Here is a 114,174-nt window from a genome sequence, read left to right as displayed (position 1 = left end):
AGCGCCCTGGGGCCCGGTGCGACGGCGTCGGCTACGAATGCGACGGCCATCGGCATCAACAGCGTCGCGGCGGCGGGGTCGACCGTGGCGATCGGCGATTCGAACTCGGTCGCGGCGGCGGCGGGGGCGGGCTCGATTGCCGGCGGCAACAACTCGAAGGTGCTGGGCGGCATCGGCGCGGTCGCGCTCGGTCTGGGGCAGACGGTCAGCGGCAACGGTGCGGTGGCGATCGGCGACCCGAGCACCGCGATCGGCACCGGCGCGGTCACGGCCGGGTCGAACAACACGGCGAACGGCGACGGCGCGGTCGCGATCGGCAATTCGAACATCGCGCAGGGCACCGGTTCGCTCGCGCTCGGCAACACGTCGACGGCGGCGGCGGCCGGTGCGCTGGCGTTCGGCGCGTCGGCCGTGGCGAACAATGCAGGCGACGTCGCGCTCGGCTCGGGCTCGACGACGGCCGCGCCGAACCCGACCGCAAGCGCGACGATCGGCGGCGTGACGTATACGTTCAAGGGCACGAATCCGACCAGCGTCGTCAGTGTCGGTGCCGCGGGTACCGAGCGCCAGATCACCAACGTCGCGGCCGGGCGCATCAGTTCGGCGAGCACGGATGCGATCAACGGGTCGCAGCTCGATGCGACGAATCAGGCGGTGAATTCGCTGTCGACGTCCACGGCGTCGAGCGTCAGTTCGTTGTCGACGGGGGTGTCGTCGCTGTCGACCGGGTTGTCATCGGCAAACAGCGCGATCACGTCGCTTTCCACGTCGACTTCGACGGGCATCAGTTCGTTGTCGACGGGATTGAGTTCGACCAATAGCGCGGTGACGTCGTTGTCGACCTCGACGTCGACGGGCATCAGTTCGCTGTCGACGGGGTTGAGTTCGACCAATAGCTCGGTGACGTCATTGTCAACGTCCACGTCGACCGGCTTGTCGTCGGCCAATAGCGCGATCACGTCGTTGTCGACTTCGACGTCGACGGGCATCAGCTCGTTGTCGACGGGGTTGAGCTCGACCAATAGTGCGGTGACTTCGTTGTCGACCTCGACGTCGACGGGCATCAGCTCGCTGTCGACGGGATTGAGCTCGACCAATAGCTCGGTGACGTCGTTGTCGACATCCACGTCGACCGGCCTGTCGTCGGCCAATAGCGCGATCACGTCGTTGTCGACTTCGACCTCGACGGGCATCGGCTCACTGTCGACGGGCCTGAGTTCGACCAACAGCGCCGTGACGTCATTGTCGACATCCACGTCGACCGGGTTGTCGTCGGCCAACAGCGCGATCACGTCGCTTTCCACGTCGACCTCGACGGGCATCAGCTCGCTGTCCACGGGCCTGAGTTCGACCAACAGCGCAGTGACGTCATTGTCGACATCGACGTCGACCGGTTTGTCGTCGGCCAATAGCGCGATCACGTCACTGTCCACGTCGACTTCGACCGGCCTGAGTTCGACCAATAGCTCGTTGACGTCACTGTCGACTTCGACTTCGACGGGCATCAGTTCGCTGTCCACCGGCTTGAGTTCGACGAACAGCTCGGTGACGTCGCTGTCCACGTCGACGTCGACCGGCATCAGCTCGCTGTCCACTGGCCTGAGTTCGACGAACAGCACGGTCACGTCGCTGTCGACGTCCACGTCAACCGGCATCAGCTCGCTGTCCACCGGCTTGAGTTCGACGAACAGCACGGTCACGTCGCTGTCGACGTCCACGTCGACGGGCATCAGCTCGCTGTCCACCGGCCTGAGTTCGACGAACAGCGCGGTGACGTCGCTGTCGACGTCCACCTCGACGGTGGTCGGATCACTGTCCACCGGCCTGAGCTCGACGAACAGCACCGTCACGTCGCTGTCGACCGCGACCTCGACGAGCATCGGTTCGCTGTCGACCGGGCTCAGTTCGACGACGAGCTCGATCGCGTCGCTGTCGACGTCGACCTCGACGACCGTCGGCTCGCTGTCCACCGGGCTGTCGAGCACCAACAGCAACCTGACGTCGCTGTCCACCGCGACGTCGACGGGCCTCGGCTCGCTGTCCACCGGCCTCAGCTCGATCGCCAGCAACAACACCAACCTCGGCAACAGCACGGCGGGCGCGATCGGCGGCGGGGCCACCTACGATCCGACGACCGGCACGATTTCGGCTCCGTCGTACGTGACGTACAACAGCGACGGTTCGACGACGATCAACAACAACGTCGGCTCGGCGATCGACAACATCAACGCGCACGGCATCAAGTATTTCCACGCGAACTCGACCGCGCCGGACAGCCAGGCGATCGGGCTCGACAGCGTCGCGATCGGCCCGAATGCGATTTCGAAGGTGGACGGGAGCATCGCGCTCGGTGCGGGGTCGGTATCCGACCGCGCGACGACGCCGGCATCGGGCATCCTCCGCAACGGCACCGCATCGATCCCGTTCAACACGACGGACCAGACGCTGCTCGGCGCGGTATCGGTCGGCGACGCGACCGGCAAGACGTATCGCCAGATCACCAACGTCGCGGACGGCACCGGGCAGCAGGATGCGGTGACCGTGCGGCAGCTGGCCGGCGCGTTGCAGTCGTTCGCGGTCACGGGCCAGAAGTATTTCCACGCGAATTCGACGGCGGCCGACTCGCTCGCCGTCGGCGCGGAATCGGTCGCGGTGGGGCCGACGACGGTCGTCAACGGCGACAACGGCGTGGGCATCGGCAACGGCGCGATCGTCGACCAGACCGCGCCTGGCGGCGTCGCGATCGGGCAGGCGGCGAGTGCCGCGCAGGCCGACGCGCTCGCGCTCGGCAGCGGCGCGACGGCACTCGGCGCGCAGTCGGTTGCGCAAGGCGCGAATGCGAAGGCGGTCAGCGTGGGCAGCGTCGCGCTGGGTTCCGGCGCGCTCGGCAACGCGACCGATGCGCTCGCGCTGGGCGCCGGTGCGTCCGCGACGTTCGCGAACAGCGTGGCATTGGGCGCGGGTTCGCTGACGACGGTCGGCGCGCTGACGAACTACGTCGCGTACGGCCTGAGCAGCCCGCAATCGTCGGCCGGCGAAGTGAACATCGGCAACCGGCAGATCACGGGCCTCGCGGCCGGCAAGAACGGCACGGATGCGGTGAACGTGTCGCAGCTCGACTCGGTCGCGAACCAGCTGACGACGCTGATCGACCAGCGCACGACCAACCTCGGCGGCCAGTACACGACGAACCCGAACGGCGCGAACGTGCCGCCGGGCTCGACCGGCCCGAATTCGTCGGCGGGTGGGTCGGGTGCGGTGGCGTCGGGCTCGAACAGCACGGCGGTCGGCAACAATGCGCTCGCATCGGGCAACGGCTCCACCGCATTCGGCGTGGGCTCGACGGCGTCGGGCAGCAATTCGACCGCGATCGGCACGGGCAGCAACGACGGCGGGCGCTCGAACGTCGTCGCGGTCGGCTCGGCGGAATCGGCGCGCCAGGTGGTCAACGTCGCGGCCGGTACGCAGGGCACGGATGCGGTGAACGTGAACCAGCTGAACGCGGTGTCGAACCAGTTCACGCAGTCGCTGAACACCGTCAACAACCAGCTCACGCAGATGCAGCAGCAGATCCAGCAGACCGATTCGATGGCACGCGAGGGGATCGCGGCCACCGCCGCGATGGCGTCGATCCCGCACATGGACCGCGACTCGAACTTCGCGATGGGGGTCGGTACGGCGACGTTCCAGGGGCAGAAGGCGATGGCGGTCGGCGTGCAGGCGCGTGTCACGGAAAACCTGAAGGCGACGCTGAACGGCGGTTTCGCCGGCAGCCAGCGCGTCGTCGGCGCGGGCATGCTGTATCAGTGGAAGTAATCGCGCGCAGCGGTTCGCGCCGGCATGCAGTGCCGGGGCGGACCGCGTCGAACGCACACGCACGCGGAGGCGGCTGCGCCATTGCACCGCCCGCGTTGCGCCCCTCGCATTTTCGGAGTCCTCAAGTGAAAAACATTCATCTTGCACTGCTGGCGTCCGTCGTTTCCCTCGCGGCCTGTTCGAGCGCATCGGGGCCGACGTACAACGCATACGAACTTCAGCCGCGCGACGGCATCCGGACGTTCCGTGTCGACTGTCACGGCATCCTGTCGAGCGCCAATACCTGCATGAAGGTCGCGACGCGCATGTGCGGCAACGAGACCGTGCGCAAGGTCGATTCCACGACGCCGTACCGCGACGGCGCCGATCCGCACTCGATCGTGTTCCAGTGCGGTGCGGCACCCGCGCCGGTGGCCGCGGCGGCCGCGCCGGCGCCCGCCGCGGTCGAGAAGGTGAGCCTGACCGGCGATGCGTACTTCGCGACCGACTCCGCCGTGCTGACCCCCGCCGCCACCGCTGCGCTCGACAGTTTGCTGAGCCAGCAGGGCGACAGGCATTTCTCTCGTGTGGAAGTGGACGGTTATACCGACGCGACCGGCTCGGATGCCCACAACCAGGCACTGTCGAAGCGTCGCGCCGATGCGGTCGCGGGGTATCTGCGCGAACACGGGCTGAAGGCGGATTCGGTCGCGGCGACGGGGCATGGAGAAACCAACCCGGCGGCGTCGAACGAGACCGCCGAAGGGCGGGCGCGCAATCGCCGGGTGGAAATCTCGTTGCAGAAGTAGGGCGTCGCCATCGGCTTGACGCAGGCGTGGCCGTCGAGAACCGACGGCGCGCTTGCGGCAGCGATGCCGTCCGGGGGCGCAGGCGGTCGAGTCAGGCGATGCGTCGCGACGAGCGAGTGCGGTGCCGCCATCGCAGCGGATGTCGGCGTGTTCACCGAATGCCCTACGTGCGTGGCGATCAAAGTCGGCACCCGCCCTCCGCAAACCAGCCTTCGGTATCGAGCGACCTCGATTCGGCTACGCGTATTTGTCGCCCACGGTACTGCGAATCGGATGGGTGTCGTAGACGATGATCATCCGCTCGATGCGCCCATCGTCGTCGAATTCGAAAACATCGACGCACTCGAAACGCACCGCGGACCCATCTTTCAGCGCCCAGTCATAGACGAAGTAGCCGGTCGCACGTCGAGCCCCCGTCGTGCTGACGCAGATGTCGATGGGCGCTATTTTGCTCGCTCCGGATGCTGCATTGACCTTCGCGAAGAAGGGCGCGGCGTTCATCCAGCCGAGAAACGGCGAGAAGACCTGGGCGTCCGGCGTGAACAACGCACAGATCGCCGCGACGTCGCCACGCTCCAGCTCCGCGAGATAGTTGCGAACCTGCCGGGTGTATAGTGCTTCCGACGATGAGACCATCTTTTTTCTCCGATCATTCGTTGACGACGCCGCGCATTCGAACAGACGCGCATCCGGTACAGGCAAGATAGCGATGCACCGATGACCGAACAATCGAAAAATCCGCAACCCGGGTATGCAACGCATGCATATCCATTGGGCGACCTGACGCGGCCGCTGCCGCCGCTGACGGCGTTCCAGTCATTCGTCGCCGCGGCACGACTCGGGAGCATCAGCAAAGCCGCCGACCATCTGTGTCGAACGCAGGGCGCGGTGAGCCGTCAGGTCCAGCAACTGGAATCGCACTACCGGTGTGCACTTTTCGTACGCCATGCGTCAGGGTTGACGCTGACGGCGGAAGGAAGCGAACTGTTGACCGTGGCCGTCAGCGTACTCACGCAACTGGTTCAGCATGCGGACGTTCACGCCAGGACAGCGCCCGTCGTCACGCTGCGGTTGCCCTCCACGTTCGCGCTTCGCTGGTTGCTCCCACGGCTGGGAGACATCAATCACGCGTTGCCTGGAACAGAATTTCGCATCTCCACATCGGCGGACGACACGCCGGATTTCACGACCCCTGACGTCGACGCCATCGTTGTGCGTGGAACCGGGCAGTGGCCGGGTATGGACGCGGTTCCGTTGTTTGACGAGCAACTCACACCGATGTGTACACGCGCAATGGCCGCATCGCTTGGCTCGGCCGCCGACCTTGCTCATGTCACATTGCTCCATCCCGGACACGGCCACGAGGAGTGGCGATGCTGGCTGGAAAGCGTTGGGGCACGGCAAATCGACGCGAGCCGTGGACTCGTTTTCGATACCCTCGAATTGACGCTCTCCGCTGCGGCGGAAGGGCATGGCGTGGCAATCGGCGATCCCCGGATGGCGAGGGACCGCCTGCAGGCAGGGACACTGACGACACCTTTTGCCGACGTGGCGCAAAACGGCTTGTCGTACTACGTCGTCTATCCATCCCAACGAGCCGCACAGTCCAAGATTCGCGCGCTCGCTGACGTCCTGTTTCGGCTTGCGCAGGATGACTGAGGGTTATCGGGGAAAGCACTCCTGTACCGTGGGCTTGCCGTTGGCACGTAACGCGAGCGCGAACACGGCCCATGCCGGCGTTCCAATCTTCGATGACCACGTGACGCATTGCCAATCGGGCAGCCTGTCGAGACGGCACGTCTGATCTGCCGCAAGCGCGCAGCGATTATGGCTCCCGCGTTCCCAATGGCGAGTACACTGACAATGCCCTGGAAGCAGGAGAATGCGATGATCGACGCTGGCCCCCAAAGCACCTTTCGAGGACTGCCGCTGACCGTGGAGCAGGACGCGGAAGTGCGGCACTACATCAAGGATCGGACTCGGCGTGGGCTGCCATGGGACACGTCGGAGCTGAGCGCGATGCTCAAGGACATGCTGCATCCCCCGGGCGACGGTGATGGCGACGACGATCGCGAAGGCGACGATGATTTTGCCTCACCGGCAGACGAAGCCAGAGCGGCCGCCGAGCGCGCGACGGCCTCGGTCGACGAAGCGATGGATCCGATCGAGGCGAATGAGGAATGGCATGCGGCCATGGAGTCGGAGGGCATGAAAGGGCCCAGACGATAACGCGGAGCAGCGACGCGCCGAATTCCCGCAGCGCCGCATACGAGGCGCGCGCGCCGGATGCCGGGCATTTCAGGGAAGGCGCGTAGCGTCGGACCGTACACAGCGGAGTTGCCGACGCGCGCGGCGATCCCGGCGTGAGAGCCCCGACACGCAATCCATCCGTTGCCAGGTCATTCCGGGCACAGCCCACCGCGCCACGCCCATCGCATGGCGCCAACGGAATGGCGAGCCGCATCGCGTCGCCGGGCGCCCGGCAGCGGGCGCCCTGTCAGTGCCTGATCACGCAGACGGCCACGATTTCGTATCCGGGGTCGGCATGCACGTGCGCCGCCTTTTCCGCTTCTTCATACGAACCAAACGACGTGGCATCCTCAACCGCCGGTGCCATGCCGATATCGCCATCCTCGGCGGTGCAGAGGAACTGCTCGCCGGTCTTCACGACGTAGACGGACAACATGATTCCCTCCATCGTGTGCAGGGGGAATTCCAGTCTAGCAGGAGAGAAAAGGGGCGCAGGCGGTTCGCTGAGTCCTTTTCGCGAGATCTGCGACAGGACCGAAAAGCCGGGCACAATACCCGCATGCAAAATCCAGACCTCGAACAGCTCGTCACCGTCACCATGCCCTTCGGGAAATACAAAGGCCGGCTGATTGCCGACCTGCCCGGGCCTTACCTCAACTGGCTGGCGCGCGAAGGGTTTCCGCGCGGCGAAATCGGCCGGCAGCTCGCGCTGATGCACGAGATCGACCACAACGGCCTGCGGGACTTGCTGGCGCCGTTGCGAAAGCGCGGATAGCGCCCATCGCGGGCGAATGTGCCGGCCCCCGCATCGTTCGTCCGTGATCGACAACGACCACCGCGCATCCACCCCACCGGCCACGCGTGGCCGAACGCTCGCATGCGACCCCGTCCGCGGCTCGCATGCCACTAGCGTGTCGCCGAGGCTGACATAGAATAGAAAACAGTCCCTTGGCCGTTGATGGCAAGAAAAGGGGTGCCAACATGAGACGCCTTTATTTCCTCGTACCCGATACCCAGATGGCGAAGGCCATCGTCGACGATCTATTGCGCGCACGCATCGTCTGGCGCCATATCCACGTTCTCGCCGACCACAGCGTCACACTCGATCAGTTACCCGAAGCATCGTTGCTGCAAAGCAGCGACGTCGTGCATGCACTCGAGCGCGGCGTCGCGCTCGGCGGCGCGGCCGGTGCGCTGATCGGCCTCGTCGCGCTCGTCTTTCCGCCGGCGGAGCTCGTGATCGCGGGCGGCGCCGTCGTCGGCCTGACGCTGGCCGGCGCGGGTTTTGGGGCGTGGACCGCCGCGATGATCGGCATCGCCGAGCCGAACGCGCGACTCCAGCGATTTCGCGAGGCCATCCAGGCAGGCCAGATCCTGATCATGGCCGACGTGCCGGCATTGCGAGAGCAGGAAATCGAAGAAATGGTCGCCCTGCATTTTCCGAAGGCAGACCTGGAGGGCGCCGAACCTACGTCACCGATCTTCCCCTGACACGCGACAGCCAATCGGCCTGCCCGACAAGCGCGTCGATTGACGCGGTTCGCCGAGCGCGCGGCTGCGGCCGCGGGCCGCGCGGGGAGCGGGGCGTGCGCTCGTTGCGCAGGCAACTCATGTCCGCCATGCCGAAGCGCGCAAGAGACGCGGGGCCGACGCGCGTGATGCCTGGGGGAATCGAAGTGCCAACGTCGAACCGTCGGCAAGGAGGCCGTATGGAACTGCACATTCAATCGCACCATTGGGCGCGTCGTACGCCCGACTGGGTCGCCGCTGCCGTGGCCGGCCTCGCGGGCGGCGCGCTGGTGATCGCGCTGGAATTCGTCTGGTCGACGCTGGTGCTCGGCTCGAGCCCGTGGCAACCGACCCACAAGATCGCGGCGATGGTGATGGGCCGTAGCGCGCTCGGCCAGATGACGCAATTCAACCTCGAAATCGTGGCGATGGCGCTGCTGCTGCACTACGTGCTCGGCGCGATCATGGGGATGATGCTCGCCGCGATCATGGCGCCTTTCCGCTTCGATTCGAGCGTGGGGATGGAAGCCGTCATCGGGCTGGCGTTCGGGATCGTCGCGTATGGGTGGAACTTCTACGTGATGACGGCCGTGTTCCCGTGGTTCGTCTCCGAGCGCGGTTCCGGGCCGTTGCTGGCCAACCTGTTGTTCGGCGTGGTGGCGGCCATCACCTACGGCAGGCTGGAGCGATTGCGCAAGCAGAACGTGGACGATTGACCCATCGCGCTTCCCGCCGCGCCGCGCTCGAACACGCGGCGCCCATGGGAAACACGGAACCGGGTGTCGGCGGCGCCGGCGAGTGAGATGCAGCGAGGCGGCCCATGGCCCTTGCGATTGCCCTGGTCCTGATCATCGTGTTGGCGGTGGGGTTTCACTTTGCCAGTCCGTGGTGGATCACGCCGATTGCGTCGAACTGGGTGCGCATGGACGACATGCTGACGATCACGCTCGTCATCACCGGCGCATTCTTCATCGCCATCAACCTGTTCATCGTGGTCGCCCTGGTGCGCTATCGCCACCGCAGCGGGCACCGCGCGGCCTACGAACCGCACAACCGGAAACTGGAATGGTGGCTGATCGGCCTGACCATCGTCGGCGTCGCGGCGTTGCTGGCGCCGGGCCTGTTCGTCTACGCGGATTACATCCGGCCGCCGCGCAACGCGTTGCAGATGGAAGTGCTCGGCCAGCAATGGCAATGGCGCTTTCGCTTCGCCGGGCCCGGCGGCAAGCTGGGGACGACCGACGTGCGCTACGTCAGCAACGACAACCCGTTCGGCCTGAACCCCGCCGACCCGAACGGCCGCGACAACTACCTGGTCGACGGTCCCGAGGTGCACCTGCCGCTCAACCGGCCGGTCCAGGTCCTGACCCGGTCGCGCGACGTGCTGCACGACTTCTACGTCCCGCCGTTCCGCGCGCGGATGAACATGGTGCCGGGCATGGTGACCACCTTCTGGTTCACGCCGACCCGGGCTGGGCGCTACGACATCCTGTGCGCGCAGCTCTGCGGGATCGGGCATTCCGGCATGCGCGGCGTGGTGGTGGTGGAAGACGAAGCCGCGTTCTCGCGCTGGCTGGCGCAGCAGACCACGTTCGCGCAGCAGCAGATGGCCCACGTGCAGGCTGCCCCCGCCGCCGCGGGCGGCAGCGCGCAGGCGCTGGCCAACCTGGGCAAGACGCTCGCGGCGGCCAAGGGCTGCGTCGCCTGCCATACCGTGGACGGCAGCCCGCTCGTGGGCCCGACCTGGAAGGGCCTGTACGGCAAGACCGAAACGATGGCCGACGGCAGCACCGCGAAGGTGGATGAAGCCTATCTGCGCGCGTTCATCCGCAATCCGACGGCCCGCGTCGTGAAGGGCTTCTCGCCGATCATGCCGCACTTCGACCTGAGCGAGCAGGAACTGATCGCGCTGGTGGCCTATATCGAGGCGCAAGGCGGGACGCCCGCCGGCACCGCGGCCCAGCCCTAGCGTAACGGACGAAGCAGACGGAGCAGACGCCATGACCTACGCGCACACCGATCACGGTCCGCACAGCTTCTGGACCCGCTATGTGTGGAGCCAGGACCACAAGGTCATCGCCGTGCAGTACGCGCTGACGGCCATCGCGATCGGCCTGGTCGGCCTCGTCCTGTCGGACCTGATGCGGCTGCAGCTCGGCTTTCCGGGCAAGTTCGCGTTCATCGACGCGAACCACTACTACCAGTTCGTCACGATGCACGGGATGATCATGGTGATCTACCTGCTGACGGCGCTGTTCCTGGGCGGCTTCGGCAACTACCTGATCCCGCTGATGCTCGGCGCGCGCGACATGGTGTTCCCGTTTCTCAACATGCTGAGCTACTGGGTCTACCTGCTGGCGGTGCTGGTGCTGGTGGCGAGCTTCTTCGTGCCGGGCGGGCCGACCGGCGCGGGCTGGACGCTGTATCCGCCGCAGGCGATCCTGCCGGGCACGCCGGGCGTGGAATGGGGCATCGTGCTGATGCTTGTGTCGCTGGCGATCTTCATCGTCGCGGCCACGATGGGCGGCCTGAATTACGTGACCACCACGCTGCAGGCACGCACGCGCGGCATGACGCTGATGCGCATGCCGCTCACCGTGTGGGGCATCTTCATCGCGACCATCATGGCGCTGCTGGCGTTTCCGGCGCTGTTCGTGTCGGCGGTGATGATGCTGTTCGACCGGACGCTCGGCACCAGTTTCTTCGTCCCGGCCGTGGTGTCGATGGGGCAGACGCTCAAGCATGCGGGCGGCAGCCCGCTGCTGTTCCAGCATCTGTTCTGGTTCTTCGGGCACCCGGAGGTCTACATCGTCGCGCTGCCGGCCTTCGGCATCGCGTCGGATCTCATCAGCACGCATGCGCGCAAGAGCATCTTCGGCTACCGGATGATGGTGTGGGCGATCGTCATCATCGGCGCGCTGAGCTTCGTGGTCTGGGCGCACCACATGTTCATCGCCGGCATGAACCCGTACTTCGGCTTCTTCTTCGCCACCACGACGCTCATCATCGCCGTCCCGACCGCCCTCAAGGTCTACAACTGGGTGCTGACGCTGTGGCGCGGCGATATCCACCTGACCGTGCCGATGCTGTTCGCGATCGGCTTCATCAGCACCTTCGTGCTGGGCGGGCTCACCGGGCTCTACCTCGGCAACGTGAGCGTGGACATCCCGCTGTCGAACACGTATTTCGTGGTCGCGCACTTCCATATGGTGATGGCCGTGTCGCCGATCCTCGTGGTGTTCGGCGGCCTGTATCACTGGTACCCGAAGGTGACGGGCCGCCTGCTCGACGACACGCTCGGGCGCGCGCACTTCTGGATCACCTTCGTCGGCACCTACGCGATCTACTTCCCGATGCACTATCTCGGCATCCTCGGCATGCCGCGGCGGTATTACGCGTATCAGGGCTACAGCTTCATTCCGCATTCGGCGCAGACGCTCAACACGTTCATCACGATCGTCGCGCTGATCGTCGCGGCGGCACAGCTGCTGTTCCTGTTCAACCTCGCGTGGAGCCTTCGCCACGGGCGGCGTGCGGACGGCAACCCGTGGCGGGCCACCACGCTCGAATGGCAGACGCCGCAAACGCCGCCCGTACACGGCAACTGGGGGCCGACGCTTCCCGTCGTCTACCGCTGGGCATACGAATACAGTCCGCCGGGGCAGGAGGAAGACTTCGTGCCGCAGAATCAGCCGCCGGCGACGGCGCCTGAATCCAAAGCGGCCCATCCGACGCTGCACCCGGGCGAGGCACACGAATGACCACGCTGCCGCGCCCCTTCGTTCCCGATGCGCCACCCGGCTTGCCGAATGCGGGCCGCACCGGCCTGACCGTGTTCATGGCGGTGGCGACGACGCTGTTCTCGCTGCTGCTGCTCGCCTATGCGATGCGCATGCGCGAACCCGACTGGCAGCCGATCCCGCATCCGGCGCTGCTATGGTGGAACAGCAGCGCGCTGGCGCTGGCCAGCCTCGCGATGCAGCGCGCCCGGCGGATCGGCCCGCACCGCACGGTGTGGCTGTTAGCCGGCGGCGTGCTGGCGGCCGTGTTCGTGGTCGGGCAGCTGGTTGCGTGGCGCATGCTGTCGGCAGCCGGGGAGACGGTCACCGTCAATCCGTCCAACAGCTTCCTCTACCTGCTCACCGGCCTGCACGGATTGCATGTGCTGGGCGGGCTCGCGGCGTGGGGCGTGACGATCGCGACGCTCCGGCGCGCGGACCCGTTCCGGGCCCAACGGGCCATCGCGCTGTGCGCGCGCTACTGGCATTTCCTGCTCGCGGTGTGGCTCGTGCTGCTGGCGGCGATGCAGTGGCTGACTCCCGGGATCGTCGCCGCCATCTGTGGGCCGCTGTATGGAGCCGTGCCATGACCGCGCCCTCCGTCCACACCGAATCCGCTGCCGAATCGTCTGTGGTGCCGCCCGCCGACGCGCGGCCCGACGGCTGGCGCGGCATCGTCACGGACTGGTCGTCCGACCGCGAAGCCTTCAGGGTGCCGTGGGGCAAGGCGATGATGTGGATCTTCCTGCTGTCGGACACCTTCGTCTTCAGCAGCTTCCTGATCGGCTACATGACGGTGCGCATGTCGACCACCGCGCCGTGGCCCGATACCGCGAAAGTGTTCGGGCTCAGCGTGGGCGGCGTGGAAGTGCCGTTGCTGCTGATTGCGATCATGACGTTCACGCTGATCAGCAGCAGCGGCACGATGGCGATGGCCGTCAACTTCGGCTACCGGCGCAACGCACGGCCCGCTGCCGCGCTGTTGCTGGCCACCGCGCTGCTGGGCGCGACCTTCGTGTCGCTGCAGGCGTTCGAATGGAGCAACCTGATCTTCCGCGAAGGGATCCGCCCGTGGGGCAATCCGCTGGGCGCGGCGCAGTTCGGCGCGTGCTTCTTCACGATCACCGGGTTCCACGGCTTTCACGTGACCTGCGGCGTGATCTACCTGCTGCTGATCGCACGCAAGATCCTGCAGCCGGGATTCACCGAACACGGCAACTTCCAGATCGTCGAGATCGCCGGGCTGTACTGGCACTTCGTCGACCTGGTGTGGGTGTTCATCTTCGCGCTGTTCTATTTGTGGTGAGGCAGCCATGGACCACACCGATCCCGCCGATCCCGCCGATCCCGCCGATCGACCCGACGCCGCGCACGGCCAGCAGCATCCGATCGGCCTCTACCTGAAGATCTGGGGCCTGCTGTTCGTGCTGAGCACGTTGTCGTACCTGGTCGACTACTTCAACGTGCAGGGCCTGATGCGCTGGGTGCTGATCGTCGTGCTGATGATCGCGAAGGCCGGGCTGATCGTGTCGATCTTCATGCACATGATGTGGGAGCGGCTGGCGCTCGTGTACGCGATCCTGATCCCGCCGCTGAGCCTGCTGGTGCTCATGGTGCTGATGGCGGCGGAAGCGCATCACACGTTCGGGATGCGGGAGCTGTTCTTTCGCTGATTCCGGCGTCGATCGTGCGTCGGCGGGATGGGCGCGATGCCTGCGCGATCGACGGGCGCTGTTTCGGAGCGGGCGGCGTTTCGTCATCGGGAAATGGCGCATTCCGGACATCCGTTCACGCGAACCTGAAGGGGGGGAACCATGAAATATTCACGTCGACGTTTCATTGCAGTCACCACCGTGCTCGCCTCCGCGCTCGCCGTTGGACGCCGCGCGACGGCGGCGGATGCCGGTGCCGGTCCCGGTGTCGTGCAGGAAACCGATGCCAATGCCCAGGCGCTCGGCTACAAGGCGGATGCCGGCCGGGTCGACCACGCGAAGTACCCGAAATTCCAGGCAGGCGAGGCCTGTGCGAATTGCCAGTTCTTCCAGGGCAAGGCCGGCGCCACGACGGGGGCGTGCGCGATTTTCGGCGGCAAGCAGGTCAGTGCGAAAGGCTGGTGCAACGGTTATACGAAGAAGGCGTAGCCAGCGAGGGATGGGCTGGCGGCCGTGCAACTGAACGCCGTCGTCGCCGGGGTTGTCGCCCGCGGATATCGCCGCCGTCGGCGAGCCCGCAGAACGGCGACGTCCAGATTGGCCACGGGCGCCATGGCAAACGCCGACGCGATACGCCGGATCGAACACATACAATGTGAGCGTCCGCCGGCCTGCGCGTCACCCTGACTACGGTGACACGCAGGCCGATCCCACCGCGATCCTCCAAGGCCGATATGGAAATCAAATGGATCGAGGATTTCCTCGCCCTCGCTCAATATCAAAGCTTTTCCCGGGCGGCGGAGTTCCGCAACGTCACGCAGTCGGGCTTCAGTCGCCGCATCCAGTCGCTCGAACAGTGGATCGGGGCCGAACTGATCGACCGTAGCAGCTTTCCGCCGGTGCTGACGCCGGCGGGCCGCCTGTTTCGCGAGACGGCCGAAGATGTGCTCAGCCGCCTGTTCGACACACGCGCGATCATCCGCACCGAGCAGCGGATCGCCGGCAAGAGCCTGCAGATCGCCGCGGGCCACACGATCGCGCTGAGTTTCCTGCCGGCGTGGCTCAAGGCGCTCGCGCCGCATTTCGGCGAAGTGCGGGCGCGCGTGATTCCGACCAATGTCCACGATTCGATCCTGATGCTCGTCAACGGCAACTGCGAGCTCATGTTTGCGTATCACCACCCGGAACTGCCGCTCCATCTCGATCCGGTGAAATACGAACATCTGACCGTGGGCCTCGATACGCTGATGCCGGCATGCAGGCCCGACCGTCGATCGGCGCCGGCCTTTCGTCTTCCCGGGACGAAGCTGCATCCGCTGCCGCTGATTTCCTATACGGAAACCAGCTACTTCGGGCGATGCCTCGCGCTGCTGCTCGGTCGCGCACCGGATGCGCCGGCCTTGCAACTGCACTACGAATCCGACATGGCCGAGGTGCTGAAGAAACTCGTGCTGGAAGGCGAGGGTGTCGCGTGGCTGCCCCGGAGCGCGATCGCGGCGGAACTGGCGGCCGGCGAACTCGTGCCGGCCGGGCCGGCGGCGTGGAACCTCGACGTCGAACTGCGCGCGTATCGCGACGTGTCCAACCGGAGTGAATTCCTGGACACGCTCTGGCAGCACCTGCGCGCGGCGCCGTCGCGGCTCGGCTGAGTCAGGGTTTTCCCGCCTTATGCGGCGCTCGCATACCGCCATGTTGCACCGGCATCACGGTTTTATCGACGATCCCTACCATTCGTTCCAACGGCAGATGTGATGCGTGACCCGCATCGCGCTGCCTGCATCGCAGCGGCGGCCCGCCTTCCGGCGGCCGGGTGCCACCACGGACGGATGGACATGAAAAATCGCCTTACCTTAAGCGTCGCAGCCGGCATGATTCTCGGGGTCGTCGCCGGCTATCTCTGCCACACCCACATCGCGGATCCGGGCGTGCTCAAGACGACTGCCGGCTATTTCTCGATCGTCACCGACATCTTCCTGCGCCTGATCAAGATGATCATCGCGCCGCTGGTGTTCGTGACGCTCGTGTCGGGCCTGGCCGGCATGGACAGCGGCGAGGACGTCGGGCGCATCGGCCTGCGCTCGATCGGATGGTTCATCTGCGCGTCGCTGATTTCGCTGAGCCTGGGCCTCGTCATGGCCAATGCGCTGCAGCCGGGCGCCGGCCTGAATCTCACGGCAACCGCCGGCGAGGTCAATACCGGCTTGAATACGGCCGCGCTGAACGCCCGGGACGTGATCACGCATGCGTTCCCGACCAGCCTGCTCGACGCGATGGCGCGCAACGACATCCTGCAGATCCTGGTGTTCTCGGTCTTTCTCGGCGTCGCGCTGAGTGCGCTGAAGCACGACAGGCGCGTCGGCGTCGTGATCCAGTCGATCGACGGGATGGTGCCGGTGATGCTGCGGCTGACGAACTACGTGATGCGTGCGGCGCCGCTCGGCGTATTCGGCGCGATCGCGTCGTCGGTCACGTTGCGCGGGCTCGACGTGATCTACACCTATGGAAAGCTGATCGGCGCGTTCTATCTCGGCTTGTTCGTCCTCTGGACGATCCTGATCGGCACCGGCTATGCGTTTCTCGGGCGACGCGTCGTGAGCCTGCTGAAGGCCGTGCGCGAACCGGCGCTGATCGCCTTCTCGACCGCGAGCAGCGAGGCCGCCTATCCGCGCCTGACCGAGCAGCTCGAGCGGTTCGGCGTCGACAAGAAGGTGGTGGGCTTCACGTTGCCGCTGGGTTACGCATTCAACCTCGACGGTTCGATGATGTACCAGGCGTTTGCCGCCATCTTCATCGCCCAGGCGTTCGGCGTGCACATGCCGCTGTCGGAGCAGGTGTTCATGCTGCTGGTGCTGATGTTGAGCAGCAAGGGCATGGCGAGCGTGCCGCGCGGCTCGGTGGTCGTGGTCGCGGCGGTCGCACCGATGTTCCATCTGCCGGTGGCCGGCGTCGCGATGGTCCTCGCGATCGACCAGATCCTCGACATGGGGCGCACGATGACGAACGTGATCGGCAACAGCGTGGCGACGGCCGTGATCGCGAAGTGGGAGGGCCGGCGAGCCGTGAAGTCGAACGGTGCCGTATTCGACGAGCCGGAGCTGAATGCGTGAGGGAGACCGATACCGTGAACGTCCGCCGAAAATTCGGCGTGGTCGGCGGCCTCGGGCCGCTGGGGAGTGCCGACGTGTTCTTCAAGATGGTGAAGGCGACGCCGGCGTCGTCCGACGCTGAGCATGTCGAAGCGATTTTCGAGCAATACCCGTTCAATGGCGCGGGGGCGGGCAGTGCCGCGACCATCGAACGCAAGCTGTACGTGTTCGACATGATCCGGGCGTTCGAGTCGCGCGGCGTGACGACGGTCGTGCTCCCGTGTTTCCTGAGCCACACGTTCATCGACGAGCTGAAGGCGAATACGAAGCTGCCGATCGTGGATATCGTCGAAGCCGTTCGCAGCCACGTGCAACGCAAGTATCCCGACGCAACGCGCATCGGCGTGCTCGCGTCCGATTACGTGCGGGACAAGCGGCTCTTCGATGCGTATTTCCCGTCGCCGCCATTCGACATCGTCCATCCGCGTACGCACGAGGGCATCGATCTCGTGACGGAAGCGGTCTACGGTGCCGACGGCATCAAGCGCGGCACGCTTCGAGGTCGGCCGGTCGAACTGCTGCGCCGCGCCTGCGAGGACCTGGTCGGTCAGGGCGTGCAGGTCATCGTTCCGGGGTTGACCGAGATTGCGCTGGTCGCGGATGAAATCGGGCCGTTGCCGGTGCCGTTGATCGATTCGAATCTCGCCTACGCGCAGTACGCGGTATCGGCGCCGCACGGCTCCCGTGCTTCGACGTTCAAGATCGGCGTGGTCGGCGGCGTGGGTCCGGCCGCGACAGTCGATTTCCTGGACAAGATCGTTCGAAACACACCGGCGTCGCGCGATCAGGACCATATCAAGCTGCTGGTCGAACAGAATCCGCAAATCCCCGATCGAACCGAGAATCTGGTGGGTGCCGGCGTGGACCCGACGATCGCCTTGTACGCGACCTGCAAGAAGCTCGAGGACGGCGATGCGGACGTCATCGCGATTCCGTGCAATACCGCGCATGCATTCGTCGAGCGGATTCAGCCGTATCTCGACGTCCCGATCGTCAACATGCTGACCGTCACGGTCGCTTACTTGCGCGACACCTACCCGGCGCTACGCGACGTCGGTGTACTGGCGACATCCGGCACGATCGAAAGCGGTGTGTATGAAAAGGCGCTGGCGCAGCAAGGGCTTCGGCAAGTCGCGCCCGCACCGGCGTTGCAGGCGCGCGTGATGGAAGCGATCTACGGAAAGGCGGGGGTCAAGGCGGGCTTCACGGCCGGACAGTGCAAGGAAGAGATCGACGCTGCCGTCGACGCGTTGATTGCCGACGGCGTGAACGTGATCGTGCTCGGATGTACCGAATTGCCGATCCTGCTGCCGGGGGGCGAATACGTCGCCCGAAACGGTGGGCGGGCGACGCTGGTCGACCCGACCGACGTGCTGGCGCGCGCGTGCGTTGCCCGCGCGATGGCGGCGGCGGGCTGAGCGGGTTCCGTGTGACGCATCGCGACCGGATTCGTGGACGCGGATCATCACGCACGAAGCGGCTCGCGTGACCGTCCATCGCGAGCCCGACGACACCGGCCGTCCCGCTCCGCGCGACCGACAAGCCTCGTGATCCCGGGCGTTTTCCGCTTCCTTCAGGCGGGCTTCGGCGTTCGTGGGCATGACGACCGCCGTGCCTTCCACCACGACGAGCCGGTTCACTTTGCAGCAGGTTTCCAGCACGATCCGACACCGGTTCGCGAGGATCTCCTTGACCGTCACGGTCGCGCGAACCGCCTTCATCGGTGGGCGCATGGAGATACCGTATCGTGTCAGCCGAAATCAAGCTGTATCTGAGGCGATCGCTTGCCCGCGCTTTCATCCGGTACGTCACCTCCGCCGCACGTCGACTCGAGTCAATGATGTAGCAGCGGGAACGCCACGAGTCCAATGACGGCGGCTGCAGTCACGATCACCGGTTCCTGCAATTTCTTGAACCGCCACAGCAGCAACACGGTTGCGACGGCGAGCAGCGCGGTCGGGATATCGACGATCGATCGCTTCGCGATGACGAGAACCGAACCCGTGATCGCACCGACGGCCGCCGCCGTGATGCCGTTCACGAACGCCTTGACGCCCGGCCGGTGCCCGTACTTCTTCACGTAAGGCGCGGGGATGACCGTGAACAGATAGCAAGGCAGGAACGTGCCGAGCGAAGCGACGAGTGCGCCCGGGAATCCCGCGACCAGATACCCGATGAAGCCGACGGTGATCACGACCGGGCCGGGCGTGATCATCGCGACCGCGACGGCATCCACGAACTGCTTGTCGTTCAGCCAGTGATGCTCGGTGACGACGCCGCCATAGAGGAACGGCACGATCGCGAGTCCGGAGCCGAACACGAACGCACCGGCCTTCATGAAGAAGGCGCCGATCTGAACGAGCTGCGGTAAATCGATGCCGCTCAGCATCCCGCTGGCCGCGGGAAGATTGGCAGCCGCAACGGCATTCAGGCCACCCTTGTGCAGCCACTTGGGTGGAGCGCGCCACAGCCAGCCGATCAGGCCGGCAGCGACGAACAGCCACGCGATTTCCGATTCCGTGATGAAGGTCACCGCAGCCAAGGTCAGGAAGATCGCCCAAAGGAGCTTGTCGTTGCCGACGGTCTTGGTCGTGAGCTTGTACGCGCTCATCGCGATGATGCCGACCACCGCGGCGCCGACGCCGTAGAAGACGGCCTGCATCCACGACAGCCCGCCGAAATGCGCATACGCGAACCCGAGCGCGACCACCATCAGGAACGACGGCAGCACGAACGCGAAACCGACGAGCGTCGCGCCGAGGAGGCGGTAGTGGACGAAGCCGAGATAGATCGCCAACTGGGCCGCCATCGGCCCCGGTGCGAGCTGGGCCAGCGTGAGGCCTTCCTTGTAGTCGGCCTCCGTGATCCAGCCGCGACGCTCGACCAGGTCGCGACGCATGTAGCCCGCGAGCGCGACCGGCCCGCCGAAACCGAATGTGCCGAGACGCAGCATGTAGGCGACCAGTTCGCCCAGCGAGTAGGTCGGTTCGGTGGTGGCGATGGTAGTCGTCATGATCTGGCCGTGGTTGGGTTCTTGCCGTTCGTCGTGAAGTGCGCGTACAGGGCGTCGAGCACGGCGCCCATCTGCTCGAGCAACTGATCGTCGTTCTCCGTGCGCTGGCGCGTGCCGGCCATCACGGCCTCGAAGCCCACCGCTTCAGGCGCGGCGGGGCCGCCTACGTCGAGTGCATGCACGATCTCGCCGAGCCGCATCAGCGCGGCGTCGTTTTCGAGCCCGAAACTGGCGAGTAGCACCTCGAATGTCACGCGCTCGCCGACGTGCGTGAACGTCGCACCGTCGAAATCGAAGCCGAGCGCATCGGCCGGGCAATCCGCCGGCGACGGCAGCCAGATGAAGCGGGCGCGCGCGTCGATGAATCGCTGGATCAACCATGCGCTCGCGACGCGATCGACCCACATCCGCTGCCGCGTCGCCCACGTGCGACCCTGGTACTCGCCAATCGTCAGCGGACGAATGGCGCGGTCCGCGGCGTGCGGCTCGCCCGGCGACAGCACGGTGTCGACCCGCGTGACGAAATCCTGCAGCGCGACTTCGGCGCGGGTGGCCGAATCGCCCGGGAAATAGTCGATCGCCCGGATGGCGTCGAACTCCTTGCGCAGGCGACGCAGCAGGCGGGTGAGTTCCGTGGGGGACTGCCCGGCCAGGGTCTTGCGCGCATCGATGAGGGTTCGCGTGAAGGTCGTGTAGTCGGCGTCGCGGTCGAACAGCGCGCGGAATTCCTGTTCCTGTGACGTGTCGAGACTGGGCGCACGCAGCAGGTAGGCCGTGCCGCCGCTGTCGGCGATCGCGTCCGCGAGCTCGCGCAGGGTCGCCTCATGCTCTGCGGTGTACGGCAGCAAATAGATGCCGTCGCGCAGCACCGCGCACCCCTTCGCCTTCAGCGCACGCCAGAACCGCATGCGGGCCGTCGCGTTTTCTGTCGGAAGGGTCAGGACGAGGAGTGACCAGATCGATAAAGTGTTCATGTAGAAAATGCTACTAATACGTCGCAACTTCTACAAGTTAACTTTTCGAGCGCTGCACGCAGGGGAGGGCTGCACCAGTCATCAGTCAGCCGGAGACGGGGGATTGAAATGGTTGGCGGGACGCGCCCATGACCGCTGCGAACCGGCATGCAGCGGGTCGCCTGTTCGTCAGGCGTCTCGCAGCCGCCTGCCCATGACGGCGCCAGGGTCGTCATGGAAAACTGTATGAATATACAGTATAGTGTCCGTCGCAATCGAGCCGCACACGTGTCACCGTGGCGGCCCCGTGCGCCGCGCCTGCGGGCATCCGCCGCAGCGTTCCGGCACCGAGCACTCTGGCTAACTCATTCAGACGGGCAGGCAAATTGTCATCCAGCAATCTGATCCGCATTCGCGGAGCACGTCAGCACAACCTCAAGAATCTCGATCTCGACCTGCGCACCGGCGAGATGACGGTCGTCACCGGCCCGTCGGGCTCCGGCAAGTCGAGTCTCGTGTTCGACACGCTGTACGCGGAAGGCCAGCGGCGCTACGTCGAGACGTTCAGCGCGTACGCGCGGCAGTTCCTCGACCGGATGGATCGCCCGCAGGTCGAACGTGTCGACGGCGTACCGCCGGCCATCGCGATCGACCAGACCAACCCGGTGCGCAGCTCGCGCTCGACCGTCGGCACGATGACCGAGCTGAACGATCACCTGAAGCTGCTGTATGCGCGCGCGGCCGAGCTGTTCGACCGCAAGACCGCGCGGCAGGTGCGGCACGACACGCCGGAGACGATCTACGCGGAGCTCGTCGCGCGCACGCAGGCGGACGATCCGCGCGTCGTCGTCACGTTCCCGGTCGAGCTGCCGGAAGCGGTGTCCGATGAAGAAATCGCGCAGTGGCTGTCGGCGAGCGGCTATACGCGCGTGCAGGCGCAGCGCGAGGTCGCGTCGCCCACCGGGCCGCGCAAGATGCTCGACGTGGTGGCCGACCGCTTCCGCGTGCAGGGTGCCGACAAGGTGCGCGTGGTCGAGGCGATCGAGGCGTCGCTGAAGCGCGGCGGCGGGCGCGTGAACGTCTATGTGCTGCCGGCCGACGCCGAGCATGCGGTTGCCGAGCCGCAGGTATGGCGCTTCTCCACCGGGCTCCACGATCCCGACAGCGACCTGCGCTACGCGGAGCCGCAGGCGGCGCTGTTCTCGTTCAATTCGGCATACGGCGCATGCGAAACCTGCCGCGGCTTCGGCCGCGTGATCGGCGTCGATCTCGGCCTCGTGATCCCCGACGCGCGCAAGACGCTGCGCGGCGGCGCGATCAAGCCGATGCAGACCCCTGCCTGGAAGGAATGCCAGGACGACCTGATGCGCTACGCGGCGAAAGCCGGCATCCCGCGCGACACGCCGTGGTCCGAGCTGTCGGACGCCGAGCGCGACTGGGTCGTCAACGGGTCGCCGGACTGGAACGGCAAGTGGCAGAGCCAGTGGTACGGCGTGAAGCGCTTCTTCGGCTATCTCGAGTCGAAAGCGTACAAGATGCATATCCGCGTGCTGCTGTCGAAATACCGCAGCTACACGCCGTGCGACGTGTGCGGCGGCGCGCGCCTGAAGACCGAATCGCTGCAGTGGCGGCTCGGCTCGAAGGAAAACGCCGACGGCGTGCTCGCGCCGGCCGGCCGCTTCATGCCGCGCGGCGTCGACTGGAGCCGCGCGCAGCTCGAAGCGCTGCCGGGCCTGACCGTGCACGACCTGATGCTGCTGCCGATCGAGCGCATTCGCCGCTTCTTCGACGACATCACGCTGCCGAGCGCGCTGCTCGACGATGCGCTGAAGCTGCTGCTCGCCGAGGTGCGCACGCGCCTGAAATACCTGTGCGACGTGGGGCTCGGCTACCTGACGCTCGACCGGCAGAGCCGCACGCTGTCGGGCGGCGAGGTGCAGCGGATCAACCTGACGACGGCGCTCGGCACGTCGCTCACGAAAACCCTGTTCGTGCTCGACGAACCGAGTATCGGCCTGCATCCGCGCGACCTCACGCGGATCGTCGAGGCGATGCAGCGGCTGCGCGACGCGGGCAACACGCTGGTCGTCGTCGAACACGATCCGTCGGTGATGCTCGCGGCCGACCGGCTGATCGACATGGGGCCCGGCCCGGGCGAGCGCGGCGGCACGATCGTCTATGACGGCACGCCGGGCGATATCCGCTCCGCGCACACGCTGACGGGCGAGTATCTCGGCGGCCGCAAGCATGTCGCGCATGCGTCGAACTGGGCGCGCCGGGTGGTCGACGCGAACACGCCGCGCATCGTGCTCGAAGGCGCGAGCGAACACAACCTGCGCGACGTGACGGTCGAGATCCCGTTGCAGCGGCTCGTCTGCGTGACGGGCGTGTCGGGATCCGGCAAGTCCACGCTGCTGCAGGACGTGCTCTATCCGGCGATGGCGCGGCACCACGGCAAGGCGACCGAGTCGCCGGGCGCGTACCGCAGCCTCACGGGTGCCGACCAGGTCGGCGACGTCGTGTTCGTCGACCAGTCGCCGATCGGCAAGACCACGCGGTCGAACCCGGCGAGCTACGTCGGCGCGTTCGACGAGATCCGCAAGCTGTTCGCGAAGGCGCCGCTCGCGCTGCAACGCGGCTATGGCGCCGGCACGTTCAGCTTCAACTCGGGCGACGGCCGGTGCCCGACCTGCGGCGGCTCGGGCTTCGAGCACATCGAGATGCAGTTCCTGAGCGACGTCTACCTGCGCTGCCCGGATTGCGACGGCAGCCGCTACCGCGCCGAGATTCTCGAAGTGCGCATCGAGCGCAACGGCCGCGCGCTGAGCATCGCCGACGTGCTCGACCTCACCGTCAGCGAAGCGGCCGCGTTCTTCGCGACCGACGCCGAGGTGCTGCGCGTGCTGCAGCCGATCGTCGACGTCGGCCTCGAATACGTGAAGCTTGGCCAGCCGGTGCCGACGCTGTCGGGCGGCGAAGCGCAGCGGCTGAAGCTGGCCGGGTTCCTCGCCGAATCGGCGGCGGCCGTCAACGGGCGCCGGGTCGTCACGGAAGAAGCGCGCATCGCGCGGGCGAAGCTGTTCATGTTCGACGAGCCGACCACCGGGCTGCACTTCGACGACATCGCGAAGCTGATGCAGGCGTTCGGCAAGCTGCTCGCGGCCGGCCATTCGCTGATCGTGATCGAGCACAACCTCGACGTGATCCGCGCGGCCGACTGGCTGATCGATCTCGGCCCGGAGGGCGGCGACGGCGGCGGCCTCGTGCTGTGCGCGGGTACGCCCGACGACGTGAAGGCCTGTGCCGAATCGCATACCGGCGTGGCGCTGCTGCAGTACGACCGCGCAATGGACGCCGAGCTCGCGCTCGCCGACGAAGGCAAGCCGCTGCAGGCCGTGCTGAACGCGGCGCGCGAGCGGCGTGCGATCGAAGGCGAAGACGTCGTGCGTATCGTCAATGCGCGCGAACACAACCTGAAGGCGCTCGACGTCGATATCCCGCACGGCAAGTTCAACGTGATCACCGGCGTATCGGGTTCCGGCAAGTCGACGCTCGCGTTCGACATCCTGTTCCATGAAGGGCAGCGCCGCTACCTCGAATCGCTGAATGCGTATGCACGCTCGATCGTGCAGCCGGCCGGCCGCCCCGAAGTCGATGCGGTGTACGGCATTCCGCCGACCGTCGCGATCGAGCAGCGGCTGTCGCGCGGCGGGCGCAAGAGCACGGTCGCGACCACGTCCGAGGTCTGGCACTTCCTGCGGCTGCTGTATGTGAAGCTTGGCCTGCAGCATTGCATCCACGACGGCACGCCGGTCACGTCGCAGTCCGTCGAATCGATCGCCGCGCAATTGCTGCGCGATCATCGCGGCGAGCACGTCGGGCTGCTCGCGCCGCTCGTCGTCAACCGCAAGGGCGTGTATACGGATCTCGCGAAGTGGGCGAAGGCGCGTGGCAGCACCCATCTGCGCGTCGACGGCGAGTTCGTGCCGGTCGATCCGTGGCCGAAGCTCGACCGCTTCCGCGAGCATACGATCGAGCTGCCGGTGGCCGACATCGTCGTGTCGCCGGACAACGAGGCCGAACTGCGGCGCGTGCTCGACGAGACGCTCGAGCTCGGCAAGGGCGTGATGCATCTGCTCGCGCCGCTGGACGGGCTGCACGCTGCGATGCAGAACGCGCATTCGACCGCACGCGTCGGCACGGTCAAGGTGCTGTCGGTCAAGCGCGCGTGCCCGGTGTGCGGCACGAGCTACCCGGAGCTGGACCCGCGGATGTTCTCGTACAACAGCAAGCATGGCTGGTGCACGACCTGCGTCGGCACCGGCGTCACGCTCACGCGCGAACAGCGCGCCGCGTACGACGACACGGTGCTCGCCGGCGATGATCGTGGCCGCGAGCAGACGCTGCCGTCCGACGAGCAGGAACCGGAAGGCGTGGGCAACGAACCGTGCCCGGATTGCCATGGCACGCGGCTGAACCCGTCCGCGCGCGCGGTCACGTTCGACGCGCATCCGATCGTCGAGGTCGCGCAATGGACGGTGTCCGACACGCGGCGCTGGATCGACGGGCTGGAACTGACGGGGCGCGACGCGCAGATCGCGCGCGACATCGTCAGCGAGATCGGCAGCCGCCTCGCGTTTCTCGAGGAAGTCGGGCTCGGTTACCTGAGCCTCGATCGCGCGGCGCCGAGCCTGTCGGGCGGCGAAGCGCAGCGGATCCGGCTCGCCGCGCAGCTCGGCAGCAACCTGCAGGGGGTCTGCTACGTGCTCGACGAACCGACGATCGGCCTGCATCCGCGCGACAACCAGATCCTGCTGGACGCGCTGCGCAAGCTCGGCGACAAGGGCAATACGCTCGTCGTCGTCGAGCATGACGAGGACACGATCCGCCGCGCCGATCACATCATCGACGTCGGCCCGGGCGCCGGCAAGCGCGGCGGCACGCTGGTCGCGCAGGGCGCGGTCGCGGATCTGGCCGCGCAGTCCGATTCGGTCACGGGGCGCCTGCTCGCGCAGCCGATGACGCACCCGCTGCAGCCGCGCCGCAGCGTGAGCCTGCCGGGCAAGAAAGGCGGCGCCGCGGTGCCGGAGGCCTGGCTGACCGTGCATGGCGCGCGGCTGCACAACCTGCGTGACGTCACGGTCGGCATTCCGCTCGCGCGGCTCGTCGCGGTGACGGGCGTGAGCGGCTCGGGCAAGTCGACGCTCGCGCGCGACGTGCTGATGACGAACCTGCTCGACGCGGTGGGCCGCTCGGTGCTGTCGTCGCCGGCCACGCGCCGCGCGCGCAAGGCCGCGCAGCACGACGCACCGGCCGCCAACCGTCGTTCGAGCGTGCTCGCGCGCAGCGCGCCGCGGCCGTCGCTGAACGTCACGCATGCGTGGCAGGGCTGCGAGTCGTTGAGCGGCTGGGAGCAGATCGATCGCGTGCTGGAAGTCGACCAGACGCCGATCGGCAAGACGCCGCGCTCGTGCCCGGCCACCTATATCGGCGTGTGGGACACGATCCGCAAGCTGTTCGCCGATACGCTGGAAGCGCGGGCGCGCGGCTACACGGCGTCGCGCTTCTCGTTCAATACCGGCGACGGGCGCTGCCCCGCATGCGAAGGGCAAGGCGTGCGCACGATCGGGATGAGCTTCCTGCCCGACGTGAAGGTGCCGTGCGACGTGTGCCACGGGCAGCGCTTCAACCCGGAGACGCTCGCCGTCACGTGGCGCGGACGGAACATCGGCGACGTGCTGACGATGGAGATCGACGAGGCGGTGGAATTCTTCGCGCCGATTTCGAACATCGCGCATCCGCTGCAGCTGATGAAGGATGTCGGGCTCGGCTACCTGACGCTCGGCCAGCCGTCGCCGACGCTGTCGGGCGGCGAGGCGCAGCGCATCAAGCTCGTCACCGAGCTGACGAAGGTGCGCGACGACATCACGCGGCGCGGGCAGAAGGCGCCGCACACGCTGTACGTGCTCGACGAACCGACGGTCGGCCTGCACATGGCCGACGTCGCGAAGCTGATTCGCGTGCTGCACCGGCTCGTCGATGCGGGGCACAGCGTCGTCGTGATCGAGCATGACCTCGACGTGATTGCCGAGGCCGACTGGATCATCGATCTCGGGCCGGAGGGCGGCGTGGGCGGCGGCACGATCGTCGCCGCGGCGCCGCCGGAAGCGCTCGCGCAGGTGAGCGCAAGCCACACGGGGCAGGCGCTCAAGCCGGTGCTGGCGCGAACGAGGTCGGACGAAGGGGAAGCCGAGCGCGAAGGAGAAGCGCGGGTAGGGTGAGCACGATGCTGCGTCTCGACGGCCCCGGCGGCGGGCGGTGATTTCCCCCAGCTGACTTGCCATCGGCCGGGGGCGCACCGCGATCCGGCTCATGCACCCCTCGTCGAGGGGTGTTTTCTTTTGGTGCCGCGACACGCGCCCGGCCGACCGGGTGCGTCCATTGTTAATCCGGCTCGAATAGAGAGTTGGAAGCAGGGGGCTAAGAGAAAACGCGCCCGATGGTTAGGATGAGTGCCGTTGTCCGGCGGACGATCTCCGGATCGGCCCATCATTCTCGAACGCATCAGGAGCGCAATCTTGGCGACCTATATCGTCTTCACGCATGAAAGCACGCACGATCAGCAGGAACTCGATCTCTACCAGGACAAGGTCGGCGCGACGACCGCCGGCCACCCGTTGAAGGTGCTGGCCGCGTATGGCCCGCAGGAAACGCTCGAGGGCGAAGGCCCGGAAGGGGTGGTGATCGTCGAGTTTCCGTCCAGGGACGCCGCGCACGCGTGGTATGGCAGCCCGGCATACCAGGCCATCGTTCCGCATCGCTTCAAGGGCGCACGCTTTCGGGCCGTGCTGGTCGAAGGCGTCTGACCGGGGGGCGAGCCGCTTGTCGATCGTCGCGGCGACTCCGCCTTCGGCGACTCCGCCTTCGGCGACTCCGCCTTCGGCGGGACCGTCGTGTCGCTGTTCACGGGCGAGGGCCTCCCGCCCGGCGGCTTCCCGGCAGCGCTGTCACGCAAAGGTGTCGAAGTGCGAGGCGTCGGCGCCGGATCTCGTCGGCACCTCGGACGAAATCCGGGAGCGGCTGCTGGCCGATCCGGTGGTCGGCCAGGTGCGGGAGTTGCGCGTCGAACTGCCCTACAACCTGCCGTTCGAGAATTATCTGCAGATTCTCGACGATGTCATCACGCATATCGCGCCGGCACGCGGGTGGCGGCCCGCCGATCGGCGCGAACCGGTTGCGGCCTGAGCGGCGGCGCGGATGCGGGCCGATGGAGCGCGCCGCGTAGTCGCGATCGATTATTTCCGCGCGCCGGCGATGATCGCCTCGGCCGCCCGGATCACCGGGAGATCGACCATCCGGCCGTCCAGGCTGAACGCGGCGCCGCCGTGTTTCGCGGCTGCATCGATCACGCGGCGCGCCCACGCCTGCTCGTCTTCCGAATAGCCCATCGCATCGTTCACGCCGGCGACCTGCGCCGGGTGGATGCACAGCTTGCCGCCGAAACCGAACGCGCGCGCACGCCGCGCATCGGCCGTCAGGCGCTCGGCATCGTCGGTGCGCGTGGTCACGCCGTCGATCGGCGCGGGCAACTGCGCGCGACGGGACGCGGCCACGATCGCATTGCGCGCAAAGGCCAGCTCCGGCTCGTCGGGCGTCGCGCGCATGCCGAGGTCGAGCTGGAAATCCAGATGCCCGAACGCGACGCGCACGACCTGTGGGGCGCGCGCCAGCGCATCGGCCGCATCGAGCCCGGCCAGCGATTCGATCAGCGCGACGAGTTGCGCGTGCTCGCCGAGCTGCGCCGCCACCGTGCGCAGCGCGCCCGCATCCTCGGACTTCGGCAGCATCACGACTACGCCTTCCGCGACCCAGTCGCTCAGCAGCGCGAGGTCCGCGTCGTGCCACGGCGTGCCGACCGCGTTCACGCGCACGACGGTGCGCGCACGCTGCTTGGCCGTCAGCAGCGGCAGGTGCTGCGCAAGCTGCGCGCGTGCGTCGTCCTTGCTGTCGGGGCTGACGGCATCCTCGAGGTCGACGATGATGCAGTCGGCACCCGAGTCGAGCGCCTTCGCAAAGCGCTCGGGGCGGGTGGCCGGCACGAACAGCAGACTGCGCGCGTGATGGGCGGGGGAGAGGGGCTTGGACATGGCTCAGATCACGCCGGCGGCGCGCAGTTGTTCGATATCGGCGTCGGTGCGCCCGAGTTCGTGCAGGATGGCCGAGCTGTGTTCGCCCAGCGCGGGCACCGCGTCCATGCGCACGTCGAAGCTGTCGATCGTGGCGGGCGGCAGCAGCGCCTGCAGTTCGCCGGCCGGCGAGTCGATCGTGCGAAAGCGCTGGCGCGCGTGCAGTTGCGGATGCGTCCAGAGATCGCCGATCTGGTTCACGGCGGCGTTCGCGATCTGCGCTTCGTCGAGCCGCGCGATCACGTCCTGCGCGGTGAGTGTGGAAAACGCCTGTTCGATCACGGCCTTCAGTTCCGCACGGTGTTCCGAGCGGTGCACGTTGGCGTCGAAGCGCGGATCGGTCGCGAGCGCCGGGTCGCGCAGCACGACATCGCAGAAAGCCTTCCATTCGCGCTCGTTCTGCAGGCCGAGCATCACGACGCGGCCGTCGCCGGCCTTGAACGGGCCGTACGGATAGATGGTCGCGTGCGCGGCGCCGTTGCGGCCCGGCTGCTGCTGGCCGTCGTACGCGTAGTACATCGGGAAGCCCATCCACTCGGCCAGCGCCTCGAGCATCGAAATTTCCACGTGCGAGCCGATGCCCGTGACGCCGCGCTGCAGGAGCGCGCTGAGGATGCCCGTGTACGCATACATGCCCGCTGCGATGTCGGCGATCGAATTGCCGGCTTTGCAGGGCTCGTCGGCCGTGCCGGTGATCGACAGGAACGCCGCCTCGCTCTGGATCAGCAGGTCGTAGGCTTTCTTGTCGCGGTAGGGGCCGTCGGCGCCATAGCCGGAGATGTCGCAGACGATCAGCCGCGGGTGCTTCGCGTGCAGCGCATCGAACGACAGGCCCATGCGCGCGGCCGCGCCGGGCGCGAGGTTCTGCACCAGCACGTCGGCCTGGGCCACGAGTTCGCCCAGCACCTTCTGTGCGGCCGGTTGCTTCAGGTCCAGCGTGAGGCTTTCCTTCGACCGGTTGGTCCACACGAAGTGCGACGCGAGACCGCGGGTGCGGTGATCGTACGCCCGCGCGAAATCGCCCACGCCGGGGCGCTCCACCTTGATGACGCGCGCGCCGAGGTCGGCGAGCTGGCGCGTGCAGAACGGCGCGGCAATGGCGTGTTCGAGCGTGACGACGGTCATCCCGCTCAGCGGGCCGGGTTGAGCTTTGCGAGCTTGCATGGTCGGATCGTTATTCCAGTTCGGCGCTGGCCTGCATGGCCAGCTGCCCTTGCGGGCCGCACGCCCACAGGCGGGCGGCAGGTCCTTCGAGCTTGCCGTTCAACGTGAACGGCGCGGTGTCGAACAGCGGGCTGACGGCCTTGAAGTCAAAGGTGCGGACGGTCTTGCCGGGGTGTGTGCGGCGCAGTTCCTCCAGCAGCAGCATCGCGATCAGCGGGCCGTGCACCACGAGGCCCGGATAGCCTTCTTCCTGCATCGCGTAAGGCCGGTCGTAGTGAATCCGGTGGCCGTTGAAGGTGAGCGCGGAAAAGCGCATCAGCAGCACCGGATCGGGCGTGACGATGCGCGAATACTGCTCGTCGGTCGGCGCGGGTGCCGGCTGCGGTGCCGGTGCGCCGGCACCGGCAGGGGGCGGCGCGTCGCGATACACGATGTCCTGTTCCTCGCGGATCGCCATGCCTTGCGCGTCGCCGATCTCATGCAACACAGTCACGAACACGAGCCGGCCGCTGCGGCCGGACTTGCTCTGCACGCTCAGGATCGTCGACCGGCGCTGCACGGGCGCATCGACGGCCAGCGGCCGCAGGAACTGCAGCCGTCCGCCGGCCCACATGCGGCGTGGCAGCGTGACGGGCGGCAGGAAGCCGCCGCGCCGCGGGTGACCGTCGACGCCGATGTTCGACTGTCGCTCGCCCGGCAGGAAGTACAGCCAGTGCCACAGCGGCGGTAGCGTCGCGGGGAGTTCGGATGGGTTCGCGTAGTCCAGCGTCGCCTGCAGCAGGCGGATGGGTGCCTGGGTAATCCGGTCCGCGCTGTCTTCACTGCGGCCGACCCACGCGTCGAAGGATTCGGAAGGCTCGACACTCATGGTGTTTCGTGCTCGATGATGGAAGTGTCCGGCAGGCAGCCGGCGCCTGTATTTCCGGTGCCGGCTCCCCCGGCCGTCACCATGCGTTGACCCGTTCTGGCACGGCCGCGAACAGATCGGCTTCGAGGCTGTAGTCGGTCACGATGAAGATAGGTGATTCGGAATCCTTGTTGATCGCGACGATTGCCGCCGAATCCTTCATGCCGCCCAAATACTGGATCGCCACCGAGATACCGACCGCGACGTACAGCTGCGGCGCGACGATCTTGCCGTTCTTGCAGATCGGGGACCTGAATCTTCATGGAGAGGAATCCTTCCGGAATCAGTAGGAGCGGGGCAGCTGCAGCACATGCTCGGCTACGTGCCCGAGGATCATGTTGGTGGAAATCGGCGCAACTTGGTAAAGGCGCGTTTCGCGGAACTTGCGCTCCACGTCGTATTCGCACGCAAAGCCGAAGCCGCCGTGCGTCTGCAGGCACGCATTGGCCGCTTCCCAGCTGGCCTTGGCCGCCAGGTACTTGGCCATGTTGGCCTCGACCCCGGCGTTCTGGCGCGCGTCGATCTTCTCGCACGCGCGCCAGCGCATCAGGTTCGCGGCCTCCAGCTCGATGAACGATTCGGCGAGCGGAAACTGGATGCCCTGGTTCTGCCCGATCGGGCGGCCGAACACCTTGCGCTCGACCGCGTAGTCGCGCGCTTTCTCGAGGAACCAGTAGCCGTCGCCGATGCACTCGGCCGCGATCAGCGTGCGCTCGGCGTTCAGGCCGTCGAAGATCACCTTCAACCCTTTGCCTTCGGTGCCGAGCAGCGCGTCTTCCGGCAGCTCGAGGTTGTCGAAGAACAGCTCGTTGGTCTCGTGATTGACCATGTTGAGGATGGGGCGCACCGTGAGGCCGTTGCCGATCGCCTTGTCCAGCTCGACGATGAAGCACGACAACCCGTCGCTCTTCTTCTGCACCTGGTCGAGCGGCGTGGTGCGCGCGAGCAGGATCAGCAAGTCGCTGTGCTGAACCCGCGAGATCCACACCTTCTGCCCGTTGATGACCCAGCGGCCGTCCTTCTTCACCGCCGTGGTCTTGAGCTTGGTGGTGTCGCTGCCGGTGGTGGGCTCGGTCACGCCCATCGACTGCACGCGCAGTTCGCCCGCCGCGATGCGCGGCAGGTAGCGCTGCTTCTGCGCGTCGGTGCCGCTGAACACGATGGTGTTCATCACGTACATCTGGCCGTGGCACGCGCCCGAATTGCCGCCGGAGCGGTTGATCTCTTCCATGATGACCGACGCCTCGGCCATCGACAGCCCCGGGCCGCCGTATTCCTGCGGAATCAGCGCGGCCAGCCAACCGGCCTGCGTGAGGGCCGTGACGAACGCTTCGGGGTAGCCGCGCGCCTCGTCGATCTTGCGGTGGTAGTCGGCCGGAAACTGATTGCACAGGCCGCGTACCGCGTCGCGGATTGCCTGATACTGGTCGGGGGCGGAGAAAACGGAGGCGCTCATGAATCGTGTCTCGTCATTGGCATGGGTCGAGTCCATAATAAGTTTTGATGGATTTCTTAAACAATAGAATTTCCTGATCGTCGAATCAGTTTTTGGTATCGAGGTATCCGCGATGGATCTCAAGCAATTGCGTGCGTTCGTCACCGTGGCCGAAACGGGCAACGTCACCCGGGCGTCGAGCCTGTTGAATCTCGTGCAGCCGGCCGTGTCGCGCCAGCTGCGCCTGCTCGAGGACGACATGGGGACGGAACTGTTCGACCGCAGCCGCCACGGGATGCAGCTCACGCCGTCGGGCAAGACGATGCTCGAATACGCGCGCCGCATCCTCAACGAGGTGGCGCACGCCAAGGCCGAGATCCAGCCGACCGACGGGCCGGTGGCGGGCATCGTGAGCATCGGGTTGCTGGCCAGCACGTCGGACCTGCTGGCCACGCGGCTGGCGGGCGAGGTGGCGCGGCGCTACCCGCACATCCGGCTACGGCTCACGATCGGCTACGCGGGCCACCTGCAGGACTGGCTCGAAGCGGGCGATGTCGATGCGGCGCTGCTGTACGGGCAGAAGGAGACGCCCGCGCTGCACGTGAAGGCGTTGATCGACGAGAGTCTGTGGGCCGTCGCCGCGCCGTCGGCGAAGCTGTCGCACAAGCGGCCGGTGTCGCTGGATCGGGTCGCGCGCGAGCCGTTCATCCTGCCTTCTGCGCCGCAGGGCCTGCGCGCGGCGATCGAGCACGCGGCGGCCGAGGCGGGCGTGACGTTGCAGGTGTTCGCCGAAACCAATGCGCTGAGCGTGCAGAAGGAACTGGTCGCGCAAGGCCACGGCTGGACGATCCTGCCGGCCGTTGGCGTGACGCAGGAGGTCGAGCGCGGCATCCTGAGCGCGGCGCCGCTCGCGTCGCCGGGCGTCCGGCGCACGATCGTGCTGGCGGCGCCCAGCAGCCGGCAGGCCACGGCGCCGGTGCGCTGCGTGGTCGGTGTGCTGCTCGATTGCGTGAAGGCGACGTTCGACCAGGGCGACTGGCCCGATGCGCGTTGGCTGGGCTAGGGCGAGCGTGTTGTCGGGGTGAGCCGCCTCGGATGCGGTCTTACCCCGGCGGGACAGGCCGGCGTGCCGAAGCGGCCGGCCACCCGCGCACCGGGTGTGCCGGGCCGGGAGAGCGGGGGAAAGGCCCGTTTGACGGGCCCGGATGCAGTCGAGCGTGCGCCGTCAGCGAGTCGGATTCCGTCGATCGAGATGGGTGTTCAACGTTGCCTGAACGCGTTCTCGCGCCTGGGTGTTGATCCGGGCATCCAGCAGCATGATCACGGCGGCGACCAGGAAAATCACCAGGCTGACCGTCACGACGATACCGGCCAGCCACGGGGCGGGGAGATTGGCGAGGGTCGCCGTCGCGTCGCTGCCTCGTTCGAAACTGGCCGCTGCCATGCCGCAATAGTGCATCCCGCACACGGCCACGCCCATGACGATGGCCGAACCGATCTGGCGGGTTCGGCCGAATGTGCTCGGCCTGCGCAGGTCGAAGGCTAGCAACAAGGCGGCGCCGCTTGCCAGGATCGCGATGATGACGGACAGCACGACCAGCCAGGGCTGGTATCGAATACCGGCGCAGATGCTCATGGCCTGCATGCCGAGATAATGCATGCCGGCGACGCCCAGTCCCATGACGATTGCGCTGACGATGAGTTGCGGCCAGTGCAGGGCGAAGCGGGCGAGCGGGACGAAGCCGACCGTCGAAGCCGCAATCGCGATCAGCAAGGAAGCGACGGTGGTGGGAATATCGTATCCGACGGCCACCGGCAGGTGAAATGCCAGCATGGCGACGAAATGCATCGACCAGATGCCGAGCCCCATGATGCACCCGCCGAACGCGATCCAGGGCCAGATCGAACGATTCCCGATGAGATTCAGGCGGTCGGAGATATTGAGTGCCGTGAACGATGCGAGGATCGAAAGCAGGCAGGAAAGGACGACGAGCGTCGGGTCGTAGGTGCCGGACATGATCGTTATTCTCGGTTATAGGCTTTTTGGTCGTTTGAGGGCGCCCTGTTTTTGCGAGTGCGCCATCCCCTCGTGTGTCCCGCAAATATACCGAAACCCGGCATCGAATCAAGGGCGCCGCTGCCGACTCAGGGGGGGCGTCGGTGCGACGGACATCCCGGGATCGTGCCGGTTTTTCGGTCCCGGGCGGACCGGATCGAATGCGCCGTGCGCGCATGGGGCGCGCGGAGGTAGTCCGGCTGGCCGCCGTCCGCGCCGGCCTCATCACGACGTCGCCGATCTGCGATAATGTCGGCCGCCTTGGCGGACGGCAGCGTACGATTTCGTTGCCCGCCCGCCGTGAATTCGTAACAGGAGAGTCCCGTGCGCGACATCATCGACGGCTTCCTGCGCTTTCAGCGCGAGGTCTATCCGCAACGTGTCGAGCTGTTCAAGCAGCTCGCCACCGCCCAAAATCCCAAGGCGCTGTTCGTGACGTGCTCGGACAGCCGCGTGGTGCCCGAGCTGCTGACGCAGCGCGAGCCCGGCGAGCTGTTCGTGATTCGCAACGCCGGCAACATCGTCCCGTCGTACGGACCGGAACCGGGCGGCGTGTCGGCGACCGTCGAGTATGCGGTCGCCGTGCTCGGCGTGCGGGACATCGTCATTTGCGGGCACTCGGATTGCGGCGCGATGGGCGCGATCTCACGGTGTACGTGTCTCGACCATATGCCGGCTGTCGCGAACTGGTTGCGCCATTCCGATGCCGCGAAAGCCATCAATGCCGCGCATCAGTTCGACTCCCCGCGGGACAAGCTCGACGGTCTGGTGCGCGAGAACGTGATCGCGCAGCTCGCCAACCTGCGCACGCATCCGTCGGTTGCGCTCGCGCTCGAGCAAGGACGCATGAATCTGCACGGTTGGGTCTACGACATCGAGATGGGGCGCATCGACGCACTCGACGGCACCACGCGCCGCTTCGTCCCGTTGAGCGAGTCGCCGGCCACGGTGGCGGTCAAGTCGTACTGAGCGCCGGCGCTTCGTTCCGGCCGGTCGTATCCACCCGGCCGAGTCGGACAATCGAAAGCGCCGATCAGCGGTCCGATCTGTATCGGCAGTCGCGAAGGTCGGTTCCACCCATGCCCGGCGACTTCGTCTCGATCACGGCGTCCTGCACCCGACGCGGCCGCGCGAAGTCCGGCGGCCGCAAAGCGGGGCGATCGCAGTTGTAGATCGCTGCGTGACGCCCCGTGCCGTCACGCTTGCGGCGCGACGGATGCGCCCGAGATGCCATGCCGCCGCAGCGAATCCGCGACGAAGCCCGACGCCTTCATTTCCTCGACGAACGCATTCAATGCCGCCGCGGCCGCTTCGCCGCGGCTCTTCGGCACACCCATGGCCTGCCGGATCACCATGAACCGCTCGTCGAGCAGGCGCAGGCCGGGCGTTTTAGCGGCGTCGGCCTCGAGCTGCTGCTTCACGCCTGCGGCCACTTCCAGTTGTTGTTCGACGAAGGTCTGCACGACGGCTTGCGACGTTGGCGCACGCACGATCTGCGCGGCCTTCAGTTCGCGCGTGAGGAACAGGTCGTAGGCGCTGCCCTTGCCGACGGTCACGCGGTTGTCCGGCTGGTCGACGTCCGCGTTCGTACGGATCGGCGACGTGTCCCGCACCAGATAGAACCCTTCGATCAGCACATACGGCGCCGTGAACGCGACCGTTGCGCCGCGCAGCGGATCGACCGCGAAGAAGCCGAAGTCGGCGCGCTCGTCGGTCAGCGCCTGCACCGATTTGCCGGCAGTGTCGAACACGACCAGTTCCAGCTCGGCCGACAGGCGCTCGGCGAACGCGCGCGCGAGGTCGATCGACACGCCGAACGGTTCGCCCGTCGCCGGGTCGCGGTTCGCGAGGATCGGGTTGCCGAGGTTGATCGACGCGCGCAGCTTGCCGGTCGGCGTGAACGCGGAGAGGACGGACGGGGCGAGGGGCATGGGAGGCTCGTGACGGTCGTAGGGGCAGGGTGTGGCGCGCGGCGATGCGCAACCGCGCGTCGGCATCGAGCTTATCACCTGGCTTTCGTCATCGAGCGGCGTCGGGCGGCGCAAGCGTGCCTTCGGCGCCCATCTGGAGCCGCGAGACCGGTGCGTTCCCGTCATCGTGCGGCCCCGACAGCGATGGACGGGCAATGGAATTGCGTGGCCGCGAGAGGCGATTTGAAGCGGGAAGAGGGGGGCGACTTGCTTGCTTCGTGCCAGCGGCGGCTGTCGGCTGGCTGTGGCGTCGTTCCCCGTCGACGCCGTCCCGCCGGGCGCAGTGGGCCTTGATTCGCCCGGCAACCGCTAGAATTGCGGTTTTAGTCCGGAATACGTCCATGTCTTTTGCCTCGCTCGGCCTGATCGATCCCTTGCTGCGTAACCTGCAGGACCTCAATTACCAGGCCCCGACGCCGGTGCAGGCCAAGGCGATTCCTGCCGTGCTCGGTGGCAAGGACGTGATGGCGGGCGCCCAGACCGGCACGGGCAAGACGGCCGGGTTTGCGCTGCCGCTGCTGCAGCGGCTGGTGCAACACGGCCCGGCGGTGTCCAGCAACCGCGCACGTGTGCTGGTGCTGGTGCCCACGCGTGAACTGGCTGAACAGGTGCTGCAAAGCTTCATCGCGTACGGCAAGGGCCTCGATTTGCGGTTTCTGGCCGCTTACGGCGGCGTGAGCATCAATCCGCAGATGATGAAGTTGCGCAAGGGCGTGGACGTGCTCGTGGCCACGCCGGGCCGTTTGCTGGACCTCAATCGCCAGAACGCGGTGCAGTTCGATCAGGTGCAGACGCTGGTGCTGGACGAAGCCGACCGCATGCTGGATCTCGGTTTTGCGCGCGAACTCAACGCCGTCTTTGCCGCGCTGCCCGCGCAGCGTCAGACGCTGCTGTTCTCGGCCACGTTTACCGACGATATCCGCGCGATGGCGGCGACGATTCTGCGCAGTCCGGTCCACATCAGCGTCAGTCCGCCCAATGCCACGGCCAGCAAGATCAAGCAGTGGGTGGTGACGGTGGACAAGCGGAACAAGCCCGATCTTTTCATGCACCTCGTGGCCGAGAACAAGTGGGAGCATGCGCTGGTGTTCGTCAAGACGCGCAACGGCGTGGATTACCTGGCGGCGATGCTGGACGAAGCGGGCTATGCGGTCGACACCATTCACGGCGACAAGCCGCAACCGGCGCGCCTGCGTGCGCTGGAGCGCTTCAAGACGGGCGAAGTCCAGATGCTGGTGGCCACCGACGTGGCGGCGCGCGGGCTGGATATCGACGACCTGCCGCTGGTGATCAACGTGGATCTGCCGATCGTGGCGCAAGACTACGTGCACCGCATCGGCCGTACCGGCCGCGCGGGCGCCAGTGGCGTGGCGGTGTCCCTTGTGTGTGCGGATGAGGCGCCGCAACTGGCCGCGATCGAAGCGCTGATCAAGCAAACGCTGCGCCGTGAAGAAGAACCGGGTTTCGAGGCCGAACACCGCGTGCCGGAAACCAGCGCGACGGGCGAGATCATCAAGAAACCCAAAAAGCCCAAGAAGCCGAAAGTGCCGCACGCTGCGTCGGCGGCCATGCCGGTGTCGGGTAAGAAGCCGCGTCCGCAAGGTGGCGAGAACAAGCGCAAGGCTGCGGCGCCGCACGCGAAGCCGGCCGGTAACGGACCGGACTACACCATCGGCAGCCCGTTCAGCGTGCAGAAGCCGCGTGGCAAATCTGCCGGCAAGCCGGCCGCGGGCGCGCGCAAGCCGGCTGGCAAACCCGCTGGTGCCCGCGGGAAACGTCCGTCCTGATTGCAAAGGCAGATCGAGAGACGGGACGGATGGCCGGGAAAACCGTTCGACTGCGTGTTGCGGCAACAGCGGGTGCGAGCACCGCTGGCGAAGGCTGGAACCTGCAATCCGCCGCCGCAGCCTTGCGGAATTCTGTCCCGCTATGGGATCGGCTTTACTGCCATTCACCGGGATGACAGATCACCCAACCCGGAAGGTAGCTATCCATGTCCGTATGACCCCAGCACCAGTTGTGCTGGTGAAGGGTCTTCATCAGTCGTTCGCGTTGTGCGCAGGCGCTTCCCGGCGCATATTGCCCGTCAGGCAACAACTTCGGTGCCGGGCCGTTCCGGCATTGGTCATTGGCGACTTCTTCCTGACGCATCAATGCCTGGACGGCAGAGGGAATGGTGCGGGCCAACGTGGCCTTGTATTCGATGCAGGCTGGCGCCTTGGGATCGTTGGACTTGCGGGCACATTGGGACTGAAGCTTGTCGATGTTTCTCGATACTTCGGGTGGATACGTCTCGGCGTGCGCTGCAGCAAGACATCCGGCCATCAACAGACAGGCGGCAAGTGATCTGATCAAAATCATTTCGCGTATGACACGATGCATCGGGTAGCTCGGGAACGGGCGAATTATGGCATGTGCGCGCGGTCCGGATTCGAGGGGCCTGCCCGGGTGCGGCCCGTGCGATGATGTGCAATGACTGACTTGAGAGATGAAATGACGACACCATTCGACGAGGCGACAACGGCGGCGATCGCCGCGTTTGCCCAATTGGATTTCTACACGGCTTCGCAGGCGATGCGCGCCGAAGCGGACTACGACCACGAACGGGACCAGTGGATCTCGCGCTATATCGACGAGCACGGCGGCGGCGCGGACGATGCCGAATACGACGCGTTGCACGCGCGGGCGCAGGCAACCCCGGAATACGCGCAGTTCATCGACGCGGCTCGACAGGAAATCCTCGAATACTTCGGCGTGACCGACGAGCAACTGGACTGGATGGTCGTGCTGCGCAACGACGACAGCGACGAGCTTTGGGCGGAAGTCAACCGGCAGCGGAGCGCGCTGGGAACCGGTGAGGTGCGCGGGGATCTCTGATCGTTGTTTGCCATCGGGGTCGCAGGTCGCGCTGCGTGCGGGGCTGGCGTCAGGTCGATCGCGAGACCGTTTCAACGATACGTATGACGGCTCCGGCCGTGGCGACGGCATGGATGGGAATGCATCATGTCAACCGAGTGGAATCACCGCGTCAGACTGTTTGTCCAGCGTTTCTGGCAGCCGACCAGTGCGTGCATGACGTGCATGCCGGGGAGCTGGGGAAATATCATGAGCCTCGCCCACTGGACTATCGCATTTCATACGGGTCTGCTGACCGGGCTCCTGGCTGTCCTTCTGACGTTCACGCCTGTGGCAAAACTCTATGCGCATCGATACGGCAATGCGCTGATCGTTGGCGTCCTGACCGCGTTGGGCGACGCCTACTCGCACACGAGTCACTACCGCATCCCCTATGTCGAGCACATCGTGACGGGTGCAATTTCAGGTGTCTTGACGCTTGCGGCGTCATATCTCTTCGAAGACCGCGCGCGACGCGTTCGGGCGGTGTGGGCTCGGATTGTCGGACAGCCCGTCCGCTGACTTTCCGAACCCACCGGGCCAAACGGAAAGCGATTCCCCGGTGAGGCTACGCTTCATGAACTACCGGCCCGGAAAGCCGCGCTGATGGGCGAGCGCGACGTGCACCAGCCGACCAGACCCCCCGTGGCCGAAACAGCAACCGTCGGTTTTCGCCAACGTGAATCCGTCCATCGCGCCGATCTGGCAATATGCATCGACAGACCTCAGCCAGGGCACCCCATGCACATCGCGATTCTGACCTTCCAGGGCTTCAACGAACTCGATTCCCTCATCGCGCTGGGCGTACTCAATCGAATCAAGAAGCCCGACTGGCGGGTGACGCTGTCATGCCCGGAGCATTTCGTCACATCGATGAACGGTGTGACCGTGCAGGCGCAGTCGACGTTGGCGGACGCACGCGCGGCGGATGCCGTCATCGTCGGGAGCGGTATTCAAACCCGGGAGGTCGTCAACGACGCGACGTTGATGGAGCAACTGAATCTCGATCCGACCCGGCAACTGATTGGCGCCCAATGTTCGGGCACGCTGGTGCTGGCAAAACTCGGCCTCCTCGACAACATCCCGGCATGCACGGACCTCACGACCAAGCCGTGGGTCGTCGAGGCGGGCGTCGAAGTCCTCAATCAGCCATTCTTCGCACAAGGTAATGTCGCAACGGCAGGTGGCTGCTTTGCTTCGCAGTATCTGGCCGCGTGGATCATTGCGCGCCTGGAGGGCGAGGAAGCCGCACGGAGCGCACTGCACTACGTGGCGCCGGTGGGGGAGAAGGAGGAATACGTTGCTCGCGCGTTGACGAACATCACGCCTTACCTGCCGTAGCGCGCAAAAAAAATGGCGCTGCCTCCATCGCAGTGAGCCGGGTTCAGCGGCAACGTCGGGTTCCCGACAGCGGCTTCACCCAGGTGCCCGGCTGCCACGTCGTTCGGCTGCGGGGTGGAAGAGGGCGCGAGAATGTTCGCTGACCCGTTCAGGCAGAGCCATTCAGTGACGCCGGCTTGCAACGGATCGGACTCCACCAGCCAGTTCGTATGACAAAGACGGCAGCGATATTGTCGTACGACGATTGCAGGCCGACCTAGCGGCCGCAATTTCGTTGGCTTGTGCAATTCCACCAGTCCGCGATGGGCGACGGGATCGGAAGTCGCGTGCATGGTCGTGCAGGCTTCGCAAGGCATGGAGGTCAGCCTTTCAGGAACGCGTTGGATCGGTGAAGCGCTTCTTCGCGCATGGCTCAAATCGTCCGCTGATTGCAACGTGATCGGCAGTGCGTCCGTCCGGTGTTCAATTCAAGCAAATCCGCCATCGTGGTGTGCGTCGATTGTCGGTCGTGACGGATATTCTGGTGCGGCATCGAAGGAACGCTCTCCTTCTCCGTGGCGCGAATGCGGGCGATTGCGCATCTCATCCGGACTCCTCAGTTTGAAATCGGCTTACCGGACGCATCCTTGATTTTCGCTTTCCATTGCGTGCGGATTTCGGACACCACCGATTCGGGAAGCGAGATGTAGTCCAACTCCGTGGCGGCCTGGTTGCCGTTGTGGAATGCCCAGTCGAAGAACTTCAGCGTTTCCGCACCTTGTGCCGGTTTCTCTTGCGTTGCATGCAGCAGCACGAACGTCGCGCCGACGACCGGCCACGCGTCCTTGCCCGGCTCGTCCGTCAGGATCTGATAGAACGACTTCGACCAGTTCGCGCCTGCAGCAGCGGCCTTGAACGTTTCCGTCTTCGGCTCGACCACCGTGCCCGTCGAGTTCTTCAGCGCGGTGTAGACCATGTTGTTCTTCTTCGCATACGCCCATTCGACGTAGCCGACCGCGCCCGGCAGGCGCTGCACGAACGCTGCGACGCCGTCGTTGCCTTTGCCGCCCGTGCCCGTCGGCCAGTTGACCGTCGTGCCTTCGCCGACCTTCGACTTCCATTCGCCGTTGACCTTCGACAGGTAGTTCGTCCAGATGAAGCTCGTGCCTGAGCCGTCAGCGCGGCGAACCACGGCGATGTCCGTGTCCGGCAGCTTGACCTTCGGGTTCAGCGCGGCGATCGCCGGGTCGTTCCACTTCTTGATCTTGCCGAGGTAGATGTCGCCGAGCACCGGCCCCGACAGCGTCAGTTCGCCGGCCTTCACGCCCGGCACGTTGACGACCGGCACCACGCCGCCGACCACCGTGGGGAACTGGAACAGGCCGGCCTTCGCGAGCTCGTCGTCCTTCAGCGGAGCGTCCGAACCGGCAAAGTCGACCGTCTTCGCGTTGATTTGCTTCAGGCCGCCCGACGAGCCGATGCCTTGATAGTTGACCTTGCCGCCGCCCGCCTTCTTGTACGCGTCTGCCCACTTTGCGTAGATCGGTGCTGCAAACGTGCTGCCTGCGCCGGTGATATCTGCCGCGTGAGCATGGAGGGCAACAAGCACCAGGGTGCAGGGCATCAAGATCCGGATGTTCACGTAACGTCTCCTGTCTGCTATCGGCATGCCGGCCCGCAAGCAGGCCTCGGTTGAGAAGTCTGACGGGTCAGGTCGGGGCTGTCGGTCGCCTTTCGGTAACGCCTGTCGATTGACCGCGGCAATGAACGTCTCGCGATTGCTTTCGGGCGCGTCGCGCCATTGCATGAGTGCAGCAGCCTGCGTGCCGATTTTTTTCGTATGACGTTCGCCGGGAGCTTGATTGCAACGCACCGCAACCGGGGCCGCAGGCAGCGACCGGCTGGGCTGGATCGTCACCGACGATCGGGTAGGTCAGACGAAGGGCGAAGTCCGTCATCGTGCGCGGTAAATGGTCCCGCAACGAAGAGTGATAGGAGTATTGCAGTTGGCTGTGAAAATTCAAGGAAGGCGCAATGGCCCGATCCGCCGGATTCAATGCACGTCACGGGCGACGATGGAGGCCAACGCCCGATCGCCATCGCGTTGTGCGGTGTCTTCAGTGGAAAAGATGTCGGTACTGAATGCGATCAGTTTGAAGCCGGATCCCGCGGAGCGAGGAACCGTGATGCCCCAGTGCCAGCCGCCATCTTGCTGGAACACGTGGAGCGCAGGGGGTGCTGGGTTCAATGCTGGTGAAGAAGTCGTCATCGCGTGCTCTCCCGTCATGGGACGACTGCGGGCAACTACATCGGACGCGCGAACCCAGTCTACGAGCACTTTTGCTGCGGCGCAATATTCGAGTTTTACGAAAATGCCCATGTGTGAAACGCCACAATTTTGAAATACAAATATGCAACGTCGGCGATGGCTGGCATATTGATGTGACGATTGGGATTTTCCGGAGGCTTCATGGATCGCAGTTCGCTTGTGTGGGCGGGGGTGCCGCATAGCAGCGATGGCGTCGTGTTTCAGGTTCGCGTCGGCCACGGCCTTCAGCGTTTTCATATCGCTCGATCGATTCTCGAGAAGGCGTGCGACCTCGAGCGACTGGCGTCTGACGCACGACAGCTCGAATGCTTTTACGAGCATCTGACGCCGATCCTGGCAGTCGCGCGGAAGACGCGCTCAAAGGCGAAGGCCGATACGGTTTCGCTGAATGTTTCGGATTTTGTTCGAACGGGGAGCGCTCGGGGCGAGCAGGGAGCTTGGGCCGTGATGCGGTGAGCGCCGCAAGGCGGTTGAGAAGAGCGGCGGCGTTCCTGGTCTTGAAACGGACGGGCGTGGGACTTGGCGTGCGTCACGCGTTGCGTCTCGTCACGTGCGGCGCAGGGTCTGCTGCAGTGTTGGCGGGATGTTTTTTGCGGGCTCCCGCGTAGTCTCGCGCTTGAGCTTGAGCTTGAGCGTCGCGATGAAAGGGCGTCGCTCGATGACCGAATACCCATGAATGAAAAGCGCTGGCCGGTGAACTGGCCAGCAAAATGGTCCTGGCGATCCGAGGTTGAGTGTGCCAGAACCAAAGGCACTGAACGGCGTGCGCTCAGCCGGACGAACATGTCAAACGATCGGCCCCGAAAATCGGGGCTTATCCGGCTCGACCTTGCGCAATAATCTGTGATCGCAGTTTAGGCTGGGCTAACGGATGCGACCAGACGTGCACGCGCGCTCGGAAACTTGAAGGCATCGCAGGGCTGCTGCGGTACTGTCCATGTTGCGATCATCGCGGCGGTCGGCAGATAGTCGGGATCGGCCGACGCGACGCCGGCCCACATGCCGGGAGACACCTGTCTGCCGTGGAGATAAAAGTGCAGCTCCCGGCCGGCGCGATCGCAAATGCACCTGATTCTCTCGACCGATTGGCCCAAGGCTCTAATCCGTGCGATCTGGTTGCGATCCAGCTCGAACAGGGCACTCACCACGCCGTCACAATCGCCGATGCCAATCATGTTGCTGTCATCAGTCAATGCCCATGTCGGATGCGGCGTGCCTAGGCGCAGCATGAAATACTCTGCGGACTCTGAACCAACCATACTGTTTCTCCTGCAAAAGATCCGTCGTTCTGCGAACTGAAGATCAACGAAACCGAACGTTCATCCAATCCCTGTTCACTTCGCCGTACCAATGGGCGGGCGCAACAGTGAAGCGCCCTGTGCCCGCCGCTTCCCAAACCCTACACGCTCGCCTGACGCGTCACGGATTCGGCGGCGATACCGTCCTCCGAACCGGAAAGTCTCACCGCGACAGCCGCCGCCGCCGTGCTCCCGTAGACGTTCAGGGCGGTTCTCCCCATGTCGAAAAACGCGTCGACGCCCAACAGCAGCAGTACCGCATCGGCCGGCAACCCGATCGACGTCAGCACGATGGTGATGGCGACGATCGCCCCGGACGGCACATTGGCGGCTCCGTCGATGGTGATGATCGTCAAAATCAAGATCGTGATCACCAGCGGCCAGGACCAGGCGAGATGATAGGCGTCGGCCAGATAGCCGACCGCAAGGGCCGTGTAGAGGACCGCGCCGTCGCGATTGAAAATATAGGCGAGCGGCAAAATCGTGGACGCCACGCCGTGGGGAACGCCGAATTCGACCAGCTTCTTCAGGTGCAACGGGTAGGTAATTTCGGAGGACCGCGTCGTGAAACCCAGGATCAGCGGCTCCTTCACTTTCCTGAGAACGGCGAGAGGCGACTGACCGGCGACGCGAATGACGACGGTGAGTATCACCGCCAGCACCGCCATGCCGAGATAAGCCACGCCCAGGAGCTCGACGAGCGAGTGCACGCCGCTGAAACCCTTGGCCGACAACAGTTGCGCGATCGCGGCGAAGATCGCGAGCGGCGACCATGCGATCACCCACTGGGTCATTTTGAACAGGCCGGACAGCAGCGCCTCGAAAACGGCAATCGCGGGCTCGGCACGCTCCGGGGCAGCCGCCAATGCGGCACCGAGAATGACGCCGAAAACGAGTACCGGGAGAGAATTCCCGGCAGCGAGCGCAGCGACGATGTTCGCGGGGATCAAGTCAACGAGAAATTTCGTCCAGTCGATGCTGGATGCGAGTGCTGCGGGCATCGATCCGGACGGAGTGAGGCTCGCACCGAGACCCGGCCGAAATGCGAAGTTGAGCAGCAGGCCGAGCGACGCAGCCAGGCCAGTCATCAAAACGAAGAAGACGATGCTGGCGAGTGCGACCTTTCCGAGTCGTTCGCGCAGTCGGCCCGCACGAAAGACACCGACCGTGACCGACAGGAAGATCAATGGCATGACGACCATCTTGATCGCATGGCCGAACATCGCGCTGAGAAAGCCCAGTTTCCCGGCAAAGCCGGGAGCAAATACGCCGCAAGCGACGCCCAGGACGAGCCCGCCAAGCATTTGCAGCGGGAGGGAAAGGCCCTTATTTTTCGTGTTCATGCCGCGCCTTGAGTAGTTTTATCCGTGCGGGCGTACCGTCAACGATGTGATTCCACATATGCTGACGCGCAAGCTCGCCGTCGTTCGCTTCGATTGCGTGAAAGATTTTCAGGTGCTCGATCGTGCCGCGCCGAACGGTTTCGGCATCGCTACGCGGAAGTTCGTTTAGCGCCAAGGTTTGGGCGCGCAACAAACTATACGCGGACGAGATTCGGAAGTTCCTTGCTGCAGCAAATAACGCTTGATGAAAGACCCAACCGACGCGTTGCTCGAGCATGATGTCCGCGACGTCCTGGTCGATCAGCACCTGCATTTTCTCTGCCGCGTCGCGAAGGTCTGCCGTTACGCCCGACTTGGCTGCAAGAAACGCGGCTGTACTCTCGAGGGCCAGCCGCATTTCAAAAATTTCGCGGAGATCGCTCGTAGTCGGCGACGCGATATAGGTCCCACTCTTTTCGATCACGACGACCAGCCCTTCGGACTCGAGCAAATGCAATGCGCTGCGCACCGGCATTTGGCCGAAACCGAGTTCGTCCGACAGGCCTCGATGCGATACTTTCTGTCCAGGCGCAAGGCGGCCGTCAAAGATCCTCGATCGGATCTCGTCGTAGGCAAGCTCTGCATCTGTCGAGACTTTCGACGTCATCTGTGATCGCAGTTAGCGTATGATTGAAAAAGAGATAACGGATAGAAAATTACCCTTACTGGTAACGCCCGGCAACTGATAATTTTGCGAGTGGGTATGCTGAAAGCGAACCGGAAGATTATTTGCGTCCAGAAGCGAGCCGACAATTAGATGACTTCACAAGATGTGCGCTTTACCATCTGCGCCGTTCGCGCGGAAGAAACCTATCCCCTCAGGGCCGCGATCTTGATGGCTGGAGATGAAGAAGGGAGTGCGTTACCCGGAGACCTCGCCCCGACGACCATGCACTTTGCCGTGCGTGATAACGACGGCATTGTGGCTGTGGCGTCGGTGTGCCAAGAAGGACAATCCGGTGTTTTGAATGCTGAAGCCTGGCGCCTTCGCGGCATGGCCGTCCATCCATCGGTGCGTGGTCTGGGATTCGGACGCCTGCTGGTCAATCTATCCATTCGTTATGTCCGCGAACAGCGTGGATTATTGCTCTGGTGTACGGCGCGGGAATCGGCATACCCATTTTATGAAATGCTCGGCTTTAATCGCGATCCGAAACCGATTTCAATGAAAGGTCGCGACGACATGAGGTTCTATCTCATGCAGCGCCAGATCGGGGGCTGATTTTCGTTGGGTGCGGACGTCAGATGACTAGATCGTTTATGCGTGGCCTAGTCCGGCGTTACTGCGCTGAGCCATCTCCGATTGCGTGTGATGTCCGTGGATTTCTGCAATAAGGGTCTTGATTCGCCGAAGTGATTGCGTCGAACCGTCCTCGTCATGAGGAAGAATCTGGCCAGTTCGAGACATGCGCCGCAATCGCTCAGTTCGTCGAGCGTCGTCAAAGCCCCATTGACGATCATGCTCTGGATAGGCATCATCACCCGATGAACTCCGACGCGCTCAACTCCATGATGTGCACCATGATCGCCAGTGGCGAGTCGTGGGAATCGTGACGTTCATTCATCACATATAGACTTCCTCAACGGCCCCGCCAGTCATGACGGGGCCGTTTCTTTTCAGTCGCTCCGAATGTATTGGCACGGACAGGAGTGATTGCATGCATGACAGAGTACGTGTTGACGTCCTTCGGAATGCTGCCGGCGTGGCAAACCGGTCGCGTGGCGAGAGGAGCGCGGCATGCTGACGATACGAAAAGCGAATTGCGATGACGCCCTCGCTGCATGGGATATCCGTCATGCGTCGGTGCATGCCGCGTGCGCCGGTTACTATCCCGAGGCAGCCCTTTCCGGATGGGTGGATGGCACGCCTTCGGACAAATGGGTCAGCATCGTCGAACGTGACTTTTACGTTGCCGTCGATGATGGGCGGGTTGTCGGTACCGGTATGCTGACGATCGCAAGCGGGCAAGTGGACGCCATCTTCGTCCGGCCGTCACACATGGGGCGCGGCATTGGATACGGGATTCTGCAGTTCGTCGAGACCTTGGCCGGCACTCACGGACTCGTCGAAATACGTCTCGATGCAACGCTGAACGCGGCGCCGTTCTATCGTCGTTGCGGCTGGACGGGCGACGTGGTTTCGACTTACCGAACTTCGCGTGGAATCGAATTGGCTTGTGTGCCAATGACCAAGTGCCTTGCAGCGGACGCGTAGACTGCCACCCGCATCCGGCAGTGGTCGGCCGTGACTCACACCCCTGCGACCAACGACCGTAACCGGGAATATCATTGGTGCGCTTCGGGTCGTTTTGAGCCGGTCGGAATGGTCGTGCTGTGCAGTGACGACAGCGATGAGCTTTGGGCTGAAGTCAACCGGTAGCGGAGCGCGCCGGGAACCGGTGAAGTGCGCGGCGATCTCTGACCCCTGCTTGTCATTGGGGCCTTGAGCTGTCCGGCATCTCGTCATGGTCCGTCGACCGCCGGGTTTGTGATCCTGGCCAGTCGATTATCGATACACGATCTGCGCTGCAAGGTCACGCTTGATCGATGTCGCCATTCTTCCGAGCTCGGGATATTCGTCCGGCTGCAGATATGGCACTTTCGATGTCAAATCAAGCGTTCGGGTCACGCTGATGGTTCTGCCTTCCATCGCATAGGACGACGTATAAGTGCCGAACGGCGAAGTAATGGTGACGGGCTTGGGCAGGCTCAACACTTTCATCGAGGCCGGCAATTCCAGTTTCGTGATTTCGCTGAAGTGTCCTGCCTTGAACAGGAACGGAGTTTTGCGCCTGGCCGAACCTACCCCGTCAATGGCACTGGATATCGTGTTGAGGCCGCCCAATCCTCTTGGGACGCGCATGGCGCCGGGGCCGGGGAGAGCGGTGTAGTCCGGTAGTTCGAACACACTGGAAAACGAAAACGCCATCCAGAGATCATTGATGTCGCCATGGATGTAGCGGCCGGTGCCGTCCAACCCGCTCGCAGTCAGAAACGCCTGCGCAAACACCGGTTCCGAACCAGCCGGCAGCCGGGAGAATACGGAACGCGCGACCCAGTCGTATTCGCCGCCGTTCTTGACTTCGCTATCGCCACGAACGGTGCCGAGTTTGTCGAGTGCGACGTGCGTAATGACCGTCACCGTGTCGGCATCGGGGCGTGCAACGGGAAGGACGACCAAGCGAGACTGCTCATTGCCGACGCCGGTCAACAACGCCTGCTTTCCCTGCTCGTTGAAAGGAAGCGTGCCGAATCGCGCCGTGCCCGCGGTTGAGTCAAGGTAGATATCGAACTCGGGAACGTAGGTGATCGCGTGATTGAACACAGCCAACGGACTGGCGGCCGAAGGCAGCCAATAGCGGCTGTCCGCGTTCACGAGCACCGTGTCGCTCGCGATGCCTTTGGCTGCCAGCAGCGCCTGCAGCAGCGTCGTATGGTCCTTGCAGTCGCCATAGCGTGCATGCAGGACGTCTTGTGCGCTATGCGGAACGACGCCGCCGAAACCGAGGAACACTGCGACGTAGCGGATGTTTCGGCTGACCCATTGATAGAGCGCATCTGCCTGATCGCGCCGGCCGGCGATTCCCTTCGTGACCTCGTCGGCCAGCGTTTGCACGTCGGGCGTAATGGTCGCCTGCGGCCGCGCACGGGCGGCGTATGCCTGCCCGAGCGCCGCGTAACCCGGGAACGTCGTGACCACGATCCGCGGGCTGCGATCCTCGATGCTCGGCGCATTGGCTTCGAGTGGCTGCGCAGTTGCACCTTTTATCGTCCAGCGCCATGTCTGCCGGCCGTCGACATCCGCTGCAACCCGTCCGCCCTGCATATCGACCACATCGGCATACAGTTTCATTGAGGATGGCGCATTGATCGTAATGCTGGCGCTTTGGATCGGCTTGTTGTTCGGAAACGTGTCGTCGGCCGAGAAATTGCCGGGGAAAAGCGGTGTGACCTGTGTCTCACGCGTGTGCATGGTCACGGTCGCGCCAGGTTCTACGCCGGGAAAGACGATCGTCTTGACGAGGTTGTCGTCGAAGGTGGCGGCGTGGATGCTCGACGCGCTTTGACGAGTGAAAATTGCATTGGACGGGACGTCGATCCGTACGCCGTCGCGCGTGGTGGTGTAAGCCTCGATCACGTCGAACTTCTGCAACTCGGGGCTATATCGATACGAAACCTGACCGTACGACCTGACGCCCTGTTCCGTCTCTATCCGGATCGACCTGGATTGGTCACGAATCGACGAACTGTCGCGATTCACCGTGTAGACCGTGTCGTCGGACAAGACGGTTGCGGGTGGAGAGAAATCAGCGGAAAAAGCGGCAGCAGCGTGCATGGCGACTACCGCCACCGCGAGGTGTGACAGTCGCATGCAGCCGATTGAAATGGATCGGCCGTCTCGTGCAATCAGCATGTGGATTGCCCTCGTGGTTTCTTATCTTCCTCTTGCGAGGAGGGAAGCAAGAAACTACCACGACGACGAGCATACCGCTACGAATCGCGGTGCGCGTGCGAAATTGACTTGCGCGTGTCTTGTTTGCATCGACAGGAAGTTGTCGGTTGATTGCAAGCCATGTCGCCAGCATCCGCGACATGTCGTAGCCGGGTACACTCAGTGCCGCCAAAACGGCGAGACGGGTTCATCGGCGCGCAATCGGAAGAGTCAGTACGTCTTCTGCAAGAAGCGTTCGCCACGCCCGATCTCGGCAGCCTCGATGTCGTCTCGCGAGCGTTGGCGCCTCGATTCCCATGCAGCAACAGGAGAACCCGATGATCAAAGTCAGTGTCATGTACCCGTACACCGCAGGCGCACGATTCGATCATGCTTACTACCGCGACAAGCACATGCCAATGGTGAAGCAGCGGCTCGGTGCGGCATGTCTGTACTACACGGTCGACAAGGGCATCGCAGGCGGTGCTCCGGGCACTGAGCCTGTCTACGTGGCCAAGTGCGACTTCGTCTGCACGTCTGTCGAAGCCTTCCAGGCGGCGCGGGATCCGCACGCGCAGGAGATCATGGCCGACATCGCCAATTACACGGATATACAGCCCGTGCTTCAAATCAGTGAGGTGGTCGTAGAGCGTTCGGAAGTCTGACCAAGGCTCGGATGTCGCCACGCACCGCATCCGCTGATGGCATACCCCTGCAACGGGGCGACGCTTATGCGGCCATTCCGACGTTGTATCGAAGCCTGGGCCTTTCCAGGTCGCCTGTCGGACCCCACGGTCCGCGCCTGCAAGCAGGAAGTTGAACGTTCGCAGTAGGATAGGGCTCTGCTATGCGCAGATCACGAGCGTCGACAACGCGCCTTTGCCGACCGACGTCCAGGGTTTTCCAATGAACGCGATACACCGCGATTCCTGCGGCTCGCCATCAATTTGATCCATTGAAGGATGAAGACATGAGCACGATTTACGATATTCCCGTCAACGCCATCGACGGCGCGCAAACAACCCTGCGCGCGTACGAAGGAAAAGTGCTGCTGGTGGTGAACGTGGCGTCCAAATGCGGGCTGACGCCGCAATACGAAGGTCTGGAGGCGCTCTACGAAGGCAAGCGCGCGGAGGGTCTCGAAGTGCTGGCGTTCCCCGCCAACAACTTCAAGGGGCAGGAGCCGGGCACCGATGCGGAGATCCAGTCGTTCTGCACCGGCACCTTCGGCGTGAAGTTTCCGTTGTTCTCGAAAATCTCCGTGATCGGCGACGACAAGCATCCGCTCTATCGCTCGCTCACCCAGGCGCAGCCGCAGGCGACCGGTGACGGCCCGTTCCGTACGCGTCTCGAAGGCTACGGCATTCAACCGAACCCGGCGCCCGAGGTGCTGTGGAACTTCGAGAAGTTTCTCGTGAGCCGCACGGGCGAAGTGGTCGCGCGTTTCTCGCCCGATACGACCGCGGACGACCCGAAGCTGGTCGCCGCCATCGACGCGGAGCTGGCCAAGGCCGCGTAAGCCGGCGCGCGTGACGCGTGCCGTGCCGGAGGATTGCCTGACCTGCACCCGTGGTCGAGGGTGCCAGGACGGGGCAATCCAACACCATGTCTGCCGACTTGCCACTCGCACATTGAAAACCGGAACGCGAGGGGGTGCCTGCCTCGACTGGCGAACCGGAGAATGCGTCAGACCGACAAGTCGTTCAACGGCCTGTTGACGTTGCACGACACCGTTCGGGAATTGGGCCATTGACCGATAACTTAGCGCTTGCCGAGATCCCCCGCCGCAGGCGCCTGCGCCCAGTCGAGCGCGAAGTCAGCAACCTCCTCCCAGCCTTTCTCGCCGCAGGTGTAGTGGCTGCGGCCGTCGAACAGCTTGTACGCCGAGATCGTCCGCGAACCCTTCGCATTCCTTTCGAAATTCTCGCGCTGAACAGCAGGCGGCAGGATGTTGTCGTTGCCGCCGGCGATAAAGAGCAGCGGTGCGCGCTCGTCGTTCGCGAAGTTGTAGCGCGTCGGGGCATTCGGGTTGACGTTCGCGAACGCGCCTTGAAACAGGATCCGCCCCGACACGGGCACCGCGTAGCGGTCATAGACCTTTTTCGATTCCTCGAGGCTCAGGTTGTTCGTGAACGCGTAGTGAAACTCTCTCTCGGTGATGGGCACCGCGCGATGCACGTTGGCCGGGTTGCGCAGGACCGGGAACGCCGCCTTGATCTGGCTGAACGGCAGCGCCCATACACCTTTCACCCCGGCGCCGTCGATCGAGACGCCGGCCGAGCCGTAGCCCGCGTCGAGAAGAAGCTGGGCGAACGCGCCGCCGAACGAATGCCCCATGATGATCGGCTTGGTGTCGAGTGCGGCGATGGTTCGGGCCAGGTGGTCGAAGATCTCGCGCACGCCCAGATTCACCAGCGGCGACGGGTCGCGACGCAGCGCCTCGACGCCGGCCGTGCCCGGCTGGACGCCCGGATACCCCGGCGTGATGACGCGCATGCCGCGCTGCTCGTAGCGCGTGACCCAATGTTTCCACGACAACGGTGTCATCCACAGACCGTGAATCAGTACAACCGTGTCGGTATGCGTTTCCGGATTCATATCCCTGCTCCTTTGATCGCTGAATGACGAACGTCACGCCCACGACACCTCGGTATTTCCGGAGCCGTCTGCCCCGTGCTTGCCAGCAACGAAACAAGGGGTACTACGCGATTGCCGTACCTCGAGAATAGTCTTTGACACCGGCGTCATTCAGCGTGAATGATGTGCCCATCATAAAGACCATCCGGGTACGCGACATGGCCAAGAAGCCGGAATTCTTTGCTCAAACGCCGACGACGCTGGACGATGGGGCAGATCCGTTCGCCTTCAAGCGGGATGCCTTTTCCGACGTGCTGGAGCTGATCCGCATCCGTGGCAATACGGTCTTCACGTGCGCGGCCTCGGCGCCTTTCGGGTTGCGCTTTCCTGCCGGCAAGTATCGTCTGCACATCATCCGTAGCGGCAGCGTGGCGATCGAAGTGGAGGGGCTCGACGAGCGCTATCACGCGTCGCAGGGAGACCTGGTCATGCTGATGCATGGCCACGGCCATGTCATCTCCGACCGGCCGGGCCGCTCCGCGAGTCTCGTCACGGATCTCGCGCCAAAGTACTACGATCGCGAGCGCCTGACGATCGGGAGCGGCGACACCACGTGGCTGTGCGGCGATTTCGGATTCGACGGCGTGCTGTCGCAACGGTTGCTGTCCGTGCTGCCGCCGGTACTGGTGCTGAAGGGGTTGCGGGAGCGGCCGTTCGAGTGGCTGGAGCTGAGCTGCCATTTCATCCTCGACGAGGCGTTGAGCCCGCGCGCGGGCGCCGCCGCGATGATCTCCCGATTGCTGGACGTCATCTTCGTCCAGTTGCTGCGCACCTGGGCGACGGAGGGCTCGGCAGGGCACGGGTGGCTGTCCGGCGCGATCGACAGCCGGATCAACCCGGCGATGTCGGCCATTCATGCCGATCCCGGGCGGGCGTGGAGCGTGAGTGATCTTGCCGAGTTGTCGAATCTGTCGCGGTCGGCTTTTGCGGACCGGTTCCAGCGTGTCGTGGGGCAGGCGCCGTTGAGCTATCTCACGACCTGGCGCCTGGATCGGGCGGCGGAGTTGTTGCGGTACAGCCGTGCGCCGATTTCGGATATTGCCGGGCGGGTTGGGTATACGTCGGAAGCGGCGTTCAGTCGCGCGTTTCGAGGGCGGTACGAGATGTCGCCGATGCAGTGGCGGAAGGTGAATGCGGAGTAGGGTGGGTCTGATTGCCATCCCGGCCCGGCAGATGCCGGCGGTTAGACATACGGACAATCGATCACGACGTAAACGACGTATTTCCCTCATTTCCGGCTGAATGGCGCTATTTGAGGGTTCCTCGTAAAATGCGACTTTACGGGATTTTCAGTTAACGACTTCGTCATGCATCGAATCGGATTCTTCGTTTGCCGTGGCTACGATGCGCTCGATCTGGGCGGGCCGCTGTCGGCCTTCAACCAGGTCGCCACGGCCGCGGGCCACGCGCCCTATGATCTCCACGTCATCTCGCAGTCCGGCGGCCCGGTGCCGGGCAATACGGGCCTGTCGGTCGACACGAAGCCGATCGGAAGGCGCACGTTCGACACCGTCATTTTCGTGGGCGGCGACATCGATCCGATGCAGACGCCGGAGAACATTGCCGCCGCCAAAAAACTGGGCGCCAAGGCTGCGCGGGTCGCAAGCGTGTGTACGGGGGCGTTTCTGCTCGCGGAAACCGGCTTGCTGGACGGCGTGAGGGTGACGACGCACTGGCGATACGCGGCTCAATTGCAGTCACGCTTCCCGCGCGCCAAGGTCGAGGGCGATAGCATTTATATCGAGGAGGGGCGCATCTGGACGTCGGCGGGTATCGCGTCCGGCATCGACCTGGCGCTCGGCCTGATTGAAAAAGATCTGGGCGCGGAGGTTGCGCGCGCTGTCTCCCGGCTTTTGGTGGTTCCGTATCGTCGGCCGGGCGGTCAGTCCCAATTCTCGGCGATGTCGCAGATGGAGCCGGAATCGGATCGCATCCGCATCGCGCTGAATTTTGCGCGGGAACACCTGGCGGAAGCGTTGCCTGTCGAGCGGCTCGCCGAGGCCGCACGTTTGAGCTTGCGGCAGTTCGGGCGCGCATTTCGCCGGGAAACCGGAGAAACACCGGCGAAGGCGGTCGAGCGTTTGCGTGTCGAAGCGGCACGGCTGCGCCTGCAGGGGGGCAGCGAACCGATCGAACAGATTGCGCTGGCGGTCGGGTTCACCGACCCGGAGCGGATGCGGCGGGCCTTCATCAAACTGCATGGGCACCCGCCGCAAGCGATTCGACGCGAGAGCCGAGCGAACGGCGCGCGCTGATCGACTATCCTCAGCCGGCGCGATCCGCGCTGCCTGGGCGAGGCCCCTCTCACGCACTAGCGGCGCGTTGGGTAGATCGCCAAGCGTTTCACCAGACGCTCAATGGCCATCCGCCGTCAGCGGGCCGTCATCGTTCCACATGTCGCGATGCAACTTCCACGCGCCGCCCTCTTTCAGAAAGACGAGCGTCTGCTTGCCGCGGAATTTGAGTTGTCCGTCGTGGTCGTGGACCTCCACATCCGACACCTCTGTCACGACCCGGTCGTTACCGTAGAACTCGTCATTGCTGAACGATACGGTGGCGGGCTTTGATCCGGCATACCCCTTGGTGAAGTACCCGACGATCGCGTTGCGTCCCGTGATCTTGTTGCCTCCGGGCGGCAAGAGCGTGCCGTCGCGGGTGTAGAGGCGGCCGATCGCCTCGTAATCCCCTCGCGCAAAGGCATCCGCCCACCGCGCATTCTCGGCCTTGATGGCCGCTTCGGGCGGACGTGGCGAACCACCGGCAGTCGCGGGCGCGGCGAACGCGAAGAAAGTGACGCAGGCCGCAAGGGCAGCCGTGAAAATACGGGTCTGTTGCATCGAGTGATTTCCGTGTATGGTTTTAATGTAAAGGACTGCGAAAGTTATAGGATGAAACAGGCAATGTCGGTCGCAGTGTTCATCGCAGTCTTTCGATGGATTGGCCCACATTGCCTGCAAGCGATTCAACGAACGCCCGGGACGCGTGCGAGCCCCCTGGATGCACCGGGCAGCTTCTTGTCGACCATCGCGATGACTTCCGGCCGCGCCTCTCTCGGATGGCCGGAGTGGAACGGCGGCGCGGGATCATATTCGATCACGAGCTGCGTGAGTTCGGCGGCCTGTTGACCGCGCAGCTTCGCCGCCACGCGAAGGGCGAAGTCGATGCCTGCCGTCACGCCGCCGCCGCTCATGAACCGGCCGTTGTCGTCTTCGACGAAGCGATCGGGCACGGGAATGGCGCCGTATTCGGCCAGCTTGTTGACGAAGGCCCAGTGGCAGGCGCTTCGCTTGCCGTTGAGAACGCCCGTTGCGGCCAGCACGAGCGATCCGTTGCAGACCGACGTCACATGCTTGGCACTTTCTGCCAGGCGCCGGATCTGCGCCTGATACGCGGGGCGCATCGGCGCCGACAGATTCGACCCGCCAGGGACCAGCAGCACGTCCGTCTTGTCGATATCGGCCAGCCGCTCGGTCTTGCCGTACACGACGCCGAATTCGAGCGTCACGTTGCCGCCGTCGAGGCTCGCGTAGCGAACGTTCGTATTCGGTAGCCGATGGAAGACCTCGCTGGGGCCGGCGAAGTCGAGCAGCGTGCCGCCGTCGTAATTGACGATCAGGATATCGAGCGGGTCGTTCGGGGCAAGTGCGCCGTCGCTGCCGGTCTGTGCAAGCGCAGAGGGGGCGTTTCCAAGCAGGGCGCCGCCGCCGAGGACGGCGCCGAGCGTCGCGATGCTGCCGAACTTGAGCACATCGCGGCGGGAACGACCGGCTCGGGTGAGTGGCGATCCGGGAGTATTGTTTTCGCTACTGTCGGTCAAGATCAATTCTCCTTGCGGGGCGGCCCTGCTAAGAGTGCTACCAGGCTGGGCCGCATGAAATCGCCGCCGCGATTCAAAGCGTGGCGGACGTGAGATCAGACAGGTGGATGAGCCGCGATGACACGCAGGGCGCCGGAATCGGGCGCCGCGCGCTCAAAGCTGCGAGGCGCCGCCGTCGACGACCAGTTCGGTGCCGACGACGTACGCGGATTCGTCGCTGGCGAGATAGAGCGCGGCGTTGGCGATGTCCTCGACGTTGCCCATGTGGCCCACCGGAATGGCGTTGGCGAACTCGGCCTTGCGGTCGCGAACCCATTCGTCCGGCATGCCCCACTTGGTCAGCAGCGGTGTGTCGATCGCACCGGGCGCGATCGCGTTGAAGCGGATTTTCCGGTCGAGAAACTCGTAGGACCAACTGCGGGCAAGCGATCGCACGGCGGCCTTCGCGGCTGCGGTCAACGAGATGCCATGCTTGCCGGTCTGCGCGACGAACGAGGTGTTGAGAATGAAGGACGAGCCCGCTCGCAAGTGCGGCAGCACCGCCTGAAGCGTGAACACCACGCCTTTGACGTTGATGTCCATGATCTCGTCGTAGAGCGCGTCGTCGATATCGTTGACTGCGGACGGGAACGCCCAGCCGGCGTTCGCGAACACGATATCCAGGCCGCCGAACTGCTCGCCGACTTCAGCGGCAATCGCCCGCATGTCGTTGATCGAACGCACGTCGCCCTTGAGAACGAGCGCATGCTCGCCGAGTTCGGCCCTCACGCGCTCGAACACCGCCTCGTCGCGGCCCGTCACCGCGACGCGGGCGCCTTCCGCAATGAAACGCTTCGCGGTGGCAAGACCGATGCCACTGGTACCACCGGTGATTAACGCCGACTTGTCTTTAAGCCTCATCTTTTGCTCCTTTCTACGTCGTGATTGATCGGGCGCGAAAGCGCAAGACGCGATGGCGTTTGTGCTTTTCCCTGCTCGATCTTCACGTGCAGTATGGAACGCGAAGCGGATGGCGCAAAGGTCGTATAACCCTCAAAAAACGCCACCTGGATCAAACGAGTGACGCAGGCATGTCGGCGTGAGGTGGCGGCATCGCACATCCGTACACGTGTGGCTTCAGCCCTCGTTCTCGTAAAGCAACCCATACCCACTGTTCGTCCGCTTGATACGTGCGAACCCGAGTTCCCCCAGGTGCATCCCCGCGATCAGCAGGCCGTCCGCGCTGACCTGATCGAGAAGGCGTGACCGTGTCGATGCTGCCAGCGACGCATCGTGATCGAACGCAATCGATACGTCCGGCCGTTGAATCTGGATATGCGGGAAATGCACCACGTCCCCCCAGACAAGCAGGCCTTGATCGCGGGATTCGAGGACATATCCGGTGTGTCCATCGGTGTGTCCCGGCAGCGGCAGCGCGCGGATGCCGGGGAGCACGTGTCCGTCTTCGAACAGGCGAAGTCGGTCGTCATAGGCATCGAATACCTGACGCGCCTTCGCAAAGTTGCCGCGAGCCCGCTCACTCGCGCGACTGAGATTTCCGTCGTCCTGCCAGAACCTGACCTCTCGCTGATGCACGACCAGCTCCGCATGCGGAAACGCGGCCTGTCCTGCATCATTCACCAGCCCACCGACGTGATCGGGATGCGCATGGGTCAGCAGGATGGTGTCGATCGCAGCGGGTTCGATACCGGCAAGCACCAGGTTCGTTTTGAGCTGGCCGCCCCATTGCTTGAACCCGCCAGCCCCACCGTCGATGAGAACGGTGCGGCCCGCTCCGCGTACGACGTAGCAATTGATATGAACGGCCGCGGGTTCTTTCTGTCCGGCATCACGCTGCATTTTTGATGCGTCATCCGAATCGATATTCGACAGGAAGTCGAGACTGGCAGTGAGATATCCATCGCTGATGGCGGTAATCGTGAAATCCCCGACTTGCTGAACAGGAAAGGTAAGGGCGGACATCGTGTTGCTCCGAATCGGCTAGTTGCGAGCGTGAATGGTCGACGCGGTGTAACCAAAGCACCGAATGCGCGCGGTGAGGCCGGTGCGGCGAACGATCGCCTGATCCAGCGCGTCCATGAACCGGTTCATGACCTCCGGCGTGCGCGGCGTGCCGACGCGATACCGGATGTCGGCGAAGACGGGATGTCCGTGCCCGTGCCGAACCGCCAGGAAAATGACATGGACGTTCTTGAGTTCAGCCTCGAGCACCTGCGTGCAGAGTTCGACGCAATCGCGCGACAGCGCGGCAAGGCTTTCATCAGCCGGCATCCGCGTCGCATCGATCGAGAAAGTGACGTTCGGCATCGCGGTCTACTCCTGTGCAATCGAAAGGGCGCGTGTGCTCGTCAACTGCGCCGTCATCGGCGCGTAAAGGTGAATGCCTTCCGGGAGCGCCTCGACAAGCTGCGCACTGTTCCGTGGCACGACGGCGAGCCAACGGCGCGCCGGACACTGCTCCAGCGCGACGGCCTGCATGGCCAGCGGGTGGAGGCCCAATCGAATCAGCGAATCGGGGCCGCCGGCGCTCAGTGCGAGAAGTTCATCGTCGTTTACCGCCGGCGCGAAGCCGATATCGCCGTAGAGATTCCGGTGCCAGTCGGTGATGTGTCGTTGCCACTTCGCGAAATTGCCGCCGCCTTTGCGGCGATATTCATCGCCGGTCAGGACATCGAGGCCGTCGATCGTGTGGATCGCCAGATAAACCGGGCAACCGCCGGTGATCGCCTTGAACCGCTGCGACGTGTGAAACCCCGTGACCGAGATCAGCGCGGGCAGCTTTTCAAGGCTGTAGAAGTCGTTCCATTCGGCTTCGCTGTCGAGGTCGGCGAAGCTGCATTCCACGGTATAGATCATGGGATCGTCCTTTGGGCAGGAGGCACATTCATCTGGGGAGGCGTGATGGTCAGTGCGGTAACGTAATGCTAAGCTCGCGATTCCGCGCCATAAAACGAAATAAAGTCAGCCTTCAGTGATATTTGCTCAAGCTGACGGTGAACACACTCCGACCAACGAGACGTCCATGTCCCGCAAGATCCCGAGCAATTCCGCGCTCCAGGCGTTTGAAGCCGCGGCCCGACACGGCAGCTTTGCCCGAGCCGCGGAGGAGCTGGCACGGACCGAGGGTGCCGTCAGTCGCCAGATCGGCCGGCTGGAGGCGTTCCTGGGCGTCACGCTGTTCGAGCGGATCGGCAACCGGGTACGGCTGGCGCCGAACGGTGCGCGATACGCGGTGCAGGTTCGCGAGATTCTGGATCGGCTCGAACGGGACAGCCTGTACCTGATGGGGCAGCCGATCGAAGGCGCGAGCCTCGATATCGCCGCCATCCCGACCTTCGCGACGCGCTGGCTGATCCCGCGGCTGAAACGCTTTCAGGACCGGCATCCGAACATCACCGTGCATATCGCCGAGCGGATGGAGCCGTTCCTGCTGGCCGGGAGCGGTTTCGACGCAGCGATTCATTTCGAGCATCCGGCATGGGCGGGGATGCATCCGCATCCGCTGCTGGAGGAAGTGCTGGTGCCCGTCTGCAGTCCGGCGCTGCTCGCCGGCGCCGGGGCGAACCCGTCGCTGGACGCACTGCCGCGTCTTCATCGGCGACAGAATCCCGACGCGTGGCAGGCCTATGCGCAGGCGGCCGGCATCGTGCTGACCAATTCGGCGGTGGGCGCACGCTACGACCTCCATTCGATGCTGATCGAAGCGGCGCTGGCCGGCCTGGGTGTCGCGCTGGTGCCGCGCCTGTACATCGACGCGGAGCTCGAGCAGGGGCGACTGGTTGCGCCTTGGCCGGAGGGCAAGACGGTGACGAAAAACTTCTGCCTCGTGCTACCCGAACCGATCGAGCTGGCCGACGGGCCGTTGCGGGCCTTCGCGACCTGGATGCTGGATGAAGCGCGGGGATCGGAGCCGGGCGGTAGTGCGTGACGGGCACAGGTGAATGTGCCGGCCTGCGCAACTGGCGCATGGCGCAACGCCTAAACCTGGCAGGATGCACAATGCAATATCGGTAAGCGAGACGGGATGCGTTGATGCTCGCCGCGCCGAGAGGGCTTAATCCGGCAAAAGTGCCCCGCTGACGCGCCCCGGAACTTGGTCCTGTCCCGCGATCATTGCAATCCGCTGGCCGGCAAGTACAAAGTGGACATGCATGCGGGCGACGAGAATGCCGTCGATGCTTGCTCGCACCACCGTGCGTGACTCGGCCTGGCCGTCCGTCAAAGCTGTTATCGCGCCGATCTCCGCTCCTCTGGCGACGAAACTGCCGACGGGCGCGCTCCACGTCACGATCCCTGTTCGCGTTGCCTTCAGGTGATCGACCGCCTCGAGCGCAGATATGACAGGAGGCTCGCGGTGCGCCGGTGGTCGGCCGTCGACGACGAAGCCCTTGATTCTCAGGAAGTCGATTAGCGCGCCTGCGTCGCAAGCGGCGAGTGTGTCGGACACGTCCCGCTGGCCCCGTAGTTCGACGACCGCGGCGAAACCCTGTCGCGATCCGCATTGCATGCCGCATCGCCGGAGAGCAGACCATGCGTCGTGAAACGACTGGTCGAACGTGCTGCCACCGGCGCTGTCCTCGAGAAGCAACACGGGAGCATTCAGGCACCGAGATAGCGAGACCGCACGTTGTTCGTGCGCCCAGTTGCCGTACACGTGCATCACGGCAGTTTTGTCGCAGTGCAGATCCAGAACCATGTCGTGCGCAAATGCGCGCCACAGCAAGATCGTTTTCAGATACGCGACCGGATCGCTTCCCTGTTCGGCAGGCCTGGCCAATTCCATCAACCGGTATTTCGCGTCGTCGCGATTCGTCGGGTAGCTTCCGCCTGTGAATTGCCGCACGACTTCCGAACCGATATCGGGGAAGCGGCGATCGAAATTGCCGCTGCCCGCCCAGTCGAACCGACCGGTCAGCGTTCCGCCGACGAACTGTTGCATGCCGACCGGATTGGCCCATGTCATGACGGTGACGCGCCCGGCCAATGCCCGATCGAATTCGAGCGATTCCAACCTCGCCAGAAGATGCTGGATCACGAGAAGCCCCGGCACTTCACCGGCATGCAAGGCCGCCTGGAAATAGACGGAATGTTCCGCATCCTTCGGGCCGAACGTGTACTCGCGCAGTGTCATCCGCGTCCCGGGCGAGAGATCGGGAAGCGGGAGATCCATGATTTCCATGTTTGGTCCTGGCCTGAGACGAATGGGATGCGTGTCGACGAGCGGTCAGAAATCCAGCAGCAAATTGCCGGGATCGCGACCGACGAGCGGGACGTCGCCGGCAATCAGTGCCGCGCGTTGTCCCGGACGCACGAGTTTCTGGAGTTGACGCACAACCATCACGCCGTCAATCGGGCTGACAACCGGAACGCGCGAATTGATCTCCGGACCGTCGAGTCGAACGATCTCGGCAAACGTCTCGCCTGCCGCAATCCGGTCCCCAGGGGTGCGCCGATACACGATCACGCCGGCGCAAGGGCAACGAACGTGGGCCGCGCCTTCCAGCGGAAACGCTTCGGGTGACGCGAGTCCTGCGCAGTCGTCGAACGGGTCGGGAAAAGACAGGACACCTTCGGATTCGGCAAAGCGCAGCAATCTTGTGGCATCGGTCGACGCGAGCGCGTCGTTGACGTCCGACTGGCCGCGCAATTCGATCGTCGCGGAAAAGCCGCTCGCCTCGCCATCGAACAGGCCTGCCCGCTGCAGTTCGCCCCATGCGCCCGAATGGCTCTGATCGAACGCGCCCCCTCCGGCGCCGGCGGGTTCCAGCAGAACGACCGGGGCGTCGACCCACCACGCCACCTTCATTGCGCGTTCACGCTGGAGCGTCGATGCGTAGACGTGGGCGATGGCATCGGTGTCGCAGTGAAGGTCGATGACGATGTCATGCTCGATCGCCAGCCTGGCCAATTCAAGCTTCATCGCGGCCGCCGGGCTCATTGCGTTGCCGCCGTCCAGCAGGCCGCGAAAGAAACGCTTCCACTCGGAACGCGTGAGGCTCGATGCATCGTCTTCGCGCAAACGCTGTGCGACGGCTCGCCCGAGTGCCGGGAAGTTCCTGTTGAAGTTCTCACCGTTCTCGAAATCGAAGCGCCCGACGACAGGGCCAAAGAGCCGCTGCGACAGACCGATCGGATTGGCAAACGGGACGACCGTGACGCAACCGTCGATGCGCCCGTCCCGGTCCAGCGCGTGCAGTGCCTCGAGCATGTGTTGCAGGACAAGCAGGCCGGGATGCTCGTCCGCATGCAGGCCGGCATGGAAATAGATGCTGCGGCCGTGATCGATATTGCCGAACCGGTGCGCCGTCAGGCTGAGCGCAACCCCTGGCGCCGGCGACGGCAGGGGAATCTCGATGCGTCGATAGGTCATGCGTGGTTTCCTCTCGTGTGGTTCGGTGCCGTGGGAGGGCGGGCACCGACCGGGTGCTCGTTCGTCGATCCCCGGCTGGATCCGCGTTCCATGATTGAAAAATGGATTTTTCAGTCTACTATGGACATTTGAGTTTAGGAAGCGGATACTTTGGGCAGGTTGTCCCACAGGAATGTCGGGTCGCAGTGGAATTCGCGATCGGGCAACAGGCGGAAGCCGCCTGCAACGGAGATGTCGCGCCGGATGCAGTGCTGACCTACTCGTTTTCTATACACGCGGCCGATGGCAGACCGCGCAATCCATATCAAAGGAACGGACTGACATGAAAATCAAGGAATTCGGTGTCGAGCGCTGGATGGATCTCTACGAGCACCACTGCGCGTACAACCTTGCGGAAACGTGTGTCGAATCGCTGACCGTCGACCAGCTGCTCACGCTGACCGGTCGTCAGGAGTCCGTACTCGACGACCTGCGGCCGATGAAGCTGACGTACGGCGCGATCGAAGGGACATCCCGGCTGCGCGAGGCGATCGCTCGCACGTATTCGAAGCAGTCGGCGGCTAACGTGATCGTGACGCACGGTGCAATCGGCGGGAATGCATTGATCTACGAAACGCTCGTCGAACCCGGCGACACCGTCGTTTCAGTCATGCCGACTTATCAGCAGCACTACTCGATTCCGGAGAGCTATGGCGCAAACGTCAAGGTCCTGAAGCTCCGCGAAGAGAACGGCTTCTTGCCGGATCTTGCCGAACTCGAGTCGCTCGTCGACGGAAAAACGCGCCTCATCGCCATCAACAACCCGAACAACCCGACAGGATCGCTGATGGACGAAGCCTTTCTGAGCAAGGTCGCGGAGATCGCTCGCCGTTGCGATGCCCATGTCCTTTGCGACGAGGTGTATCGCGGCACGGATCAGGAGGGGAGCGGGTATAGCGCGTCGATCGCGGACCTCTACGAAAAGGGCATCAGCACGGCCAGCATGTCGAAGACCTATTCGCTTGCGGGGTTGCGTCTGGGCTGGATTGCCGGTCCGACCGACCTGATTCGGGCAGTCGCCGTCCATCGCGACTACAACACCATCAGCGTGGGGATGATCGACGACTACTTCGCCACCCTCGCGCTCGAGCACCGCGATGCGATCATGAAGCGCAATCTCGATATCGTCCGCACCAATCTCGCGATCCTCGAGGCGTGGGTCGACCGGGAGCCCGCGATTTCCTGGATCAAGCCGAAATCGGGCACGACTGCGCTGCTGAAATATGCGTTCGACATGCCGTCGCGTGAGTTCTGTGTTGAATTGCTGGAGGCGACGGGTGTGATGTTCACGCCGGGGAGTGCGCTCGAGATGGAAGGTTACGTCCGGATCGGTTATGCAAACCACCGCGATGTCCTCGAGAAGGGGCTGGCACGCGTATCGGATTACCTGCGTACGAAGGCAAGCTGACGGGCACGGGTATCGACCCGCGGATACCGGTGCCGAGGCGGCGCCGGATCCTTCATTCGAGCCCGACTAAAAAGTACATGACGATCAATCGACGTCGACGGCAAGGCGGTCGGTCATTCCGGTCTCTTGCCTGAAGACGCGACGTGCTCGCTGCACCGATCGTTGCATGGACCTAACCTGGTGTGAGGAGACGGTGATGAGGAAGCAAGGTGTTCGAGCGGTGTTCGCGGTTGCGCTTGCGGCGATGGCGATGTGGGGAGAAGGGGTTCAAGCGGAAGGCGTCAAGACCATTCGGTTCGGCCTGGAAGCCGCGTACCCCCCGTTCGAATCAAAGGCGACGTCCGGACAGCTCGAGGGCTTCGACATCGACCTCGGGAATGCGCTCTGCGCACAACTGAAGGCGAAATGCGTGTGGGTGGAGAATGCCTACGACGGCTTGATTCCCGCGTTGCAGGCGCGCAAGTTCGACGCAATCGATTCGGCGATGAACATCAACGCGAAACGGGCCGAACAGGTGGATTTCACGGTGCCGCTGTATCTGACGCCGGCCCAGCTCGTCGCGCGCAAGGGCAGCACGCTGCGGCCGACGCCCGAGGCACTCGCGGGGCATAGCGTCGGCGTGCTGCAGGGGTCGATCCAGGAACAGTATGCGAAGCAGATGTGGGCGCCGAAGCATGTGAGCGTCCAGAGCTATCAGACCCAGGACGAGGTGTATGCGGACCTGGTGATGGGGCGTATCGACGCGACGTTCGTGGACGCGACGGCGGCGAGCCTCGGGTTCCTGAGCAAACCGAGCGGAAAGGATTTCGCATTCGCCGGGAACCCCGTCAATGATGCGAAAATCATCGGCACGGGTGTCGGCATTGCGGTGCGCAAGGGCGACCACTCGCTTCGCGAGGCGCTCAATGGGGCATTTGCCGAACTCAAACGCAACGGCACCTATCAGCAGCTTCTGAAAAAGTATTTTACGGTGGACCTGGCAGTGCATTGACCGGAGACGGACGTGCACTGCGTCAGGTCTGCATCGATTCGGAAAAACAGACATGAGCAGAGCACCATCGCCCGCCAACGGATCCACCGGCAAGACGGGCGATCGAACCAGGACGAGCGCGACGAAGCGCGGCAAACGGCAGGCGGGTACGGGGCAGGTTGCCCCGCACCACGCGGTTGCCGATGCGATCGCGCTACTGTTCCAGCCTTATACGGAAGTCGTGCTGCACGACCTCTCGACGCAAACGGTCGCATACGTTGCGAACAATTTGTCCAAGCGGGAGGTGGGCGACGATTCGGCACTCGAGGAAATCGGTTTCGACGAACAGGAGAATGTGATCGGCCCGTACGAAAAGCTCGGCTGGGACGGTCGCAAGATCCGCTCGATCAGTGCCGTGTTGCGAACCGAGTCGGGTGAGCCTGTCGGGGTCATGTGCATCAATTTTCACCAGGCCGCGCTCGATCAGGCAAAGCAGGCACTCGAACTATTGCTGTCGAGCGCGGTGCTGCAGCCGCAACCGGAGAAGCTGTTCCGCGACGATTGGCAGGATCGGGTGAATGTCTTCCTCGATCACTGGCTGCAGGAGCGCAAGCTCACGTTGTCGATGCTGACACGAGAGCATAAGCGTGAACTCGTCGCGGCGTTGTATGCGGAAGGCGCATTCAACGGAAAGAGCGCCGCGAACTATGTCGCAAAGGTCCTGGCGTTGGGGCGCGCGACGATCTTCAACTATCTGAAGGAGCTCAGAGGTGAAGGGTGACGGAGCGTTTGTTTGACCGGATCGAGGAAGCACATCGCGCGATTCGCCCTCAGGCGGCGGTGACGCCCCTGGCGTTCAGCCCGATGCTGTCCGCGGTCTTCGGGCGTCGCGGATATCTGAAGTGCGAGCACCTGCAACATGCAGGTTCGTTCAAGTTTCGCGGCGCCACGAACCCGGTGCGGCTCCCGGATGCGAAGACGCGGCGGAACGGCAAGACCCCTGGGGCTTCACCGGGAGCGTTTTCATCGGTCTTCCCCTGTCCTGACGAAAATCAGTTCGACGAGTCAGTCAGCATTCTCCATTAAACTCGCCGGCACCGAAGCGCGTCGGCCGCACGGATTATGTCGTTGGCGCGCGACAAATGGCATTGTTCCGGTAAGCAAGGGCATTCTCGATGAAACCGATTCCGGTGCTCGTGTGCCGATCGCCGATTATTCACGTTTCAAACGGATTCACGCGCCGGCGGCCCGTGCCGCGCGGTTCCGGCCGGCGAGCGCGAGGGTGCCCGCCCCGTCGTGTCCAGACAGGGGATTCATGGATTGAATGCGCGCCGATTCAAAAGATAAATTTTGGAAAGACTCTGGCACGGGATATGCTTGACGGGTTTTATCCGCTCGGAACCTGCGCCGGATATTCGTCAGCATAATCAGGCAGGAGCATGAACTGGTTTGCCCTGACAACACCATCGATTAGAGGATCGATCGTTTGTGAAATTCGCGCGGGAGTGCCAAGCTGCGCGCGGAGCAAGGTCGTACACGGATTGAGTTGGGTGACGTGAAACGCAGGCCGTAATTCCTCGCGACGGCCACTACTGACAGTTCAGGATATGACATTACAGATTGGGGTCCCTCTGGAGACGGCCCACGAGGAGCGGCGCGTAGCGACCGTTCCCGACGTGGTCGAAAAGCTGATCAAGCTCGGGTTCTCGGTGGCCGTGCAAAGCGGCGCCGGCACCGGCGCGAACTTCAGCGATGACGACTACCGCACGGCCGGCGCCGAAGTCGTGCCGACGGCCGCCGATCTATGGGGCCGCAGCGACATCGTCCTCAAGGTGCGCCCGCCGAGCAGCGATGAAGTCGCGCTGATGCGCGAGGGCGGCACGCTGATCGGCTTCGTCTGGCCGGCCCAGAACCCTGAACTGATGCAGCAGCTGGCCGCGAAGCGGGCCACGGTGCTGGCGATCGATTCGCTGCCGCGCACGCTGTCGCGCGCGCAGAAGATGGATGCGCTCACGTCGATGGCCGGCGTGAGCGGCTACCGCGCCGTCATCGAGGCGGCCCATGCATTCGGCCGCTACTTCAACGGGCAGATCACGGCCGCGGGCAAGGTGCCGCCGGCCAAGGTGTTCATCGCCGGCGCGGGTGTCGCCGGCCTCGCGGCGATCGGCACGGCCGCGGGCCTCGGCGCGATCGTGCGCGCCAACGACACGCGCGCGGAAGTGGCCGACCAGGTCAAGTCGCTGGGCGGGGAATTCGTCAAGGTCGACTACGAGGAAGAAGGCTCGGGCGGCGGCGGCTACGCGAAGGTGATGAGCGAAGGCTTCCAGCAGGCGCAGCGCGCGATGTACGCGCAGCAGGCCAAGGAGGCGGACATCATCATCACCACCGCGCTGATTCCCGGCAAGCCGGCGCCGAAGCTGATCACGGCCGAGATGGTGCAGTCGATGAAGCCGGGCAGCGTGATCATCGACATGGCCGGCGAACAAGGCGGCAACTGCGAACTGACGGTGCCGGGCGAAGCCGTGGTGCGTCATGGCGTGACCATCGTCGGCTACACGGATCTCGCGTCGCGCCTGGCACGACAGTCGTCGACGCTGTATGCGACCAACCTGCTGCGCGTGGTCGAGGAGCTGTGCAAGGGCAAGGACGGCACGATCAACGTCGACTTCAGCGACGACGCGATCCGCGGCCTCACGGTCATCAAGGAAGGCAACGTCACGTGGCCGCCCCCGCCGATCCAGCAGCCGGCCGCCGCCCCGAAACCCGCCACGCCGCCGGTCGCGGCCACCGCGTCCAAGGGCCACGGCCACGGCAGCGGCGCGCCGATGTCGGCGAAGTCGCTCGCCATCACGTTCGCCGTCGGCGCACTGTTGTTCCTGCTGGTCGGCCAGTTCGCGCCGGCCACGTTCCTCGCGCACTTCACGGTGTTCGTACTGGCCTGCTTCGTCGGCTACATGGTGATCTGGAACGTTACGCCGTCGCTGCATACGCCGCTGATGAGCGTCACCAACGCGATCTCGTCGATCATCGCGATCGGCGCGCTGGTGCAGGTCGCGCCGCCGTTGGGCGACGCGGCGGCGGAGGGCCGTCCGTCCGGGCTGATCCTGGGCCTGGCGGTGGGCGCGCTGACGCTCACGGCCGTCAACATGTTCGGCGGCTTCGCGGTGACGCGACGCATGCTGGCGATGTTCCGCAAGTAAGGAGACGATAACAATGACTTCCAATCTGACTACCGTCTCCTATATCGGCGCGGCCATCCTCTTCATTCTCAGCCTCGGCGGGCTGGCCAATCCCGAAACCGCACGGCGCGGCAACCTGCTCGGCATGATCGGCATGCTGATCGCCGTGCTCGCCACGGTGCTCGGCCCGCGCGTGTCGGCCGAGGGCATTCCGTACATCGTGGCTGCGCTGGTCGTCGGCGGCGCGGTGGGGCTCTACGCCGCGAAGAAGGTGCAGATGACGCAGATGCCCGAGCTGGTTGCGCTGATGCACAGCCTGGTCGGCCTGGCGGCGTGCCTGGTGGGCTTCGCGAGCTACATCGATACGTCGGTGCAGTACACGGGCGCGGAGCACGCGATCCACGAAGTGGAAATTTATGTCGGCATCCTGATCGGTGCGGTGACCTTCGCGGGCTCGGTGATCGCATTCGGCAAGCTCTCCGGCAAGATCGGCGGCAAGCCGTTGCTGCTGCCGGCCCGGCACTGGCTCAACCTGGCCGCGCTGGTGGTGGTGATCGTGTTCGGTCGCGCGTTCCTGCATGCGGAGACGGTCCAGGACGGCATGACGCCGCTCATCGTGATGACGGTGGTGTCGCTGCTGTTCGGCGTGCACATGGTGATGGCGATCGGCGGCGCGGACATGCCCGTCGTGGTGTCGATGCTCAACAGCTACTCGGGCTGGGCGGCGGCCGCTACCGGCTTCATGCTCGGAAACGACCTGCTGATCGTGATCGGCGCGCTGGTGGGCTCGTCGGGCGCGATCCTGTCGTACATCATGTGCCGCGCGATGAACCGCAACTTCATCAGCGTGATTGCCGGCGGCTTCGGCACCGGCAGCGGTGCGCCCGCGGCGGCCGGCGGCAGTGCGCAGCCGGCCGGCGAAGTGGTGGCGGTGAGCGCGCTGGAGACGGCCGAGCTGCTGCGCGATGCGAAGAGCGTGATCATCGTGCCGGGGTACGGGATGGCCGTGGCGCAAGCGCAGCACACCGTGCATGAACTCACGAAGGTGTTGCGCGAGAAGGGCGTCGACGTGCGTTTCGCGATCCATCCGGTGGCCGGGCGCATGCCGGGGCACATGAACGTGCTGCTCGCCGAGGCGAAGGTGCCTTACGACATCGTGATGGAGATGGACGAGATCAACGGCGATTTCCCCGAAGCCGACGTGTCGATGGTGATCGGCGCGAACGACATCGTGAACCCGGCGGCGCAGGAAGATCCGGCCAGCCCGATCGCCGGCATGCCGGTGCTCGAGGTGTGGAAGGCGAAGACGTCGATCGTGATGAAGCGCAGCATGGCGTCCGGCTATGCGGGCGTCGACAATCCGCTGTTCTACAAGGACAACAACCGGATGCTGTTCGGCGACGCGAAGAAGATGCTGGACGAGGTGTTCGGCGCGTTGAAGGCCTGACGGTGCGCATGGCCCGGTGCGAACGATCGCCGGCTGCGGTGTTGGGCAGTCGGTTGATCGGGGCCCGGCGCGCCGGGTAGGCGCATCGCGACGGTCACGGAAGTGCGGGGCGGGTGGGTCCGTTTCGCACTTCCTTCCATAAAATGACGGCGATCGATTGTCGATGCGCCGATCTCCCTCCGCCAGCCACCACACTGGATCCTTCCCGGCGATTGCGCCCGCGACGCTACCGTCTATCCAGCGAATCCAAGCGCCGCAAAAGTGACGACCCTTGCGTCGCACGCGCGCGCCAACGCCGGATCGTAAGTCGAAAAAAAGACGGCACGGTCTGCAGCCAGCGTCTTGAACAGATCGATCAGCACCGCACGCGACGCGGCATCGAGCCCGCTGTCCGGATCGTCGGCGATCACGACGGCGGGCGCGCCGAGCGTCGTCGCCGTCAGGAACAGTTTCTTGCGCGTGCCGAACGACATCTGCTCGAAGCGCTTCTCAAGATGTGGGCCGAGCCCGAATCGATCGGCCAGCTCGAGCGTGCGGGCGTCGACGACGGTCTTCCTGCCGGCCGCCACGAGATCGAGAAACGCGCGCCCGGTCTGGAGCGGATAGGCGAGGCAATCGTCAGGCACGTACGCCAGCGCGGATTTTGCATCGTGCGGCGCGGTGCGCAGCGAATGGCCGCCGATCCACACCTCGCCCTCGTCCGCGTCGAGCGTGCCGGCGAGCATGGCGAGCAACGTCGATTTGCCACTGCCGGTTTCGTCGCACAGCGCGACGCATCCGGCGCCGGATGCGTAGTGGAGTCCGTTGAAGATGACGCGCTTGTCGTAGCGCTTGCCGAGATTGTCGAAGCGGAGCATGGGTCGGTAGTCAAACGAAAATTCGCCGGGTGAGCGCGACCGACATCACGGTCGGCAGCAGGCCCGGCAACACGGATGGTCGGGACGCGTAGCGTGCCGGCCGATAGTGTAATGCGACACGCGACGCGCCCGCGGCCACGTGCCGTCAGTGAAGAACGGCAGCGGGCGATTCCTACTTGCTCTCGTCCAGCGCATCGTTCCAAATCTTCGCGCCCTGCTGATGTGAAGCAATGCCGTTGAAGAATGAGTCAATGGCGGCGCCGATATCAAAGTCATCGCACTTGTCCCACAAGATGAGTTTGGGCTTGTGTACACGGAAGTTGCCGCTGCTCTTCGGTGTGTAGGCCACCGCAATGGCCGCCTTTGCCCACGGGAAAGCGTAGGAACGCGCTTCCAAAATGATCGCGTCAACCTTTTTGCCTTCTGGCGTCGCGATCCGGCCGTCGTATGCCAGCACACCGTCATTTGCATTGAACGGGTCGCTCTCGAGCTGCTTTCGGCCGTGCTCGACTGCCTCGCCTACGTCATCGAACACCAGCCGCTCGAATTTTCGCTGACCATCGTCAGTCTGAAATGCCATCATAGGGACAAGGCCATCTGCGTCGGAGATACACCAGACGGCATGCGCAGCAACAAAACCAGCGAGTTCAAAGGCGGTGAGCATGTTGGTGGGGCGGATAGGTTGGGGGTTGGGCGCTCATGTGACTGCGAAAGGTTGCCTTGGCGGCCCGAGTTCGCCTGCGGCCCGCAAGGGTGCACTCGACGTCGGCCATTCACCCAGTTGCAGGCGATCTCGGCCGACAGCCAATTGTAGAACGGTGCCGCCTGCAAGCAAATTCAGGCGCATCCCCCAGGATTGGGCGATCGTTTCCCAAGCCGCACGTGCTGCTACGCCGAAAGTCGAGGCACGCGCGTCATACGGCTCGGGTATGCTGGATGAATGCCGTTCGGACGACCGACCAGCACGGCAAAAACTGCACACAATCACCGCGATTGCATCGCAATCACCGGCCGCACCGGGCCGATTTCAACTCCGGAACAGGAACTCGACATGGCAGAACTGGACAACGCGCTGTACGAACGGATCGGCGCGCTGAGCGACGCGGGCGATGCATTGATGGAAGAGGGCGACTACGCAGGCGCGCTCGAGAAATTCTGGGCGGGATTCGACCTGCTTCCCGAACCCAAGACCAACTGGGAAGCCGGCACCTGGTTGATGGCCGCCATCGGCGACGTGAATTTCCATCAGGCGAACTACGCGGCCGGACGCGACAATCTCGCCCAGTCGATGCATTTCCCCAACGCGATCGGCAACCCGTTCCTGCACCTGCGGCTCGGTCAGTGCCAGTTCGAGCTGGGCGATCTCGACCGCGCGGCCGACGAGCTGATGCGCGCCTATGCGAGCGGCGGGCCGGAGCTGTTCGAGGACGAGGACGGCAAGTACCTGCGATTCCTGGCGACGCGGGCAGAAGGCATCGAGACGCCCTGACGCGCGTCATTCGTGCCGCCAGCCCCCCGGCCGGCGTCGCGAGCAGGCTTCGACGCCCGCGCCGGGATGCCGGGCGTTTCTCCGCATGAGCGCAACTTGCCAATGAACCTGACCTTTCCACTCGTCACCCGATCCGACGCCGAGACGCTGGTTGCCATCCGCATCGCCGCGATGCGCGACAGCCTCGAGCGCATCGGCCGCTTCGATCCCCAGCGTGCGCGCGACCGGTTTCTCGCGTCGTTCGATCCGGCGCGATGCCGCTTCATCGGAGTCGACAGCGTGAACGCGGGCTTTTTCGTGGTGCGGCCGCAGGACGATCACTGGCTGCTCGACCATCTCTACATCGTGCCCGAGCATCAGGGAAAGGGGATCGGCGCGGCCGTGCTGCGCAGGATCCTGGCCGACGCCGACTCGCAGCGCATGCCCGTTCGCGTCGGCGCGCTGCGCGGCAGCGATTCGAACCGCTTCTATGCCCGGCACGGCTTCGTGCAGGCCGACGAAGCGGAGTGGGACATCTACTACGTGCGCGCACCGGGTTCGGCGACGGGGTAGATCGCAGCCGCGGTGCGATCCGGGCGAGCACATCAGCGTTTTCCCGGATACGGAATGCGCGGCGCATGCCGATGATGCAGAGAGACTATAAATACATGGTCCGAGGCCATCATGACGACATCTGCAACAAACGGACTGAATGCGGTATCGCCTGAAACGACCGGGGCGGCAGCGACATCCGACGATGCGGGTGGCGTGCCGTCGATCCTGCTGGTCGACGACGAGCCGAGCGTGCTGTCGGCGCTCAGGCGCGTGTTCCGTCCCGCCGGCTACGCGATCCTGACCGCGGAAAGCGGCGAGGCGGCGCTCGAGGTCCTGGCGTCGACCGAAGTCGACCTGATCGTGTCCGACATGCGGATGCCGGGCATGAGCGGCGCGGAGTTCCTGGCCCGCGCGCGAGCGCTCTACCCGGACACGATGCGCATCCTGCTGACCGGCTATGCGGAAATCGCGTCGGTCATGCAGGCCGTCAACGACGGCGGCGTCTATCGCTACCTGAACAAGCCGTGGGACGATCACGACCTGCTGCTGACGCTCGAACAGGCGCTGGAGCAACGGCGCCTGCGGCGTGAAGCGACCCGGCTGGCCGCGCTGACGGAAGCGCAGAACGAAGCGCTGCGCCGGTTCAACACGGAACTCGAAACGCAGGTGCGCGCACGCACGGAGGAACTCGGCCAGACCGTGATGTTCCTCGAAGCCGCGGAACGCGACCTGAAAAGCAGCTTCACCGCGATGGTCCAGGTCTGCGCGAGCATGATCGAGATCCGCTGCGGGTCGGCCAGCGGTCATGCGATGCGGGTGGGCGAGATCGCGCGGCGGCTGGCGCTGACCTCCGGGATGAGCGAGTTGCATGCGCAGGATGTCTATTTCGCGGGGCTGCTGCACGGCATCGGCAAGTTGTCGCTGCCGGACGAATTGCTGCGCAAGCCGCTCGCGAAGATGACGGCGGAAGAGCACGGCCTGTTTCTGCAGCATCCGCTGCGCGCGCAGATGGTGCTGACACCGGTCGCGCAACTGCACAAGGTCGCGTCGATCGTGCTGCACCAGTACGAGCGCTTCAACGGGCGCGGCACGCCGGATGGCCTGGCGGGCGACGCGATCCCGCTCGGCTCGCGAATCCTCGCGATCGCGCGCGATTTCGAAGGGCTGCGCAATGGCGACATCGGGGCGCCGCATTCGGTCGAGCAGGCGCTCGACGCGTTGCGCTCGCAGGCCGGCGTGCGTTACGACCCGCGGATCGTCGACGGCCTGATCGAGCTGATGCGGGACCCGGCGAGCCTCGGCATCGCGGCGTCGGTCGCGGAGATCAAGTCCGCGCAGCTGCGCGAAGGGATGCAGCTCGCCGACGATCTGCGCACGCATCGCGGCGTGCTGCTGATGACCAAGGGCAGCGTGATGTCGGCGCACCAGATCGAGCTCGTGCGCCGCTTCGAGACGCGCGAGGGGACGTCGTTCGACATCCTCGTGCTGGCCGGCCAGGCCGCGGCGAAGCCGGCGCAGGGCGCGCCGACTGCGGGCGCGGCGCCGGCCTGAGCCCGGCCGCGCGGCCTGATGGCCGCGGTGCACGACGGCGCGCCGCGGCAACGCACTCTCTTCAATTCGGGCGCTCGATCATGCACGGCACCTACCATCTCCCGCTCGTCCTGCTGTCGCTCGCGATCGCGACGCTGGCCTCCTATACGACACTCGACCTGGCCGCCTTCATTGCGCTGCTCGACAACCCGAAGATCAAGCATGCGTGGCTGGGCGGCGGCGCGGTGGCCATGGGCACCGGCATCTGGTCGATGCATTTCGTCGGCATGCTTGCGTTTTCGCTGCCGATTCCGCTCGGCTACGCATGGCCGGATACGGCCGCGTCGCTGGCGATTGCCGTGCTCGTGTCGTACTTCGCGCTGACCGTCGTCACGCGCGCACGGCTGGGCTGGCGGCGGCTGCTGGTCGGCGGCGTACTGATGGGCGCCGGGATCGCCGGCATGCATTACGCGGGGATGGCCGCGATGCGCATGGAGCCGGGCATCCGCTACGATGCCGCGCTGTTCGCCGCGTCGATCGGCATCGCGGTGATCGCGTCGACGGCCGCGTTGTGGATCGCACAGGCGTTGCGCGCGCAGCAGGCGCGCCATGCGACCGCCCAGCGGGTCGGTGCGGCCTTCATCATGGGTGTCGGCATCACCGGCATGCACTACACGGCGATGGCGGCCGCGCATTTCGCGCCGGACGCGCGGTGCGGGGCCGCGAACGGGGTCGATACGCCGTGGCTCGCGACGACGGTCGCGCTGTTCACGACGGGAACGCTGGTCGTCACGCTGTTGTTGACCCGATTCGATGCGCGCACAACCTTTTTGCGCGGGATGACCGATACGCTCGAGCGGCTCGTGCGCTTGCGCACCGTCGAACTCGAACGCGCGCTGCATCGCTACGAGCAGACGACGGCGATGCTGCAGCGCACGCGCGAGAACATGGCGACCGAGATCGACGAACGCAAGGCCGCGCAGGCGCGGCTAGAACAGGAGAAGGACGAGCAGCGGCGCCTGCTGCACGCGCTCGAGGAAACCCACGTGCAGCTGCTGCAGTCGGAAAAGCTCGCATCGATCGGTCAGCTCGCAGCCGGTGTCGCGCACGAGATCAACAATCCGATCGGCTTCGTCAGTGCGAACCTCAACACGTTGAAGACATGGGTGCGCAGCCTGCTCGACGTGATCGCCGCGCATGAAGCCGCGCTGCCGCAGCTCGACCCGGCCGCGCGCGACGCGCTGGCGGCGACGGGCCGCGCGGCGGACCTGGACTACGTGCGCGGCGAGATCGGGACGCTGATCGACGAATCGATCGACGGCGCGCTGCGCGTGCGGCGCATCGTGCAGGACCTGCGCGATTTCTCGCGCCCGGCCAGCGACGAATGGAGCGTGGTCGATCTCCGCGCGGGCCTGGAAAGCACGCTCAACGTCGTCCACAACGAACTCAAGTACAAGGCCGACATCGTGCGCGATTACGGCGACGTGCCGCAGGTCGAATGCCTGCCGTCGCAGTTGAACCAGGTGTTCATGAACCTGCTGGTGAACGCGGCGCACGCGATTCCCGAGCGCGGCGTGATCACGATCCGCACGTCGAGCGACGGCGAGCAGGTGTCGATCGCGATCAGCGACACCGGGACGGGCATGACGCCCGACGTCGTCCGGCGGATCTTCGATCCGTTCTTCACGACGAAGCCGGTCGGGCAGGGCACGGGGCTGGGCTTGTCGGTCTCGCACGGCATCGTCAAGCGCCATCGCGGCACCATCGACGTGACGAGCGAGCCCGGGCGGGGCACGACGTTCTGCGTCCGGATACCGATCCGGCGCGCCGGCGATCGCGAAAACACGGCGGAGCTGGCGCACCGGGCGTGATCGCGTGACGGCGTCGCGCGCCACGGGCCGGCGCGGTGGTTGCACGTCAGCGCAGCCGCTTGCGGTGTTGGCGACGAAAGAAATGCCAGAACATCGCGGTGGCGTCCGGCCCCGTCGCAGAGTGAAACGGCTCGCGCGGGTCGCCGCCGCTCCATGCATGCGGCAGCCGGCGGACGATGCAGACCCGGACGACGAGACGCCCGGCCTTCAGGTAGTCGACATAGTCGGCATCGTCGCGCGCATAAGTGCGTTGCTCGCCCACCCGTATCGCGCCGTGCTCGTCGACGAGTCGGTTGAGCCGCGCGAACGCGATGCCGAGCTGCGTCGCGTTCCGGTCGGTCACGACCGTATCGAGTGCGCCGTGCATGACGAGGGCCGGCATGCCGGGATAGGACGCGACGTCGGCGCAGGCCTCGACCGCGCGGATCGGGTCGTCGCGCAGGCCGCGACGCATCAGGTTCATCGCCGCCAACGCCGACGACGGCGGGGCGATCGCCGGGCCGGAGTGCAGGCCGACGGCCGCGAAGCGGTCGGGATACCGGATCGCCAGTGCCGCGGCGAGCCCGGCTCCGGCGGACATGCCGGCCAGGTAGATCCGGTCGCGGTCGAAGCCGTGCTGTCGCACGATGGCGTCGACCAGCGACGTGACGGCCGCGGCTTCCGACTCCGTCGCGTCGCCATGCCAGTGCCAGCAGCGGTGCGCATGCGCGGTCTTGGCTTGCTCGGGGAACAGCACGGCGAACCCCGAGCGCTCGGCGAGACGGCACATGCGTGTGCCCGCGGCAAACGATTCGGCACTCTGCTTGCAGCCGTGCAGCATGACGACGACCGGCATGCCGGCTGTCGTCGCCGGTGCGGCGGGGAGATACAGCGCGTAGGCGAGATGGTTCACGTAGCGGCCGGCGCTCGGGCCGGCGGAATGAAACGAGCGGAGCCACGTGCCGGGCGACTTGTCCGCCGGGGCGCGCGCGGGATGCGCGGTGCCGGTGCCGGTGCGCCTGGCGGGACGCACGGTGACGGCCGGCCGGGCGACGGGCTTGACCGCCCGCTTGGCGGCCGGTCGCGGCTTGCTCGTGCGCTTCGTCGGGCGCGCGCCGGCCGCGACGGAGAGCAGTTCGAGGGGCCGCAACCAGAGGCTGGTTTTTTTCCTGGGCATGTGCAGTTTCGTGCCGGCGGCCGACCATGGCAGGAAGATGCGGCCGACTCCGCCGTCGCGTTGACAATCGAAAGGAGGCGCGGAGCAAGGATCGTGCTGCCGGCCGCGTGCACATCGAAACCGGTCGGCCGGTCGAATGCAACGGAACGCGGGATGTTGCGTACGCGTGGCGATTCGAGTCGGCCATCGGCGATGCTAACCGTCCGATGTGACGCGCCGGCGAATCGAAGTGGGCTTCGACCCTGTCGCGCGCGAGGCTAGCGCCGATCCAGCAGTGTATCGCTCAATACGCTGAACGCCGCGCCCGGCAATTCATGCAGATGCTCGACCACGCTGCTGACCGGATAGAAGGTTTCGACCGCATCGTCGAGGATCCCGACACCGATCAGTTCGACGCGCCGCTCGCGCAGCGCATCGACGCGGGCGCGCAGGTCGGTGCGCAGGATCGCCGGGTTGCCGTCGCCGGTGGCCGGATAGCCGTCCGACAGCACCATCAGGATTCGCCGCCGCGCCCGCTTCGCCAGCAGCCGTTCGGCGGCCCAGCTCAACGCCTCGCCGTCGGGATTCTCGTGGCCGCATTCGATGCACGCGAGGCCGCTCGGATTGTCGGAATCGAACCGCTTGTAGACGCGCAGGTCGAGCCGTTCGACGAACCGGTTATAGCCGAACGTGTCGCGGCCCGCGTCGATCCAGCGCTGGTAGTGCGCGCGCATCGCGGCGTCCTCGACGGAGCTGTAGCCGAGCACTTCGCATGCAAAACCGAGCTGCGCCAGCGCATCGCACAGCGCCGCCGCGCACAGCGTGGCGAGTTCGATCTTCCTGCCGGTCATCGACCCGCTGCAATCGATCAGCAGGCTCACGGCCGCGTCGCGCCCCGGTGCGGCGCGCCGGACGCGGAATGGCGTGCGATAGCCGGGCGACGTGACGAGGCGGGCGAGCGACATCCGGTCGAGCTCGCCGCGTTCCTGTTCGCGTTTCCAGCGCGTCTGCTCGTCCACTTTCAACGCGCGTTCGAGTTTCAGCTTGAGCGGCTCGGTCTGCGCGCGGGCCGCGCTTCGCAGGCGGTGCCAGCGCGCCGGTTCGCCGTTGCCGGTGAAGTCCGTCACCGTGTCGAACGCGGTGGTCAGCGGGACCGACAGCAGCGGCCGGTTGTCCGCGGACAGGCGGATCGTGCCGGGCGGCATCGCGTCGCCCGGCGTCGGTGCTTCGGTGGACGATGCCGTGTCGGCGATCGCCCCGGCGCCCGATTCGGCGGAAACGGGCGCACGGGAGTCGTCCGGCGCGTGCTGTCCGTCCGACTCGAATTCGGCGGCGATGCTGTCGCTGTCGATCGTGCTGCCCGGATCGGCCGTGAACATCATGTTGTTCGCACCGGCCGACGCCAGCGCGCGCACGCGTTCGACGATCCGGTGCGCGGCGCGGATGCTGTCGGCGGTCGATGTGGCTGCACGCGCTGCGTCGACGAGATCGCCCGCTGCGGCCATCGTCGCGTCGAGCGACGGCACGCGCTCGATGGCAGGCGGCGGTTCGTCCCACAGCGCCCGTTCGATGCGCCACACCAGCCTGTCGCGCCACGCCATGCGCGACCACCGATGGAGCGTGTCGGCGGCCGTCGTCGCGCGCATCCGCCGCAGGAACGTCGTCGCGCCGGGATAGAGCGCGGCGAGGCGGCCGGCCGCGCGCCGGTCGTCGATCGCCTGCGCAATGGCCCGCACCACGGGCGACGCCAGGGCGGCAAGGTCATCGATCGCACTGAAACGGACGCGTGCCGCGTAGAGGTCGACGAGGCCGGTGATCGCATCGTCGTCGACGTCGACGTCGACGTCGTCGTCGCCGGCAAGCAGCGTGTCGGGCAGCACCAGCAGGTCGCGCTGCGCACTGGGCCCGTGGCGCGCGAACCGCACCTCGAGGCCGTGCCGTTGCGCGAGCGTGCGGGCCAGCCGGGTCAGGTGGAGCGACCGCGCGTCGTCGTCCCGGTCCATCGCGTCAGGCCTCGACGTCGATGTAGTGGCGAATGATGCTGCGGATCAGGTCGGCGTCTTCCGTGCCGACCTTCGCATAGATCGTCGGGCCGGCGGCCGATTCGGGATCGCCGGTGCGCAGCATCAGCTCGGCCCAGTCGATCAGGCGCCGCGTCGAGAACGCGCTGGCCAGATCCTCACGGACGAACGCGGCGCGGCAGTCGGCCGCGACGGCCGCGAGCGTGTCGGCCATCGCCGCGGTCATGGCCGGGCCGAACGTGCGCTGCAGCACGCGCGCCTCGTCGGGCGGCGGCAGGTAGTCGAGGCGGTAGACGCGCCAGCGGTCGAGAAACGCCTCGTTCATCACGTTGGCGCCCTGGTACAGATGGCGGAACTGCCCCATCGCGCCCACCGCATTGGCGGTCGCGAACAGCCGGAACGACGGATGCGGGACGACGATCTCGTTGCCTTTTTCCTTCAGCAACAAGCGGCCGGCCGGTTCGAGCACGGCGGTCAGCACCGCGAGGATCGCCGGTTCCGCGAAGTCGATCTCGTCGACGATGAGCCACAGCCCGTCACGCATCGCGGTCGGCAGCACGCCGTCGACCCAGATCGTCTCGCCGCCCTTGACGGTCCAGAACCCGACGAAGTCGCCGACCGTCGTCTGCCCGTTCATGTTCGAGCGCAGCACGCCGTGGCCGGTCAGCGCGGCGGCCTGCTCGATGAGGCTCGTCTTGCCCGTGCCGGTGTGGCCGATCAGCAGGATGCGCCGGTTCTCGACGATGTCTTCCAGCACGTTCGTCACGCGCGCGGTGAACAGGTAGGCCGGGTTCAGCGGCGGCACGAGCGGCCCGCCCGGGCCGCGCGGCATCGGCACGCCGCCCACCTGCGCGACGTGGGCCGCAGCGCCGGTTGCCGCCGGTCGCGACGCGTGCGCGCTTCGCAGCGCCTGCATGAACGCGCCGCGATGAGCGGGCGCCGCGCGATCGCCGGCTTCACGCCGGACGAAGCCCTCCTGGATCCACTTGTGCAGCTTCGCATCGAGGTTGTCCGCATCGACGACCGTATCGACCGAGGTGCTGCCGTCAGGCCGATGATGCTGGATGCGGTACAGGTGCGCGCGTTCGGCGCGGCTGACGATCCATTGCCCGGCGGACGGGTCCGCCGGTTGACGATAGACGCCGAGTACCGACGGGGCGGAAGAGGTGGAATCAGCGGGTGCGTTCATGGTGGCGAGCGAGAGTGGGCGGCTGGCGCTTCATGCCTGCGGTGCATCGCGTCGATTGTATATTTTTGCCGTGAACGGCGACATTCGCGCAGGAATCGATCCGCTGTGATCCGGGGCGGAGCAGGCGGCGCGTCGGTGCGCCGGATCGGGCGAGCGCCGTGGGCAATGCGCTGCAGCACGATCTTTCGGCTTCCTTGCTACGCCTCGAACCACGTTTGCCGTGCTGATTCGTCGGCAGCAGAGTGGCTCGTTGGTAGGGGCGCGGCCACGTACCTGCATGCGAAGGTCGATCGACCCCCCTCCGCCTTGCGCCCATCTTCCGGGTTTTTCACGAAAACAACCCGTCACGTCGAATCGCGGGCCGCCACACCTTGATCAATCGGGTGGAATGTCAGTACCGTAGCAGGCTTGATCGTCGGGCTTCCATCGCGTGTCGCTGGGCAGCCCGGCGTGACATCCCATTGCGCGCCGGCTGATGACGCTGGCGAAGGAGTGTTGAACGTGACGTCGACAGGCGTGGACAAGATGAGGATCCGTCGTGCCAGCGCACTCGATGCCCCGGCCGTGCTGGCGATATTCGACGACGTGATTGCGTGGTTCGTCTCCATCGGCAACGACGGGCAATGGGGCCGCGAGCCCTGGTCGACGCAACCCCGGCGGATTGCGCTCGTGACCGACGCCTGCGCGCTGCCCGACGCGTGGGTGGCAGAAGATCAGGACGGCCGCGTCCTCGGCGCATTGATCCTCGGCGAGTCGATGCCCTACGTGCCGCCCGCGACCGAGCCGGAAATCTACGTGCGCGTGCTGGTGGCATCGCGCGATGCGCGGGCGCGGGGTATCGGCCGGCGCCTGATGGCCTTCGCGGACGAGCGTGCCCGCGCGGCCGGGGTCGCGCGCTTGCGGGTGGACTGTTATGGCGGCGGGACCGGCGCGCTGGTACGTTTCTACGAGTCGTGCGGCTATGAGCGAATTGCACCCTTCGACGTGGAAGGGTGGCCGGGGCAGTTGCTGGGGCGTCGTTTGTGACGGCGCCTGACCGAAGCCACGCGGCACGGCGGCTTGCGGTCGAGCCCGGGAAGGCATCGAGTCGATCGTCTTACGCCTGGCCGGAAACGGTGGGCTGCCCGACGGGATGCCCGTGGGCCGACGAACCGGAATGCGCGGGCGCACCCTCCACACCGTGCGCGACCGGCAGCGCCACCCGCACATAAAGAAACGCGCGCCGCTCGCGATCGGGCAGCACCTGCGGCCCGTAACTGATCGTGACCGTGCCGTCGCGAATCTCACCCGCCTGCGCGAAACGCCACGCACGGGGATCGCTGTCGAGCAGGAATTCGGCGCGCGCATATGCATGCGGTTCGAACAGCGCGGGAATCTCCACCGGGCGTCCGTCGAGCTTGTCGAGCAATGCTTCGACCACGTTGAAGCCATAGCCGTCGCGCACGATGTCGCAGATGAAGCTGCCCGCGATGCGCGGATTCAGTTCGATCACGTGCGGCACGCCGTCGTGCACGATGCAGTCCAGGTGCACGGGCCCCCAGGTCAGCCCGGCGGCCGCCGTGGCGCGCGACCCGACGTCGATCAGCGCGCGCAGCGTGCTTGCAGCGAGGTCGAGTTCGGACGTATAGCCGCGCTCGAGAAAGCCCGCCCCGTGCCGTTTCAGCTTGCGTAGCGCGCCGACGTACCGGCCGTCGAAAAACTCGACGCAGTATTCGCTGCCGCTCAGGAATTCCTCGATCACGACGCGTTCGGTCGCGAGCGCTTGCGCGTCGGCTTGTCCGGCGGCGAGGGCGTCGAGCTGCGCACGCACCTCGGCGATGCTCTCGCAGCGCCGCACGCCATCGCTCGCCGAGCCTTCCGACGGCTTGACGACGACCGGGAAACGCAGCGGGTCGGCCGCGGCCGCGAGCGCCGCCGGCGCGGCCAGCGTGCCCGTGACGAATTGCGCGGCCGGGATGCCGTGCGCGGCGAGCAGCGCCTTCTGGTTCGACTTCGACACCGCGTGCGCGACGTGGCGCGCATCGGGGCCGGGCAGGCCGAGCGCGTCGGCGACCCACGCGGCGGTGCGCGCGTAGGTGTCGTGCGCGGTCGTCACGCGCAGCGTGTCGAGCGCGTCCGGATAGCGCGTGCGCAGCCAGCCGGCGAGCTGGCCGGCATCGGGTTCGAGGTTGATGGTCTCGACGCCCGCCGGAAAGACGCCGTCGAGACGGTGCCCGGGGGCGGTGATCACGGTCACGGCCACTTGCCGCGCAAGCGCGCCACGCACGAGCGCGAGGCTGCTGCCGGTGGCGCGGGCGCCGATCACGATGAGTCGCTTCATGATGGATCCTTGATCGAAGGCGGAAGAAGGGAACGGCATCGCGTGCCGGCTAGCGCGCACGGCGGCGCAGGCGCTGTGCTTCGAGGCGCGGCAGCAGATGCTGGACGACGCGCGGCAGCGTGTAGATCGGCAACTGCGCGCAGGTGAACACGAGCGCCATGGTGGGCGTCGCGGCGAGCCCGAGCGCGGCCCACATCAGCCCGACGTTGCGATTGGCGACGATCAGCGCGACATTGAGCCGCGTGCGGACATCGCCGGGCGTGAGCCCGTACGCGATGACCTGGAAGCCCGCGTTGACGGCGAACGCGAGGGCGATCGCGGTCAATGCGCGGTGCGGCGCGTCGATGATCGATTGCTGCATGCCGGCCATCGTGCCGAGCGCGAACACCAGCAGTGCGACGACGACCGTCGCATCGATCGGCGTCGCATAGCGGTCGAGCCGTGAGCCGGCGAAGCGCCGCACGAGCAGCGCGACGCCCTCGGCGCTGCCGATCAGCAGCGCGAGCCGCCACGCGAGCGTCAAAGGGGAAATCGACACGGCCGCATCGTGGCTGAACCAGGCCGTCAGCAGCGGCGCGGTGAGCGGCACGAACACCATCGACGCGAGGGTCGCGACGAGCGCGACGCTCGCGTCGAGCGACAGCATCCGCGCGATCGTCGACGTGCCGCTCGACGGCGGCGCGCAGTACGCGATCACCAGCGCGACGACCCAGTCGTACGGCATGCCGGCGAGCCGCGCGGCGATGCCGAGCGCGACCGGGCACGCGATCATCGTCGCGGCGGGCAGCAGCAGCGACACGGCTGGCCGCCGCGCGACCGCGCGCACCGCGCTGGGCTCGACGCGCAGCAGCGTGCCGAGCACGAACAGGAACACGGTGACGGGCATCAGCGGCCGCGCGAGATCCGCGAGGGGCGGCACCAGCAGCCCGAGGCCGACGCCGCACGCGAGCACGGTCGGGCCGCGCCGCACCAGCGCGGCGATCAGCGCGCGCACGGGCACGCCTCGGAGCGACGGCGGACGGTCGTGCGACCTGGGCAGGCGGAGAAGGGCATGCGGATTCCTCGGGAGCGGGCCGTCGGGCACCGGGTATCCGCAAGGCTAATCCGGAATTTTGGCGAAGTAAAATGATATTACCGTGATCAGTAACAAGAGAAAGTGATATGAACATCCCTCTGCTCGAAACCTTCCGGGCCGTCGTTCAGGAAGGCAGCGCACTGCGCGCGGCCGAACGGCTCGGCTGCACGCAGTCGAACGTCACCGCGCGGCTGCGCCTGCTCGAAGCGTCGCTCGACGCGCCGCTGTTCGACCGGCACGGCAAGCGGCTGGTGCTGAACGACGCGGGGCGCCGGCTGATCCCGTATTGCGATCGCATCCTGCGCCTCGTCGACGAAGCGACGCAGGTGGTGCGCGAAGCACCGGTCGCGCGCAGCTTCCGGCTCGGCTCGATGGAAAGCACGGCGGCCACGCGGCTGCCGGCGCTCGCCGCTGCGCTGAAGGCGCGCGACCCGGCGCTCGGCCTGGCGGTGCAGATCGGCAGCGAACCGGATCTGGCCGACGCGCTGCTGCGCGGCCGGATCGACGCCGCGCTCACCGCGCGCGCGGTCGTGCGCCCCGGGTTGCGCTACGAGCCGGCGTTCGCCGAAGAGATGGTGCTGGTGAGCGCGACCACGGCCACGCGGCGGCAGGTGCTGGCCGACCACCCGGTGCGGCTGCTCGCGTTTCACGACGGCTGCCCGTATCGCGCGGTCGCGGAGCACTGGCTGAAGGCGCGCGGCATCGCGATCGAGTCGGTGGCGTCGTTCGGCACGTTCGGCGCGATCCTCGGCTGCGTGGCGGCCGGCATGGGCGTCGCGATCCTGCCGAAGCGGATCACGACCGAGCACGTGGCGCGCAAGGAACTCCGGGCGCATGCGTTCGACGATCTCGACAGTGTGACGACCTATCTCGTCACGTCCGAAGCAGCGCCCGAGCTGCCCGAGCTCGAGACATTGCGCGCGGTGCTGGGGCGGCAGGCGGGGGCGTTGCTCGGGCGCTAGCGGCGCGCAACTCGGCGCGCGGCTCGGCGCACCGCACCGCGCGCGGCGCCGATCGCGCTACGCCGGCACGACCGCCCGTTCATCCGCGAAGAATTCAGCCTCGATCTCGCGAATCCGCCGGCAATCCTCCAGCAGCCGCTCGAACGTCGGGCTGTAAAGACCGACCGTGCCGAGCGCCGTCTGCAGGTCGGTCGTCACGCGTAGCGTGTCGCCCACCTTCGCCCATTGCTTGAGCCCGACGAACGACGGCAGCGCCTGGATCGCCTGCCACGTGAAGTCCTGCCGCAGCACGCCGTTGCGCGACGACAGCAGCAGCACGTGCCCGCAGTAACCGCGAAAATCCGTCGGCGCGTTGACGTCACCGAACAGCCGTTCCGGGTGCAGCACGGCCTCCACGGCAGCCGACACATGATTCTCGCCGCTGACCGCGCTCGTCAGCCGCGGATCGAGGCTGCCGTGCAGCCGCGCGTTCAGCTCGACGATCGTCGGGCCGTCGGCCGTGTCGAACAGTTCGAGATGGGTCGGCCCGAAGCGCACGTCCAGCGCGTCGAGCACGGCGGCCGCGTAGTCGAGCAGCGGCGCGTAGCGCCGATCGGCGTGATTCAGCACCAGCATCTTGTCGAGCCGCGGCGCATGCGTGCGGTCGCGGTGCACTTCCCACAGGCTGACCACCCGGTGGCGGCCTTCGAACGACACCGAATCGACGATGTATTCCTGCCCCTCCGAATAGCTCTGGATCACGATGTCGTCGTTCGGCTGGTTGTACAGCGAACGGGTGGCCAGCACGTCGCGCGCGGCGGCCTCGACCTGGTCGAGCGTCCGGCAGATCTTCACGCCGGTCACGCCTGCGCTGCGCGCCGGCTTCACCACGAGCGGCAGCTTGCCGTATGCGCGCGCCCATTCGAGGGCGGCGTCGACCGACGTGCTGTGGAAATGAGCCGGCGCACGCAGGCCGGCCTGGCGAATGCGCTCGTTCATCGCGTACTTGTCGCGCCGCGCGGCCGACGTCGCGAGCGGATTGCGCGTCGGCACGTCGAGCCGTTCGGCGAGCGTGTCGGCCAGCTCCAGCGCCGCGTCGAGGCCGTGCAGCACCGCGCCGATCCGCAGGTCGCTCAACTGCGCGAGCGTCGCGTCGATATCGCCGTGATGCTGGACCTGGCGGATATAGTCGGACGGGACGAACTGGTTCCGGTAGATTTCCGGCAGGTCGGGGTCGCTGATCACGTGCGCGCAACGGATGCCGTAGGCGCGGAACGCGGGCGCCAGATAGGCGGCGGTCGACGCGCCGTCGACGATCAGGACGGTATCGATGAAACGATGCGGCATGGATTCCTCGCTGGGCTGGGGGATCGGTTGAAGGGGGCTCGGGCTCAGGCCCGCGGGCCGCTATCGGGTGCACCGCGGGGCGCCTCGCCGGGCCAGCGCGTGGCCAGCACGATGCAGAGGGCGACGAGCACGGCCGCGGCCGCGAACCCGCGTGCCGCGCCGGCCACGATCGCCGCGCGCTGGCCCGCGACCAGCGCGCCGAGCGCCGCGACGCCGACAGCTGCGCCCACCTGGCGCGCGGTATTGAGGATCGCCGACGCGGTGGCCGCGCGGCTGGCCTCGACGCTGCCGAGCATCGTCGACGTCAGCGCGGGAATCGCGATGCCGCCGCCGATTGCCATCGCCGCGAGCCCGGGCGCCAGCAGCGCATACGGCGTGTGCGCGCCGAGCGTCTGCCACAGCCACACGTAGCCCGCGAGCGACACGGCGAGGCCCACGATGACGGTCGCGCGGAAGCCATGGCGGACGGCGAGACGCGCGCTCGCGATGTTGGCGAGCATGATGATCGTGAGCGGCGCGAGCGCGAGCCCCGATTCGGTCGCGGTGAAGCCGCGCGCGTTCTGGAAATAGAGGCTCAGCGAGAAGATCAGCCCGTAGAACGCGGCATTCGTGATCGCGCCGATCGCGAGCACGCCCGGCACGCGCGCGATCCGGAAGAAGGCGAGCTGCAGCATCGGCGCGGCCACGCGCCGCTCGATCGCGACGAACAGCGCGCCGAGCACGACCGACGCGGCCAGCGCACCGGCCGCATACGGATCGCGAACCCCCTGTGCGCCGGCCCGGATGATCCCGCCCGTCAGCAGCGCGAGCACGAGCACCGCGACGATCTGGCCGGCCGGATCGAACAGCCGCGTGCGCGCGGCGGCCGAATCGCGCACATGGCGCAGCGTGAGCCACAGGCCGCCTGCGCAGATCGGCAGATTGATGAAGAAGATCGCACGCCAGCCGAGCGAATCGATCAGCAGGCCGCCGAGTGTCGGCCCGGCCGCGCTGATCGCGCCGCCCGTCGCGCTCCACCACGCGACGGCCCGCACCCGGGCGGCCGCATCGTTGGCACACGCATGCGTGATGAGCGCGAGCGACGTGGGCAGGATCATCGCGGCGCCCACGCCCTGCGCGACACGCGCGGCGATCAGCGCAATCAGCGACGGTGCGAGCGCGCAGCCGAGCGATGCCAGCAGGAACAACGCGAGGCCGTATGCGAACAGCCGGCGGCTGCCGAAGCGGTCGGCCAGCGTGCCGGACGTCAGCAGCAGCGCGGCGAACGACAGCGTGTACGCATCGACGATCCATTGCAGCCCGTGGACGCTCGATCCGAATGAATGGCCGAGGCTCGGAATCGCGACGTTGACCACGGTCACGTCGAGCTGGACGATCGCGAAGCCGAGGCTCGCGGCCGCGACGGTCGGGAAGATCGCGCGCAGCGACGTGCGATGCGGCGGCGCGCCGGCGGCCACCGTGCGCTCGAGTGCCGGCGCGCGATCGCTCATCGGGCCCTCCGCGCCGCGTGGCGGGTAGGGCGGCACGCAGCCAACGGCGCGTCGGTTCCGGGCGACCTGCGCAGCAGATGGAATCGGTTCATCTAACGGGTTTCCGTGGGGCGGAGGAAGGGCGCCGGCTGCCGATCGACGGCCGGCGCATCGTCGAATCCGACAGAAAACTAGCATCGACCCGTTAGCGAATACAAATAATAACCGTCGATTATTTAACAACCATTCGTGTTAAGCGACGGTGCGAACGACGCGGCCTGCCGCTCGCCGCGTTGCTGAACTTATATCGAAAATTTTTGTTTGCAATCGAATTAATATCATTTCGAAATGCAATGACGGTCTCCTAGTCTTGTCGAGCGCCGGGCCCCGAGGATGGCCACGCGCGGCGGTAGTGCCATACCGCTTATCGACCTCCGATCTTTATACGAGAGACCTATGACCTATCTCGCAGATGAACGCATCGTTTTGACGGCAGCGGAATCCAGTCATATCCGCACGACGCTCGGCGCACTGCCCTATGATCCGGCGGGCGGCGCGGGCTACATCAGCGCGGTGCGCAAGCTTGCCTACACCGCGTTTCCCGACCGGGTCGTCGACGCGTTCGATCGCGCGAAGGCGCCCACCGCCGATGCGCACGGCTCGATCGAGATCGACAACCTGCCGATCGACGACGACGTGACGGGCAGCCCGCGGTTCGAGGAAACCGGCCGCTCGTTCAAGGCCGGCGTGTTGAGCGAGAACGTGCTGGTCGCGTTGAGCACGCTGGCCGGCGAGCCGTATTCGATTGCGCACGAAGGCCGCGAGCTCGTGAACAACCTCACGCCGCACAAGGCGACCGCGCGCGACTATACGGGCCTGGGCTCCGAGGTCGAGCTCGATTTCCATATCGAGAACGCCGCGCAGGCGCACATGCCGGAAGGCGACACGTCGCCGTTCGCATTGCTGCTGCTCGGCGTGCGCAGCGAAGCCGGCGGCGGCCCGTACACGCGGCTCGCCGATGCGCGTCGCGCGCTGCAGCTGCTGTCGCCCGACGATATCGCGCAACTCTACGGCGAGCACTACATCATCCGCGTGCCGTACCGGTGGCGCGGAGCGGCGCCGACGCCGCGCGACAACACCGACCTGAGCGCGGTGCTGTCGGGGCCGCTCGAGGCGCCGCGCGTGACGGTCGCGTTCTATCCGGACATGGTGCTGGCGGTCAACACGCGCGCGCAGGAGGCGCTGGCCAACCTGTATCGCGCGGTGCGCGAGGTGTCGTTCGGCGTGCAGATTCAACCGGGCAAGCTGGTGCTGATCAACAATCATTTCACGCTGCATTCGCGCGACCGTTTCGATCCGCAATACGACGAGAACGACCGGGCATTCCGCTGGGTGCAGCGCGTGTTCGTCGCGCGCAGCCTGTGGAACTTCCGCGCATTCACGCCGCTGCAGGCGCGCGTGTTCGATCCGAAGGCGCTGTATGCGGGCGAGTCGCAAGCAACGCGCCCGGCGCCGGTTGCTCAACCGGTGACGCAACGCGCGGCCGCGGCCGAACTCGAAGCGACGCCCGCCTGAGCGGGCCGTGAACGCCAGGCGGCGACGGACGGTGACAATCGTTCTGTTCCGCCCGCGTTCCGCGCCCGCACCATCAAAAAATAAAGGAATCCGGAAGACATGAGAAGAACAGCATTCCCCGTTGCGCACGTCGTTCGCGTGCTGGCCGCCGTCCTGGTCGGCAGCAGCATGGCCGCGCAGGCCGCGACGTTCGACCTGAGTCCCGAGCAGCCCGGCCGGCTGCGCGGCAGCTTGAACCCGGCAGTCGAGCAGGCGTTGCCGGCCGGCTTCCGCTTTGCCGAGGCGAACACACTGACGATCGGCATCGCGCCGAACCTGCCGCCGCTCAGCACCTATGCGACCGATGCGCGAACGGTGGTCGGCTTCGATCCCGATCTCGCGCAGCTCGTGGCGGACAGCATCGGCCGCAAGCTGAAGCTCGTGCCGTTGTCGTGGGCCGACTGGCCGCTCGCGCTGCAGTCCGGCAAGGTCGACGCGGTGATCTCGAACGTGACGGTGACCGAACAGCGCAAGGAGAAATTCGACTTCTCGACCTACCGCAAGGATCAGCTCGGCTTCTACGTGAAGAACGGCAGCCGGATCGCCGCGATCCGCGAGCCGAAAGATGTTGCCGGGCTGCGCGTCGTGACCGATTCGGGCACGAACCAGGAAAAGATCCTGCTCGAGTGGAACCGGCAGAACGTCGCGCGCGGCCTCGCGCCGGTCGAGATCCAGTATTACGCCGATGCGGCCGAGCGGTGGGTCGCGCTGCAGTCGGGGCGCGTCGACACGATCTTCAGCGTGAATTCGATGCTCGCGTACCAGGCGTCGCTGCGCGGCGATGCGAAGCTGATCGGCACGGTGAGCGGCGGCTGGCCGCGCACCGCGGACATCGCGATCACGACGCGCAAGGGCAGCGGCCTCGCCGATCCGCTGACGGTCGCGATCAATGCGCTGATCGCGAACGGCAGCTACCGGAAGGTGCTCGGCCGCTGGAGCCTCGACGCCGAAGCGATCGAGCGGTCGCAGACCAATCCGCCGGGGCTGCCGCGCACCTGAACCGCCCACGTGCCGATTGCCGCGACGCTCACGTGATCGGCCACTGCAGGATCACGATGCCGTCGTTGTAGTCGGCATCGGCACCGTCCTCGGCGCCCAGCCAGCCGAGCCAGACGGAGTCGCCCGCGGACAGCGGCGCGAGGCGCGCATCGGTCGCGGATGGCCTGCCGTTGGCCGACGCGTCGATCCGGATCTTGCCGCCCTTCGAGTTCAGCGTGAACATCCTGACGCCGTCCTCGCTGTTGCCGACGAACGATGCGGCCGGTTCCGGCGCATCGTCGACGAAGAGTTTCAGGTCCTGCCGGTCGGCGGCATTCGCGTAGAAGATCGCCTTGAACGCCGTATTCGGCGGCAGCGTGAAGTGACCATTGCGATCCGACGACGGCTTGAAACCGGGCTGCTTCGTGTCCGGCCCGCTCCCCGCGATCTCGATCGACGTTTCCCAGCGGAAATAGCCCGATACGTTGCCGTCACGGTCGTATACGCCGAAGTCGGCCGTACACGTGGTGGCGCCCGCGGCCAGCACGTTGCTGCGCCAGTAGTGGTCCTTCATCGGATGGCACGGCGGATGCAGCAGGTCGTCGGCATCCGGCACGGGCGTGGCCGCGTCGCGCACTTCGGGTTCGATCGGCGCGACGATGCCCGCCTCCTTCAACGTGAACCGGACGAACAGCACGCTCACCTCGGCGCGCAGGGCCAGCGCGGTTTCGCGCAGGCGCAGCTGGTCGCCCGGCGACAGGCCGGTAAAGAGGCGGCTGTCGTTGTGGCCGAGCTGCGCGCCGCCGCCGGGGCTCACCACATAGAGGTGCCGGCCGTCGATCACGGTCGGTGCGGCCGGGTCCCGGCTTGCCTCCGGGTAGGCCGACAGCAACGTGACGGCGTCGACGATCACCAGCACATCGCAACGAAGACCAGACATGAGCGCTTCCTCCGCAACAAGGGGATGACGCGGGCAGCCGCCGCGCGGCCGCCCGCCTGCCGCGATCAGTTATGGATCGAGATGAACGGATCCCAGGAGAAGCAGCCCTGGCTCTGGCAGTTGCGATCGATGATCTGGAACTGGAAGTGGTACGTCACGCGGCCGACTTTCAGGCATTCCGACGACCAGTAGTAGTTCGCGACCTTCTGGCAGGTCGGCACCTCGGGCTTGCTGGTGTTCGGCACCGGAATGGACGCCTCCGCGACGCGCGGCGTCGGCGTCGAGATCAGTTCGTTGCCGACGTTGCCGACGAACTTGTAGAACACGACCTGGTTCTCGAAGCCCAGCGACAGGCTCGTTTCACGCCAGCGGATCAGGTCGCCGACCTGCGCCTTCAGGTCGAGTTCGCCGCCCGCCTGCCCGGAGATGACGTTGTCCTGGTTGGTCACCATATAGACATAGCGCCAGTCGATCAGCGTCGGTGCGGCCGGGTTCTTGCTGGGATTCGGATATTTTTTGAGAATGGTTTCGGTGTCGAATGAGACGAGCACATCGGTAACGCGTGACATAGAAGCTCCCGTTTGAATGAATGGGACTTATTGTTGCGCGAATTTCTTCGTGCGGCCGCCATCGCCTTGTCCTGCAAGGCTTCGTACCGATCAAGGCACGTGCAGGCGAGATGGCGAATGCAGATTATCCCGTTCGGTTAATTCCGGAAGCTGTAAAGGTAAACAGGGTATTAATATTATTTCGGACGGTAATTTTAAAATCGGATTCAATCGGCTCGATGCGTTACATAAATATAGCGACATTGAACCTGTTAATGGAGCGGCCGATTAATTCCGGGCGTGGCGGAAAGGGAGCGGGATGGCTTACCGGTAGGTCCACAGCCGGTGCAGCGCGAACGTGGTCGGCGGAACCAGCAGTGCGATCGTGACGATGCTCATCCCTCGGGAGCTTCCGAGCGCTTCGGCCGCCCGCGCGAGCAGCATCGTTTCGACGAAGCCGGCCAGCGTGACCGCGAGAAAGCGCAGCGCGTTGCGCGTGCGCACCGTCGACGAGAAGCTCCACAGCGTATTCGCGAGATACGAGAAGGCCGTCGCGCAGAGGAAGGCGATCGCGTTCGCCGTCACCAGCGTCGCATCGAACCGCGCGAACAGCGCCGCGGCCACCAGCGTGTGGATCGCGGTCGAGCCGAGCCCGGACACGCCGAAGCGCACGAGCCGCGTGCGCTCGGCCTGGAGCAGGGCGATCATGGCCGTCGGCACGGGTCAGCGTGCGCCGATCCGCGCACGGGTCGGCTGCACGCGCCGGCGGGCGATCTGGCGGCGCGCATCGCGCGCGACCGGGAGTTCGATCACCTTGCCGTGCGCCTGGTAGCGGCGGCGGATCAGGTAGACGGGCCGTTGCTTCGACTCGTCGTAGATCCGCCCGACGTATTCGCCGACGACACCGATCCCGATGAGCTCGATCCCGCCGATGAACAGCGTGACCGAGATCAGCGATGCGTAGCCGAGCACCGGATTGCCGAACAGCAGCGTGCGGACGATGATGAACGCGCCGTACAGGAACGCGAGCGTGGCGATGCCGACGCCGATGTAGGTCCAGCTGCGCAGCGGCACGGTGCTGAAGCTGGTGATGCCTTCCAGCGCGAAATTCCACAGCTTCCAGCCGGAGAACTTCGAGTGCCCGGCGCTGCGTGCGTCGCGCTGGTATTCGACGATCACGGTGCGGTAGCCGACCCACGCGAACAGCCCCTTCATGAAGCGATGCCGCTCGGGCAGGTTGCGCAGCGCGTTCACGACCTTGCAGTCCATCAGCCGGAAATCGCCGACGTTCTCCGGTAGTTTCACGTCCGACAGCAGGTTGTGCACGCGATAGTAGATCGCGGCCGCCGTGCGTTTCGCGTACGAATCGCACGCGCGGTTGCTGCGCTTCGCGGCGACGACTTCCGCGCCGTCGCGCCAGTGCTCGATCATCACGGGGATCAGGCTCGGCGGATCCTGCAGGTCGGCGTCGAGCGGGATCACCGCGTCGCCGAGCGCTTCGTCGAGGCCGGCCGTGAGCGCCGCTTCCTTGCCGAAGTTGCGGGTGAGGTCGATCACGCGCACGCGCCGCTCGGCGCTGCTGATCCGGATCAGCCGGTCGAGCGTGTCGTCGCGGCTGCCGTCGTTCACGCAGACGATCTCGAAACGGATCGCGTCGATGGACGTCATCAGCGGCATCACGACGTCGAAGAAGTGCTCGACGGCCTCGCCTTCGTTGTAGAACGGCACGACCAGCGAGATGAGCGGTGTATAGAGTGGTTCCCGCATGGTGATTCCCCTTGTGATGTCGTTTCACCGATGCACGCCGATGGTCGGTCGGCCGGTGCGGCGCATTCCGTACGCCGGGCGGTGGTGCGTTCGGGCCTGATGGGTGAACGCGGTTTCGGTCGAGTTGTCGCGGGCGTCCGGCATCGACGGCACGTCGTGTCGTTCCCGGGCGATCCGGCTGACGAGCAGCGCGAGCGACGCCAGCGTGACGAGCGGCATGAACTGGAACGACAGATGCGGCACGACCGCGAGGCCCGCGAGCGGCATCAGCCACAGCAGCAGCAGCCATTCGCGATCGAAGCGGCGCCAGCCGTGTGTCCACGCATAGCGGGCGTACCACGCGATCACGATGCCGTACCAGGTCAGGTCGTAGTCGTACAGGTAGGGGCTGACGAGCAGGCAGGCGCAGGCGAGGGTCGCGGCGCGCAGTGCGTACGAGCAGGCGCCGCGCCAGGCGTAGATGACGGCGAGGGCCGCGGTCGCGGCAGACAGCAGCTGGAGGCTGGTGGCGACGATGGCGGGCCAGCCTGCCATTGCGGCCAGCGCGAACACGGTCGGCATCCGTGCGAGCTTCGCATGGCCGGTGCTGACGACCTGGTACACGCCGTGCATCCCGTGTGCGAATGCGATCCACGAATCGACGCCGAACGCGAGCGTGGCGAGCACGACACAGGCGGCAATCGTCGCCGCCCATGCGGCCAGTGCACGCCACTGGCCGGCACACAGCAGCGCGAGCGGGAACAGGATGGCCATCTGCGGCTTCATCATCAGCATGCCGAAGCAGATCCCGGCCCATACGGGGCGGCGATTCAGGAGCAGCAGGCCCAGGCCGCCGAGCGTCGCGGTAAGCAGGCTGGTTTGCCCGACGACGAGGGTCACGAACGCGGCGGGGAAGGCCAGCGCGCACAGCCACGCGGTGCCGCGCTGCACGGTCGATTGAATGACGACGGCGAACAGCACGTACGTGACGCCGAGCCAGAGCACGACCGCCAGCGTGTACGGAAGCCAGCCAAGCGGCAGGACCAGCAGCAGCATGGAGGGCGGATAAAGCCACAGAAGTGCGCCGTCCTCGAGATTCATGCTCGGTACGGCGAGTTGCTGGATCGCAAACAACGCTTTGAAATGCCAGACGTCGGCGGCGCGCCCGTGCGCGGCGAGCCAGGCCGCGCTCCAGATCGCGGAGAAATCCTGCGACAGCGGAACCAGCGCGGCGCCATGCTGCAGGACCAGCCGCGCAATGTAGATACCGATGAACAGCAGTTCGGTCAGCAACACGCCGAAGGCATAGATGCGCACGCGATCGCGATTGAGCCAGTGAGGATAGCGGCGCGGGCCGGCGATCGGGAGTTCGGGATGCGCAGCCATTGAAGGATGGGCATGGCGAACGAAAAGGGGCGTCTTCATTGCGAATCCCGGGGCGAGCGCCGGGCCGTGCGGCGAACGACGACGAACAGCACGGCAAGCAGGACGATCGGGCCGATCTGCGGCAGCTTCATCAACCGGTTCAGCATCTCGAAGATCGGCAGCAGCCACGCGAGCACGATCACGGCCTGGTCGCCGGGCAGCCAGCCTTCATCGAAACCATGGGCGATCAGACAGAAGATCGCGATGCCGAGCCAGGTCAGTTCGTAGTGCCACAGATAGGGCGTAATCAACAAGGTGGCGACGGAGAGTACGGCGCTCCTCAAGCGCAGGTCGGGCGTGCGGCGCCACACGTCGACGGTCGCCGCGATGGCGAGCAGCGCGATTGCCGCTTGCGCGGCGAGTGCGGTCGGCACAGAGACGCCGGCGAGCCGCAGCGCGGCGAACGGTGTCGGCGACGCCAGCCAGTACGACGGCAGCATGAAATGCTGGTCGCGCACCGTCGCCACGGCCTGGCCGAGTCCATGCAGTGCGCCGGTGCCGGTGAGCGCGACCCCGGCCGCCGCGAACAGCATCGCGGTGATGGCCGCGGCCCCGAACGCGCGCCACGCCCGCGCCGAGATCAGCGCGAACGGAAACACCACGGCGAGTTGCGGCTTGATCGCGAGCAGCCCGATCAACACGCCGGCCACGACCGGACGCTTGCCGAGCAGATGCAGCGCGAGTGCGGCGAGGCCGGCGGTCAGGATGCTGTTCTGGCCGAACAGCGCCGACATGCACACGGCCGAATACGCGGCCACGACGAGCGCCGCGGCACGCGGCACGGGAAGATGCGCGCGCAACCCCGACAACCGCGAGATGGCGAACGCGTAGCATAAAAGACTGCCCGCGGAAAAGAGGAAGTAAGCGGGCAGGAAAGGCACAAGGGCAACCGGCGCGATGAACAGCAACATCGTCGGCGGATAGAGCCAGGGAAGCGGCCGATGCTGCAGATACGCACCGAAGTGCGCGGTCTCGGCCTGCAGGAAGGAGGAAGCGTCGTAGGCCGATGGGGCATGGCCTTGCAACACGAGATGCGATGCGGTCCAGAAGACCGAGAAGTCCATGCCCGGACGGGTCACGTCGCTTGATGTAAAGCCGTCGGTCACGACACCCCACACGATCACCAGGGCGACGAAGAGCATCAGCATGACGCAGCTGTACGGAACGATGCGGTCGGCTGTCAGCCATTGAGCACAGCGTATGGCGCGAACGCGCGTACCACGATTGGCTGTGTACATGATTCCCCGTCTGTGTGTAGAGGCTGCCTGGCTTTATGCAGCCGTTCGATGTGGTCGTGCCTGCGGATCGATTCGCGCTCAAATGGCGCTGTCCGGTGAATTCATTGTTGAAGAAAAAATCGCGTGATGCAAACCGCCCGCTGAAAGCCGGGGTTTGGATTTCTCGGGACAGCGCGTAAAAACCGGATTTTCAGGTATGAGAAATGCGCAAATCCGGATTTCATGTTTCTGCTTTGAAACATTCGGGCATTTTGACCGGCTCCGAATCGCGGCGGTCGCGGGCAACGCAGGCCGCTTCGCGCGTTCGGGAAAATCCCGAGCAGAAATTTTTGCTCCTTGTCGCAACGCGGCGGCGGGCATTCCGGCTTACAACGCTTGCGAAAAAACATAGATCAATTTTGAAACATTTTGCGTACCGGGGCCCGGGCCGGGACGCACCCGCATCGCCGGAACCCTTGCTGCGCCTCGATTTCGCTCAAGGTGGCCTGCTCTTTGCGTAAGCGTTGGCACGGCAGTCGACGAGGTGACGACCGGGCGGTTCCGGCAAAAGGACAGAAGGAACCGGCTTCGGAATCGCCTGCGGAAAGGAAGGCCGGAGCGCGTCGGGGAACACGCAGCTCCAGGTCGATTCACTTCGCAAGCATTCGTCGAATGACCGTTGTGACCCGGTATCTTCAGGGCAACAAGAAATCGGCATGACCGAATACGGGGAATAAAAATGAAAGACCACAGCGCACCGCGGCTCGCAAGCCGCGTTAAAGACATATTGCAGATTTGCCGGGAGTTTGTTTCCCGTTCAACCGGATTCCATGCGTCGAACGGCTGTCGTGCCGTTCGGGTCGATCGGGTCGTCCGGTTCATCCGGCCGGTCGCGCCGTACACGCCTCTCTCGCCTTCTGCCTCGCTGATACCCGTTCGCACGGACAGGGGTGTGCACCCCCGTTCCCGCAGCTGAGCGGCGCGTTCCATTTTTCTCGAGTAGTGCCGGTGGTGCCCGTCCCGACGTCGTGAACGACGAAGGGTAATTCATAGCAGTCCGAAAGGAGATTACGGATGAAACGAGTCATCGAAAAGATCGCCTGGTTCGATCGGGATCAGGACGGCGTGACGGCCATCGAATACGGCCTGATCGCTGCACTGATCGCGCTCGGCCTCGTCGTCGCGTTGACGGCGATCGGTACGGACCTGTCGACCGTGTTCAGCACGATCACCGCGAAGCTGGACTCGGCGGTCACGGCACTTTGAAGGACGGTACGACGAACGGTGCATCCGAATCGCGCGTCGGCACCACACGGCATCAACACACCACCTCGATGTACCGATGCACGGTCATCCGACCAGCCGGCACGCGAGGGCTTTGAAAGTCACCACGCAAGGAGATCACCATGTCCAAGTTCATTCAACAAGCCGCCCGTTTCGTTCGCGATGAAGACGGCGTGACCGCCATCGAATACGGCCTGATCGCCGCGCTGATCGCCGTCGGCATCATCGTCGCCGTCACCGCGGTCGGCACGCAGCTCAAGACCGTGTTCACCACGATCGCTGCCGACCTGACCGCGGCCGTTTGAGGCCGTTGGAAAGCAGAGCGTGCGGACGGCTCGGCCGGTGCAGCGTTCGAGCCGCTCCCACGCATCTGATCACCCGGAACCGGAGACCGTCATGCGAACCAGCGCGCGTGTCGCAAGCCTCGAGATCGGCGACGAGCAGGGCGTGGCGTCGATCGAGTATGCGTTCCTCGCCGCGACGTTCGCCGTCGCGTTGCTGGGCAGCGCAGTCACGCTGACGGGCTCGCTTGCCGATACGTACGCGGTGATCGCAACGGCCGTCATGGCTGCCGCGGCCACCGCACTGGCGATGGTTTCCTGATCCTTCGATTCGCTTCGCGAGGTTCGCCATGCTACCCGTTGCGCCGCCTTACCCGATTCCGCTGTGCGTGACGCTGCTCGCGGTCGCCGCGGCCGGCACGGATCTCGCCGCCCGCCGCATTCCGAATCCGCTCGTCGCGCTCGGCCTCGTCGGCGCGCTGGTCGCCCAGTGCCTGCTGCACGGTGTCCTGGCAGGCGCACTCGGCTGGCTTGCCGGCGCGGCGACCGGTTTCGCGCTGCTGCTGCCCTTCTACCTGTTGCGCGGGATGGCCGCCGGCGACGTGAAGCTGATGCTCGCGATCGGTGCGTGGGTCGGCGCGCAGATGACGGTGTACATCGTGCTGGCCACTTTCGTGGCCGGCGGGGTCGGTGCACTCGCGGTCGTGCTGTTGCGCGGGCGGATGCGCCAGATGTGGACGAATGTCCGCGCGCTGCTCGCGCGGCATGCGCGAGGCACGCGTGCGGAGGCCGCCGACGGCCCCGCGGCAATCACGTCGGTCGGCTCGCTGCCGTATGGCGTGGCGATCGCGGCCGGCACGCTGGGCATGCTGTTCGCGTCGTACGCGTGACGCGACGCATCCGCAACGAGGATGGAGCGACCATGAACACGAACCCTACCGAACCGAGACGCGACGCGCAGGTGGCCCGTCTGCCCGATCCGCTGCCGTCGCGGGAGGCGCATACGAAGCTGGGCGCGCAGCCGCCGGTGGCGCCGCGCACGCTCGAGGAAACGGGTCTGAGCAAGACGTTCGTTGCCGGGCTCGTGCTGAAGTCGACGCTGATGCTCGGCCGCCCGACCTACGGCGACCTGGTCGAGCGGCACTGCCTTCCGCTCGCGGTACTCGACGACGTCTTTGCGTTCCTGGTACGCGAGCGCCTCGTCGAACTCACGCATCGCGGGGCGACCGATCTCGACGTGACGTTCCGCCTGACCGATGCGGGCCGGGTGAGTGCGCTCGAGGAGCAGGCGCGCAACGGTTACAGCGGGCCCGCGCCGGTGACGCTCGACGCATATCTCGCCTGCGTGGCCGCGCATTCGGTACGCATGCTGCACATCGGCCAGAACGACGTGTGGGCCGCGTTCGAAGGCATCGTGATCGACACGTCGGTGCTCGACGCGGCGGCCGCCGCACTGAATGCGGGGCGTCCGCTTCTGATCCATGGCCCGGCCGGCAGCGGCAAGACCTTTCTCGCCGAGCGGCTCGGCTCGCTGATGCACGGCTACGTGCCGGTGCCGCATGCGATCTGCGTGGCCGGCGAAGTGATTCAGGTCTACGACCCGCTCGTGCATGTCGACGCGGCGTCGCAACCCGGCGGCCAGGCGGTCGATCGCCGCTGGCGCCTGTGCGAGCGGCCGGTCGTGATGTCCGGCGGCGAACTGACGCTCGACGAGCTCGACCTGCGCCGCGACCCGGTTGCCGGCTTCTACCAGGCGCCGCCGCACATGAAGGCGAACATGGGCATGTACGTCGTCGACGATCTCGGCCGCCAGCGCGTCGAGCCGCGCGACCTGCTCAATCGCTGGCTGCGCCCGCTCGATCGCGGCGTCGATTTACTGACGCTCGAATCCGGCAACCGCTTCGTGATGCCGTTCGACGTCTGGCCGGTGTTCTCGAGCAACCTGTCGCCGGAGCAACTGGGCGACGACGCGTTCCTGCGCCGGCTCGGCTCGAAGCTGCACGTCGGTGCGCTGTCGATCGACGACTACCGCGCCGTGTACCACGCGGCCTGCGCATCGCTCGGTCTCGTCTCGGCGAGCGATGCGTTCGACTATCTGCTGCATCGGCTGCATCTGCCGACCGGCAAGGCGTTTCTCGCCTGCTTCCCGGCGGACCTGCTGCGTCTCGTCGCCGCCGGCGCGCGTTACCGCGGCGATCCGCCCGAAGTGACCCACGACGCGCTGTACGACGCCTGGGCGAGCTATTTCGGCACGGTGCCTGAACGGGACGGCGGCCATCCGCCACCCGTCGAGCGCGGCGGGCGCACCTACGTCACCGGTTGAGCGGTTTCTTTCACGATTCGTCGAGGAGCATTGCCATGAAAAACAGTCGAGCAATCCTGATGCTGGTCGTCGCGATGGTCGCGGGTCTTGCCGCGGTGGTGTTCGCGTCCCACTGGCTGATGCAGACATCCACGAGCGCGGTTACGCCGGTTGCGGTGGCGGCCACCGACCTGAACCTGGGCGAACCGCTCGGGCCGAACCAGATCCGCATGGTGAGCTGGCCGTCGGGCAGCGTGCCGACCGGCGCGTTCACCGATACCAAGGCGCTCGAAGGGCGCGTGGTCCGCACCAGCCTGTCGCGCGACGAGCCGGTGATCGAGTCGAAGCTCGCGCCGGTCGGCACGAAGGGCGGGCTGTCCGCGGTCATCGCCGACGGCAGCCGCGCGATCACCGTGCGCGTGAACGACGTGGTCGGCGTCGCGGGCTTCGCGCTGCCGGGCAACTACGTCGACGTGATCGTCAACACGCAGGAACAACAGGGCAAGACCGACGGGCAGAGCATCTCGAAGATCGTGCTCGAGCACATCCTCGTGCTCGCCGTCGCGCAGCAGGTGAGCCGCGACGACACGGCGCCGAAGGTCGTCAACGCGGTGACGCTGGAAGTCACGCCCGACCAGGCCGAGCGGCTCGACCTCGCGCGCAGCGTCGGCACGCTGTCGCTCGTGCTGCGCAACCAGGTCGACCAGAAGACGCTGAACACCGACGGGGCGACCAAGCTGACGCTGCTCGGCAAGGAGCCCGCACCCGAAGCGCCGCCGGCACCGGCCCGTGTGAAGACGGTGCGCGTGCACGTCGCATCGCACGCGGGGCCGGAAGTGCGGCGCGACTGCGTCGGCGTGCTGACGGGCGTGAGGGGCAGCGTCGAATGCTTTTGATGCAGCGGCACGCATCCAGATAAACAGAACGGCCGTCAGTGAGACACGGCGGCCTTGGAAGTCGATAGCCGGCGCAGCGCCGGTCTCTCGGGGGATCAGACGAAATGAAGACCAAACCGCAATGCACCGGGTCCGGCCCGCTGCGTACACGCGTCGCACGGGGCACGATGATGGCCGCGATCCTCTGTTCGGGATGGCTGACCGTCTACGGCGCACTGGCTCAGGAAGGCGTCGAAGCGGGCGCACTGACGAAGGGCGGCGCCGGCGCGCCGGCCACCCTCGGCAAGGGGCCGATGCAGATGACGATCAGCATGGGGCCGGTGGCGGCCGCCGCACCCGCCGCGTCGGCGGGGCCGCTGCGCGGACCGAACTGCGTCGGCGCCGTGCGTGATTCGACCAGCGTCAGCGTGCCGCTCGGCAAGTCGCTGCTGGTGCCGATGCCGGAGCCGGTGCGCAATCGGACGATCGGCAATCCGGCCGTCGCACAGGCGACGATGGTGTCGCCGCAGACGCTGTACATCCTCGGGCTGTCGGTCGGCACGACGAACATGATCGTGCAGGGCCGAAGCGGTGCATGCCGCGTGATCGACGTGGCCGTCGGTGCGGATGCCGGCGGCCTGCAGGCATCGCTGCAGCAGCTGATGCCGAGCGAGCGCGATATCCGCGTGACGACCGCGGCCGGCACGATCGTGCTGTCGGGCACCGTGTCGAGCTCGCAGGCCGCGCAGCAGGCCGTGCAGATCGCGCATGCCTACGGCGACGGCGCTGGCGGCGATCCGGCCGCGGGCGCGGGCGGCAAGCAAAGCGGCGGCGGTGTGCTGAACATGCTGGCCGTCACGTCGCCGCAGCAGGTGATGCTCGAGGTGAAGGTGGCCGAGGTGTCGAAGACGCTGATGAACCAGATGGGCAGCGCGCTCAACATCCAGGGCGGCTTCGGTTCGTGGAGCGGCGCGCTGGTCAGCAACCTGCTCGCGGGGGTGGCGAGCGGGGTCGCGTTCAGCAAGGCGAACAACAAGCCGTTCAACCTCGCAGCCGACGCGCAGAACACCGACAACCTGGTCAAGATCCTCGCGGAACCGAATCTCGTGACGATCAGCGGCCAGGAAGCGACCTTCCTCGCCGGCGGCAAGATCTTCATCCCGATCCCGCAGAGCAGCGGCAACGGCACGTCGTCGATCACGCTGCAGGAAGAGGAATTCGGCGTCGCGCTGAAGTTCACGCCGACCGTGCTGGCGAACGGCCGGATCAGCCTGAAGGTGGCCCCGGAAGTGTCGGAGCTTTCGCAGACGGGCGTCACGTTGAGCGCGGCCAACATCGGCGGCACGTCGATCCTGCCGCTGATCACGACGCGGCGAGCATCGACGACGGTCCAGATGAGCGACGGCGAATCGTTCGCGATCGGCGGGCTGATCAAGGACAACGTGACGGGCGCGCTGAAGGCGATCCCGGGCGTGGGCGAAGTGCCGGTGCTCGGCGCGCTGTTCCGCAGCACGTCGTTCCAGCAGGACCGCACCGAGCTGATCTTCCTGATCACGCCGCACCTCGTGAAGCCGCTGCAGACCGCCGACGTGCCGCTGCCGACCGACAGCTTCTCGAAGCCGAACGAAGCCGACGTGTATGCGACGGGCAACATGGAAGGCCGTGGCGGGGTTCGCAAGCCGGCTGTGCAACCGTCGAACGGCGCGGCAGACGCCCAGCAGGCACCGGCTCAAGCGCCCGCACCGGCGCCGCAATCGGACGCGCCGGCCGGCCCGACCGCCGTGCTGCCCGCTCCGCGCGCGCCGCAAGGGTCGGACGCGCAGCCGCCGGTACCGGCCGAACCGCAGAAGGCGCCTGCGCCAGCCGCCGTGTCGCAATCCGACGCAGCCGACGCGGCCCGCATCGCGTCCATCGAAGCCGCCGCCGCGCGCCTGGCGGCGACCGGCCCCGACGCATCGGCCCAGCCGGCTGCGCCGGCGCGACCGAAGCACCGGATCCCGGCGGCTGCCCACGCGCAGATCGCGCGCTCGGAACCCGAGTCCACCGATCGTTGATGCCATTCCAAGGGGACACTCATGAAATCCGCCTACCTCGTATTCGTGCGCCGCGCGGCGCTCGCCGCATCGCTCGCGTTCGCGCTTGCCGGCTGCATGTCGTCCACGCCGGTGTGGGACACCCGCTTCGGCCAATCGGTCCGCGCCGTGACACAGGCCCAGATCATCGATCCGCATGCCGTCGAACACGCGGCCGCGACGACGGTGGTCAGCGGCAGCGCGGCCGCGTCGGCGCTCGACAACTACGACAAGTCGTTCAAGCAGGTCGATCCGCCCGCCAATGCGTTCGTGATCGGCGTCGGCAAGGCCACCCAGTAACGACGGCACGCTCAGGGAGAACGCCATGAACCGCGCAGTTCGTCGCCCGAACGTCATGCGTCGCAGCCTGCATCGCCAGCGCGGTGCCGTCGCGATCGTCGTCGGTCTCGCACTGGCGGTGATGATCGGGTTCGTCGGTCTCGCGCTGGATCTCGGCAAGCTGTACGTCACGCGCAGCGAACTGCAGAACAGCGCCGATGCGTGCGCGCTGTCGGCTGCGCGTGACCTGACCGGGGCCATCAGCCTGTCGGTGGCCGAGGCCGACGGCATTGCCGCCGGCCACCTGAACTTCGTGTTCTTCCAGAACCAGTCGGTGCAGCTGTCGACGAATGCGAACGTCACGTTCAGCGATTCGCTCACCGACCCGTTCGTGACGAAGGGCTCGGTCACGACGCCGGCGAACATCAAGTACGTGCAGTGCACCGCGTCGCTGAGCAACATCGCGAACTGGTTCATCGAGGTGCTGAACGTGCTGCCGGGCACGAAGCTCGCGAACGCGGCGACCGTGTCCGCCAGTGCGATCGCGACGGTGGGCGGCGGGCAGACGACCTGCGCGATTCCGGTGTTCGTGTGCCGCGGCCCGTCCGATCCGGTCTACAAGGTCGGCGACTGGATCTCGTCGCCGTCCGGGTCGTCGTCGACGTACGGGCCGGGCAACTTCGGCTGGGCGGCGCTCGACGGCTCGACGAACGAACCGACTCTCGCGAGCGAGCTGTCGGGCAACACCTGCAACATCACGAGCCCGCCGGATCTCGCCACCACGGGCCTGAAGTCGGCGTCGCTGCGGGCCTGGAACACGCGCTTCGGCATCTATACGAACGGCGCGAACGGCTCGAGCGGCCAGCCCGACTTCACCGGTTACGCGTATGTCGGCCCGAACTACGGGCCGCCTGGAACGGCGGGCATCAAGGGCGACGCGTACACGCAGTTCGTGGCCGACCGCGCAGCCTTCAAGTCCTACCAGGGCGACGGCGCGCCGCCTTCGGGCAGCGGGATCAACACCAACGGCACCGCGACGGCGAGCAGCTACCAGACTTACGGCAGCGACCGCCGTGTCGCACTCGCGCCGGAAGGCGACTGTTCGACGCTGAAGGGCAGCAGCGGCAAGGTGCACGTCACGCAATGGGATTGCGTGCTGATGCTCGATCCGCTGCCGTTCAGCGCGGGCAGCGGCGCTATCGTCGCGCATCTCGAGTACCTCGGCTCGTCGGTCTCCGGCAACAATCCGTGCGCGACGCACGGCTTGCCGGGCAGCGGCAGCGCGTCCGGGACCCAGGTCCCGATGCTCGTTCAATAGCGGAGAGCGGATCATGAACAAGCCCCCGTCTCGCCGTTCGCGCACCCGTGGCGTCGTCGCCGTGGAATTCGCGATCGTGCTGATGCCGATGATCCTGCTCGCGACCGGCGTGGCCGAGTTCGGCCGCGCGATCTACCAGTACGAGACGCTGACCAAGGCGACGCGCGATGCGGCGCGCTACCTGTCGGTCTGGCTGCCGACCGACAGCGCGTACCCGGTGTCGGCGGCGCAGTGCCTGGTCGTCTACGGCAGCACGACGTGCGGCGCGGCCGGCACCGAGCTGGTGCCGGGGCTCAAGACGTCGATGGTGACGATCTGCGACGCGCAGCGCACGACCGGCTGCAGCGACCCGTCCGACCCGTCGCAGTTCGCGAACCTGCCGACCTACGACGCGAACAACAACGCGGCGAGCGGCACGGCATCGGGCGCGATCAACGTCGTCGAGGTGAAGATCAAGGGCTACAGGTATCAGCCGATCCCCGTGTACCCAGGGCTCTCGTCGATCACGTTCGGCAACATCGTCACCGTGATGAGGCAGGTGTCATGAACGCGCGCCATTTCCCGCTGTCGCGCCGGTGCGGCCAGCGCGGCTCGGCACTCGTCGAGTACGGACTGATCGCATCGGTCCTGGTCATGCTGCTGATCGGCATCTTCGAATTCGGCCGCGTGCTGTTCTACTGGAACACCGCGAGCGAAGCCGTGCGCGTCGGCGCACGCACGGCGGTGGTGTGCGACGTCAATGCCGCCGGCGTCGCGAAGCGCGTGACCGCGATGATGCCGCTGCTGTCGAGTGCGAACGTGTCGGTGAACTACACCCCGGCCAACTGCACCGTGAACACGTGTTCGTTCGTGACCGTGAGCGTCACGAACGTCACCGTCAAGACGATGATCCCGTTCGTGAACGTCACGGTGACGATGCCGCCGTTCACGACGACACTGCCGCGAGAAAGCCTGACCTCCTCGACCGGCGGCGCCAACTGCAATTGATCGAACAGGCGAGGCACACGACATGATCAACATCCTCGTAGCTTCCGACGACACCGCGCGACTCACGCAGATCGCGCGCCTCGTGGCCGACTGCGGACGCTATCGTGCAACGCGCGCGACCGGCCGCCCGTCGCAGATCGAACATCGCACCGACGGGCTCGACGCATTCGACATCCTGCTGGTGGACGGTACGTCGTTCGACGCGCCCGAGCGGGCGGCGATCGAGCGGATCTGCCGTGCGCATGCCGGGCTGACCTGCATCCTCGTGACGGCCGACACGTCGCCGCACGTGCTGCTCGACGCGATGCGCGCAGGCGCACGCGACGTGCTGCAGTGGCCGCTCGACACCCAGGCGCTCGGCAATGCGCTCGAACGCGCGGCCGCGCAAAGCACGCGGCGCGACACCGACGATACGCGGATCGTGTCGTTCATGTCGTGCAAGGGGGGCGCCGGCACGAGCTTCGTGGCAAGCAATCTCGCATTCGAAATCGCGGAAGGCTTCAAGCGCCGCGTGTTGCTGATCGACCTGAACCAGCAGTTCGCCGACGCGGCGTTCCTCGTCAGCGACGAAACCCCGCCGTCGACGCTGCCGCAGCTGTGCGCGCAGATCGAACGGCTCGACAGCGCGTTCCTCGACGCGAGCGTCGCGCACGTGACGGAAAACTTCCACGTGCTCGCGGGCGCCGGCGACCCGGTCAAGGCCGCCGAGATGCGCGAGGATGCGGTCGAATGGATCCTGGGTGTGGCCGCGCCGCGTTACGACTTCGTGATCTTCGACGTCGGCGTCTGCATCAATCCGCTGTCGATGGTCGCGCTGGATCGCAGCGACCAGATCGAGCTCGTGCTGCAGCCCGCGATGCCGCACGTGCGCGCCGGCCGCCGGCTGCTGGAGATTCTCGTGTCGCTCGGCTACTCGACCGACCAGATGCGGCTCGTCCTGAACCGCGCGACGCGCACGAGCGACCGGACCCGCACCGCGCTCGAGGAAGTGCTCGGCCTGAAGGCGGCGTGCACGATTCCCGACGATGCCGACACCGTGCTCGACGCGATCAACCAGGGCCATCCGGTGTCGCGGCTCGCGCGCGGCACGGCGGTCACGCGTGCGTTGCAAGGGTATGCGAAGCAACTCGTCGAAGGGGAGGTGCGTGCGGGACACGGTGCCGCGCGCAGCGAGCCACTGATGTCCCGGCTGTTCGGCCGCAAGGCCACGCCGAAGCTCAAGTCCATGTAATTCTTTCGGGGAACCATCATGTCATTGCGCGAACAGATGTCGTTGCAGCGGGCCCAGCCGCCACTGGCGGCAGGCAGCGAACCGGCCGGCCCGGCGCATTCGTCGGTGCGCGACGCATACCAGAAACTGCGCCGTGAAATCCACCTGGCTGTGCTCGGACGCGTCGAACTCGAGCGCCTGTCGCGGATGCCGCAGGAGTCGGTCCGCATGGAGATCGGCCTGCTGATCACGCGCATCCTCGACGAGGAGCGGCTGCCGGCGAACGACATCGAGCGGCGGCAGCTCGCGATCGACGTGTACGACGAGATGTTCGGCTTCGGCCCGCTCGAAGCGCTGCTGCGCGATCCGACCGTTTCCGACATCCTCGTGAACACGTACCGGCAGGTCTATGTCGAGCGCTTCGGCCAGCTCGAACTGACCGACGTGACGTTCTACGACGACGCGCACCTGATGAAGGTGATCGAGAAGATCGTGTCGCGCGTCGGGCGCCGCATCGACGAATCGAGCCCGATGGTCGACGCGCGGCTGCCCGACGGTTCGCGCGTGAACGCGATCATCCCGCCGTCCGCGATCGACGGGCCGCTGATGTCGATCCGGCGTTTCGCGGTCAATCCGCTGAAGATGGACGACCTCGTGCGCTATCACAGCCTGACGCCGCCGATGGCCGAGCTGCTCGACGCGCTGTCGCGCGCGAAGGTGAACGTGCTGGTGTCGGGCGGCACCGGCAGCGGCAAGACGACGCTGCTCAACATCCTGTCCGGCTTCATTCCGCGCAACGAGCGGATCGTGACGATCGAGGATGCCGCCGAACTGCAACTGCAGCAGCCGCACGTGCTGCGGCTCGAAACCCGGCCGCCGAACATCGAGGGCAAGGGCGAGATCACGCAGCGCACGCTGGTGCGCAACGCGCTGCGGATGCGCCCGGACCGGATCATCCTCGGCGAAGTGCGCGGCGCCGAAGCGCTCGACATGCTCAACGCGATGAACACCGGCCACGAAGGCTCGCTTGCGACGATCCACGCGAACACGCCGCGCGATGCGCTGACGCGGCTCGAGAACATGGTCAGCATCTCCGGCCTGACGCTGCCGCCGAAGACGATGCGCCAGCAGATCACGTCGGCGATCTCGGTGGTCGTGCAGGCCGCGCGGCTGACCGACGGCAGGCGCAAGATCGTCAGCATCCAGGAGCTCACCGGGATGGAGGGCGACATCATCAACATGCAGGAGATCTTCACGTTCAAGCGCACGGGCGTGGACCGCGACGGGACGGTACGCGGCCACTTCTGCGCGACGGGCGTGCGGCCGAAGTTCGTCGAGCGGCTGCAGGCATTCGGCATCAACCTGCCGGATTCGCTGTACGACCCGTCTCAGCGGTACGAGACGAACTGACGACAGGGCGCTGGCTGCCGGGGAGGCCTCATGAACACGATCTTTTACGCCTTTGTGATTCTCACGTTCGTCGCGGTCGTGCTGACGATCGAAGGCGCCTATCAATGGTGGAACGCGCGGCATGGCGCCGCCGCGCGCCGGATCGAGTCGCGGATTCGCGCGATGTCGGCCGGCGGCAACGTGCAGCAGGAGCGGCTGTCGATCCTGAAGAAGCGGATGCTCGACGAGTCGAAGCCGTTCGATCAGCTGCTGCTGCGCGTGCCGCGCGTGCACGCGCTCGATCTCCTGATCCAGCAGTCGGGCCTCGACTGGACGCTGCCGAAGTTGATCGTGCTCAGCGCGGTGTTCCCGGCGCTCGCGTGGCTGGCGCTGAGCTTCGCCACGTTGCCCCAACTGGCCGCGCTGCCGATCGCGCTGTTTGCCGGTTGCCTGCCGATGATGTACGTGATGCGCTGCCGCCGGCGGCGCATGCGCAAGCTCGAACGGCAACTGCCGGACATCTGCGACATGATCGCGCGCGCGCTGCGCTCCGGCCATGCGTTCACGAGCACGCTCGGGATGGTGAGCGAGGAGTTTCCCGATCCGATGGGCGGCGAGTTCCGGGTCACGTTCGACGAGGTCAACTACGGCGTGTCGCAGCACGACGCGCTGATGAACCTCGCGACACGCGTGCCGGTGCAGGATCTGCGCTACTTCGTGATCGCGGTGCTGATCCAGCGCGAGACCGGCGGCAACCTGGCCGAACTGCTCGACAGCATCTCCGCGCTGATCCGCGAGCGCTTCAAGCTGTTCGACAAGGTGCGCGTGTTGTCGGCGGAAGGGCGGCTATCCGCATGGATCCTCGGGCTGTTGCCGTTCGGCACCGCGGGGATGATCGCACTGGTGAACCGCGAGTTCCTGTCGGTGCTCTGGCAGGATCCGGCAGGGATCAGGATGGTCGGCGTGATGCTGGTGTCGATGGTCTTCGGTCTGCTCTGGATCCGCCGCATTGTCCGGATTCGCGTCTGACGCGCGAACCGAATCACGAACCGTTGCGAGGGTGTCATGCAAAACCTGAGCGTTGTCCACGCCGTGATGCTGGGCGGCTTGTTCCTCTTCGTGGCCGGCGGCGCGCTCGCCGCGATGCTGCTGTTCGCGCCGCGTAATATCCATCGGCGTATCCAGCAGGCCGGCGGTGGTGGCGCCGGTGTCGCGTCCGGCGACGGCGACGACATGGCGTCGCGCTGGGTCGCGAAGCTGGTGGAATTGTCCACGCCGATCTCGAAGCTGTCGGTGCCGAAGGAGGGCTGGGAGAGTTCGCCGCTGCGCGTCCGGCTCATGAATGCCGGCTGGCGCAACCAGAGCGCGGCCGCGCTGTACTTCACCGCCAAGACGGTACTCGCGCTCGCGCTGCCGTGCGCGGCGCTGCTGGTGCTGATCACGACCCGGCTCGGCGACGAGCGCGCCATCCTGTCGGTGATCCTCGTCGTGCTGGCCGGGATCGGCTATTACATCCCGAACATCGTGCTGTCGCAGCGGATCAAGGTGCGCCAGCAGAAGATCTTCGAGGATTTCCCGGACGCGCTCGATCTGCTGACGGTGTGCGTCGAAGCGGGGCTGGGGCTCGACGCCGCACTGATGAAGGTGAGCGAGGAACTGCGCTTCAGCAGCGAAGTGGTATCGGGAGAGCTCGACCTGCTGCTGCTCGAGATGCGCTCCGGCTTCACGAAGGAGACAGCGCTGCGCAATCTCGCGCTGCGTACCGGCGTGGAGGACATCGAGTCGTTCTGCGCGATGCTGATCCAGGCCGATCGTTTCGGCACGGCCATCAGCGAATCGCTGCGCGTGCTGTCGGACCTGCTTCGCACTCGACGCCGGATGCGCGCGGAAGAGCGGGCCGCGAAGATCGCGCTGAAGCTGCTGTTTCCGCTGATCTTCTGCATTTTCCCCGCACTGATGATGGTGTTGCTCGGGCCGGCGATGATTCACGTCTATCGCGTGTTGCTGCCGACGTTCGTCGGGATGTCGCCGTGAGCGGCGAACCGGCGTCATGCCGGGGCAACGGGATCGTCTGAATCGCCGATCAAGGTGTTGCGTGCCGGCCGGCCACCCCCGCCGGCCGGCACGATAACAGGCTTCATGGAGGCTCCCTCCCCAGGCGGCGCCGCGAGACAGGTTGACCATAGCGGCGTCAAGGCATCCTGGACCCATGGTCGGCCATGGAACGAGCCGTAGTCCACCGCCTCAGCGGCTGCCCCCTACTGCTAACCTGAATGCCGGCGAAGTTTGCCGGCATCGCGTTGTGCGCTCGATTGAAACGGCACGGCGATACCTCGCCTGATATTGAAAGACGGCAATGATCCGCGGGATTGTTGACTCCGTCGTTCATGGCAGTGGCTTCTCGTTCGCTTTTTGCGCACCGCTGCGCGCCATCCGAAAATCTCCTTGAAATACCCGGTTCGAATTTCTACATTATTGAAAATCATGCCTGCATCACGGTACTGACGAAGCAAACGTTACACGTGCCGCAAATACCGAACAACAACACTTGAAAATCAAGCGACTGCCCGACAATACGGAAAACAGGCCAGTCACGCACGATCAAGGCCGGGGGAAACATGAACAAGCAAGCAATGGCAAGCAGGCGGCCTGACGCTTCATCCAGCAGACATCCGCGCTCCCGCGGCGCCCGCGCGAATCCGCCGCGCACGTTCCCCGGTCCGCTTCCCCCCGATTCCTGACTACCGGCACGCGACCGCGTCCGCAAGACCGTTTCCGCACCGACATCCCGCACGACGAAGCACACGCGAAGCGGCCCGCACACGGCCGGCGTCGTGTCGCGCGTCGGCCGTGCCGGCACGACTATTCGAACGAGGGACCCAGCATGGCCATCGATGTGCCTGTGACACGCCGGACGTTTCTGAAGCTGGCCGGGAGCGGCGCGCTCGTCGCGATCTCGATCACCCATTTGCCGGCGCTGGCGCTCGGCGCCGCCGGGCCGGCGGACGACGATGCGGCCGGGCCGGCCTGGGCGCCGGTACCCGGCAAGGCGCGCTGGCGCATCGACGGCATCCCGAAGGTCACGGGCCAGAAGATCTACGCACGCGACTTCAAGTCGCGCGACTTCGTCGGCTGGCCGCAGCAGGAGAACTGGCTTTATGCGTTGCGGTGCGATCGGGTCGACGCCGTGTACGAAGGCTATGACCTCGGGGTGCTGCCGGCCGAATTGCGACCGATCGCCGTCGTCGACAACGCGCTGCTGAGCGCGCGACGGATTCCGCTGGCACCCGAGGCCGATCCGATCGCGAACCAGGACATCTACTGGCTCGCGCGCACCGGCCACCCGGCGGATTGCTACGGACAACCGGCCGCGCTGCTGGTGTTCGAGAACTTCGATGTCTATCGTCGCGCGAAGAAGCTGCTCGATTTCAACCGCGGCGTGATCCGCTACGGCGCGCCGGTCACGCGCCCGACGGCCGCGCAGGCCGTGCCGTTTTCCCCCGTGACGATCTACGTGCGTGATGACGAACGCGGCTTCAACTACGTCGACAACTACCAGACCGACGGCAGCGGCAAGCCGACCGCCGAATACCTGAAGCAACGCGAAGAGGCGGTCGCCAACATCGACGCGACGATTGCCCGCAACGCGGCCGCCGGCGCGTGGATCGGCGTGCGCGCGACCGGCAACGAAGGATTCGAGACGCCCGCGATGGACCCGATGTTCATGGAACCCGAAGCGGGGCTCGCATGGTACGACGCGTCCAGCGCGAAAATGAGCCTCGTGCTCGGGACGCAGTCGGCGAACGACGATGCGACCGGCGCGCTCGCGCTGTTCCAGGGGAGCGACGTCGCGGTCAAGGAGGCCCACGTCATCGCATGCTATCCGGGCGGCGGCTTCGGCGGGCGCGACAAGTCCTATTTCCCGCTCTATCTCGCGCTCGCCGCGCCATTCGCGAAGGGTGCGCTGCGTTGGCAGCAGTCGCGCTACGAGCAGTTCCAGGTCGGGTTGAAGCGCTGCGAAACGCAGTTCTCCGAATCGCTGTGGTTCAACCGGCGCGGCAAGCTCGAAGCGATCACGTGCGATTTCCTGATGAACGGCGGCGGCAAGAAGAACCTGTCTCCGTACGTCGCGCAGCTCGCCGCGCTGAGCGCGATGAGCTGCTACGAGATTCCGCGCGCACGCGCGCAGGCGGCCTCGACTTACACGCGGGAAGTGTTCGGCGGATCGCAGCGCGGCTTCGGCGGCCCGCAGGCGTTCATGGCGGTCGAGACGCTGATGGACGAGGCCGCGCGCCGGCTCGGGCTCTCGCCGTTCGCGATCCGTCGCGCCAATTTTCTCGGCAGCACGCCCGGGCTCGGCAAGGGGCGCGCGATCACGGGCGCGCCGATCCTGTTCGACCTGCAGCTCGACGCGCTGCTCGACCGGCTCGAACAGCACCCGCTGTGGCGCGATCGCGAGCGTACGCGTGCGGAACGCGGTGCGCGCCATCTGCGCTACGGCGTGGGACTCGCGATGGCGAACGAAGCCTACGGCACCTCCGGCGACGGCATGTTCGGGATGGTGCAGATCCTGCCCGACAGCCGGCTGCGCGTGGTCACGCCGTACACCGACATGGGTAACGGCGCGGCCACGACGCTGGGGCTCGCACCGTCCGAATTTCTCGGGCAGAACGCGCAGACGATCGCCATGAGCGAGATCGGGCCGTTCAATGCACTCGGGCTCACGCGTTCGAGCAACCCGTCGGCCAATCCGAAGACGGTGCGCTACACGTACGGTTCGTCGAGCGCCTGTCTTGGTGCCTTTCACCAGTATCACGCGGTGAAGGGGGCGGCACAGGCCTTGTTCCTGCAAAGCGTGCTGCCGGCTGCCCGTGCGTGGTGGGGCGTGCCCGTGCGGGCCGAGGACGTGCGCTGGGCCAATGGTGCGCTCGTCGCGAACGGCCTCGCGCCGATTTCGTGGCCGGCGCTGCTCGGCACCATCACGAAGCTGGGCCTGCAGACGGTGGCGGCCGTGCATGCGAGCTATGCCGGCTACTTCTGGAAGGGCACCTACCCGTTCGCGTCGGGCAGTGCGCAAATCGACTACGACTATGTGGCGGTCGGCCTCGATCCCTACTTCCTGACGCCGTTGTACCGCACGCTGCAGGCGCCGCCGGTCGATACGAGCCTCTACGGACGCACGACCTATGCGCCATCGGCGTCGCTCGTCGGCGTGTCCGTCGATCCGGCGAACGGGCGCGTGAAGGTCGAGCGCGTGGTGTCGGCGGTGAGCGTCGGGCGGCAACTGTCGCCGGAGCTCGTCGAAGGCCAGTCGCAGGGCGCGGTCGCGATGGGGATCGGCAACGTGCTGACCGAGACGTGTCCACTGGGCCCGGACGGCCCGGGTGGCGGCCGATGGAACCTCGACCGCTACGAGGTGACGCGCCTGCCCGACATCCCCGAGCAGGAGCTGATCGCGCTGCCGCCGCCCGGCAACGATCCCGCGAATGCGCGCGGCATCGCGGAAGCGGTGATGTGCCCGATCGCGCCGGCGCTGCTCAATGCGCTGGCGATGGCGACCGGGAAGCGGTTCAGGGTCACGCCGGTCACGCCGGACAAGATTCGGGAGGCACTGCAATGAGCGATCCGGTCCGCATGGTCGTGAACGGCCAGCCCGTCGAGGCCCCCGCCGCCGACGCCGACATGAACCTCATCGACTTCCTGCATGAACGACAGGACCTGACCGGTACGAAGCTGTGCTGCGGCATCGGCGTGTGCCGGGCATGCACGGTCGGCGTGCGCAAC

The 114,174-nt window shown here is 65.8% G+C and carries 104 protein-coding genes and 1 pseudogene (2 of these 105 running past the window's edge); 63 read left to right on the top strand and 42 right to left on the bottom strand.

Going from position 1 to position 114,174, the window contains the following annotated elements; translation table 11 throughout:
- Together CFB41_RS39025 and CFB41_RS33095 are read left to right on the top strand one after the other, a co-directional pair.
- Window positions 1-3,816: the 3' portion of a YadA-like family protein gene (locus CFB41_RS39025; RefSeq protein WP_105771225.1), read on the top strand. 1,062 nt of this gene lie to the left of the window's left edge; only the last 3,816 of its 4,878 coding nucleotides appear in the window; its start codon lies off the left edge, out of view; its stop codon occupies window positions 3,814-3,816.
- A gap of 125 nt (window positions 3,817-3,941) precedes the next feature.
- On the top strand, window positions 3,942-4,604 hold the full coding sequence (locus CFB41_RS33095; protein ID WP_089459505.1) for an OmpA family protein: 663 nt from the start codon (window positions 3,942-3,944) through the stop codon (window positions 4,602-4,604).
- 237 nt (window positions 4,605-4,841) lie between these two features.
- On the opposite strand, the gene CFB41_RS33090 is transcribed toward CFB41_RS33095, so the two are convergent.
- Window positions 4,842-5,240 (bottom strand): nuclear transport factor 2 family protein, encoded by a 399-nt coding sequence (locus tag CFB41_RS33090; protein ID WP_089459504.1) that lies wholly within the window; start codon window positions 5,238-5,240, stop codon window positions 4,842-4,844.
- An 81-nt stretch (window positions 5,241-5,321) separates the two neighbouring features.
- On the opposite strand from CFB41_RS33090, the gene CFB41_RS33085 reads away from it, so the two are divergent.
- Together CFB41_RS33085 and CFB41_RS33080 are read left to right on the top strand one after the other, a co-directional pair.
- A complete protein-coding gene (locus CFB41_RS33085) occupies window positions 5,322-6,263 on the top strand; it encodes a LysR substrate-binding domain-containing protein (RefSeq protein WP_089459503.1) in 942 nt (313 codons plus the stop codon).
- Window positions 6,264-6,491: 228 nt separating this feature from the next.
- Entirely contained in the window at window positions 6,492-6,833 is a 342-nt protein-coding gene (locus tag CFB41_RS33080; protein ID WP_089459749.1) for a hypothetical protein, read from the top strand.
- Between the two features lie 268 nt (window positions 6,834-7,101).
- Here the strand turns inward: CFB41_RS33080 and CFB41_RS33075 are convergent, their stop codons facing one another.
- Window positions 7,102-7,290 (bottom strand): hypothetical protein, encoded by a 189-nt coding sequence (locus CFB41_RS33075; protein ID WP_069250279.1) that lies wholly within the window; start codon window positions 7,288-7,290, stop codon window positions 7,102-7,104.
- Window positions 7,291-7,413: 123 nt separating this feature from the next.
- Here CFB41_RS33075 and CFB41_RS33070 point away from each other — a divergent pair, with 123 nt between their 5' ends.
- From CFB41_RS33070 to CFB41_RS33015, 12 genes are all read left to right on the top strand, one after another.
- Entirely contained in the window at window positions 7,414-7,629 is a 216-nt protein-coding gene (locus CFB41_RS33070; protein ID WP_089444396.1) for a DUF3820 family protein, read from the top strand.
- Window positions 7,630-7,835: 206 nt separating this feature from the next.
- Window positions 7,836-8,345: a DUF1269 domain-containing protein gene (locus CFB41_RS33065; protein WP_089459502.1), complete on the top strand. Its 510-nt coding sequence runs from the start codon at window positions 7,836-7,838 to the stop codon at window positions 8,343-8,345.
- Between the two features lie 218 nt (window positions 8,346-8,563).
- Complete coding sequence (locus tag CFB41_RS33060) at window positions 8,564-9,079, top strand: hypothetical protein (protein ID WP_089444395.1); 516 nt, start codon at window positions 8,564-8,566, stop codon at window positions 9,077-9,079.
- 104 nt (window positions 9,080-9,183) lie between these two features.
- Window positions 9,184-10,332: a cytochrome c oxidase subunit II gene (locus tag CFB41_RS33055; protein WP_089459501.1), complete on the top strand. Its 1,149-nt coding sequence runs from the start codon at window positions 9,184-9,186 to the stop codon at window positions 10,330-10,332.
- Window positions 10,333-10,363: 31 nt separating this feature from the next.
- A complete protein-coding gene (ctaD, locus tag CFB41_RS33050) occupies window positions 10,364-12,124 on the top strand; it encodes a cytochrome c oxidase subunit I (RefSeq protein WP_089459500.1) in 1,761 nt (586 codons plus the stop codon).
- Entirely contained in the window at window positions 12,121-12,732 is a 612-nt protein-coding gene (locus CFB41_RS33045) for a cytochrome c oxidase subunit 3 (protein ID WP_089459499.1), read from the top strand. Before ctaD ends, CFB41_RS33045 begins: the two co-directional genes overlap by 4 nt.
- Window positions 12,729-13,448, top strand: coding sequence for a heme-copper oxidase subunit III family protein (locus CFB41_RS33040; RefSeq protein ID WP_089459498.1), 720 nt, complete (start codon window positions 12,729-12,731; stop codon window positions 13,446-13,448). The genes CFB41_RS33045 and CFB41_RS33040 overlap by 4 nt, the downstream gene beginning before the upstream one ends.
- Window positions 13,449-13,455: 7 nt before the next feature.
- A complete protein-coding gene (locus CFB41_RS33035) occupies window positions 13,456-13,815 on the top strand; it encodes a cytochrome C oxidase subunit IV family protein (protein ID WP_089459497.1) in 360 nt (119 codons plus the stop codon).
- A 141-nt stretch (window positions 13,816-13,956) separates the two neighbouring features.
- Entirely contained in the window at window positions 13,957-14,283 is a 327-nt protein-coding gene (locus CFB41_RS33030) for a high-potential iron-sulfur protein (RefSeq protein ID WP_089459496.1), read from the top strand.
- A gap of 245 nt (window positions 14,284-14,528) precedes the next feature.
- Window positions 14,529-15,443 carry a LysR substrate-binding domain-containing protein gene (locus CFB41_RS33025; RefSeq protein WP_089459495.1) on the top strand — a complete coding sequence of 305 codons (915 nt, stop codon included), beginning with the start codon at window positions 14,529-14,531 and terminating at the stop codon, window positions 15,441-15,443.
- A 183-nt stretch (window positions 15,444-15,626) separates the two neighbouring features.
- A complete protein-coding gene (locus tag CFB41_RS33020) occupies window positions 15,627-16,901 on the top strand; it encodes a dicarboxylate/amino acid:cation symporter (protein ID WP_089459748.1) in 1,275 nt (424 codons plus the stop codon).
- A complete protein-coding gene (locus CFB41_RS33015; protein WP_373558638.1) occupies window positions 16,898-18,358 on the top strand; it encodes an amino acid racemase in 1,461 nt (486 codons plus the stop codon). Before CFB41_RS33020 ends, CFB41_RS33015 begins: the two co-directional genes overlap by 4 nt.
- Before the next feature lie 416 nt (window positions 18,359-18,774).
- Here CFB41_RS33015 and CFB41_RS33005 read toward each other — a convergent pair whose 3' ends face one another.
- A complete protein-coding gene (locus CFB41_RS33005) occupies window positions 18,775-19,953 on the bottom strand; it encodes a chromate transporter (protein WP_089459494.1) in 1,179 nt (392 codons plus the stop codon).
- The gene (locus CFB41_RS33000; RefSeq protein WP_179250298.1) at window positions 19,950-20,927 is read right to left on the bottom strand and encodes a chromate resistance protein ChrB domain-containing protein; all 978 of its coding nucleotides are present in this window, start codon (window positions 20,925-20,927) and stop codon (window positions 19,950-19,952) included. Before CFB41_RS33000 ends, CFB41_RS33005 begins: the two co-directional genes overlap by 4 nt.
- Window positions 20,928-21,292: 365 nt before the next feature.
- On the opposite strand from CFB41_RS33000, the gene uvrA reads away from it, so the two are divergent.
- The 3 genes from uvrA (at window position 21,293) to CFB41_RS32980 (ending at window position 28,151) form a co-directional block, all read left to right on the top strand.
- Window positions 21,293-27,187 (top strand): excinuclease ABC subunit UvrA, encoded by a 5,895-nt coding sequence (gene uvrA / locus CFB41_RS32990; RefSeq protein ID WP_089459492.1) that lies wholly within the window; start codon window positions 21,293-21,295, stop codon window positions 27,185-27,187.
- Between the two features lie 297 nt (window positions 27,188-27,484).
- Window positions 27,485-27,772, top strand: a complete 288-nt coding sequence (locus CFB41_RS32985; RefSeq protein WP_089444382.1) for a DUF1330 domain-containing protein — start codon at window positions 27,485-27,487, stop codon at window positions 27,770-27,772.
- 151 nt (window positions 27,773-27,923) lie between these two features.
- Window positions 27,924-28,151, top strand: a complete 228-nt coding sequence (locus tag CFB41_RS32980) for a hypothetical protein (protein ID WP_373558637.1) — start codon at window positions 27,924-27,926, stop codon at window positions 28,149-28,151.
- Window positions 28,152-28,201: 50 nt separating this feature from the next.
- Here the strand turns inward: CFB41_RS32980 and CFB41_RS32975 are convergent, their stop codons facing one another.
- The 5 genes and pseudogenes from CFB41_RS32975 to CFB41_RS32955 all read right to left on the bottom strand — a co-directional run bounded on the left by CFB41_RS32975 (window position 28,202) and on the right by CFB41_RS32955 (window position 32,619).
- Window positions 28,202-29,053 carry a CoA ester lyase gene (locus CFB41_RS32975; RefSeq protein WP_089459491.1) on the bottom strand — a complete coding sequence of 284 codons (852 nt, stop codon included), beginning with the start codon at window positions 29,051-29,053 and terminating at the stop codon, window positions 28,202-28,204.
- Between the two features lie 3 nt (window positions 29,054-29,056).
- Window positions 29,057-30,256: a CaiB/BaiF CoA-transferase family protein gene (locus CFB41_RS32970; protein ID WP_089459490.1), complete on the bottom strand. Its 1,200-nt coding sequence runs from the start codon at window positions 30,254-30,256 to the stop codon at window positions 29,057-29,059.
- 10 nt (window positions 30,257-30,266) lie between these two features.
- Window positions 30,267-31,124 carry a MaoC family dehydratase N-terminal domain-containing protein gene (locus tag CFB41_RS32965; protein ID WP_089459489.1) on the bottom strand — a complete coding sequence of 286 codons (858 nt, stop codon included), beginning with the start codon at window positions 31,122-31,124 and terminating at the stop codon, window positions 30,267-30,269.
- 76 nt (window positions 31,125-31,200) lie between these two features.
- Window positions 31,201-31,401: pseudogene (locus tag CFB41_RS32960) on the bottom strand (FAD-binding protein); the annotation flags it as partial.
- A gap of 45 nt (window positions 31,402-31,446) precedes the next feature.
- Window positions 31,447-32,619, bottom strand: coding sequence for an acyl-CoA dehydrogenase family protein (locus CFB41_RS32955; protein ID WP_089459745.1), 1,173 nt, complete (start codon window positions 32,617-32,619; stop codon window positions 31,447-31,449).
- 112 nt (window positions 32,620-32,731) lie between these two features.
- Between CFB41_RS32955 and CFB41_RS32950 the strand changes: the two genes are divergently transcribed.
- Window positions 32,732-33,661, top strand: coding sequence for a LysR family transcriptional regulator (locus tag CFB41_RS32950; RefSeq protein WP_089459488.1), 930 nt, complete (start codon window positions 32,732-32,734; stop codon window positions 33,659-33,661).
- Between the two features lie 162 nt (window positions 33,662-33,823).
- On the opposite strand, the gene CFB41_RS32945 is transcribed toward CFB41_RS32950, so the two are convergent.
- Window positions 33,824-34,615: an MHYT domain-containing protein gene (locus CFB41_RS32945; RefSeq protein WP_089444375.1), complete on the bottom strand. Its 792-nt coding sequence runs from the start codon at window positions 34,613-34,615 to the stop codon at window positions 33,824-33,826.
- Between the two features lie 363 nt (window positions 34,616-34,978).
- Between CFB41_RS32945 and CFB41_RS32940 the strand changes: the two genes are divergently transcribed.
- Window positions 34,979-35,623 carry a carbonic anhydrase gene (locus CFB41_RS32940; protein WP_089429778.1) on the top strand — a complete coding sequence of 215 codons (645 nt, stop codon included), beginning with the start codon at window positions 34,979-34,981 and terminating at the stop codon, window positions 35,621-35,623.
- 227 nt (window positions 35,624-35,850) lie between these two features.
- Here CFB41_RS32940 and CFB41_RS32935 read toward each other — a convergent pair whose 3' ends face one another.
- Window positions 35,851-36,585, bottom strand: coding sequence for an ABC transporter substrate-binding protein (locus tag CFB41_RS32935; protein ID WP_089459487.1), 735 nt, complete (start codon window positions 36,583-36,585; stop codon window positions 35,851-35,853).
- Between the two features lie 380 nt (window positions 36,586-36,965).
- Here CFB41_RS32935 and CFB41_RS32930 point away from each other — a divergent pair, with 380 nt between their 5' ends.
- Window positions 36,966-38,411 (top strand): DEAD/DEAH box helicase, encoded by a 1,446-nt coding sequence (locus CFB41_RS32930; protein WP_179250266.1) that lies wholly within the window; start codon window positions 36,966-36,968, stop codon window positions 38,409-38,411.
- A 154-nt stretch (window positions 38,412-38,565) separates the two neighbouring features.
- On the opposite strand, the gene CFB41_RS32925 is transcribed toward CFB41_RS32930, so the two are convergent.
- Complete coding sequence (locus tag CFB41_RS32925) at window positions 38,566-39,006, bottom strand: hypothetical protein (protein ID WP_256941336.1); 441 nt, start codon at window positions 39,004-39,006, stop codon at window positions 38,566-38,568.
- Between the two features lie 111 nt (window positions 39,007-39,117).
- On the opposite strand from CFB41_RS32925, the gene CFB41_RS32920 reads away from it, so the two are divergent.
- From CFB41_RS32920 to CFB41_RS32910, 3 genes are all read left to right on the top strand, one after another.
- Window positions 39,118-39,501: an ATP-dependent protease gene (locus CFB41_RS32920; protein ID WP_089459485.1), complete on the top strand. Its 384-nt coding sequence runs from the start codon at window positions 39,118-39,120 to the stop codon at window positions 39,499-39,501.
- A gap of 126 nt (window positions 39,502-39,627) precedes the next feature.
- Complete coding sequence (locus CFB41_RS32915; RefSeq protein ID WP_089459484.1) at window positions 39,628-40,041, top strand: hypothetical protein; 414 nt, start codon at window positions 39,628-39,630, stop codon at window positions 40,039-40,041.
- A gap of 219 nt (window positions 40,042-40,260) precedes the next feature.
- Window positions 40,261-40,860 carry a DJ-1/PfpI family protein gene (locus CFB41_RS32910; protein WP_089459483.1) on the top strand — a complete coding sequence of 200 codons (600 nt, stop codon included), beginning with the start codon at window positions 40,261-40,263 and terminating at the stop codon, window positions 40,858-40,860.
- Between the two features lie 595 nt (window positions 40,861-41,455).
- Here the strand turns inward: CFB41_RS32910 and pstS are convergent.
- From pstS to CFB41_RS32880, 5 genes are all read right to left on the bottom strand, one after another.
- Window positions 41,456-42,463, bottom strand: coding sequence for a phosphate ABC transporter substrate-binding protein PstS (gene pstS, locus CFB41_RS32905; protein WP_089459482.1), 1,008 nt, complete (start codon window positions 42,461-42,463; stop codon window positions 41,456-41,458).
- 429 nt (window positions 42,464-42,892) lie between these two features.
- Window positions 42,893-43,108: a hypothetical protein gene (locus tag CFB41_RS39020; RefSeq protein ID WP_089444558.1), complete on the bottom strand. Its 216-nt coding sequence runs from the start codon at window positions 43,106-43,108 to the stop codon at window positions 42,893-42,895.
- 914 nt (window positions 43,109-44,022) lie between these two features.
- Window positions 44,023-44,427, bottom strand: a complete 405-nt coding sequence (locus CFB41_RS32890) for a hypothetical protein (protein ID WP_089459480.1) — start codon at window positions 44,425-44,427, stop codon at window positions 44,023-44,025.
- Window positions 44,428-44,567: 140 nt separating this feature from the next.
- Window positions 44,568-45,809, bottom strand: coding sequence for a dicarboxylate/amino acid:cation symporter (locus CFB41_RS32885; protein ID WP_089459479.1), 1,242 nt, complete (start codon window positions 45,807-45,809; stop codon window positions 44,568-44,570).
- Window positions 45,793-46,455: a GntR family transcriptional regulator gene (locus CFB41_RS32880; RefSeq protein WP_089444359.1), complete on the bottom strand. Its 663-nt coding sequence runs from the start codon at window positions 46,453-46,455 to the stop codon at window positions 45,793-45,795. The genes CFB41_RS32885 and CFB41_RS32880 overlap by 17 nt, the downstream gene beginning before the upstream one ends.
- A 150-nt stretch (window positions 46,456-46,605) precedes the next feature.
- Between CFB41_RS32880 and CFB41_RS32875 the strand changes: the two genes are divergently transcribed.
- Both CFB41_RS32875 and CFB41_RS32865 read left to right on the top strand, forming a co-directional pair.
- The gene (locus CFB41_RS32875) at window positions 46,606-47,070 is read left to right on the top strand and encodes a GNAT family N-acetyltransferase (protein WP_089459478.1); all 465 of its coding nucleotides are present in this window, start codon (window positions 46,606-46,608) and stop codon (window positions 47,068-47,070) included.
- Window positions 47,071-47,586: 516 nt separating this feature from the next.
- Complete coding sequence (locus CFB41_RS32865) at window positions 47,587-48,063, top strand: GNAT family N-acetyltransferase (protein ID WP_089459476.1); 477 nt, start codon at window positions 47,587-47,589, stop codon at window positions 48,061-48,063.
- A 291-nt stretch (window positions 48,064-48,354) separates the two neighbouring features.
- Here the strand turns inward: CFB41_RS32865 and CFB41_RS32860 are convergent, their stop codons facing one another.
- Complete coding sequence (locus CFB41_RS32860; protein WP_089459475.1) at window positions 48,355-50,262, bottom strand: DUF3857 domain-containing protein; 1,908 nt, start codon at window positions 50,260-50,262, stop codon at window positions 48,355-48,357.
- 356 nt (window positions 50,263-50,618) lie between these two features.
- Between CFB41_RS32860 and CFB41_RS32855 the strand changes: the two genes are divergently transcribed.
- Together CFB41_RS32855 and CFB41_RS32850 are read left to right on the top strand one after the other, a co-directional pair.
- Complete coding sequence (locus CFB41_RS32855; protein ID WP_089459743.1) at window positions 50,619-50,945, top strand: EthD family reductase; 327 nt, start codon at window positions 50,619-50,621, stop codon at window positions 50,943-50,945.
- Between the two features lie 305 nt (window positions 50,946-51,250).
- Window positions 51,251-51,799 (top strand): glutathione peroxidase, encoded by a 549-nt coding sequence (locus CFB41_RS32850; RefSeq protein ID WP_089444356.1) that lies wholly within the window; start codon window positions 51,251-51,253, stop codon window positions 51,797-51,799.
- A 242-nt stretch (window positions 51,800-52,041) separates the two neighbouring features.
- Here the strand turns inward: CFB41_RS32850 and CFB41_RS32845 are convergent, their stop codons facing one another.
- On the bottom strand, window positions 52,042-52,878 hold the full coding sequence (locus CFB41_RS32845; RefSeq protein WP_089459474.1) for an alpha/beta hydrolase: 837 nt from the start codon (window positions 52,876-52,878) through the stop codon (window positions 52,042-52,044).
- Window positions 52,879-53,075: 197 nt separating this feature from the next.
- Here CFB41_RS32845 and CFB41_RS32840 point away from each other — a divergent pair, with 197 nt between their 5' ends.
- Window positions 53,076-54,059: an AraC family transcriptional regulator gene (locus CFB41_RS32840; protein WP_089464081.1), complete on the top strand. Its 984-nt coding sequence runs from the start codon at window positions 53,076-53,078 to the stop codon at window positions 54,057-54,059.
- 165 nt (window positions 54,060-54,224) lie between these two features.
- Window positions 54,225-55,172 (top strand): GlxA family transcriptional regulator, encoded by a 948-nt coding sequence (locus tag CFB41_RS32835; RefSeq protein WP_089459472.1) that lies wholly within the window; start codon window positions 54,225-54,227, stop codon window positions 55,170-55,172.
- 99 nt (window positions 55,173-55,271) lie between these two features.
- Here CFB41_RS32835 and CFB41_RS32830 read toward each other — a convergent pair whose 3' ends face one another.
- From CFB41_RS32830 to CFB41_RS32805, 6 genes are all read right to left on the bottom strand, one after another.
- Window positions 55,272-55,754 (bottom strand): SgcJ/EcaC family oxidoreductase, encoded by a 483-nt coding sequence (locus CFB41_RS32830; protein WP_089459471.1) that lies wholly within the window; start codon window positions 55,752-55,754, stop codon window positions 55,272-55,274.
- Between the two features lie 125 nt (window positions 55,755-55,879).
- The gene (locus tag CFB41_RS32825) at window positions 55,880-56,734 is read right to left on the bottom strand and encodes a DJ-1/PfpI family protein (RefSeq protein ID WP_089459470.1); all 855 of its coding nucleotides are present in this window, start codon (window positions 56,732-56,734) and stop codon (window positions 55,880-55,882) included.
- Between the two features lie 153 nt (window positions 56,735-56,887).
- Complete coding sequence (locus CFB41_RS32820) at window positions 56,888-57,634, bottom strand: SDR family oxidoreductase (protein WP_089459469.1); 747 nt, start codon at window positions 57,632-57,634, stop codon at window positions 56,888-56,890.
- Window positions 57,635-57,850: 216 nt separating this feature from the next.
- Window positions 57,851-58,696 carry an MBL fold metallo-hydrolase gene (locus CFB41_RS32815; RefSeq protein ID WP_089459468.1) on the bottom strand — a complete coding sequence of 282 codons (846 nt, stop codon included), beginning with the start codon at window positions 58,694-58,696 and terminating at the stop codon, window positions 57,851-57,853.
- An 18-nt stretch (window positions 58,697-58,714) separates the two neighbouring features.
- Window positions 58,715-59,041, bottom strand: a complete 327-nt coding sequence (locus CFB41_RS32810; protein WP_089444348.1) for a hypothetical protein — start codon at window positions 59,039-59,041, stop codon at window positions 58,715-58,717.
- Between the two features lie 6 nt (window positions 59,042-59,047).
- Window positions 59,048-59,590: a sugar ABC transporter gene (locus CFB41_RS32805; protein WP_089459467.1), complete on the bottom strand. Its 543-nt coding sequence runs from the start codon at window positions 59,588-59,590 to the stop codon at window positions 59,048-59,050.
- Between the two features lie 166 nt (window positions 59,591-59,756).
- Between CFB41_RS32805 and CFB41_RS32800 the strand changes: the two genes are divergently transcribed.
- A complete protein-coding gene (locus CFB41_RS32800; protein WP_089459466.1) occupies window positions 59,757-60,662 on the top strand; it encodes a LysR substrate-binding domain-containing protein in 906 nt (301 codons plus the stop codon).
- A gap of 126 nt (window positions 60,663-60,788) precedes the next feature.
- On the opposite strand, the gene CFB41_RS32795 is transcribed toward CFB41_RS32800, so the two are convergent.
- Together CFB41_RS32795 and CFB41_RS32790 are read right to left on the bottom strand one after the other, a co-directional pair.
- Window positions 60,789-61,913, bottom strand: coding sequence for a succinylglutamate desuccinylase/aspartoacylase family protein (locus CFB41_RS32795; RefSeq protein WP_089459465.1), 1,125 nt, complete (start codon window positions 61,911-61,913; stop codon window positions 60,789-60,791).
- A 45-nt stretch (window positions 61,914-61,958) separates the two neighbouring features.
- On the bottom strand, window positions 61,959-63,104 hold the full coding sequence (locus tag CFB41_RS32790) for a succinylglutamate desuccinylase/aspartoacylase family protein (protein WP_089459464.1): 1,146 nt from the start codon (window positions 63,102-63,104) through the stop codon (window positions 61,959-61,961).
- Between the two features lie 322 nt (window positions 63,105-63,426).
- Between CFB41_RS32790 and CFB41_RS32785 the strand changes: the two genes are divergently transcribed.
- From CFB41_RS32785 to pntB, 6 genes are all read left to right on the top strand, one after another.
- Entirely contained in the window at window positions 63,427-64,551 is a 1,125-nt protein-coding gene (locus CFB41_RS32785; protein ID WP_089444343.1) for an aminotransferase, read from the top strand.
- Between the two features lie 166 nt (window positions 64,552-64,717).
- Window positions 64,718-65,542, top strand: a complete 825-nt coding sequence (locus tag CFB41_RS32780; protein WP_373558636.1) for an ABC transporter substrate-binding protein — start codon at window positions 64,718-64,720, stop codon at window positions 65,540-65,542.
- 52 nt (window positions 65,543-65,594) lie between these two features.
- Entirely contained in the window at window positions 65,595-66,302 is a 708-nt protein-coding gene (locus CFB41_RS32775; RefSeq protein ID WP_089444341.1) for a transcriptional regulator, read from the top strand.
- A complete protein-coding gene (locus CFB41_RS32770; protein WP_089459462.1) occupies window positions 66,299-66,607 on the top strand; it encodes a pyridoxal-phosphate dependent enzyme in 309 nt (102 codons plus the stop codon). The genes CFB41_RS32775 and CFB41_RS32770 overlap by 4 nt, the downstream gene beginning before the upstream one ends.
- A gap of 521 nt (window positions 66,608-67,128) precedes the next feature.
- Window positions 67,129-68,721: a Re/Si-specific NAD(P)(+) transhydrogenase subunit alpha gene (locus CFB41_RS32765; protein WP_089459461.1), complete on the top strand. Its 1,593-nt coding sequence runs from the start codon at window positions 67,129-67,131 to the stop codon at window positions 68,719-68,721.
- 13 nt (window positions 68,722-68,734) lie between these two features.
- Complete coding sequence (pntB, locus tag CFB41_RS32760; RefSeq protein ID WP_089459460.1) at window positions 68,735-70,147, top strand: Re/Si-specific NAD(P)(+) transhydrogenase subunit beta; 1,413 nt, start codon at window positions 68,735-68,737, stop codon at window positions 70,145-70,147.
- Between the two features lie 233 nt (window positions 70,148-70,380).
- Here the strand turns inward: pntB and CFB41_RS32755 are convergent, their stop codons facing one another.
- The gene (locus CFB41_RS32755) at window positions 70,381-71,004 is read right to left on the bottom strand and encodes an ATP-binding cassette domain-containing protein (RefSeq protein ID WP_089459459.1); all 624 of its coding nucleotides are present in this window, start codon (window positions 71,002-71,004) and stop codon (window positions 70,381-70,383) included.
- 172 nt (window positions 71,005-71,176) lie between these two features.
- Window positions 71,177-71,668 (bottom strand): hypothetical protein, encoded by a 492-nt coding sequence (locus tag CFB41_RS32750; RefSeq protein ID WP_089444336.1) that lies wholly within the window; start codon window positions 71,666-71,668, stop codon window positions 71,177-71,179.
- 387 nt (window positions 71,669-72,055) lie between these two features.
- Here CFB41_RS32750 and CFB41_RS32745 point away from each other — a divergent pair, with 387 nt between their 5' ends.
- The 4 genes from CFB41_RS32745 to CFB41_RS32730 all read left to right on the top strand — a co-directional run bounded on the left by CFB41_RS32745 (window position 72,056) and on the right by CFB41_RS32730 (window position 76,428).
- Window positions 72,056-72,493 carry a tol-pal system YbgF family protein gene (locus CFB41_RS32745; RefSeq protein WP_089459458.1) on the top strand — a complete coding sequence of 146 codons (438 nt, stop codon included), beginning with the start codon at window positions 72,056-72,058 and terminating at the stop codon, window positions 72,491-72,493.
- 102 nt (window positions 72,494-72,595) lie between these two features.
- Window positions 72,596-73,045 (top strand): GNAT family N-acetyltransferase, encoded by a 450-nt coding sequence (locus tag CFB41_RS32740; RefSeq protein WP_089459457.1) that lies wholly within the window; start codon window positions 72,596-72,598, stop codon window positions 73,043-73,045.
- Between the two features lie 111 nt (window positions 73,046-73,156).
- Window positions 73,157-74,578 (top strand): HD domain-containing phosphohydrolase, encoded by a 1,422-nt coding sequence (locus tag CFB41_RS32735; RefSeq protein WP_089459456.1) that lies wholly within the window; start codon window positions 73,157-73,159, stop codon window positions 74,576-74,578.
- An 80-nt stretch (window positions 74,579-74,658) separates the two neighbouring features.
- Window positions 74,659-76,428, top strand: coding sequence for a histidine kinase (locus CFB41_RS32730; RefSeq protein WP_089459455.1), 1,770 nt, complete (start codon window positions 74,659-74,661; stop codon window positions 76,426-76,428).
- Window positions 76,429-76,474: 46 nt separating this feature from the next.
- Here CFB41_RS32730 and CFB41_RS32725 read toward each other — a convergent pair whose 3' ends face one another.
- From CFB41_RS32725 to CFB41_RS32715, 3 genes are all read right to left on the bottom strand, one after another.
- Entirely contained in the window at window positions 76,475-77,584 is a 1,110-nt protein-coding gene (locus CFB41_RS32725) for an alpha/beta fold hydrolase (RefSeq protein ID WP_089459454.1), read from the bottom strand.
- Between the two features lie 257 nt (window positions 77,585-77,841).
- A complete protein-coding gene (locus CFB41_RS32720) occupies window positions 77,842-79,566 on the bottom strand; it encodes a cobalamin biosynthesis protein CobT (RefSeq protein WP_089459453.1) in 1,725 nt (574 codons plus the stop codon).
- A 4-nt stretch (window positions 79,567-79,570) separates the two neighbouring features.
- Window positions 79,571-80,773, bottom strand: coding sequence for an AAA family ATPase (locus CFB41_RS32715; RefSeq protein ID WP_089459452.1), 1,203 nt, complete (start codon window positions 80,771-80,773; stop codon window positions 79,571-79,573).
- A 501-nt stretch (window positions 80,774-81,274) separates the two neighbouring features.
- Here CFB41_RS32715 and CFB41_RS32710 point away from each other — a divergent pair.
- Window positions 81,275-81,799 carry a GNAT family N-acetyltransferase gene (locus tag CFB41_RS32710; RefSeq protein WP_089459742.1) on the top strand — a complete coding sequence of 175 codons (525 nt, stop codon included), beginning with the start codon at window positions 81,275-81,277 and terminating at the stop codon, window positions 81,797-81,799.
- 70 nt (window positions 81,800-81,869) lie between these two features.
- Here CFB41_RS32710 and CFB41_RS32705 read toward each other — a convergent pair whose 3' ends face one another.
- Window positions 81,870-83,093, bottom strand: coding sequence for an acetyl-CoA carboxylase biotin carboxylase subunit family protein (locus CFB41_RS32705; protein WP_089459451.1), 1,224 nt, complete (start codon window positions 83,091-83,093; stop codon window positions 81,870-81,872).
- A 49-nt stretch (window positions 83,094-83,142) separates the two neighbouring features.
- Window positions 83,143-84,087: a hypothetical protein gene (locus CFB41_RS32700; protein ID WP_089459450.1), complete on the bottom strand. Its 945-nt coding sequence runs from the start codon at window positions 84,085-84,087 to the stop codon at window positions 83,143-83,145.
- A 167-nt stretch (window positions 84,088-84,254) separates the two neighbouring features.
- Here CFB41_RS32700 and CFB41_RS32695 point away from each other — a divergent pair, with 167 nt between their 5' ends.
- Window positions 84,255-85,130: a LysR family transcriptional regulator gene (locus CFB41_RS32695; protein WP_089444328.1), complete on the top strand. Its 876-nt coding sequence runs from the start codon at window positions 84,255-84,257 to the stop codon at window positions 85,128-85,130.
- Between the two features lie 57 nt (window positions 85,131-85,187).
- On the opposite strand, the gene CFB41_RS32690 is transcribed toward CFB41_RS32695, so the two are convergent.
- Together CFB41_RS32690 and CFB41_RS32685 are read right to left on the bottom strand one after the other, a co-directional pair.
- Window positions 85,188-86,456 (bottom strand): ATP-grasp domain-containing protein, encoded by a 1,269-nt coding sequence (locus tag CFB41_RS32690; protein ID WP_089459449.1) that lies wholly within the window; start codon window positions 86,454-86,456, stop codon window positions 85,188-85,190.
- Between the two features lie 44 nt (window positions 86,457-86,500).
- On the bottom strand, window positions 86,501-87,946 hold the full coding sequence (locus tag CFB41_RS32685) for an MFS transporter (RefSeq protein WP_089459448.1): 1,446 nt from the start codon (window positions 87,944-87,946) through the stop codon (window positions 86,501-86,503).
- Between the two features lie 435 nt (window positions 87,947-88,381).
- Here CFB41_RS32685 and CFB41_RS32675 point away from each other — a divergent pair, with 435 nt between their 5' ends.
- Both CFB41_RS32675 and CFB41_RS32670 read left to right on the top strand, forming a co-directional pair.
- Window positions 88,382-89,500: a TauD/TfdA family dioxygenase gene (locus CFB41_RS32675; protein WP_089444325.1), complete on the top strand. Its 1,119-nt coding sequence runs from the start codon at window positions 88,382-88,384 to the stop codon at window positions 89,498-89,500.
- A gap of 99 nt (window positions 89,501-89,599) precedes the next feature.
- A complete protein-coding gene (locus tag CFB41_RS32670) occupies window positions 89,600-90,538 on the top strand; it encodes an ABC transporter substrate-binding protein (protein ID WP_089459447.1) in 939 nt (312 codons plus the stop codon).
- A 28-nt stretch (window positions 90,539-90,566) separates the two neighbouring features.
- Here the strand turns inward: CFB41_RS32670 and CFB41_RS32665 are convergent, their stop codons facing one another.
- The 6 genes from CFB41_RS32665 to CFB41_RS32640 all read right to left on the bottom strand — a co-directional run bounded on the left by CFB41_RS32665 (window position 90,567) and on the right by CFB41_RS32640 (window position 96,414).
- Window positions 90,567-91,457 (bottom strand): AidA/PixA family protein, encoded by an 891-nt coding sequence (locus CFB41_RS32665; RefSeq protein ID WP_089459446.1) that lies wholly within the window; start codon window positions 91,455-91,457, stop codon window positions 90,567-90,569.
- Window positions 91,458-91,522: 65 nt separating this feature from the next.
- Window positions 91,523-92,026 (bottom strand): inclusion body family protein, encoded by a 504-nt coding sequence (locus CFB41_RS32660; protein ID WP_011349899.1) that lies wholly within the window; start codon window positions 92,024-92,026, stop codon window positions 91,523-91,525.
- 303 nt (window positions 92,027-92,329) lie between these two features.
- Window positions 92,330-92,713 (bottom strand): GtrA family protein, encoded by a 384-nt coding sequence (locus CFB41_RS32655; protein WP_089459445.1) that lies wholly within the window; start codon window positions 92,711-92,713, stop codon window positions 92,330-92,332.
- Window positions 92,714-92,728: 15 nt separating this feature from the next.
- Complete coding sequence (locus CFB41_RS32650) at window positions 92,729-93,772, bottom strand: glycosyltransferase family 2 protein (protein ID WP_089459444.1); 1,044 nt, start codon at window positions 93,770-93,772, stop codon at window positions 92,729-92,731.
- 24 nt (window positions 93,773-93,796) lie between these two features.
- Window positions 93,797-95,176: a glycosyltransferase family 87 protein gene (locus tag CFB41_RS32645; RefSeq protein WP_089459443.1), complete on the bottom strand. Its 1,380-nt coding sequence runs from the start codon at window positions 95,174-95,176 to the stop codon at window positions 93,797-93,799.
- Window positions 95,173-96,414, bottom strand: a complete 1,242-nt coding sequence (locus CFB41_RS32640) for a glycosyltransferase family 87 protein (RefSeq protein ID WP_089459442.1) — start codon at window positions 96,412-96,414, stop codon at window positions 95,173-95,175. Before CFB41_RS32640 ends, CFB41_RS32645 begins: the two co-directional genes overlap by 4 nt.
- A 1,053-nt stretch (window positions 96,415-97,467) precedes the next feature.
- On the opposite strand from CFB41_RS32640, the gene CFB41_RS32635 reads away from it, so the two are divergent.
- The 17 genes from CFB41_RS32635 to CFB41_RS32555 all read left to right on the top strand — a co-directional run.
- Window positions 97,468-97,659, top strand: coding sequence for a Flp family type IVb pilin (locus CFB41_RS32635; protein WP_089459441.1), 192 nt, complete (start codon window positions 97,468-97,470; stop codon window positions 97,657-97,659).
- Window positions 97,660-97,799: 140 nt separating this feature from the next.
- The gene (locus CFB41_RS32630; protein ID WP_089444318.1) at window positions 97,800-97,982 is read left to right on the top strand and encodes a Flp family type IVb pilin; all 183 of its coding nucleotides are present in this window, start codon (window positions 97,800-97,802) and stop codon (window positions 97,980-97,982) included.
- A gap of 91 nt (window positions 97,983-98,073) precedes the next feature.
- On the top strand, window positions 98,074-98,280 hold the full coding sequence (locus CFB41_RS32625) for a Flp family type IVb pilin (RefSeq protein ID WP_089459440.1): 207 nt from the start codon (window positions 98,074-98,076) through the stop codon (window positions 98,278-98,280).
- Between the two features lie 28 nt (window positions 98,281-98,308).
- Window positions 98,309-98,848, top strand: coding sequence for a prepilin peptidase (locus CFB41_RS32620; protein WP_089459439.1), 540 nt, complete (start codon window positions 98,309-98,311; stop codon window positions 98,846-98,848).
- A gap of 32 nt (window positions 98,849-98,880) precedes the next feature.
- On the top strand, window positions 98,881-100,281 hold the full coding sequence (locus tag CFB41_RS32615; protein WP_089444315.1) for an ATPase: 1,401 nt from the start codon (window positions 98,881-98,883) through the stop codon (window positions 100,279-100,281).
- Window positions 100,282-100,316: 35 nt separating this feature from the next.
- Window positions 100,317-101,156, top strand: a complete 840-nt coding sequence (cpaB, locus tag CFB41_RS32610; protein ID WP_089444314.1) for a Flp pilus assembly protein CpaB — start codon at window positions 100,317-100,319, stop codon at window positions 101,154-101,156.
- A 104-nt stretch (window positions 101,157-101,260) separates the two neighbouring features.
- The gene (locus CFB41_RS32605) at window positions 101,261-103,189 is read left to right on the top strand and encodes a type II and III secretion system protein family protein (protein WP_089459438.1); all 1,929 of its coding nucleotides are present in this window, start codon (window positions 101,261-101,263) and stop codon (window positions 103,187-103,189) included.
- 21 nt (window positions 103,190-103,210) lie between these two features.
- Entirely contained in the window at window positions 103,211-103,507 is a 297-nt protein-coding gene (locus CFB41_RS32600) for a hypothetical protein (protein ID WP_089459437.1), read from the top strand.
- 25 nt (window positions 103,508-103,532) lie between these two features.
- The gene (locus CFB41_RS32595) at window positions 103,533-104,804 is read left to right on the top strand and encodes a TadE/TadG family type IV pilus assembly protein (RefSeq protein ID WP_089459436.1); all 1,272 of its coding nucleotides are present in this window, start codon (window positions 103,533-103,535) and stop codon (window positions 104,802-104,804) included.
- 13 nt (window positions 104,805-104,817) lie between these two features.
- Entirely contained in the window at window positions 104,818-105,351 is a 534-nt protein-coding gene (locus CFB41_RS32590; protein ID WP_089444310.1) for a TadE/TadG family type IV pilus assembly protein, read from the top strand.
- Window positions 105,348-105,791 (top strand): TadE/TadG family type IV pilus assembly protein, encoded by a 444-nt coding sequence (locus CFB41_RS32585; protein WP_089459435.1) that lies wholly within the window; start codon window positions 105,348-105,350, stop codon window positions 105,789-105,791. Before CFB41_RS32590 ends, CFB41_RS32585 begins: the two co-directional genes overlap by 4 nt.
- A 22-nt stretch (window positions 105,792-105,813) precedes the next feature.
- On the top strand, window positions 105,814-107,022 hold the full coding sequence (locus CFB41_RS32580) for an AAA family ATPase (protein WP_089459434.1): 1,209 nt from the start codon (window positions 105,814-105,816) through the stop codon (window positions 107,020-107,022).
- A gap of 18 nt (window positions 107,023-107,040) precedes the next feature.
- The gene (locus CFB41_RS32575; protein WP_089459433.1) at window positions 107,041-108,411 is read left to right on the top strand and encodes a CpaF family protein; all 1,371 of its coding nucleotides are present in this window, start codon (window positions 107,041-107,043) and stop codon (window positions 108,409-108,411) included.
- Between the two features lie 30 nt (window positions 108,412-108,441).
- The gene (locus CFB41_RS32570) at window positions 108,442-109,419 is read left to right on the top strand and encodes a type II secretion system F family protein (protein ID WP_089459432.1); all 978 of its coding nucleotides are present in this window, start codon (window positions 108,442-108,444) and stop codon (window positions 109,417-109,419) included.
- 36 nt (window positions 109,420-109,455) lie between these two features.
- A complete protein-coding gene (locus CFB41_RS32565; RefSeq protein WP_089459431.1) occupies window positions 109,456-110,424 on the top strand; it encodes a type II secretion system F family protein in 969 nt (322 codons plus the stop codon).
- Window positions 110,425-111,274: 850 nt separating this feature from the next.
- Window positions 111,275-114,010 (top strand): xanthine dehydrogenase family protein molybdopterin-binding subunit, encoded by a 2,736-nt coding sequence (locus tag CFB41_RS32560; RefSeq protein ID WP_089459430.1) that lies wholly within the window; start codon window positions 111,275-111,277, stop codon window positions 114,008-114,010.
- Window positions 114,007-114,174, top strand: partial view of a (2Fe-2S)-binding protein gene (locus CFB41_RS32555; RefSeq protein WP_089444303.1) — the 5' end (the start) only. The gene runs 351 nt beyond the window's last position; 168 of the gene's 519 nt are visible here — the first part of the coding sequence; the start codon lies at window positions 114,007-114,009; its stop codon lies off the right edge, out of view. Before CFB41_RS32560 ends, CFB41_RS32555 begins: the two co-directional genes overlap by 4 nt.

This window comes from Burkholderia sp. AU33803 (assembly GCF_002223095.1).
Classification (GTDB): domain Bacteria; phylum Pseudomonadota; class Gammaproteobacteria; order Burkholderiales; family Burkholderiaceae; genus Burkholderia.
Note: the sequence above shows the minus strand (reverse complement) of the source record. Positions and strands in the feature narration are given on the sequence as shown.

What these genes read in the sequence shown, in the direction of transcription:
- CFB41_RS33090 (WP_089459504.1), bottom strand. Translation starts at nt 5,240, where the DNA reads ATGGTCTCATCGTCGGAAGCACTATACACCCGGCAGGTTCGCAACTAT.
- CFB41_RS33085 (WP_089459503.1), top strand. Translation starts at nt 5,322, where the DNA reads ATGACCGAACAATCGAAAAATCCGCAACCCGGGTATGCAACGCATGCA.
- CFB41_RS33080 (WP_089459749.1), top strand. Translation starts at nt 6,492, where the DNA reads ATGATCGACGCTGGCCCCCAAAGCACCTTTCGAGGACTGCCGCTGACC.
- CFB41_RS33075 (WP_069250279.1), bottom strand. Translation starts at nt 7,290, where the DNA reads ATGTTGTCCGTCTACGTCGTGAAGACCGGCGAGCAGTTCCTCTGCACC.
- CFB41_RS33070 (WP_089444396.1), top strand. Translation starts at nt 7,414, where the DNA reads ATGCAAAATCCAGACCTCGAACAGCTCGTCACCGTCACCATGCCCTTC.
- CFB41_RS33065 (WP_089459502.1), top strand. Translation starts at nt 7,836, where the DNA reads ATGAGACGCCTTTATTTCCTCGTACCCGATACCCAGATGGCGAAGGCC.
- CFB41_RS33060 (WP_089444395.1), top strand. Translation starts at nt 8,564, where the DNA reads ATGGAACTGCACATTCAATCGCACCATTGGGCGCGTCGTACGCCCGAC.
- CFB41_RS33055 (WP_089459501.1), top strand. Translation starts at nt 9,184, where the DNA reads ATGGCCCTTGCGATTGCCCTGGTCCTGATCATCGTGTTGGCGGTGGGG.
- ctaD (WP_089459500.1), top strand. Translation starts at nt 10,364, where the DNA reads ATGACCTACGCGCACACCGATCACGGTCCGCACAGCTTCTGGACCCGC.
- CFB41_RS33045 (WP_089459499.1), top strand. Translation starts at nt 12,121, where the DNA reads ATGACCACGCTGCCGCGCCCCTTCGTTCCCGATGCGCCACCCGGCTTG.
- CFB41_RS33040 (WP_089459498.1), top strand. Translation starts at nt 12,729, where the DNA reads ATGACCGCGCCCTCCGTCCACACCGAATCCGCTGCCGAATCGTCTGTG.
- CFB41_RS33035 (WP_089459497.1), top strand. Translation starts at nt 13,456, where the DNA reads ATGGACCACACCGATCCCGCCGATCCCGCCGATCCCGCCGATCGACCC.
- CFB41_RS33030 (WP_089459496.1), top strand. Translation starts at nt 13,957, where the DNA reads ATGAAATATTCACGTCGACGTTTCATTGCAGTCACCACCGTGCTCGCC.
- CFB41_RS33025 (WP_089459495.1), top strand. Translation starts at nt 14,529, where the DNA reads ATGGAAATCAAATGGATCGAGGATTTCCTCGCCCTCGCTCAATATCAA.
- CFB41_RS33020 (WP_089459748.1), top strand. Translation starts at nt 15,627, where the DNA reads ATGAAAAATCGCCTTACCTTAAGCGTCGCAGCCGGCATGATTCTCGGG.
- CFB41_RS33005 (WP_089459494.1), bottom strand. Translation starts at nt 19,953, where the DNA reads ATGACGACTACCATCGCCACCACCGAACCGACCTACTCGCTGGGCGAA.
- CFB41_RS33000 (WP_179250298.1), bottom strand. Translation starts at nt 20,927, where the DNA reads ATGAACACTTTATCGATCTGGTCACTCCTCGTCCTGACCCTTCCGACA.
- CFB41_RS32975 (WP_089459491.1), bottom strand. Translation starts at nt 29,053, where the DNA reads ATGTCCAAGCCCCTCTCCCCCGCCCATCACGCGCGCAGTCTGCTGTTC.
- CFB41_RS32970 (WP_089459490.1), bottom strand. Translation starts at nt 30,256, where the DNA reads ATGCAAGCTCGCAAAGCTCAACCCGGCCCGCTGAGCGGGATGACCGTC.
- CFB41_RS32965 (WP_089459489.1), bottom strand. Translation starts at nt 31,124, where the DNA reads ATGAGTGTCGAGCCTTCCGAATCCTTCGACGCGTGGGTCGGCCGCAGT.
- CFB41_RS32955 (WP_089459745.1), bottom strand. Translation starts at nt 32,619, where the DNA reads ATGAGCGCCTCCGTTTTCTCCGCCCCCGACCAGTATCAGGCAATCCGC.
- CFB41_RS32950 (WP_089459488.1), top strand. Translation starts at nt 32,732, where the DNA reads ATGGATCTCAAGCAATTGCGTGCGTTCGTCACCGTGGCCGAAACGGGC.
- CFB41_RS32945 (WP_089444375.1), bottom strand. Translation starts at nt 34,615, where the DNA reads ATGTCCGGCACCTACGACCCGACGCTCGTCGTCCTTTCCTGCCTGCTT.
- CFB41_RS32935 (WP_089459487.1), bottom strand. Translation starts at nt 36,585, where the DNA reads ATGCCCCTCGCCCCGTCCGTCCTCTCCGCGTTCACGCCGACCGGCAAG.
- CFB41_RS32930 (WP_179250266.1), top strand. Translation starts at nt 36,966, where the DNA reads ATGTCTTTTGCCTCGCTCGGCCTGATCGATCCCTTGCTGCGTAACCTG.
- CFB41_RS32925 (WP_256941336.1), bottom strand. Translation starts at nt 39,006, where the DNA reads ATGCATCGTGTCATACGCGAAATGATTTTGATCAGATCACTTGCCGCC.
- CFB41_RS32920 (WP_089459485.1), top strand. Translation starts at nt 39,118, where the DNA reads ATGACGACACCATTCGACGAGGCGACAACGGCGGCGATCGCCGCGTTT.
- CFB41_RS32915 (WP_089459484.1), top strand. Translation starts at nt 39,628, where the DNA reads ATGTCAACCGAGTGGAATCACCGCGTCAGACTGTTTGTCCAGCGTTTC.
- CFB41_RS32910 (WP_089459483.1), top strand. Translation starts at nt 40,261, where the DNA reads ATGCACATCGCGATTCTGACCTTCCAGGGCTTCAACGAACTCGATTCC.
- pstS (WP_089459482.1), bottom strand. Translation starts at nt 42,463, where the DNA reads ATGCCCTGCACCCTGGTGCTTGTTGCCCTCCATGCTCACGCGGCAGAT.
- CFB41_RS39020 (WP_089444558.1), bottom strand. Translation starts at nt 43,108, where the DNA reads ATGACGACTTCTTCACCAGCATTGAACCCAGCACCCCCTGCGCTCCAC.
- CFB41_RS32890 (WP_089459480.1), bottom strand. Translation starts at nt 44,427, where the DNA reads ATGGTTGGTTCAGAGTCCGCAGAGTATTTCATGCTGCGCCTAGGCACG.
- CFB41_RS32885 (WP_089459479.1), bottom strand. Translation starts at nt 45,809, where the DNA reads ATGAACACGAAAAATAAGGGCCTTTCCCTCCCGCTGCAAATGCTTGGC.
- CFB41_RS32880 (WP_089444359.1), bottom strand. Translation starts at nt 46,455, where the DNA reads ATGACGTCGAAAGTCTCGACAGATGCAGAGCTTGCCTACGACGAGATC.
- CFB41_RS32875 (WP_089459478.1), top strand. Translation starts at nt 46,606, where the DNA reads ATGACTTCACAAGATGTGCGCTTTACCATCTGCGCCGTTCGCGCGGAA.
- CFB41_RS32865 (WP_089459476.1), top strand. Translation starts at nt 47,587, where the DNA reads ATGCTGACGATACGAAAAGCGAATTGCGATGACGCCCTCGCTGCATGG.
- CFB41_RS32860 (WP_089459475.1), bottom strand. Translation starts at nt 50,262, where the DNA reads ATGCTGATTGCACGAGACGGCCGATCCATTTCAATCGGCTGCATGCGA.
- CFB41_RS32855 (WP_089459743.1), top strand. Translation starts at nt 50,619, where the DNA reads ATGATCAAAGTCAGTGTCATGTACCCGTACACCGCAGGCGCACGATTC.
- CFB41_RS32850 (WP_089444356.1), top strand. Translation starts at nt 51,251, where the DNA reads ATGAGCACGATTTACGATATTCCCGTCAACGCCATCGACGGCGCGCAA.
- CFB41_RS32845 (WP_089459474.1), bottom strand. Translation starts at nt 52,878, where the DNA reads ATGAATCCGGAAACGCATACCGACACGGTTGTACTGATTCACGGTCTG.
- CFB41_RS32840 (WP_089464081.1), top strand. Translation starts at nt 53,076, where the DNA reads ATGGCCAAGAAGCCGGAATTCTTTGCTCAAACGCCGACGACGCTGGAC.
- CFB41_RS32835 (WP_089459472.1), top strand. Translation starts at nt 54,225, where the DNA reads ATGCATCGAATCGGATTCTTCGTTTGCCGTGGCTACGATGCGCTCGAT.
- CFB41_RS32830 (WP_089459471.1), bottom strand. Translation starts at nt 55,754, where the DNA reads ATGCAACAGACCCGTATTTTCACGGCTGCCCTTGCGGCCTGCGTCACT.
- CFB41_RS32820 (WP_089459469.1), bottom strand. Translation starts at nt 57,634, where the DNA reads ATGAGGCTTAAAGACAAGTCGGCGTTAATCACCGGTGGTACCAGTGGC.
- CFB41_RS32815 (WP_089459468.1), bottom strand. Translation starts at nt 58,696, where the DNA reads ATGTCCGCCCTTACCTTTCCTGTTCAGCAAGTCGGGGATTTCACGATT.
- CFB41_RS32810 (WP_089444348.1), bottom strand. Translation starts at nt 59,041, where the DNA reads ATGCCGAACGTCACTTTCTCGATCGATGCGACGCGGATGCCGGCTGAT.
- CFB41_RS32805 (WP_089459467.1), bottom strand. Translation starts at nt 59,590, where the DNA reads ATGATCTATACCGTGGAATGCAGCTTCGCCGACCTCGACAGCGAAGCC.
- CFB41_RS32800 (WP_089459466.1), top strand. Translation starts at nt 59,757, where the DNA reads ATGTCCCGCAAGATCCCGAGCAATTCCGCGCTCCAGGCGTTTGAAGCC.
- CFB41_RS32795 (WP_089459465.1), bottom strand. Translation starts at nt 61,913, where the DNA reads ATGGAAATCATGGATCTCCCGCTTCCCGATCTCTCGCCCGGGACGCGG.
- CFB41_RS32790 (WP_089459464.1), bottom strand. Translation starts at nt 63,104, where the DNA reads ATGACCTATCGACGCATCGAGATTCCCCTGCCGTCGCCGGCGCCAGGG.
- CFB41_RS32785 (WP_089444343.1), top strand. Translation starts at nt 63,427, where the DNA reads ATGAAAATCAAGGAATTCGGTGTCGAGCGCTGGATGGATCTCTACGAG.
- CFB41_RS32780 (WP_373558636.1), top strand. Translation starts at nt 64,718, where the DNA reads ATGGACCTAACCTGGTGTGAGGAGACGGTGATGAGGAAGCAAGGTGTT.
- CFB41_RS32775 (WP_089444341.1), top strand. Translation starts at nt 65,595, where the DNA reads ATGAGCAGAGCACCATCGCCCGCCAACGGATCCACCGGCAAGACGGGC.
- CFB41_RS32765 (WP_089459461.1), top strand. Translation starts at nt 67,129, where the DNA reads ATGACATTACAGATTGGGGTCCCTCTGGAGACGGCCCACGAGGAGCGG.
- pntB (WP_089459460.1), top strand. Translation starts at nt 68,735, where the DNA reads ATGACTTCCAATCTGACTACCGTCTCCTATATCGGCGCGGCCATCCTC.
- CFB41_RS32755 (WP_089459459.1), bottom strand. Translation starts at nt 71,004, where the DNA reads ATGCTCCGCTTCGACAATCTCGGCAAGCGCTACGACAAGCGCGTCATC.
- CFB41_RS32750 (WP_089444336.1), bottom strand. Translation starts at nt 71,668, where the DNA reads ATGCTCACCGCCTTTGAACTCGCTGGTTTTGTTGCTGCGCATGCCGTC.
- CFB41_RS32745 (WP_089459458.1), top strand. Translation starts at nt 72,056, where the DNA reads ATGGCAGAACTGGACAACGCGCTGTACGAACGGATCGGCGCGCTGAGC.
- CFB41_RS32740 (WP_089459457.1), top strand. Translation starts at nt 72,596, where the DNA reads ATGAACCTGACCTTTCCACTCGTCACCCGATCCGACGCCGAGACGCTG.
- CFB41_RS32735 (WP_089459456.1), top strand. Translation starts at nt 73,157, where the DNA reads ATGACGACATCTGCAACAAACGGACTGAATGCGGTATCGCCTGAAACG.
- CFB41_RS32730 (WP_089459455.1), top strand. Translation starts at nt 74,659, where the DNA reads ATGCACGGCACCTACCATCTCCCGCTCGTCCTGCTGTCGCTCGCGATC.
- CFB41_RS32725 (WP_089459454.1), bottom strand. Translation starts at nt 77,584, where the DNA reads ATGCCCAGGAAAAAAACCAGCCTCTGGTTGCGGCCCCTCGAACTGCTC.
- CFB41_RS32720 (WP_089459453.1), bottom strand. Translation starts at nt 79,566, where the DNA reads ATGGACCGGGACGACGACGCGCGGTCGCTCCACCTGACCCGGCTGGCC.
- CFB41_RS32715 (WP_089459452.1), bottom strand. Translation starts at nt 80,773, where the DNA reads ATGAACGCACCCGCTGATTCCACCTCTTCCGCCCCGTCGGTACTCGGC.
- CFB41_RS32705 (WP_089459451.1), bottom strand. Translation starts at nt 83,093, where the DNA reads ATGAAGCGACTCATCGTGATCGGCGCCCGCGCCACCGGCAGCAGCCTC.
- CFB41_RS32695 (WP_089444328.1), top strand. Translation starts at nt 84,255, where the DNA reads ATGAACATCCCTCTGCTCGAAACCTTCCGGGCCGTCGTTCAGGAAGGC.
- CFB41_RS32690 (WP_089459449.1), bottom strand. Translation starts at nt 86,456, where the DNA reads ATGCCGCATCGTTTCATCGATACCGTCCTGATCGTCGACGGCGCGTCG.
- CFB41_RS32685 (WP_089459448.1), bottom strand. Translation starts at nt 87,946, where the DNA reads ATGAGCGATCGCGCGCCGGCACTCGAGCGCACGGTGGCCGCCGGCGCG.
- CFB41_RS32675 (WP_089444325.1), top strand. Translation starts at nt 88,382, where the DNA reads ATGACCTATCTCGCAGATGAACGCATCGTTTTGACGGCAGCGGAATCC.
- CFB41_RS32670 (WP_089459447.1), top strand. Translation starts at nt 89,600, where the DNA reads ATGAGAAGAACAGCATTCCCCGTTGCGCACGTCGTTCGCGTGCTGGCC.
- CFB41_RS32665 (WP_089459446.1), bottom strand. Translation starts at nt 91,457, where the DNA reads ATGTCTGGTCTTCGTTGCGATGTGCTGGTGATCGTCGACGCCGTCACG.
- CFB41_RS32660 (WP_011349899.1), bottom strand. Translation starts at nt 92,026, where the DNA reads ATGTCACGCGTTACCGATGTGCTCGTCTCATTCGACACCGAAACCATT.
- CFB41_RS32655 (WP_089459445.1), bottom strand. Translation starts at nt 92,713, where the DNA reads ATGATCGCCCTGCTCCAGGCCGAGCGCACGCGGCTCGTGCGCTTCGGC.
- CFB41_RS32650 (WP_089459444.1), bottom strand. Translation starts at nt 93,772, where the DNA reads ATGCGGGAACCACTCTATACACCGCTCATCTCGCTGGTCGTGCCGTTC.
- CFB41_RS32645 (WP_089459443.1), bottom strand. Translation starts at nt 95,176, where the DNA reads ATGAAGACGCCCCTTTTCGTTCGCCATGCCCATCCTTCAATGGCTGCG.
- CFB41_RS32640 (WP_089459442.1), bottom strand. Translation starts at nt 96,414, where the DNA reads ATGTACACAGCCAATCGTGGTACGCGCGTTCGCGCCATACGCTGTGCT.
- CFB41_RS32635 (WP_089459441.1), top strand. Translation starts at nt 97,468, where the DNA reads ATGAAACGAGTCATCGAAAAGATCGCCTGGTTCGATCGGGATCAGGAC.
- CFB41_RS32630 (WP_089444318.1), top strand. Translation starts at nt 97,800, where the DNA reads ATGTCCAAGTTCATTCAACAAGCCGCCCGTTTCGTTCGCGATGAAGAC.
- CFB41_RS32625 (WP_089459440.1), top strand. Translation starts at nt 98,074, where the DNA reads ATGCGAACCAGCGCGCGTGTCGCAAGCCTCGAGATCGGCGACGAGCAG.
- CFB41_RS32620 (WP_089459439.1), top strand. Translation starts at nt 98,309, where the DNA reads ATGCTACCCGTTGCGCCGCCTTACCCGATTCCGCTGTGCGTGACGCTG.
- CFB41_RS32615 (WP_089444315.1), top strand. Translation starts at nt 98,881, where the DNA reads ATGAACACGAACCCTACCGAACCGAGACGCGACGCGCAGGTGGCCCGT.
- cpaB (WP_089444314.1), top strand. Translation starts at nt 100,317, where the DNA reads ATGAAAAACAGTCGAGCAATCCTGATGCTGGTCGTCGCGATGGTCGCG.
- CFB41_RS32605 (WP_089459438.1), top strand. Translation starts at nt 101,261, where the DNA reads ATGAAGACCAAACCGCAATGCACCGGGTCCGGCCCGCTGCGTACACGC.
- CFB41_RS32600 (WP_089459437.1), top strand. Translation starts at nt 103,211, where the DNA reads ATGAAATCCGCCTACCTCGTATTCGTGCGCCGCGCGGCGCTCGCCGCA.
- CFB41_RS32595 (WP_089459436.1), top strand. Translation starts at nt 103,533, where the DNA reads ATGAACCGCGCAGTTCGTCGCCCGAACGTCATGCGTCGCAGCCTGCAT.
- CFB41_RS32590 (WP_089444310.1), top strand. Translation starts at nt 104,818, where the DNA reads ATGAACAAGCCCCCGTCTCGCCGTTCGCGCACCCGTGGCGTCGTCGCC.
- CFB41_RS32585 (WP_089459435.1), top strand. Translation starts at nt 105,348, where the DNA reads ATGAACGCGCGCCATTTCCCGCTGTCGCGCCGGTGCGGCCAGCGCGGC.
- CFB41_RS32580 (WP_089459434.1), top strand. Translation starts at nt 105,814, where the DNA reads ATGATCAACATCCTCGTAGCTTCCGACGACACCGCGCGACTCACGCAG.
- CFB41_RS32575 (WP_089459433.1), top strand. Translation starts at nt 107,041, where the DNA reads ATGTCATTGCGCGAACAGATGTCGTTGCAGCGGGCCCAGCCGCCACTG.
- CFB41_RS32570 (WP_089459432.1), top strand. Translation starts at nt 108,442, where the DNA reads ATGAACACGATCTTTTACGCCTTTGTGATTCTCACGTTCGTCGCGGTC.
- CFB41_RS32565 (WP_089459431.1), top strand. Translation starts at nt 109,456, where the DNA reads ATGCAAAACCTGAGCGTTGTCCACGCCGTGATGCTGGGCGGCTTGTTC.
- CFB41_RS32560 (WP_089459430.1), top strand. Translation starts at nt 111,275, where the DNA reads ATGGCCATCGATGTGCCTGTGACACGCCGGACGTTTCTGAAGCTGGCC.